This is a genomic window from Micromonospora lacuserhaii (genome assembly GCF_036902735.1).
Taxonomy (GTDB): domain Bacteria; phylum Actinomycetota; class Actinomycetes; order Mycobacteriales; family Micromonosporaceae; genus Micromonospora.
On the sequence record NZ_JBAKHO010000019.1, the window covers coordinates 1 to 97,385 of the forward strand.

The following is a 97,385-nucleotide window of genomic DNA, read 5'->3' on the forward strand; positions in this document are numbered from 1 at the left end:
CGGCTCCGCGCCGCCGTCGCCGGGCTCACCGACGCGCTGGGCCGGCCCGGCGCCGCGGCCGTCGCGCTGCTGGCCGGGGCGGCGGCGGTCGTCGCGATCTGCTGGCCGCTCGGCGAGGCGCTGTCCCGCCTCGAACCGCACGTCGACCATCCGGTCTTCGACTACGTGCACGCCCGCCGGGTGACCGGCTGGGCCGAGGTGACCTCGTTCATCACCGCGATGGGGGACCGGTACCCGCTCAAGTGGGTCACCGTGGTCGCCGCGCTCGCCTTCGCCGTCGCCTGGCGCCGCCGGCGCTGGTGGATCCCGCTGCTGGCGATGCCGACGCAGTTCGTCGTCGAGCAGTACACCCAGGAGATCCTGGCCACGGTCGTCGACCGTGGACACCCGCCGACGGACCTCGGCACCTACCCGTCCGGCGGCTGCGCCCGGGTGCTGCTCACCTTCGGCACCATCGCGCTGCTCGCCGGGCTCACCTGGCGCATCCCGCGCGGCGGCCGGATCGCCCTCGCCACGACGGTGGCGCTGCTCGCCACCGTCGAGGGCTACACCCGCATCTACGCCGAGAAGCACTGGCTGACCGACGTGATCGGCGGCTGGATCTTCGGCCCCCTGCTGCTCGCCGTGGTGGCGCTGGCCGTGCTCACCGCCGACGGCCGGCTCGGCCCGTCGGGGCGGACACCCGCGCCGGCCAGGGAGAGCGTCATGACCGGCGGCTGACCCGGCCCTTCCGCGACCTCGCACCGGCCACCCCTCGACACGGAAGACGGGCAACGACGTGACCACCCTTCTCGTCGCCTCCACCGGTGGACACCTCGCCGAGCTGTACGACCTGGCACCCCGGCTGGGCGTGCAGGACGACTGCGTCTGGGCCACCTTCGACTCGCCCCAGAGCCGTTCCCTGCTGGACGGCCACGAGGTCGTCCACGTCCCGCCGGCGACCACCCGGGACGCCGTCGGCGCGCTGCGCGACCTGGTGGCGGCCCGCCGGGTGCTGCGCGGCGGGCGGTTCCGCCAGGTGATCAGCACCGGGGCCAGCGTGGCGATGTCGTTCTTCCTGCCGGCCGCCCGGCACGGGCTGGCCTGCCACTACATCGAGAGCGCCACCCGGACCGAGGGACCGTCGCTGACCGGCCGGCTGGTCGCCCGGGTGCCGAGGACCCGGCTCTACACCCAGTACCCCGGCTGGGCCGGGGGGCGCTGGCGCTACGGCGGCTCCATCTTCGACGGCTACCGGGCCACCCGGGCGACCGGCCCCCGGCCGCTGCGCCGGATCGTGGTGGCGCTCGGCACCCACGAGCGCTTCGGCTTCCCCCGGCTGCTCGACCGCCTGGTCGACGTGCTGCCGCCCGAGGCGGAGGTGCTCTGGCAGGTCGGCTCCACCCGGATCGACCGGATGCCGGCCGGTGCCCGCCGCCAGGTCCCGTACGCGGAGATGCAGCAGGCGATGCGCGAGGCCGACGTGGTCGTCACGCACGCCGGGGTGGGTTCGGCGCTGGCCGCGATGCGGGCCGGTCGGCGGGCGATCTACGTGCCGCGCCGCCGGCGGCACGGCGAGCACGTCGACGACCACCAGGTGGAGATGGCCCGGGAACTGGACCGGCGGGGACTGGTCCTGGCCCGGGAGGCGGACGCCGTCACGGCCGAGGATCTGGCGGAGGCGGCAACGTGGACGGTCGCCGCGACCGGGACGGTCACCCCGTTCCGGTGGATGGATGCGTCGTGACGTCCGGGTGGACGGTACCCCCGGTCGCAGGGTCCACCGGTCGAGGAAATCCTCGTCCGCCGCGAGCCGTCCGGACGCGACCCGTACGGGTCGACCGGACCGAGGCGCCGACCGAGCGGACCGGTCGGTTGATGGTGCGAAATGTCCGTGCACAGCAAGCTACGCGTGATCTCACTTCGTCATTGGGGGCGCCAGTGCTTCTCAGAACGTCGTCTCGTCCGGTGTGGAGGCGGTGGCTCGTCGCGCTGACCGCCCCGGTGCTCGCCGCGGGTCTCCTCGCCGCACCCGCCCGCGCGGAGGGGCTCCAGCCGGTCGCCAGCACCCTGACCTCCGCGAACCCGGCGGACAACATCCCGCACGCGCAGAACGGCGACACCAAGGCGTTCGCCGAGATCGGGAACACCGTCTACGTCGGCGGCACCTTCACCTCGGTGAAGGCCGCCACGGACGCGAGCTGGACGGCTCGCAACTACCTCTTCGCGTACGACAAGACGACCGGCGCGCTGAAGACCGGCTTCACCCCGGCGGTGGACGGCGCGGTGCACGCGCTGGCCGCCAGCCCCGACGGCAAGCTCATCGTCGGCGGCGCCTTCGGGACCGTGAACGGGGTGAGCCGCAAGAACCTCGTCGAGCTCGACCCGGCCACCGGCGCGACGGTCGCCGGCTGGGCCGGCCGCAGCGACGGCGGCCTGGTGCGGCGGACCATCGTGGTCGGCGGCAAGCTCTACATCGCGGGTGCCTTCCACTGGGTCAACGGCACCCAGCACTCGCTGCTGGCCCGGCTCGACGCCACCACCGGCGCGATCGACCCCACCTTCCAGGTCGACGCCAGCGTCGCCCGGGACAGCACCGAGCTGGTCTGGGGCCTGGCCGTGGCGCCCGACGAGAAGACCCTGGTGGCGGTGGGCAACTTCACCCAGGTCAACGGGCAGCCCCGCAACCAGGTGGTGGTCGTCGATCTCGCCGGCACGCCGGCGGTCGCCGACTGGAGCACCCAGCGCTACGTGGCGCCCTGCTACAACTGGACGTTCCCGTTCTACGCCCGCGACGTCGACTTCTCCGACGACGGCAGCTACTTCGTCATCATCGCCGACGGCGGCCGGGGCGACGGGGCGTACTGCGACGCGATCGCCCGGTTCGAGACCTCGACCCGCGGCGCCGCGATCGACGCCACCTGGGTCAACTACACCGGCACCGACTCGGTGACCTCGGTCGAGGTGGCCGACAACGTGGTCTACGTCGGCGGTCACTTCCGCTGGCTCAACAACGCCAACGGCAACGACTCCGCCGGGTCCGGCGCGATCAACCGGTTCGGCCTGGGCGCGCTCGACCCGATCAACGGGATGCCGCTGAACTGGAACCCGACCCGCTCCGGCGCCCCGTCGGGGACCACCGCCTGGGGCGCGATCATGTGGGAGCTGTGGCGCGGCAGCAACGGCCTGCTCGCCGGCTTCGACTCCGACGGCCTGGGCAACGAGTACCACGGCCGGATGGGCCTGTTCCCGCTGGCCGGCGGCCGGACGGCGCCGGCGGTCAACGCCCCGACGGCGGCCTCGGGCTACCTCTACCTGGGCACCGCCAGCGGCCAGGCCACCAAGGTCTCCTTCGACGGCACCTCGGTGGGTGCCCCGGTCGCCTCCAGCCAGCCGAACCTCACCTCGGCCGGGGCGTCCTTCTCGGTCGGCAACAAGCTCTACTGGGCGAAGACCGACGCCACCGCGCCGAACGGCAGCTACCTGGACGTGTCGATCTTCTCGGCCGGCTCGGTGGGCGCGCCGTGGATCAGCAGCGGCTACAACAACTGGTTCAACCCGGCCGCGATGAGCGGGGCGTTCTACCTCGACGGCCGGATGTACTACACCAAGGCCGGCACGAACAAGCTCTTCTACCGTTACCTGGAGCCGGACGGCTACATCGTCGGCTGCACCGAGTTCACGCTGCCCAGCGCGGGTCTCGCCTGGGGCAACGTGCGGGGCATGGCCTGGGTCAACGGCAAGATCGTGTACGGCAACACGGACGGCTCGCTGCGCGCGGTCCCGTTCGACGAGGCGGCCGTCGACGGCACCGCCTCGGTCCAGGTCGCGGCGGCCACCGCCGACGTGAACTGGTCCAGCAAGACGCTCTTCTTCGCCACCTCCTGATCCGGTACGCGTGCGGGCGGTCCGCCGGTGTCCCCGTGACACCGGCGGACCGCCCGCACCACAGGGGGACCGCTCGGCTGTCGACCGCAGGTGAACGGTCGGCGACAATGGGGACGGCCACCGGTCGTCGACGCCGGGCTCGCCCGGCCCGCGCCCAACCGCACACTTCGCACCGCAAGAGGACCTGACTGATGGACCTGACCGACGTCGCTCCAGCCCGGCAACGCCCGGTCGGCCTGGTCGAGCTGGCGCGTATCCCGCTGCGCCGGTGGCGGACGGTGCTCGGCACCGCGGCGCTGGTGCTGGCCGCCGTGGCCGGCTACGTCCTGCTCGTTCCCGCGACGTACACGGCGACGACGGCGGTGGTGGTCCGCGCCGTGGTCACCGACCCGTTCTCGGTGCCCTCCGGCGGCGCCGACCGGGCGGTCAACATGACCGCCGAGAGCGGGATCGCCAAGAGCAACGACGTCATCGACAAGGTCTCCGCCATCACCGGGCGGGACACCAGCGACGTGGCGGACGCGCTCACCGTGGAGACCCCGGTGGGCGGGCAGGTGATGCGGTTCAGCTACGCCGGCCACTCCGAGCGGGAGGCGGTGGACGGGGCGAACGGCGCCGCTGACGGATACCTCGAGCTGCGCCGCGGCATCTACGAGAACCAGCGGGCCGAGGTGCTCAAGTCGTACGACGACACCATCGCCCTGGTCACCAGCCAGCGCAGTACCGCGCAGAAGGCGCTGCCCAGCACCCAGAACAGCACCAACCCGCCGCCGCGGGTCAGTGCCCTGCTGGACCAGCTGCGCTCGCTCAACGACCAGCTCGCCACCCTCGCCGAGCAGCGTTCCAAGATCGCCTCGGCCGATCTGAGCCCCGGTTCGGTCACCAGCGCCGCCCGCGCGCCGGTGCCCTCCAGCCGGGACGCCGCGCCGCTGATCCTGGTCGCGGGGCTGCTCGGCGGCCTGCTGGTCGGCGCGCTGGTGGCCTTCGTCCGGGAATCCCTGGACCGCCGGGTGCGGACCGCCGCCGAGGCCGCCGTGACGGTCGGCGCGCCGCTGCTCGGCACCGTCCGGCGGGACCGGAGCGGCCGGCCGGACGAGGCCGACCTGCGCTACCTGGCCCTGGCCCTGGGCCGCTGGGTGGACGGGCCGCAGCGCACCCCGCTGGTGCTGCTCTCCTCCGGCGCCGACGAGGCACGCGAGCAGATCAGCGCCGGGCTGGCCGCCGCGCTGGCGCAGAACGGGCAGGACGTGCGGCTCGGCACCACTGCGGAGCTCCGGGAGCGGGTGCGGGCGATGTTGCAGGAGGCTCAGCGGCGGCACCCCGCGGTCGAGCCGGCCCGCTCCCAGCTGTCCCGGCCGCGGGTGACGACTCCGGTCGCGAACCCCGCCCCGGCGCCGGCCCCGGCTCCCGCACCGGCGGGCGCCGCCGGACCTGATGACACCATGGTTATCCCCGCGGTCCGCAAGCCGCGGCCGTTCCCCGCCCCGGACGCGAAGAACGGCGCGGTGTACCGCTCGACCACCACCGCGGACAAGACCGAGGTGATCCCGACGACCTCCCGGCCGACCGGCGAGGGATCGTTGGGCGATGGGCAGGAGGTGCGGATCGGCACCGGCTCGGTGCGCCTGGTCGAGCTGGACGTCCCGGCGGCCGACGGGCTGACCGTCCTCGACGCGCCGCCCGCCCTGCACGACGAACGCGGGGTGCGGGCCGCCCGCGAGGGCCGGGCGATGCTGGTGACCGCCCTGGACAAGACCCGGACGGCGCAGCTGGGCCAGCTGGTGGAGCGGCTGCGCGCGGTCGGGGTGGAACCGATCGGCCTGGTGGTGACGGGAGTTCGCCGTGACTGACCGCGACCCGAACCGGGCCGACGACGCGACGGCGGCCGACCGGTACCCGCCGGTGACCGTGGTGGTGGCCACCCGGGACCGCCCGGGTCTGCTGGAGCGGGCCGTGCGCGCGGTGCTGGACCAGGACTACCCCGGCCCGGTCGAGTGCGTGGTGGTCTACGACCACACCGACATCCGCGACCTCGACCTCGACGTGCCGGCCAGCCGGACGCTGCGCTACGTCAACAACACCCACTCGCGGGGGCTGCCCGGCGGCCGCAACACCGGCGCCGACGAGGCGACCAGCGCGCTGCTCGCGTTCTGCGACGACGACGACTTCTGGTTGCCGGCCAAGCTGCGCCGCCAGGTGGAGCTGCTGGCCGAGCGGCCCGACGCCGCGGCCGCGAGCTGCGGCATCCGGCTGGAGGGGCCGGGCATCGCCAAGGAGCGGCGCCTGGACCGGGCCGAGGTGACGCTGCCCGACTTCGTCGAGGACCGGGTGATGGAGGTGCACTCCAGCACCCTGCTGGTCCGGCGCTCCACCTGGGACGCGATCGGCCCGGTCGACGAGGAGCTGCCCGGCGGCTACGGCGAGGACTACGAGTGGCTGCTGCGGATCGCCGCCCACGGCCCGGTGGTGATCGTGCCGGAGGTCCTGGTGGTGGTGGACTGGCACGGCGGTTCCTTCTTCTTCGGCCGCTGGGCGACGATCGTCGAGGCCACCCGCTACCTGCTCGACAAGCACCCCGAGCTGGCCGGCAGCCGGACCGGCCTGGCCCGGCTGCACGGGCAGATCGCCTTCGCGCTCGCCTCCGGCCGGCGCCGCCGGGAGGCCGTCCGGGAACTGGGCCGGGTGATTCGGCTCAACCCGTACGAGAAGCGGGTGCTGGTCACCGTGCCCGTGGTCCTCGGGCTACTCTCCGGTGAACGTGTGCTGCGGCTGGCCCAGCGGACGGGGCGGGGTGTCTGACGGACGGCCCGGCACCGCCACGCGGACGGGGTCGGGAAGCAGCACCGCGCGGCCGGGGAACGCGGCACGGCCACCTTCGGGGTCGCCGCCGCTGCCCGTCTGGCCGCTGACGGCGATGTTCGGCCTGGTGCCGCTCTGGTGGGCGCTCGGCGCGTTCTATCTCGGCTGGTCGGTGTTCGGCCTGGTCCTGCTCGCCCTGCTGGTCGCCCGCGGCCGGGTGCCGCTGCCCGCCGGCACCGCGTGCTGGCTGGTCTTCCTCGTCCTGGTGCTGCTCAGCGGCACCCGGCTGGACCGGCCGACCGCCTACCTCACCTTCGGTCTGCGCCTCGGCTTCCTGGCCACCGCACTGATCGTCTGCGTCTACGTGTACACCCTGGTCCGGGAGGGTGTTGCCTGGGAGCGGGTGCTGCGCCCGCTGGTCTGGTACTGGCTGAGCATCGTGGCGCTGGGCTGGCTGGCGGTGCTGATGCCGACGTTCGCGCTGACCACCCCGGTGGAGATGGCGCTGCCCGGGGGGATCTCCGGCGAGCGGTTCATCCAGGCGCTGACCCACGTGCGGGCCAACGAGTTCAACCCGCAGTCGCGTACGCCGATCTACCGCACCGCCGCGCCGTACCCGTACACCAACAACTGGGGGACCGCGTACGCCCTGCTGGTGCCGTGCGTGCTGGCGTACCTCACCTCGGTGCGGACCGGGCGGTTCCGGATGGTGCTGTGGGCGTCGCTGCCGCTGTCGGTGGTGCCGGCGTTCATGACGCTCAACCGGGGCATGTTCCTCGGCCTCGGCGCGGGCCTGCTCTACCTGGGGCTGCGGGCGCTCGTCCGGGGCAACGCCCGGCTGATCGTGTCGATCGCCGGGCTGGTCGTGCTGGTCTGGATCGTCAGCCTGGTCGTGCCGGTGCAGGAGATGATCGACGCGCGGGTCAGCAGCACCGACACCAACGTCGACCGGATGGACCTGTACGTGCGGACCTGGCAGGCGGTGGAGCACTCGCCGCTGCTCGGGTACGGCGCGCCGAAGAGCGTGGACACCACCCTCGCCGAGGAGCCGCTGGGCACTCAGGGCCTGATCTGGCAGATCCTCTACAGCCACGGCATCCCGGCGCTGCTGGTCTTCCTCACCTGGCTGGTGCTGGTCGCCCGGCGGCTGGCCGCGGCGGTCTCGCCGGCCGGGTACTGGCTGAGCACCATCCCGGTCATCGCGCTGGTGGTGATCCCGGTCTACGCGTACATCGACCCCAACCTGTCGGTGATCTTCTTCGCGGTGGGGGCGGGACTGGCCGCGGTGAGCGGGCCGGTCAACCGGGTGTCGACGGGTCCGTCCGCCATGTCGCAGCCCGCGCCGCTGGCGCCGTGGCGTACCCGGGGGGTGGGTCGGGCGCCCGTGGCGCCGCTCACCGGGCAGCCGGCCGCGGTCGGGACCGGGGTGGCCGCGGTGCCGCTGCGCACCGCGCCCCAGGCCGGTCCGCCCGCGCCGCAGCAGCGCTCGACCGGGGCGGCGTCGCCGCGGCTGACGGACTCGCCGGGCCGGGGAGGGACGGCATGACCGGTCCCTCGGTGCCGCGCCCGCGTGCCGGCGCCCCGGGCCCGCACGCCGCGCCCGGCGCCATCCTCACCGACCCCGCCCCACCGGACACCCCGACCGCGCCCGCCGCCACCGGCGACCAGGAGGTACGCCGCAGCACCCGCAACGGGCTGGTCGGGCTGGCCGGCGCGGCGATCAACGGGGTGCTGGGCTTCCTGCTGACCGTGGTGATCGTCCGGGGGCTCGGCCCGGCCGGCTCCGGCGCGATGTTCACCGCGATCGGCGTGGTCGCCATCGTCGGCGTGCTCTGCTGCGCCGGCGCGGACACCGCCCTGGTCTGGGCGCTGCCGCGGCGGCGGGCCGGGCGGGACGGCGACGCCGCCCGCCTGCTGCCGGTCGCCCTGCTGCCGGCGCTGCTGCTGACCGTCGCGGTGGCGGCCACCGGGGTCGCCCTCGCCCGGTCGCTCGCGCCGGTGCTGTTCGACCGGGACACCGGCGCCGGCGTCGACCTGCTCCGGCTGGCGTTCGCCGGCCTGCCGTTCGTGGTCGCGATGACCGTGCTGCTCGCCGCCGTCCGGGCGGTGCGACCGGTCACCGCCCTGGTCGCCGTGCAGTACGTCTTCGTCCCGGCCGCCCGTCCCGCGCTGGTGTTGGCGGCGCTCGGCGCGGGCGCCGGGGTGACGGCGGCCTTCGCCGGCTGGCTGGCGCCCGTCGTGGCGGCGGTGGCCGTCTGCGCCGTCCTGCTGGTCCGACCGCTCGGCCTCGGTGCCGGCGCGCGGCTGCGCCCGGTCGCCGCGGACTGGCGCACCCTGTGGGGCTTCGCGCTGCCCCGGGCCGCCTCGGCGGCCATCGACGCGAGCAGCATGTGGCTCACCGTGCTGCTCACCGCGGCGCTCGCCGGCCAGGCCGAGGCCGGCATCATCGGCGCGGTCGGCCGGTACGCGCTGGCCGGCCTGCTGGTCATGCAGGGCCTGCGGGTCTCGGTCGCGCCGCAGCTGTCCCGGCTGCTCGGCCAGCACCGCACCGCCGAGGCGGCGCAGGTCTACCGGCGGATCACCGCCGCGATCGTGGCGCTCTCCTGGCCGGGGTACCTGCTCCTGGCGATCTTCGCGCCGGGCTTCCTGAGCCTGTTCGGCCGCGAGTTCACCGGCGGCGCGCTGCCGATGGCGGTGCTCGCCGGGGCCATGATGGTCAACTCCGGGGTCGGCATCGTGCAGACGTTGCTGCTGATGAGCGGCAGCAGCGGGCGGCACCTGTTCGCCGCCGCCACCGGCCTGGTGCTCAACGTCGGGCTGGCCCTGGCGCTGATCCCCCGGCACGGCGCGCTGGGCGCGGCGGTCGCCTGGACGGTCGGCATCGTGGCGGAGAACGTGCTCGCCACCGCGGCGGCCCGCCGGGTCGTCGGCGAGCCGCTGATGACCCGGTCGGTGCTGCTCACGGCGGCCGTGGCCGGTACCGGCACCGCCGTGCTGGCCGGGCTCGGGGCGCTGGTCGCCGGGCGCGGCGTGGCCGGCCTGTTCCTCACGCTCGGCACGGCGGTGCTGCTCGCGGCCGCCGCGCTGGCGCACCCGGCGGTGCGGCGGCGGGCCCGGGCGGCGGCCGGGACCCTGGGCCGGCGAGCGAGTTGACGAGGAGGACGAGATGACCATGCGGGATCGGGTCAAGGCGCTGGTGCCCGCACCGGTGCAGACCCGGCTACGGACTTCGCTGGTCCGGTACGGCGAACGCACCAGCGACCAGCGTCCGCTGCCGGACTTCCTCATCATCGGCACCAAGCGCGGCGGCACCACCTCGCTCTGGCGCTACCTGCTGGAGCACCCGCTGGTGCCCCGGCTCTTCCCGGCCTGGAACACCAAGACCTCGCACTACTTCGAGGACACCTGGTCCCGCGGCGAGACCTGGTACCGCTCGCACTTCCCGACCGCCCGGCAGCGGCGCGTGCTGGAGCGGCGGCACGGCGGCCCGACGAAGGTGGGCGAGGCCGCCCCGCTGTACATGTTCCATCCACTCGCACCCGCCCGGGTGGCCGGTCTGCTGCCCGGGGTGTGGCTGATCGTGCTGCTGCGCGATCCGGTGGAGCGGGCGTACTCGCACTGGAAGGAGCGGCGGACCGAGGGCGTGGAACCGCTGGGCTTCGCCGAGGCGCTGGCGGCGGAGGAGGAGCGGACGGCGGGGGAGCGGGAGAAGCTGATCGCCGACCCGACGTACGTCAGCAACGCCTTCGACTGGTTCAGCTACCGGGCCCGGGGCCGCTATCTGGAGCACCTGGAGCCGTGGCTGGACCGGTTCGACCGGGACCAGTTGCTGATCCTGCCCAGCGAGACGCTCTACCGGGAGCCCGCCGCCACGTACGCCCGGGTGCTGGAGCACGTGGGCCTGCCGCCGCACCAGTTGGCGAAGTACGAGGTCTTCAACGACCGGCGCAGCAGCGCCATGGACGACGCCGTCCGGGCGGAGCTGACCCGGTACTACGCGCCGTACAACCAGGCCCTCGCCGCGCGGCTGGGCATGACCTTCGACTGGGGGAGCTGACCGTGTCGAGCGGGACCCGAACGAACGACGACAGTGCGCCGACGCGTGGCGGCCGGGGCCGCACGCCCCTGAACTCGCTGCGCTTCCGGCTGGTCGACTCGCCCGACTCGTACGGGGCGAAGCGCCGGGCGAAGCGGGCCGCCTGGCTCTCCGAGACGTTCCCGGACCTCGCCGAGATGTCCGTGCTCGACCTGGGCGGCCGGGTGGGCAGCTGGACGAAGGTGCCGGTACGCCCGAAGCACGTGCACGTGGTGAACCTGGAGCCGCTGCCGACCGAGCTGCCGGACTGGCTGGAGGCCGACCACGCGGACGCCTGCGCCCTGCCGCCGGAGATCCTGTCCCGCCGCTACGACCTGGTCTTCAGCAACAGCGTGATCGAGCACGTCGGGGGCCACGAGCAGCGCCGCCGGATGGCCGAGGCGATCCGTGCCCTCGCCCCGCGGCACTGGGTGCAGACCCCGTACCGGTACTTCCCGGTGGAGCCGCACTGGGTGGCGCCCGGGATGCAGTTCCTGCCGGTGCCGGCCCGGGTGGCGGTGGCCCGCAAGTGGCCGCTGGCCTACACCCCGGGCAAGTCCTGGGAGGCGGCGATGAGGCAGGTGCTCACCACGGAGCTGATCGGCCGGGCCGAGATGCGCTATCTCTTCCCGGACTCCACCATCCGGGCGGAGCGGCTGCTCGGCATGACCAAGTCGATCATCGCGGTCCGGACGGCCTGACCGGCGGCCCGCCCTGCGGACGTCGGTGTCCGGAGGGCGGGACGGGATGACCGGCGTGCGGGATCGGGCACCGGGCGTGACAGACTGACCAATGTGTTGCGCTGGCTGACTGCAGGTGAATCGCACGGTCCCGCTCTCGTCGCGTTGCTGGAGGGCGTACCCGCCGGCATCGAGGTGACCACCACCGAGATCGCCGCCGAGCTGGCCCGCCGCCGCCTCGGCTACGGCCGGGGCGCCCGGATGTCGTTCGAGCAGGACGAGGTCGAGGTGATCGGCGGCCTGCGGCACGGCGTCACGCTGGGCAGCCCGGTCGCCATCCGGGTCGGCAACTCCGAGTGGCCCAAGTGGCAGACCGTGATGGCCGCCGATCCGGTCGACGCCGACGAACTGGCCCGGCAGGCCCGCAACGCCCCGCTGACCCGCCCCCGCCCGGGCCACGCCGACCTCGCCGGCATGCAGAAGTACGGCCACACCGACGCCAGGCCGATCCTGGAGCGGGCCAGCGCGCGGGAGACCGCCGCCCGGGTCGCCGTCGGCACCGTCGCCAAGGCGCTGGTCAGGCAGGCGCTCGGCATCGAGATCGTGTCGCACGTGGTGGAGCTGGGCTCGGTCGCCGCCGATCCCGGCCTGCGCCCGACGCCCGAGGACGCCGAGCGGATCGACGCCGACCCGCTGCGCTGCCTCGACCCGGAGGCCAGCGCCCGGATGGTCGCCGAGGTCGACGCCGCGAAGAAGGCCGCCGACACCCTCGGCGGCGTGGTCGAGGTGCTGGCGTACGGCGTCCCGCCGGGCCTGGGGAGCCACGTGCAGTGGGACCGCAAGCTCGACGCCCGGCTGGCCACCGCCCTGATGTCCATCCAGGCGATCAAGGGCGTGGAGATCGGCGACGGCTGGCAGCAGGCCCGCTCCCGCGGCTCGGAGGCGCACGACGAGATCGTCCCGACCACCGCCGGCGTCCGCCGGGTCACCGACCGGGCCGGCGGCCTGGAGGGCGGCATCACCACCGGTGAGCCGCTGCGGGTGAAGGCCGCGATGAAGCCGATCTCCTCGCTGAACCGGGCGCTGGCGACCGTCGACGTGACCACCGGCGAGCCGGCCACCGCCATCAACCAGCGCTCGGACGTCTGCGCGGTGCCGGCCGCCGCGGTGGTCGCCGAGGCGATGGTCGCGCTGGTGCTCGCCGAGGCGGCCACCGAGAAGTTCGGTGCCGACTCCGTCGCCGAGATCCGCCGCAACCTCGCCGGCTACCTCGACGCCCTGGTCATCCGGTGAGCCGGCCGGCCTGCGTGCTGGTCGGGGCGCCCGGCTCCGGCAAGAGCACCGTCGGCGAGCAGCTCGCCGCCCTGCTCGGGACGGCGTTCCGGGACACCGACACCGACATCGAGGCGATGGCCGGCAAGCCGATCCCGGAGATCTTCATCGACGAGGGGGAGGCGCACTTCCGTACCCTGGAACGGGCCGCGGTGGCGGCGGCGCTGGCCTCGCACACCGGGGTGCTCGCCCTCGGCGGCGGCGCGGTCCTCGCCGAGGAGAACCGTGCCGCGCTGGTCGGGCACACCGTGGTGCACCTGTCGGTGGAGCTGCCCGACGCGGTGAAGCGGGTCGGGCTCGGGGCCGGCCGACCGCTGCTGGCGCTCAACCCGCGGGCCACCCTCAAGCACCTGATGGACCAGCGGCGCCCGCTCTACGCCGAGGTGGCCACGGCCACGGTGGTCACCGACGGGCGTACCCCCGAGGAGATCGCGGCCGAGATCGACGCCCTGCTCAAGGGCTGACCGCCGATCGCGCCGGGTCCGCCGTCGCGACCGGCACGATTCGGGTACGCCATCAGGTGGACAGTGGCCGTCCGGCGGTGCCAACTGGTTTAGGCTGCCCTGCGATGGACGAGGTGACCCGGATCCCGGTCGGCGGCGAACGGCCGTACGACGTGCTGGTCGGACGAGACCTGCTGGACCCCCCGCCGCGGCTGCTGCCCGGTGCCGAGCGGGTGGCGCTGCTCTACGCGCCGCCGCTCAGGGGGCTGGCCGACGCGCTCGGCGAGCGGCTCCGCGCGCTGGGTGTCGCGCCGCTGCCGATCGAGGTGCCCGACGCCGAGGCGGGCAAACGGATCGAGGTCGCGGCCGACTGCTGGGATCGGCTCGGCGCGGCCGGCTTCACCCGTACCGACGCGGTGGTCGGGATGGGCGGCGGCGCGGTGACCGACCTGGCCGGCTTCGTGGCGGCCTGCTGGCTGCGCGGGGTGCGCTGGGTGCCGGTGGCGACCTCGCTGCTCGGCATGGTCGACGCCGCCGTCGGCGGCAAGACCGGCGTCAACACCGCCGCCGGGAAGAACCTGGTCGGCGCGTTCCACCCGCCGGCCGGGGTGCTGTGCGACCTGACCACCCTGGACAGCCTGCCCCGGGCCGACCTGGCGGCCGGGATGGCCGAGGTGGTCAAGTGCGGCTTCATCGCCGACCCGGTGATCCTCGATCTGATCGAACGGGATCCGGCCGCGGCCACCGATCCGACCGGCCCGGTGTGCCGGGAGCTGATCGAGCGGGCGATCCGGGTCAAGGCCGAGGTGGTCTCCGGTGACCTGCGCGAGTCCGGGGTGCGCGAGGTGCTCAACTATGGGCACACCCTGGCGCACGCGATCGAGAAGGTGGAGGGCTACCGCTGGCGGCACGGCCACGCCGTCGCGGTCGGCACCGTCTTCGCCGGGCAGCTGGCCCGGCTGGCCGGGCGGCTCGACGCGGCCACCGCCGAGCGGCACCGCACCGCGATGGCCGCGCTCGGCCTGCCCACCAGCTACCCGGCGGACGCCTGGCCCGAGCTGCTCGCCGCGATGCGGGTGGACAAGAAGGCCCGGGGCAGCCGGCTGCGGTTCGTGGTGCTGGACGCGCTCGCCCGCCCGGCGATCCTGGAGGGCCCGGACGACGAGCTGCTGCACGCCGCCTACCGGGAGGTGGCCTCGTGAGGGTGTACGTCCTGAACGGGCCGAACCTGGGGCGGCTGGGCACCCGGCAGGTCGACGTGTACGGCGTGACCAGCTACGCCGACCTGGCGACGCTCTGCGTCGACACCGGCAGCGAGCTGGGGCTGGAGGTGACCGTCCGGCAGACCGACGCCGAGCACGAGCTGATCGGCTGGCTGCACGAGGCGGCCGACGAGGGCGCGGCGGTGGTGCTCAACCCGGCGGCCTGGTCGCACTACTCGATCGCCGTCCGGGACGCCTGCGCCATGCTGCGCGGCCCGCTGATCGAGGTGCACATCTCCAACATTCACGCCCGGGAGGAGTTCCGGCACCACTCGGTGGTCTCGGCGGTGGCGACCGGGGTGATCTGCGGCCTCGGCGTGGACGGCTACCGGCTGGCGCTGCGCCACCTGGCCGACCGCCTCGGCGCGACGGCCTGACCGCACGCCGCTCGTCGGCCCGTCGGAGTGGCGCTTCCGCAGCGCGGTCACTCCCGGTTCCTGGCGGGGCGGACGTCACCGTCGGTCAGCAGCCGTCCGGCGCCCGTCCATCCCTCGGAGCGCTTTGCTCTGCTTCAACACCGGCAACATGCGGTCTGGGCTGCGAAAATCGCTCACCGTGTGTCCGGTGTCACGCCGGATCGCAGCCACGCACGGTTGCTGTTGCCTCCGCGGCAGCAGAGCAAAGGGTGCGAGAGAGGGGTTGGGGGGCTGGGGGCAGGTCACCGTGGGTGACAATGACCTTGGTGTGGGCGGGGTGGCCGCGGGGCGGGGACAGCGGCGCAATCGCGGTTTGAGCCCAGCTAGTAGACTTGCCAGGTCTGTCCGCCAATTGATGATCAAGGCAGGAAATGGCATCCACCAACGACCTCAAGAACGGCCTGGTACTCAACCTCGACGGGGAGCTCTGGGCCGTCGTCGAGTTCCAGCACGTCAAGCCCGGTAAGGGTGGGGCGTTCGTCCGCACGACGCTGAAGAACGTGCTGTCCGGCAAGGTCGTCGACAAGACCTTCAACGCGGGCACCAAGGTCGAGACCGCCACCGTCGACAAGCGCACCATGCAGTACCTCTACGCCGACGGCGAGGACTACGTCTTCATGGATCTGGAGACGTTCGACCAGATCACCGTCCCCGGCGGCACCGTCGGCGAGGCGGCCAACTACCTCCTTCCCGAGGCCGAGGCGACCGTCGCCACCCACGAGGGTGTGCCGCTCTACATCGAGCTGCCCACCTCCGTCGTGCTGGAGGTCACCTACACCGAGCCGGGTCTGCAGGGCGACCGGTCCACCGGCGGCAACAAGCCGGCCACCGTCGAGACCGGCGCGACCGTGCAGGTGCCGCTCTTCATCACCACCGGCGAGAAGATCAAGGTCGACACCCGCGACGGCCGTTACCTCGGCCGATCCTGATGGCTGAGGGTCCCAAGCAGCAGATGCCGTCGCGCCGCAAGGCGCGTAAGCGGGCGCTGGACGTGCTCTACGAGGCCGACCTGCGCGACAAGCCTCCGGTCGAGGTGCTCGCCGGCTACATCGAGCGGATCGAGAAGCCGCGGCCGGAGCACCTGGGCTACGCGGTCAGCCTGGTCGAGGGGGTGGCCGCCCACCTCGACCGGATCGACGAGGTGATCGCCAGCTACGCCGAGGGCTGGACGCTGGACCGGATGCCGGCGGTCGACCGCAACCTCGCCCGGATCGCCGTCTACGAGCTGCTCTACGTCGACGAGATCGACGACGCGGTGGCGATCAGCGAGGCCGTCGAGCTGGCCCGGCAGATGTCGACCGACGACTCGCCGCGCTTCCTCAACGGCATCCTCGGTCGGATCGCCGAGTACGCGACCCGCTGAACGACGGCGGCGTCCGCCGCACCCCGTACGACGAGAAGGGCCCGTGCCGAACGGCACGGGCCCTTCTCGGTGCGACTGCGGTCAGGACGCGAAGAACGCCCGCGGGTCGGCGACCAGCACACCGTGCTCGGTGAGCCGCTCGATCAGACCCGACGGCGAGGCGTCGTAGACGATCGCCAGCGCGCGGAGGTCATCGGCGCGGATGGAGAGCACCCGGCCGTTGTAGTCACCACGCTGCTGCTGGATGGCGCGGGCGTACCGGGCGACGTAGGCGAGGTCCTCGGAGGCCTCGTCGTAGAGCCGCTCCAGGTCCAGGACGATCTTGCTGGTGGGCTCGTGGCGTACCCCACTGCCGTCGGGCAGCAGCTCCGAGACGGGAACGCGGTAGAAGTCGGCCAGCTCCGCCAGGCGGGACACGGTGACGGCGCGGTCGCCGCGCTCGTACGAGCCGACCACCACGGCCTTCCACCGCCCGTTGGACTTCTCCTCCACCCCCTGCAGGGACAGGCCCTGCTGCTGGCGGATGGAGCGCAGGCGGGCGCCCAGCGACTTGGCGTATTCAGAGGGCATTCGGACACTCCCAGTGCTGTGCTTTGGGGTTCTCCCAGCGATCGCTACGGAGCGTGACGGTACGGGGATTGCGACACGCGGTCAAGTGCTCGTGAGATTACCGTTCGGGAGCGCGGGGGAACTTATCCCCATTTCGCCACCCTGATCCGGGGATCAGTGGGTGCCGGCGGTCGGCCCGGTGACCACTGGTAACGTGGCCTGAAGCCCCGGTCCGGGCCGTCCGCGACCTGACCGGAGCGTCAGACGTCCTTTAACGACCCGTCCCGTGAGGCGGGGAAGGAGGTCCGCCGTGGCCTGCCCACCGGCTGCCCAGACGTCGCGGGAGCGACAACCCTCGGTGAAGGTGATCCTCGCCAGCGCCGACGTCCAGCGCGTCGTCGACCGGATCGCCCACCAGATCCTGGAGAAGACCCAGGGCGCCGCCGACACCGTTCTGCTCGGCATACCCACTCGCGGAACTCCACTCGCGAGGCGCCTCGCCGCCCGGATCAGCACCTTCGAGGACGTCGACGTCCCCGTCGGCGTGCTCGACATCACCCTCTACCGCGACGACCTGCGCCGGCACGCCACCCGCGCGATCGGGCCGACCGCGCTGCCGCCGGGCGGCATCGACGGCAAGCGGGTGATCCTCGTCGACGACGTGCTCTTCTCCGGCCGTACCGTGCGCGCCGCCCTCGACGCCCTGAACGACGTCGGCCGCCCCGCGTGCGTGCAGCTCGCCGTCCTGGTCGACCGCGGCCACCGCGAGCTGCCGATCCGCGCCGACTACGTCGGCAAGAACATCCCGACCTCGCTCGCCGAGAGCGTCAAGGTCACCCTCGCCGAGACCGACGGCAGCGACGAGGTCAAGTTGTACGGGGGAGTCACCTCATGATCCGCCACCTGCTCTCCGGCGCGGACCTGGACGCCGCCACCGCCACCGAGATCCTGGACACCGCCGCCGAGATGGCCACGGTTGCCGGCCGGGAGATCAAGAAGCTGCCCGCGCTGCGCGGCCGGACGGTGGTGAACCTCTTCTACGAGGACTCCACCCGGACCCGGATCTCCTTCGAGGCGGCCGCCAAACGGCTCAGCGCCGACGTGATCAACTTTTCGGCCAAGGGCTCCAGCGTGACCAAGGGCGAGAGCCTGAAGGACACCGCGCTGACCCTGCAGGCGATGGGCGCCGACGCGGTGGTCGTCCGGCACCCCGCCTCCGGCGCCCCGCACCGGCTCGCCGACTGGGTGGACGGGTCGGTGGTCAACGCCGGCGACGGCACCCACGAGCACCCCACCCAGGCGCTGCTCGACGCGTACACGATGCGCTCCCGGCTGGGCCGGCTCGCCGGCCTGCACGTCGCGGTGGTCGGGGACGTGCTGCACTCCCGGGTGGCCCGCTCCAACGTGTTGCTGCTCTCCACCCTCGGCGCCAAGGTCACCCTGGTCGGCCCGCCCACCCTCATCCCGGTGGACATCTCGGCCGCGCTCGCCCCCGGCACCGACGTCTCCTACGACCTCGACGCGGTGCTGCCGAACGTGGACGTGGTGATGATGCTGCGGGTGCAGCGGGAGCGGATGAACGACTCCTACTTCCCCTCGGCCCGCGAGTACGCCCGCCGCTACGGCCTGGACGGCCCGCGCATGCGCCGGCTGCCCGAGCACGCGATCGTCATGCACCCCGGGCCGATGAACCGGGGCATGGAGATCACGCCCGAGGTCGCCGACTCGCCCCGCTCCACCATCGTCGAACAGGTCGCCAACGGGGTCTCCGTGCGGATGGCCGTCCTCTACCTGCTGCTCGGAGGGAACAACCGGTGACCGCGTACCTGATCAAGAACGTGAGCGTCGTCGGCGCCGCGCCGACCGACCTGCTGATCCGCGACGGCGTCGTCGCGGAGACCGGCGCGGGCCTGACCGCGCCGGACGCCACGATGGTCGACGGCACCGGTCTGATCGCCCTGCCCGGCCTGGTCGACCTGCACACCCACCTGCGCGAGCCCGGCCGGGAGGACGCCGAGACCGTCGAGTCCGGCTCCCGGGCGGCGGCGCTCGGCGGCTACACCGCGGTCTGCGCGATGGCCAACACCTCGCCGGTCGCCGACACGGCCGGTGTGGTCGAGCAGGTCTGGCGGCTGGGCCGGGAGGCCGGCCTGGTCGACGTGCAGCCGATCGGCGCGGTCACCGTCGGGCTGGCCGGCGAGCGCCTGGCCGAGCTGGGCGCGATGGCCGACTCGGCCGCCCAGGTGCGGATCTTCTCCGACGACGGGTACTGCGTCGCCGACCCGAAGCTGATGCGCCGGGCGCTGGAGTACGTCAAGGCGTTCGACGGGATCATCGCGCAGCATGCCGAGGAGCCCCGGCTCACCGAGGGCGCGCAGATGCACGAGGGCGAGGTTTCCACCCGGCTCGGCCTGACCGGCTGGCCGGCGGTCGCCGAGGAGGCGATCATCGCCCGGGACGTGCTGCTCGCCGAGCACGTCGGCAGCCGGTTGCACGTCTGCCACGTCTCCACCGCCGGCAGCGTCGAGGTGCTGCGCCAGGCCAAGGCGCGCGGGGTCCGGGTCACCGCCGAGGTGACCCCGCACCACCTGCTGCTCACCGACGAGGTCGTGAGCGGGAGGAGTGAGCTTGCGAGCCCCGCACTCGCGAACAATTGGAGCCCAGCGGGCGCCTACGACCCGGTCTACAAGGTCAACCCGCCGCTGCGCACCGCCACCGACATCGCCGCGCTGCGCGCCGCGCTGGCCGAGGGCGTCATCGACATCGTCGCCACCGACCACGCCCCGCACGCCGTGGAGGACAAGGAGTGCGAGTGGGCGTACGCCCGGCCGGGCATGCTCGGCCTGGAGACGGCGCTCTCCGTCGCCCTCGACGTGCTCGGCCCGCAGTGGGACCTGATCGCCGAGCGGATGTCCCGCGCCCCGGCCCGGATCGCCGGGCTGGACTCCCACGGCCTCGACCCGGCCCCCGGCGTGCCGGCCAACCTCACCCTGGTCGACCCGGCCGCCCGCCGGGTGATCGAGCCCGCGGAGCTGGCCAGCCGCAGTCGCAACACCCCGTACGCCCGCATGACGCTGCCGGGTCGCATCGTGGCGACCTTCCTGCGCGGCGAGCCGACGGTCCTGGACGGAAAGGCTGTCAAGTAAATGGGTAAGCGCAGGCCCGCGATCCTCGTTCTCGAGGACGGGCGCACGTTCCACGGCGAGGCGTACGGCAGCGTCGGGGAGACCTTCGGCGAGGCCGTCTTCAACACCGGCATGACCGGCTACCAGGAGACCCTGACCGACCCCTCCTACCACCGCCAGGTGGTGGTGCAGACCGCGCCGCACATCGGCAACACCGGCGTGAACCGCGAGGACGACGAGTCGGCCCGGATCTGGGTGGCCGGCTACGTGGTCCGCGATCCGGCCCGGATCGGCTCCAACTGGCGGGCCACCGGCGGCCTGGAGGAGCGGCTCGCCGCCGAGGGCGTGGTCGGCATCAGCGGCGTGGACACCCGCGCGCTCACCCGGCACCTGCGCGAGCGCGGCGCCATGCGGGTCGGCATCTCCAGCGTCGACGACGACCCGCGCGCCCTGCTGGCCCGGGTCCGCCAGTCGCCGCAGATGGTCGGCGCGGACCTCTCCGCCGAGGTGACCACCCCCGAGCCGTACGTGATCGAGGCGCAGGGCGAGCACCGGTTCACGGTGGCCGCGCTCGACCTGGGCATCAAGCGCAACGTGCCGCGCCGGCTCGCCGCGCGCGGGGTCACCACCCACGTGCTGCCCGCGGGCTCCACCATCGACGACCTGCTCGCCACGGGCGCCGACGCGGTCTTCCTCTCGCCCGGCCCGGGCGACCCGGCCACCGCCGACGTTCCGGTCGCGCTGGCCCGCGAGGTGCTCAGCCGGAAGGTGCCGCTCTTCGGCATCTGCTTCGGCAGCCAGATCCTCGGCCGGGCGCTCGGCTTCGGCACCTACAAGCTGGGCTACGGCCACCGCGGCATCAACCAGCCGGTGCTCGACCGGGCCACCGGCAAGGTCGAGGTGACCAGCCACAACCATGGCTTCGCTGTCCAGGTGCCCGGTGCCGGGCAGGGCGCGGTCGTGCCCGACCAGGTGATCGAGACCGAGTTCGGCGGCGTCCAGGTCTCGCACGTCTGCCTCAACGACAACGTGGTCGAGGGGCTGCGGGCCAGGGACGTGCCCGCCTTCACCGTCCAGTACCACCCGGAGGCGGCGGCCGGCCCGCACGACGCGGACTACCTCTTCGACCGCTTCGCCGAGCTCATCGAAGGTCGGACCGACAGCGAGGGGCGCACGAATGCCTAAGCGCAAGGACCTCAAGCACATCCTGGTGATCGGCTCCGGTCCGATCGTGATCGGGCAGGCCTGCGAGTTCGACTACTCCGGCACCCAGGCCTGCCGGGTGCTGCGCAGCGAGGGGATCCGGGTCAGCCTGGTCAACTCCAACCCGGCCACCATCATGACGGACCCGGAGTTCGCCGACGCCACCTACGTCGAGCCGATCACCCCGGAGTTCGTCGAGCTGGTCATCGCCCGGGAGCGCCCCGACGCGCTGCTGCCCACCCTGGGCGGGCAGACCGCGCTGAACACCGCGGTCGCCCTGCACGAGGCCGGTGTGCTGGACAAGTACGGCGTGGAGCTGATCGGCGCCAACATCGAGGCGATCAACCGGGGTGAGGACCGCCAGCTGTTCAAGGAGGTCGTCGCCAGGGCCGGCGTACGCCTGGGTCTGGCCGATCCGGCCGGCCTGGTGCCCCGCTCCCGGGTCTGCCACTCGATGGCCGAGGTCGAGCAGGCCGTCGTCGAGCTGGGCCTGCCGGTGGTGATCCGGCCGTCGTTCACCATGGGCGGCCTGGGCTCCGGCATGGCGCACACCGACGAGGACCTGCGGCGCATCGCCGGGGCGGGCCTGGCCGCCAGCCCGACGCACGAGGTGCTCATCGAGGAGAGCGTGCTCGGCTGGAAGGAGTACGAGCTCGAACTGATGCGGGACCGCCACGACAACGTGGTGGTGGTCTGCTCGATCGAGAACGTCGACCCGATGGGCGTGCACACCGGCGACAGCGTCACCGTGGCGCCGGCCATGACGCTCACCGACCGGGAGTACCAGAACCTGCGCGACCTGGGCATCGCGGTGCTGCGCGAGGTCGGGGTGGACACCGGCGGCTGCAACATCCAGTTCGCGGTGAACCCGGCCGACGGACGGATCGTCGTGATCGAGATGAACCCGCGGGTGTCCCGCTCCTCGGCGCTGGCTTCCAAGGCCACCGGCTTCCCGATCGCCAAGATCGCCGCGAAGCTGGCCATCGGCTACACCCTCGACGAGATCCCCAACGACATCACCCTGAAGACCCCGGCGGCCTTCGAGCCGACCCTGGACTACGTGGTGGTGAAGATTCCCCGGTTCGCGTTCGAGAAGTTCCCCGGCGCCGACCCGGAGCTGACCACCACGATGAAGTCGGTCGGCGAGGCGATGAGCCTCGGGCGCAACTTCACCGAGGCGCTCAACAAGGCCATGCGCTCGATGGAAACGAAGTCAGCCGGGTTCTGGACGGTGCCGGATCCGCGGGGGGCGACCAGGGAGAACACCCTCGCCGCGTTGCGGATCCCGCACGACGGCCGGCTCTACACGGCCGAGCGGGCGCTGCGGCTGGGCGCCTCCGTGGCCGAGGTGGCCGAGGCCTCCGGCGGGATGGACCCCTGGTTCCTGGACCAGATCGCCTCGCTGGTCGAGCTGCGCGCGGAGATCGTGGACGCCCCGGTGCTCGACGCCGAGCTGCTGCGCCACGCCAAGCGCGCCGGCCTGTCCGATCGGCAGCTCGCCGCGCTCCGCCCGGAGCTGGCCGCCGAGGACGGGGTACGCACCCTGCGGCACCGGCTCGGCGTGCGCCCGGTCTACAAGACGGTGGACACCTGCGCCGCCGAGTTCGAGGCGACCACGCCGTACCACTACTCGACCTACGACCAGGAGACCGAGGTCGCGCCCTCGGACCGGCCCAAGGTGCTCATCCTGGGCTCCGGGCCGAACCGGATCGGCCAGGGCATCGAGTTCGACTACTCCTGCGTGCACGCCGTCATGGCGCTGCGGGAGGTGGGCTACGAGACGGTGATGGTCAACTGCAACCCGGAGACCGTCTCCACCGACTACGACACCGCCGACCGGCTCTACTTCGAGCCGCTGACCTTCGAGGACGTGCTGGAGGTCTGGCACGCCGAGGACACCACCGGCAAGGCCGCCGGCGGGCCCGGCGTGGTGGGGGTCATCGTGCAGCTCGGCGGGCAGACCCCGCTCGGGCTGGCCCAGCGGCTGAAGAACGCCGGGGTGCCCGTCGTCGGTACCTCCCCGGAGTCCATCCACCTTGCCGAGGAGCGGGGCGCGTTCGGCGCGGTGCTGGCCCGGGCCGGGCTGCGCGCCCCCGCGCACGGCATGGCCACCTCGTACGACGAGGCGAAGGCGATCGCCGACGAGATCGGCTACCCGGTGCTGGTCCGGCCGTCGTACGTGCTCGGCGGGCGGGGGATGGAGATCGTCTACGACGACCCGACCCTGCGCGACTACATCGGCCGGGCCACCGACATCTCGCCGGACCACCCGGTGCTGGTCGACCGCTTCCTCGACGACGCCATCGAGATCGACGTGGACGCGCTGGTCGATGCCGACGGCGAGGTCTACCTCGGCGGCGTGATGGAGCACATCGAGGAGGCCGGCATCCACTCCGGCGACTCGTCCTGCGCGCTGCCGCCGATCACCCTGGCCGGCTCGCACCTGACCCAGGTGCGCCGCTACACCGAGGCGATCGCCCGGGGCGTCGGGGTGAAGGGCCTGCTCAACGTGCAGTACGCCCTCAAGGACGACCAGCTCTACGTGCTGGAGGCCAACCCGCGGGCGTCCCGGACGGTCCCGTTCGTCTCCAAGGCGACGGCGGTGCCGCTGGCCAAGGCGGCGGCCCGGATCGCGCTCGGCGCCACCATCGCCGAGCTGCGCGCCGAGGGGCTGCTCCCGCCCACCGGGGACGGCGGCAGCATGCCGGCCGACGCCCCGATCGCGGTGAAGGAGGCGGTGCTGCCGTTCAAGCGGTTCCGCACCCGCTCCGGCAAGGGCATCGACTCCCTGCTCGGCCCGGAGATGAAGTCCACCGGCGAGGTGATGGGCATCGACACCAACTTCGGGCACGCCTTCGCCAAGTCGCAGTCGGCCGCGTACGGCTCGCTGCCCACCGGCGGCAAGATCTTCGTCTCGGTCGCCAACCGCGACAAGCGCGGCATGATCTTCCCGATCAAGCGCCTGGCCGACCTCGGCTTCGAGATCGTCGCCACCACCGGCACGGCCGAGGTGCTGCGCCGGCACGGGATCGCCTGCGAGCAGATCCGCAAGCACTACGAGGCCGGCGAGGGGGAGGACGCGGTGTCGATGATCCTCGGCGGCGACGTGGCCCTGGTGGTCAACACCCCGCAGGGCTCCGGCGCGAGCGCCCGCTCCGACGGCTACGAGATCCGCAGCGCCGCCGTCACGGCCGACATCCCGTGCATCACCACGGTGCCGGGCGCGGCGGCCGCGGTGATGGGCATCGAGGCCCGCATCCGTGGCGACATGCAGGTCCGCCCGCTCCAGGAGCTCCACGCCGCGCTGCGGGGCGGCGAGTGACCTCCTCGGTTCCCGCGTCGATCATGAAGTTGTCGCCCCGACCCGCCGCGGCACGCGCCGACAGCTTCATGATCACCGAGCCGGGGGGAGACGGGGCGTGATCTTCGAGAAGGTGGTGCGGCCCCAGCTGTTCCGGGTGGGCGGCGGCGACGCCGAGGCGGCGCACGAGTGGACGTTGCGGCGGCTGGCCGTACTCTCGCGGCGGCCGGCGGCGCTCGCGGCGCTGCGCGCCCGGTACCTCGCCCGGGCACCGCGGACGGTGTTCGGGGTGCAGTTCCCCAACCCGGTCGGGCTGGCCGCGGGGATGGACAAGAACGGGGTCGCCCTGCCGGCGTGGCCGGCGCTGGGCTTCGGCTTCGTCGAGGTCGGCACGGTGACCGCGCACGCCCAGCCGGGTAACCCCCGGCCCCGGCTGTTCCGGCTGCGCGACAGCGAGGCCGTGGTCAACCGGATGGGCTTCAACAACGCCGGCGCCGAGGCCCTCGCGGCCCGGCTGGCGGCGCTGCCCCGGCCGATCGGGGTGCCGCTCGGCATCTCGCTCGGCAAGTCCAAGGTCACCGGACTGGACGAGGCGGTGGAGGACTACCTGGCCTCGTACCGGGCGCTGCGCGGGCACGGCGACTACTTCGCGGTCAACGTCTCCTCGCCGAACACCCCCGGCCTGCGGTCGTTGCAGGACAAGTCACACCTGGACGCCCTGTTGGCGGCGCTGGTGGGGGAGAAGCCGGTGCTGGTGAAGATCGCCCCGGACCTGGCCGAGCCGGCCATCGCCGAGCTGCTGGAGGTCTGCCTGGCCCGGGGCGCGGCCGGTGTCATCGCCACCAACACCACCCTGGCCCGCGACGGCCTCGCCCCTGCCGACCGGGAGCGCGGCGCGGAGACCGGCGGTCTCTCCGGCCGTCCGCTCGCCGCGCGGGCCCGCGAGGTGGTCGGCTTCGTGCACCGGGAGACCGGCGGCCGGCTGCCGGTGATCGGCGTCGGCGGCATCCTCGACCCGGACGACGCCACCCGGATGTTCGACGCCGGCGCCGCCCTGGTCCAGCTCTACACCGGCTTCATCTACCGGGGCCCCGCCCTGGTCCGCGCCGCCGTGCGCGCCGCCGGGCGTTCGTCCGCCGCGTCGGGCTAGGGCTCGTGGTGGCCCCCGGAGACCCCCTGACGACGACAAGCCCCAGCTCGACGAGGAGAGGCGGGAGAGGCGCGTGACGCCCGAGGAGATCCTGGCCGTGGACCGGGCGCACGTCTGGCATCCGTACGCGGCGTCGCCGCCGGCCAACCCGCCGTACGTGGTGCAGAGCGCGTCGGGGGTACGGCTGCGGCTGGCCGACGGTCGGGAGCTGGTCGACGGGATGTCGTCCTGGTGGGCGGCGATCCACGGCTACCGGCACCCGGTGCTCGACGCCGCCGTCACCGACCAGCTCGGCCGGATGAGCCACGTGATGTTCGGCGGGCTCACCCACGCCCCGGCGGTGGAGCTGGCCCGGACGCTGGTGGAGCTGGCCCCGGCGGGACTGGAACACGTCTTCCTGGCCGACAGCGGCTCGGTCAGCGTCGAGGTCGCCATCAAGATGTGCCTGCAGTACCAGCGGGCCACCGGCCGGCCGGAGCGCCGCCGGCTGGCCACCTGGCGGGGCGGCTACCACGGCGACACGTTCCACCCGATGAGCGTCTGCGACCCGGAGGGCGGGATGCACCACCTCTGGGGCGACGTGCTGCCCCGGCAGGTCTTCGCCCCGGTGCCGCCGGGCGGCTTCGACGACCCGCCCGACCCGGCGTACGTGACCGCGCTGACCGACGCGGTCGCCCGGCACGCCCACGAGCTGGCCGCGGTGATCGTGGAACCCGTGGTGCAGGGCGCCGGGGGGATGCGGTTCCACCACCCGGGGTACCTGCGGGTGCTGCGCGAGGTGACCCGGGCCCACGGGGTGCTGCTGATCTTCGACGAGATCGCCACCGGCTTCGGCCGTACCGGTGCGCTGTTCGCCGCCGAGCACGCCGGCGTCAGCCCCGACGTGCTCTGCGTCGGCAAGGCGCTGACCGGCGGCTACCTGACCCTGGCCGCGGCCCTGTGCACCCCGGAGATCGCCCGGGGCATCTCGGCGGACGGGGTGCTGGCGCACGGGCCGACCTTCATGGGCAACCCCCTGGCCTGCGCGGTGGCCAACGCCTCGTTGGGCCTGCTGCGGGCCGGGGACTGGTCCGGCCAGGTGTCGAGGATCGCCGACGGGCTGCGGGCCGGCCTGGAGCCGCTGCGCGGCACCCCGGGGGTGGCCGACGTGCGGGTGCTGGGGGCGATCGGGGTGGTGCAGCTCGACCACGAGGTGGACCTCCCCGCGGCGACCGCCGCGGCCGTGGCGCAGGGCGTCTGGCTGCGGCCGTTCCGGGATCTGGTCTACACCATGCCGCCGTACGTCACCGACGACGCGGACCTGGCCCGGATCACGGCCGGGGTCGCCGCGGCGGTCAAGGCCGGCTGACCGGTACGGCGTCCGGGCGGGAAGACCGGGGCCGGCGGCTGCCGGGCCCGGGTGGGCGGGTGAGTGAGGAGAGAGGGACGCGGATGGAGAGCTTCGGGACCCGGCTGCACCGGGCGGTCGCCGAGCGGGGGCCGCTCTGCGTGGGCATCGACCCGCACCCCGGTCTGCTGGCCCGCTGGGGCCTGCCGGACGACGTCGAGGGGCTGGACCGGTTCGCCCGGACAGTCACGGAGGCGCTCGGTGACCGGGTTGCGGTGGTCAAGCCTCAGTCGGCCTTTTTCGAGCGATTCGGTGCCCGAGGTGTCGGGATTCTTGAGTCAACTATCCGACAGTTACGCGATCGGGGCTCGCTCGTTCTGCTCGACGTCAAACGCGGCGACATCGGCTCGACCGTCGCCGCGTACGCCTCGGCGTACCTCGATCCATCCAGCCCGCTGTATGTCGACGCGATCACCGCGAGCCCCTACCTGGGCGTCGGCTCGCTGGCGCCGATGTTCGAGTTGGCGGCCGCGCACGGCGGCGGCGTCTTCGTGCTGGCGCTCACCTCGAATCCGGAGGGGGCGAGCGTCCAGCAAGCCAGAGCGGCCGACGGGCGGACCGTCGCGCAAACCGTCATCGACGAGATTTCCCAGCTCAACAGGGGTGCGGAGCCGCTCGGCAGCTTCGGTCTGGTGGTCGGCGCGACCATCGGCGACACCGGTCACGACCTCTCCGCCGTCAACGGTCCGCTGCTCGCGCCGGGCCTCGGCGCGCAGGGCGCGACGGCGGCGGATCTGCGGACCGTGTTCGGTTCCAGCCTGCCCGCGGTGCTGCCGTCGTACTCCCGGGAGGTGCTCGGCGCGGGCCCCGACGAGGCCGCGCTACGGGCCGCCGCGGACCGCGCGCTGGCCGCCTGCCGGGACGTTCTGGCTGCGTCCTGACTGACTGACTGCTCGGTCACTTTACGATGATCTTCGCGCGCCCACGTTGCCGAAAGCGCCGACGACCGCTAGTTTTCCCCGCGCTGGGAACCACGGACCCCTTTGGTTGCCAGCGACACCACGTTTCACAGAGCGGTGGTGCGCCCCGCCCGCCGCGATAGGGACCTGAGGAGAACTGGTGCCGCTCCCGTCACTGACCCCCGAGCAGCGCGCTGCCGCGCTGGAGAAGGCCGCGGAGATCCGCAAGGCCCGTGCTGAGCTGAAGGAGCAGCTCAAGCAGGGCAAGACCACCCTCGCCACCGTCCTTGAGCGGGCCGAGTCCGACGATGTCGTCGGCAAGCTGAAGGTTTCGGCCGTCCTGCAGGCGATGCCGGGCATCGGCAAGATCCGGGCCACCCAGATCATGGAGAAGCTCAAGATCGCCGACAGCCGTCGTCTGCGCGGCCTGGGCGAGCAGCAGCGCAAGGCTCTGCTTGGAGAGTTCGCCGCCAACTGAACGCCGCAACGTGTAGAAACAAGCGGTGAGCACGGATGACGAGGCGCGCCCGGCGGCTCGGCTCACCGTCCTGACCGGACCTTCGGGTGCCGGCCGGGGCGGTGTCGTCGAGCGGGTCCGGGCGCGTTCTCCGTCCGTGTGGGTGCCCGTCCCGGTGACCACCCGGCCACCCCGGCCCGGCGAGGCCGACGGCGTCGACCGGATCTTCCGGGACCCGGCGGGCTTCGACCGGATGGTCGCCGCCGGCGAGCTGCTCGAGTGGTCGCGGATGGGGCCGTACCTGCGCGGGGTGCCCCGCGAACCGCTGCGGTCCCGGCTGGCCGAGGGCCGCCCGGTGCTGCTCCCGCTCGACCTGCCCGGCGCGCTCGCCGTCCGCGAGGCGCTGCCCGACGTGCGACTGGTCCTGCTGGCGCCGCCGGGCTTCCGGCCCGACCCGGCCGTCGCCGCAGTCGGACACACCGTCACACACGACCGCACCGAGCACGTCGTCGACCAACTGGTAGGCTTGCTCGGTTCTTCCTATCTGGCTCCCGCCCGGCCGCGCCTGCGCGGTTGAGCGACCAGCCGCGCTCGCGCGGACACTTCAGACGCAGAGGGTATTTCGTGGGATCCATCGCCAACCCCGAAGGCATCACCAACCCGCCGATCGACGAGCTGCTCGAGAAGACCACCTCGAAGTACGCGCTGGTGATCTTCGCCGCCAAGCGCGCGCGGCAGGTCAACGCCTACTACAGCCAGCTCGGCGAGGGCCTGCTCGAGTACGTCGGCCCGCTCGTGGAGACCACCCCGCAGGAGAAGCCCCTCTCCATCGCCATGCGCGAGATCAACGCGGGCCTGCTCACCGCCGAGCCGACCGACAACCCGTAACACCCCCGCACGCCGATGCCCGCCGAGATCGTCCTCGGGGTCGGCGGTGGCATCGCCGCCTACAAGGCGTGTGAGCTGCTGCGACTCTTCACCGAGTCGGGCCACCGGGTCCGCGTCGTGCCGACCGCGTCGGCGCTCCGTTTCGTCGGGGCGCCGACCTGGGCGGCCCTCTCCGGCCAACCGGTCGCCGACGACGTCTGGTCCGACGTGCACGAGGTGCCGCACGTCCGGCTGGGCCAGCGCGCCGACCTCGTCGTCGTCGCGCCGGCCACCGCCGACCTGCTGGCCAAGGCGGCCCACGGGCTCGCCGACGACCTGCTCACCAACACCCTGCTGACCGCCCGCTGCCCGGTGGTGCTCGCCCCGGCGATGCACACCGAGATGTGGGAGCACCCGGCCACCGTGGCCAACGTCGCCACGCTGCGCGGCCGGGGCGTGCGGGTGATCGAGCCGGCGGTGGGGCGGCTGACCGGTGCGGACACCGGCAAGGGCCGGCTGCCCGACCCGGTCGAGATCTTCGCGGTGGCCCGCCGGGCGCTGGTCCGGGGTGTCGACGCCCCCGCCGACCTCGCCGGCCGGCACGTGGTGGTCACCGCCGGCGGCACCCGCGAACCGCTGGACCCGGTCCGCTTCCTGGGCAACCGCTCCTCGGGCAAGCAGGGTTACGCCTTCGCCCGCGCGGCCGTGGCCCGGGGCGCCCGGGTCACCCTGGTCGCCGCGAACGTGTCGCTCGCCGACCCGGCCGGGGTGGACCTGGTCCGGGTGGGCACCACCGAGGAGCTGCGCAAGGCCACCCTGGAGGTGGCCGCCGGCGCGGACGCGGTGGTGATGGCGGCGGCCCCCGCCGACTTCCGCCCGGCGGCGTACGCCCCTGGCAAGATCAAGAAGTCGGAGCACGGGGACGCCCCGACGATCGCCCTGGTCACCAACCCCGACATCGCCGCCGAGCTCGGCCAGCGCCGCCGGCCCGAGCAGGTGCTGGTGATCTTCGCGGCCGAGACCCACGACGTCGAGGCCAACGGCCGGGCCAAGCTCGCCCGCAAGCGGGCCGACCTGATCGTCATCAACGAGGTCGGCCCGGACAAGGTCTTCGGCGCGGACACCAACACGGCGACCGTGATCGGCGCGGACGGCTCGGTGCACCCCATGCCCGAGCGGTCCAAGGAGGACCTGGCCGACGCCGTCTGGGACCTCGTGGTGACCCGGCTGCCGGATCGGTCCTGAACACTGGCCACATTCGTATTCCGATGCCCGTGCCGAAACGGGCGTGGCTAAACTGCCGCGCAGCGACCCTTACGAAGATTTCAAGTGCTTAGGAGTGCCGTGACACGTCTGTTTACGTCCGAATCGGTCACGGAAGGCCACCCGGACAAGATCGCCGACCAGATCAGCGACGGCATTCTGGACGCCCTGCTGGCCCAGGACCCGCACAGCCGGGTCGCGGTGGAAACGCTGATCACGACCGGTCAGGTGCACGTCGCCGGCGAGGTGACCACCAAGGCGTACGCCGACATCCCGACCATCGTCCGGGAGACCATCCTCGAGATCGGGTACGACTCGTCGAAGAAGGGCTTCGACGGCGCCTCCTGCGGCGTCAGCGTCTCGATCGGCGCCCAGTCGCCGGACATCGCCCAGGGCGTCGACAACGCCTTCGAGCTGCGGACCGGGTCGTCGGAGAGCGCGCTGGACGCCCAGGGCGCCGGCGACCAGGGCATGATGTTCGGCTTCGCCTGCTCCGAGACGCCCGAGCTGATGCCGCTGCCGATCGCGCTCGCGCACCGGCTGGCCCGTCGGCTCTCCGCGGTGCGCAAGGACGGGACCATCCCGTACCTGCGCCCGGACGGCAAGACCCAGGTCACCATCGAGTACGAGGGCCTGCGCCCGGTCCGGCTCAACACGGTGGTCGTCTCCAGCCAGCACGCCGCGGACATCTCGCTGGACTCGCTGCTCACCCCGGACGTGCGCGAGCACGTCATCGCCCCGGAGCTGGAGAGCCTGGGCCTGGAGACCGACGGCTACCGGCTGCTGGTCAACCCGACCGGTCGCTTCGAGATCGGCGGCCCGATGGGCGACGCCGGCCTGACCGGCCGCAAGATCATCGTTGACACCTACGGCGGGTACGCCCGGCACGGCGGTGGCGCGTTCTCCGGCAAGGACCCGTCGAAGGTCGACCGGTCCGCCGCGTACGCGATGCGCTGGGTGGCCAAGAACGTCGTCGCCGCCGGCCTGGCCGAGCGGTGCGAGGCGCAGGTCGCGTACGCGATCGGCAAGGCCCACCCGGTCAGCCTCTTCATCGAGACCTTCGGCACCGAGACCGTGCCGGTCGCCTCGATCGAGAAGGCCGTCACCGAGGTCTTCGACCTGCGTCCGGCCGCCATCATCCGGGACCTCAACCTGCTCCGCCCGATCTACCAGCAGACCGCCGCGTACGGCCACTTCGGCCGCGAGCTGCCGGACCTGACCTGGGAGAGCACCGACCGGGCCGCCGACCTCAAGTCGGCCGCGGGAGCCTGACCGGCACCAGGCGCAGCGACCGGCGACCCGCGGACGGGTCGCCGGTCGCTCGCGTCTGCGTGGACGTCCCGCTGCCGCACCTGGACCGCCCCTTCGACTACCTGGTCCCGGTGGAGCTGGACGCCGAGGCGGTCCCCGGGGTCCGGGTGAAGGTCCGCTTCGCCGGCCAACTCGTCGACGGCTGGCTGCTGGAACGGGTCGAGAAGTCCGACCACCCCCGGTTGGCGTACCTGGAGAAGGTCGTCTCCCCGGAGCCGGTGCTGGCGCCGGAGATCGTCCGGCTGGCCCGGGTGGTCGCCGACCGGTACGCGGGCAGCCTCGCCGACGTGCTCCGGCTCGCCGTCCCGCCCCGGCACGCCCGGGTCGAGAAGGAACCCCGCGCCGCCGCTGACGCCGCGCCCGCCACGCCGTCGACGGCCGGGGCCGGCGAACCGTCCGACGGCACCCCCGACGATCCGAGCCCGGCGGTCGACCCGCGCGGCTGGCGGGACTACCCGACCGGGCCGGCCCTGCTCCGGGCGCTCACCGACGGCCGCGCCCCGCGCGCCGTCTGGTCGGCGCTGGCCGGGGAGGACTGGGCCGCCCGGTACGCCGACGCGGTGGCCGCCACCGTCGCCGGTGGGCGGGGCGCCGTCGTCGTGGTGGCCGACGCCCGGGACCTCGACCGGCTGGACGCCGCGCTGACCGCCGCCCTCGGCCCCGGGCGGCACGCCTGCCTCTCCGCCGCGCTCGGCCCCGCCCGCCGCTACCGGGCCTTCCTCGCCGCCCGGCGCGGCGAGGTGCCGGTGGTGATCGGTACCCGGGCCGCCATGTTCGCCCCGGTGCCCGACCTCGGGCTGGTGGCGATCTGGGACGACGGCGACGACCTGCACGCCGAGCCGCGGGCGCCGTACCCGCACGCGCGGGACGTGCTGCTCACCCGGGCCCGGCTCGCCGAGGCGGCCGCCCTGGTCGGCGGGTTCGCCCGCACCGCCGAGGCGCAGTTGCTGCTGGAGACCGGCTGGGCCCGCGAGGTGGTGGCCGATCGGGCGACGCTGCGGGCGCGTACCCCGGCCATCGCGCCGACCGGCGACGACCCGCAGCTGGCCCGCGATCCCGGCGCGGCGACGGCCCGGCTGCCCAGCCTCGCCTGGACCACCGCCCGGGACACCCTGCGCGCCGACGCCCCGGTGCTGGTGCAGGTGCCGCGCCGGGGCTACCTGCCCTCGGTCTCCTGCGCGGAGTGCCGCACCCCGGCCCGCTGCCCGCACTGCGCTGGTCCGCTGGCGCTGCCGTCGGCCAACGGGACGCCGGCCTGCCGCTGGTGCGGCCGGGTCGCCGCCGCGTACGCCTGCCCGGAGTGCGGCGGCCGGCGGCTGCGCGCCTCGGTGACCGGCGCCCGGCGCACCGCCGAGGAGCTGGGCCGGGCCTTTCCCGGTGTGCCGGTCCGCACCTCCGGCCGGGAGGAGGTGCTGGCCACCGTCCCCGACGGCGCCGGGCTGGTGATCGCCACCCCGGGCGCCGAACCGGTCGCCGACGGCGGCTACGGCGCGGTGCTGCTGCTCGACTCGTGGGCCCTGCTCACCCGGGCCGACCTGCGCGCCGGCGAGGAGACGCTGCGCCGCTGGCTGGCCGCCGCCGCCCTGGCCCGCCCGGCCCCGGCCGGCGGGAAGGTGGTGGTGGTCGCCGACGGCGCCCTCGCCCCGGTGCAGGCGCTGCTGCGCTGGGACCCGGGCTGGTTCGCCGCCCGGGAGCTCGCCGAGCGGCGCGAGCTGGGGTTCCCGCCGGCGATGAAGATGGCCAGCGTCACCGGGCCGGCCGAGGCGGTCGCCGACCTGCTGGCCCAGGCCCGGCTCCCCGACGACGCCGAGGTGCTCGGCCCGGTCCCGGCCGACGAGGACCGGGAGCGGATGCTGGTCCGGGTGCCGCGGGCCCGGGCGGCCGCCCTCGCCGAGGCGCTGCACTCGGCCGCCGGGGTACGCAGTGCCCGCAAGGCGGCCGAGCCGGTCCGTCTCCAGGTCGACCCGCTGAGCCTGTTCTGAGCCCCGACCGGGCCCCCGCCGCCCTGGTCGCCGCGCTGGCGTCGCACGTCGCGTCCGCTAAAGCGCTGGCGGCTGCGTGATAGCATCGCCCGTCATGCCCGGGCGCACGGACGGCGCGACGATGGCGGAGCGCGTCGATCAGACGCCATATCGATGATGTCAATCAGCCGGTGATCAGGGGTGGACCAGTCGTGACCGTTCGTCAATCGATCGTCTTCAACGGGGACCTCGGCAGCGGCAAGAGCACCGTCTCGGTCGAGATCGCGAAGCGGCTCGGCCTGCGCCGGGTCAGCGTCGGCGACCTCTACCGGCAGATGGCGCAGGAGCGGCAGATGACCGCGCTCCAGCTCAACCTGCACGCCGAGCTGGACCAGGCCGTCGACGGCTACGTCGACCAGCTCCAGCGGAACATCGCCGCCTCCGGCGAGTCGCTGGTGATGGACTCCCGGCTGGCGTGGCACTTCTTCACCCACGCGCTCAAGGTGCACATGATCACCGAGCCGGGCGAGGCGGCCCGCCGGGTGCTCGCCCGCCCCTCCGGCCCGGCCGAGAGCTACACCTCGCTGGAGGAGGCGAAGGCCAAGCTCCGGGAGCGCAGCGAGAGCGAGCGGAACCGGTTCATCGTCCGCTACGGGGTGGACAAGGCCCGGCTGCGCAACTACGACCTGGTCTGCGACACCACCCGGGCGTCGGCGCCCGAGGTGATCGAGCGGATCGTCGACGCGTACGAGGGCCGGCTCGGCAACGACGTGCTGCGCGGCACGCCGCCGCTGCTGCTGCTCGACCCGGCCCGGGTCTACCCGACCGAGGACATCGCCACCCTCCGCGGGCTCTGGGACTCCGAGTTCGTCGGCGAGGTGGGCGCGGCCGGTGAGGAGGCCCTGGAGCCGCTGCGGATCGGCTACACCGGCGAGTACTTCTTCGTGGTCGACGGTCACCGCCGGCTCAGCGCCGCCCTCCAGAACGGCTTCCGCCTGGTGCCGGCCCAGCTCGTCGCCGAGGTGGAGGAGCCGGTGGTTGGCGGCATCAGCGCGGTCGACTACTTCCTCGCCCACGTCCGACCCAGCAGCGTCTACGACTGGGAGGCCGCGCACGGCATCACCCTGCCGCTGCCCGAGCACGCCCTGCTCGCCGGGGACGCGGTGCTGGCGGGGGAGCCCGGCAGCGGGGTCTGACCACCCACAAGATCCCCGGCCGGCCACCGCCGCCGGCCGCGCGGGGTCGCCGCGACCCGTTCCGGCGCGCATGATGGAGCCTTCCGACGCATCGACGCGGGAGGCCGGTCATGGACGCTGCCGAGGCGCTCGCCCTGCTCATGTCCCCAGCGGGGCGGGTCGACCCCTATCCCACCTACGAGCGGCTGCGCGCGCACGGGCCGGTGGTCCAGGCCGGGCCGGTCTTCTTCGTGGTGACCGGTTACGCCGAGGCCGACGAGATCCTCCGCGACCCCCGGTTCGGGGTGATGGACGACGCGCTGCGTGACCAGTTCCTGCCCGGCTGGCGGGACAGCCCGGCCGTCGCGTCGATCTCCCGCTCCATGCTGCGTACCAATCCGCCCGACCACAGCCGGATGCGCCGCCTGGCGGCCGGCGCCTTCAGCCCGCGCCGGATCGCCGGCATGCGGGACGTGGTGCGGGCCCAGGCCGAGGAGCTGGTCGACGGGATGCTCGCCCGCGCCCGGTCCGGCGAGCCGGTCGACTTCATGGCCGAGTTCGCGTACCCGCTGCCGGTCGGGGTGATCTGCGCCCTGCTCGGGGTGCCGGCGGCCGACCGGCCGCTCTTCCGGCGCTGGGCGGCCGACCTCACCGGCGTGCTGGAGCCGGAGATCACCCAGGCGGAGCTGGCGGTGGCCGACCGGGGCGCGACCGAGCTGCGCGACTACTTCGCCGCGCTGGTCGCCGACCGCCGCCGCGCGCCCGCCGACGACCTGACCACCGCGCTGGTCCAGGTGCACGACGCCGACGGCGACCGGCTCTCCGGCGACGAGCTGCTGGCCAACCTGGTGGTGCTCCTGGTCGCCGGCTTCGAGACCACCACCAACCTGCTCGGCAACGGCCTGGTCGTGCTGCTGGACCACCCGCGCGCCGCGGCCACCCTGGCCGAGCACCCGGAGTTCGCCCCGGGGTACGTCGACGAGCTGCTCCGCCTCGACTCGCCGGTGCAGCTGACCACCCGGGTCAGCGGCGCGCCGGTGAGCTGCGGCGGGGTGGACGTGCCGGCGGGCAGCTGGGCGCTGCTGCTGCTCGGCGCCGGCAACCGGGACCCGCGCCGGTACCCGGAGCCGGAGCGGTTCGACCCGTGGCGCCCGCAGGTGCACCCGCTCTCCTTCGGCGCCGGGCCGCACTACTGCCTCGGCGCCGGCCTGGCCCGGCTGGAGGCGCAGGTCGCCTTTCCGCTGCTGCTGCGCAGGCTGCCCGGGTTGGCCCTGGCCGGGCGACCGCGGCGGCGGACCCGGCTCACCCTGCGCGGGTACGAGAGCCTCCCGGTGACGATCAACACCCGGTCCGCGGCCGCGCATCGCGGTACGCCGGCCGGGACGGCCCCCGGCACTCCGTAGACTGGTACGGCAGCAGACCGCCCAGCCGAAGGAGCCACACCGAGTGACCGTCCAGCCCATCCGTCTGTTCGGGGATCCGGTGCTGCGCACGCCGGCCGATCCGGTCGTCGATTTCGACGTCGAGCTGCGTAGGCTCATCGCCGACCTCACCGACACGATGCGCGAGCAGAGCGGCGCCGGCCTGGCCGCCCCGCAGCTCGGCGTGGGGCTGCGGGTGTTCACCTTCGACGTGGACGACGTCCTCGGCCACCTCGTCAACCCGGTGCTCGAGTTCCCCGACGAGGAGGAACAGGACGGCCCGGAGGGCTGCCTCTCCATCCCCGGGCTCTACTTCGACACCAAGCGTCGACAGAACGTGATCGCCAAGGGCTTCAACGGCTACGGCGACCCGCTGCAGATCGTCGGCACCGGCCTGATGTCCCGGTGCGTGCAGCACGAGACCGACCACCTCGACGGGGTGCTCTTCGTCGACCGGCTGGACCAGGCCGGGCGCAAGGAGGCCATGAAGGCGATCCGCCAGGCCGAGTGGTACGACCCGGCCGCCCCGCCCACGGTCAAGCTCAACCCGCACGCCGCGGGCAGTCCCTTCGGTCTGGGTCGGTGATCCGGTGCGCCTGATCTTCGCCGGTACGCCGGCCGTCGCCGTCCCCGCCCTGGCCGCCGTGCACGCCTCCGGGCACGAGTTGCTGGCCGTCGTCACCCGGCCCGACGCCCCCGCCGGGCGCGGTCGCGGCCTGGTCCGCTCGCCCGTCGGCGCCTGGGCCGACGAGCACGGCATCGAGGTGCTCACCCCGGCGAAGCCGCGCGAGCCGGAGTTCCTCGACCGGCTGCGCGAGCTCGCCCCCGACTGCGTCCCCGTGGTGGCGTACGGCGCGCTGGTCCCGCCGGTCGCGCTGGAGATCCCCCGGCACGGCTGGGTGAACCTGCACTTCTCGCTGCTGCCCGCCTGGCGTGGCGCGGCCCCCGTGCAGCACGCCGTGCTGCACGGCGACGAGCTGACCGGCGCCAGCGTCTTCCAGCTGGAGCAGGGGCTGGACACCGGCCCGGTCTACGGCACGCTGACCGACGAGGTCCGGCCCACCGACACCTCCGGCGACCTGCTGGAGCGGCTGGCCCACTCCGGCGCCGGCCTGCTGGTGGCCGTCCTCGACGCGATCGAGGCCGGCACCGCGCGCGCCGAGCCGCAGCCCGCCGACGGGGTGTCGCTGGCCCCCAAGCTGACCGTGGAAGACGCCCGGGTCCGCTGGGCCGACCCGGTCTTCGCGGTGGACCGGCGGATCCGCGCCTGCACCCCGGCGCCGGGTCCCTGGACGACCTTCCGGGGCGAGCGGGTGAAGCTCGGCCCGGTCACTCCGGTGGCGAACGGGCCCGACCTCAAGCCGGGGGAGCTGCTGGTCGAGCGCTCCCGGGTGCTCGCCGGCACGGCGACCCTCCCGGTGCAGCTGGGCGAGGTCCGGGCGGCCGGCAAGAAGGCCATGCCGGCGGCCGACTGGGCGCGCGGCGTCCGGGTCGGCGCCGGGGAGGAACTCGCGTGACGGGCCCGACGGAACGGCCCGAGCGACGCTCCGACGACCAGCGCCCCACCGGCGGCGAGCGGCGCCCCGACCAGCGGTCCGAGCGTCCGTACGGCGGTCCGCGCGGGGACCGGCCCGACCGGCCGACGCGCGGCGGCGACCGCGGTGGATTCGACCGGCGCGGCTCCCGCCCGGTACGACCCGCCGTCGACCTGCCCCGGCACGCGGCGTACCAGGCGGTGGCGGCGGTGCACCGCGACGACGCGTACGCCAACCTGGTGCTCCCGCTGATCCTGCGCGAGGAGGGGCTGCACGGCCGGGACGCCGCCTTCGCCACCGAGCTCACCTACGGCTCACTGCGGCACACCGGCACCCTCGACGCGATCCTCACCGACGCGGCCGGGCGGGACGTGGAGCGCATCGACCCGCCGGTCCGCGACGCGCTGCGGCTCGGGGCGTACCAGCTGCTGCACACCCGGGTGCCGGCGCACGCGGCGGTCTCCTCGACCGTGGACCTGGTCCGCTCGGTCGCGCCCGGGGCGACCGGTTTCGCCAACGCGGTGCTGCGCGAGGTGGCCAGCCGGGACTCCGACGCCTGGGTGGCGAAGCTCGCCCCGTCGATGGAGAGCGACCCGATCGGGCACCTGGCCCTGGCGTACAGCCACCCGCGGTGGATCGTGCGGGCGTTCGCCGACGCGCTCGGCGGCGACCTGGGCGAGACGACCCGGCTGCTGATCGAGGACAACGAGCGGCCACCGGTGCACCTGTGCGCCCGGCCGGGGCTGGCCGACCCGGTCGAGCTGGCCGACGAGGTCGGCGGCGCGCCCGGCGCCTTCTCCCCGTACGCCGTCTATCTCGGCGGCGGCGCGCCCGGTGACCTGCCGGCGCTGGCCGACGGCCGGGCCCACGTGCAGGACGAGGGCTCGCAGCTGGTGGCGAACGCGCTGGCGGTCGCGCCGCTGGACGGGCCGGACGCACGCTGGCTCGACCTGTGCGCCGGCCCGGGCGGCAAGTCCGCCCTGCTCGGCGCGCTCGCCGCGCAGCGCGGGGCCCGGGTGACCGCCGTGGAGGTCTCCGAGCACCGGGCCCGGCTGGTCGAGCAGACCACCCGGGGTCTGCCGGTGTCCGTGCTGCACACCGACGGCCGCACGGTCGGCGCCGACCCGCAGCTGCCGGAGCAGCACTTCGACCGGGTGCTGGTGGACGCCCCGTGCACCGGGCTGGGTTCGCTGCGCCGCCGGCCGGAGTCGCGCTGGCGGCGTCAGCCGTCGGATCTGCCGCCGCTGACCCGGTTGCAGCGGGAGCTGCTCGCCGCCGCGCTGCGCGCGGCCCGGCCGGGCGGCCTGGTCGCCTACGTGACCTGTTCCCCGCACACCGTGGAGACGCACGTGACGGTGACCGAGGCGGCCCGGCGGGCCGAGGTGCCGGCGGACTTCGTCGACGCCCGTACCCTGCTGCCCGCCGGCATGCCGGGGCTGGGTGACGGTCCGACGGTGCAGCTCTGGCCGCACCGGCACGGCACGGACGCGATGTTCCTCGCGGTGCTGCGCCGCGGCTGACCGCGCGGGGCGCGCGGGGCCTGTCGGTCAGCGGACCGGCAGGCCCCGCGCGCCGACGCCCTTGAGCGAGCGGGTCAGGGTGCGGTCACTGAGCCACAGGAAGCACTGCACGCCGCGGTTGCCGCTGCGCCACTCCCGCTCGAAGGGGTGGTAGAAGATCGACCCCGCGCGGAACCGCACGTCACCGTCGTTGGGCACCCCGGTGTACCGGGCGATCACCCCGAGGCATCCCTTGTGGACCGCGCCGCTGTCCCGGGTGAACGCCGCGTAGCCGACGTTCGGCGCCTGCCACACCCCGGCGAACTCGGCGTGGTGCCGGGCGTTGCACGAAACGGCGACCATCGCCTGGACGTCGTCGCGCACGACGGTCGGGTTGAAGCAGCCCAGCTTGAGGGCGCCGGCGCCGGCCAGGGCGCCCCGGAGGCTACCGGTGCGCGGGTTGGCGCCCGGGTCGTCGAGGCTTCTGATCTCCGTGACGTCGCAGCGGAACCAGCGCGCCCCACCGGTCCAGGCCGGCGGGGACGGGAAGATCACCGCGAGGCCCAGCCGACCGGAACGCCAGTCGGCGCCGACGGCCCGGCGCACCTCCCGGTCGCACTCGGCGCGGGCGGCGAGGCCACCCGGGGAGCCGGCGGCCGGGGGAGTGGCGGGCCGGGCGGCGGCACCGGTGAGGACCCCGACGTGCAGGGTCTCGGCGCGGTGCGGCGCGGCGCAGTCGACCGGGTTCCAGCCGCTGAGGTAGCCGATGTCCTGCACGCCGAGGTGGCAGGCGCCACTGGTGGGGCGGAAACCCTTCGGCGCGGCCAGCGCCGGCCAGTCGTCGGCGATGTCCCGGTCCACCCCGGCCGGCGCGGCGCAACCGGTCAGCGCCAGGGCCGCCAGTGCGCTCACGGCGACCGCCGTCCACCACCGCCGCATCGCACCGACCCTCCGCCGTCGTGGCCGCGGCGCCCGCCCCGGTCACCGGGGGGCGCCACGGTGCGGCAGCATACGGCACCACGGCTCAGATCGCGGGTAGTCCCTTCGGGCCGGCGCCGCGCATCGAGCGGGTCAGCTTCCGGTCGTCGCTCCACAGGAAGCAGCGGATGCCCCGGTCGCCCTCGTCCCACTCCCGCTGCGACGGCGGATAGAAGATCGACCCCGCCCGGTACGGCAGGTCGCTGTTGTTGGGCACCGCGGCGAAGCTGGCGATCAACGCCATGCACCGCCGGTGCACCTGCTGATTGGCCCGGCCGAACTGCGCCCAGGTCATGTCCCGTTCGAAGTAGACGCCGACGAACTCGGCGCGGTGCGGCTCGGTGCAGAGCACCGGGGCCATGTAGTTGAGGTTGTTGCCGATCAGCTTCGGGTCGAAGCAGCGGTGGGTGAGCGGGTTGTCGCCGATCATCGCGCCGCGCAGGCTGCCGGCCCGGTTCACCGGCCGGGTGTTGTCGATGCTGTCGGTCTCGCTGAGGTCGCAGCGGAACCAGCGGGCGCCGCCGTTCCACGCGGGCGCGGTGGGCAGGGCGATGTTCATGGTCAGCCGGGCGGAGTGCCAGTCGCCGCCGAGCACCTCGCGGGCCCGCTGGTCGCACTCGGCCCGCGCGGGGCGCAGCGCGGCGGAGCCGGGCTCGGGCCGGGCGCCGGAGACCACCGCGCCGGTGAAGGTGCCGACGTGGATCGCCTCGGCCAGATGGCTGCGCGCGCAGCTCACCGTCTCGTAGGTGCTCGCCTGCACGATGGCGGTGATCCGGGGCAGGCAGGCGTCGGTGGCCGGTACGAAGAGCTGCGGCACGGGCAGCGCCGGCCAGTCGTCGAACAGGTCACCGTCGGCCCGGTGCTGCTGCACGCAGCCGCTCATCACCGCCGTCGCCGTGCCGGCCAGCGCCAGCGCCACGAGCCACCGTCGCATCGTCCGCCCTTCCCGGGAGCTGAAGCCGGTCGCCGCGACCCGTGCGGCGTTGCCCCGCCGCCGGGCGTGCAGCATTGTGACCGTCCCTGATGGAGTCTTGCCGCGTTTCGGTCGATCGGCCACTCGCTGATGGCCTTTCGTCCGGTTTCCTGTTCCGTGGGGCCCAATTCTGCACCACCGGTCACACCCGGGTCACGGCGCGTTCCCGGGGGAGCCGCGCTGTCCCGGGCGGCTGGCCGCGTTCGTACACTGGCCCGGTGACCGTACCGCCGCCGATCGTCGCGCCCAGCATCCTCGCCGCCGATTTCGCCCGCCTCGCCGACGAGGTCCGTGCCGTGGAGAACGCCGCGGACTGGCTGCACGTCGACGTGATGGACAACCACTTCGTGCCCAACCTGACCATCGGCCTGCCGGTGGTGCAGAGCCTGCGGGCCGCCACCCAGATCCCCTTCGACGTGCACCTCATGATCACCGATCCGCGGCGCTGGGCCCCCGGCTACGCCGACGCGGGCGCCTACAACGTCACCTTCCACGCCGAGGCCTGCGACGATCCGGTGGCGCTGGCCAAGGACCTCCGCTCGGCCGGCGCGAAGGCCGGGCTGGCCATCGACCGGGACACCCCGATCGAGCCGTACCTGGAGCTGCTGCCGAGCTTCGACACCCTGCTGATCATGACGATCAAGGCCGGCTTCGGCGGGCAGCGGTTCATCCCGCAGATGCTCGACAAGGTGAGCGCCGCCCGCCGGCACGTCGACGCCGGGCACCTGGAGCTGCGCATCGAGGTGGACGGCGGGATCGCCGCCGACACCATCGAGCAGGCCGCCGCCGCCGGTGCGGACGCCTTCGTCGCCGGCACCGCCGTCTACGGGGCGGCCGACCCGGCCGAGGCGGTCCGCCGCCTGCGCGGCCTCGCGGAGCGCGCGTCCGCCGGGGCCTGAGATGGATCCGGAGGGCGACCGCCCCGATGTCATCCTGGTCGTCGACGACGACGAGGACATCGCGCGGTTCGTCGAGTTCAACCTGCGGTTGCACGGCTTCGAGGTGATCCACGCCTCCGACGGCCAGGAGGCGCTCGAGGTGATCGAGCGGGAGCGGCCGGACCTTGCCGTGGTCGACCTGATGATGCCGCGGATCGACGGTCTGGAGCTGACCCGGCGGCTGCGCGCCGACCCGATGACCTCCGCCCTGCCGGTGATCATGCTGACCGCCAAGGGGATGACCGTCGACAAGGTGCACGGCCTCAGCGCCGGCGCGGACGACTACCTGGTCAAGCCCTTCGACACCGCCGAGTTGATCGCCCGGGTCAGCTCCACGCTGCGCCGCAACAAGGAGTTCCGGGAGGTCTCCCCGCTGACCGGGCTGCCCGGCAACAGCCGGATCCGCCGGGAGATCAGCGACCGGGTCCGCAGCGGCGTCGACTACGCCGTCGGCTACATCGACATCGACCGGTTCAAGAGCGTCAACGACCGGTACGGCTTCGTCCGGGGCGACGAGTTCATCTCCGCGCTGGCCCGCAGCCTGCACCGGGCGGTGGTCTCGATCGGGTTGCCGCCGGCCTTCCTCGGCCACGTCGGCGGGGACGACTTCGTGATCGTCTGCACCCCCGAGCAGATCCGCCCGCTCACCTCCCGCGCGGTGGTCGACTTCGAGAAGTCCGCCGACACCCTCTACGACCCCACCGACCGGGAGCGCGGCTTCGTCGAGCTCAAGGACCGCCGGGGCAACATCCGCCGGGCCGCCCTGGTCACGCTCTCCATCGGGGTCTCGCTCTCCGACGCCAAGAAGCGCTTCACCGACCCGCTCGTCGCCATCGCCGTCGCCTCGGAGATGAAGACGGTGGCCAAGAGCCAACCCGGGTCGTACGTCGCGGTGGACCGGCGGCGCGCCGACGGGGTGTGAAGTAGGGGTGTGAGGTACCTCGCCGGGGTGGCGTACACCCCCGCCTGACGTGTAAGACTTCGCATGTACCCACCACGCGCTGGCGGGGCTCGGTGAAATTCCGAACCGGCGGTGATCCACGGTCCGACCGTGGTAAGCCCGCGACCCGGACGGCTTGTGCCGCCCGGTGGACCTGGTGAAAATCCGGGGCCGACGGTTGGGAGCGGGAGGTTTCCGCACCCAGAAAGTCCGGATGGGAGACAGCGCGCGGGGACGGGGCGGGCCCGCGTGGGTCGCTGTGATCCAGCCACGCGTGGGCTCCCCGGGGGCCGGCTCTGCCGTTCCCGGATTCCGCCGCCGCCTGCCCGCGGCTCCTCCCGTACCGCCCGCGCGCGGACCGGCGAGTGAGAGGGCAGGAGCATGGCCGGCGTCTCCGTCGAAGAGGCGATGCGTCGTGCCGTCGTGCTCGCCGCCCGTGGCCTGGGCACCACCAGCCCCAACCCGGTCGTCGGCTGCGTGCTGCTCGACGCCGACGGCACGATCGTCGGGGAGGGTTTCCACGCGTACGCGGGCGGACCGCACGCCGAGATCGTCGCGCTCGCCCAGGCCGGGGAGCGCGCCCGGGGCGGCACCGCGGTCGTCACCCTGGAACCCTGCGACCACACCGGCCGCACCGGCCCCTGCAGCCTCGCCCTGATCCAGGCCGGCGTCGCCCGGGTGGTGATCGCCGTGCCGGACCCCAACCCGGTCGCCTCCGGCGGCGCCGCCACGCTGCGGGCCGCGGGCGTCCAGGTCGAGCTCGGGGTACGCCGGCCCGAGGCCGAGGCCGGCAACATCGCCTGGCTGACCTCGATGCGGCGGGGCTGGCCGTACGTGATCTGGAAGTACGCCGCCACCCTCGACGGCCGCTCCGCGGCGGCCGACGGCACCAGCATGTGGATCACCTCGGAGGCGGCCCGGATCGACGTGCATGCGCTGCGCGGCACCGTCGACGCGGTGATCGCCGGGGTGGGCACCGTGCTGGCCGACGACCCCCGGCTGACCGCCCGGAACCTGCGGGACGGCTCGCTGGCCATCCGCCAGCCGCTGCGGGTGGTGGTGGACAGCGCGGGGCGTACCCCGGCCGCGGCGCGGGTCCGCGACGGCGCCGCCCGGACGTGGATCGCCACCGCCGCGGAGGTCGGCGCCGGCCCGGACGGTCGGGTCGACCTGCCCGCGCTCCTCGCCGAGCTGCACCACCGGGGCGTGCGGGCGGCGCTGCTGGAGGGCGGCCCGCGGCTCGCCGGCGCGTTCCTCGCCGCCGGCCTGGTCGACAAGGTCGTCGGGTACGTCGCGCCGAAGCTGCTCGGCGCCGGCCCGACCGCGCTGGCCGACGCCGGCGTGACGACCATCGCCGACGCCATCGATCTGGACATCACCGACGTTACGCAGGTCGGTCCCGACCTGCGGATCACCGCGCTGCCCCGGAAGAGGGAGGCCTGACATGTTCACCGGCATCGTCGAGGAGCTGGGCGAGGTCGTCCGGATCGCCGACACCGGGGGTGACTCCGCGCTGGTCGCGATCCGCGGCCCGCTGGTCACCTCCGACGCCCGGCACGGCGACTCCATCGCGGTCAACGGGGTCTGCCTGACCGTGGTCGACGTCGACGGGGGTGTCTTCACCGCCGACGTGATGGGGGAGACGCTGCGCCGCTCCGCGCTGGGCGTGCTGCGCCCCGGCGACCAGGTCAACCTGGAGCGGGCCGCCGCACTGAACAGCCGCCTCGGCGGCCACCTGGTGCAGGGGCACGTCGACGGGGTGGGCGAGGTCGTCGCCCGGGAGCCCGCCGAGCAGTGGGAGACGGTCCGGTTCCGGCTCCCCGCCGCCCTGTCCCGGTACGTGGTGGAGAAGGGCTCGATCACCATCGACGGCGTCTCGCTGACCGTCGCCGCGGTCGGCGACGACTGGTTCACCGTCGGGCTGATCCCCACCACCCTGAAGCTCACCACGCTCGGCGCGAAGGGGGCCGGCGACCCGGTCAACCTGGAGGTCGACGTGCTGGCGAAGTACGTGGAGCGGCTGCTCGGCGACCGGCTGGCCGGCGGCGGGGCCGTACCGGGTGGTGAGCGCTGATGGGCCCGCTCGGGTGGCTGCTCGACGCCCAGGTCCAGGTCGCCGGTTCGCCGGTGCTGGTCCGGGAGATCGTCGGCAACGTCTTCGGCCTGGCCTCCGCGCTGTTCGGCCTGCGCCGGCTGGTCTGGGCCTGGCCGGTCGGGATGATCGGCAACGCGCTGCTGTTCACCGTCTTCCTCGGCGGGGCCTTCGCCACCCCGCAGGCGCACGACCTGTACGGCCAGGCCGGCCGGCAGGTGTTCTTCTTCGCGGTCAGCGTCTACGGCTGGTGGCGCTGGTCGCGCAACCGCCGGGCCGGAGCCGGTGACGAGGCCGCGGTGACGCCCCGCTGGGCCACCGGCCGGGAGCGGCTCGGACTGCTGCTGGCCGCCGCCGTCGGCACCGCCGCCGGGTACCCGGCGCTGGCCGCGCTCGGCTCCTGGGGTCCGCTGCCCGACGCCTGGATCCTCACCGGCAGCCTGCTCGCCACCTACGGGATGGCCCGGGGCTGGGTCGAGTTCTGGCTGATCTGGATCGCCGTCGACGCGGTCGGCGTGCCGCTGCTGCTGCGCGGCGGCTTCTACCCGTCGGCGGCCATGTACCTGGTCTACGGCGCGTTCTGCGTCTGGGGTTTCGTCGCCTGGTGGCGGACCTCGCGGGCCGCCACCCGCACGGCGTCCCGGCCGATTCCGCCCACCTACTCGGAGGTCGTCGCATGAGCGAGCGAATCATCAGGTTCAGCGCGGTGGTGCCGGCATGAGCGCGTTCGCCAGCATCGAGCAGGCGGTGGCCGACATCGCCGCCGGCCGGCCCGTCGTCGTGGTCGACGACGAGGGCCGGGAGAACGAGGGCGACCTGATCCTCGCGGCCGAGCTGGCCACGCCGGAGCTGCTCGCGTTCATGGTCCGCTGGACGTCCGGGTACGTCTGCGTCGCGCTGACCGAGTCGGAGTGCGACCGGCTGGACCTGCCGCCGATGCACCACACCAACCAGGACCGCCGGGGCACCGCCTACACGGTGACGGTGGACGCCCGGGAGGGGATCAGCACCGGCATCTCGGCGGCCGACCGGGCGCACACCATCCGGCTGCTCGCCGATCCCGGCACCGACCCGACCGACCTGTCCCGCCCCGGGCACGTGGTGCCGCTGCGGGCCCGGGAGGGCGGCGTGCTGCGCCGCCCCGGGCACACCGAGGCGAGCGTCGACCTGACCCGGCTGGCCGGGCTGCGCCCCGCCGGCGTGCTCTGCGAGCTGGTCAACGACGACGGCACCATGATGCGGGTGCCGGACCTGGAGAAGTTCTGCGCCGAGCATGCGCTGACCCTGATCACCATCGCCGACCTGGTGGCGTACCGGCGGCGGCACGAGAAGCAGGTCGAGCAGGTCGCCGACGCCCGGATGCCCACCCCGTACGGGGTGTTCCGGGCGCTGGGCTACCGCGCCGAGCACGACCCGGCCGAGCACGTGGCGATGGTCTTCGGGGAGATCGGCGACGGGCGGGACGTGCTGGTCCGGGTGCACTCCGAGTGCCTCACCGGGGACGTCTTCGGCTCGCTGCGCTGCGACTGCGGGCCCCAGTTGCAGGCCTCCCTGGCCCGGGTCGCCCGGGAGGGGCGGGGCGTGGTGCTCTACGTGCGCGGGCACGAGGGGCGCGGCATCGGGCTGCTGCACAAGCTCCAGGCGTACCAGCTCCAGGACCAGGGACGCGACACCGTGGACGCCAACCTCGACCTGGGGCTGCCGGCCGACGCCCGGGACTACGGCACCGGCGCGCAGATCCTCTACGACCTGGGCGTGCGCTCGATGCGGCTGCTGACCAACAACCCGGCCAAGCGGGCCGGGCTGGAGGGGTACGGCCTGACCATCACCGGCCGGGAGGGGCTGCCCATCCGGCCGCACCCGGAGAACGTGCGTTACCTGCGGACCAAGCGGGACCGGATGGGTCACCTGCTGGACGAGCTGGACGAGGTGACCGAGGCCCCGATGGGCCACCCGGTCCCCGGCGACGAGATCGGAGCGTAAGACATGGCGGGTTTCGGTGAACCGGGGGTGAGCACGGTGGACGCCGCCGGGCTGACCGTCGGGGTGGTGGCCGCGCGCTGGCACGGCGACCTGACCGACCACATGCTGGACCGGGCCGTGACCGCGGCCGAGGCGTGCGGGGCCCGCGCGGTCGTCGCCCGGGTGGCGGGCTCGGTGGAGCTGCCGGTGGTGGCCCAGGCCCTCGCCCGCCGCTGCGACGTGGTGGTGGCCCTCGGCGTGGTGGTCCGCGGCTCGACGGCGCACTTCGACTACGTCTGCCGGTCGGTGACCGACGGCCTGACCCGGGTGGCCCTGGACGAGGGGAAGCCGGTGGCGCACGGGGTGCTCACCGTGGAGACCATCGAGCAGGCCCGCGACCGGGCCGGGCTGCCCGGCTCCGCCGAGGACAAGGGCTGGGCGGCGACCGTCGCGGCGCTCGACGCGGCGCTGGCGATCCGGGGGGTGGCCGCGGCCTCCGGCCAGCGGGTCGGCTTCGGCGGCTGAGCACCCGCCGGTCGGTGTCCCGATCGACTCGACTGCGCCGAGGTGGCGGTCTCCGGACGTCCCGGAGACCGCCACCTCCGCGTTCCGGAGCGGATCTGGCGGGCGGTCACGCCATCGGCCGTCATGGTTGACTGGCCCGCTGGTGCTGGAGGAACCCGTCCCACCCGCGCCCTGGCCGCTGCCGGACGGCGTGGGGAAGATGACGCGCCCGGACCCGGAGCGCGCGGTGCCCGGCGGTGACTGGAAGAATCCGGTCCCGTGAAGACGTTCGAGGAGTTGTTCGCCGAGTTGCAGGCCAAGGCCGCCGCCGGCACCCCGGGCTCGGGCACGGTCGCCGCCCTGGAGAAGGGCGTGCACTTCATCGGCAAGAAGGTCGTCGAGGAGGCGGCCGAGTCGTGGATGGCCGCCGAGCACGAGGGGCCGGAGCGGACCGCCGAGGAGATCTCCCAGCTGCTCTACCAGGTCCAGGTGCTGATGCTCGCCAGCGGTCTCGAGCTCAAGGACGTCTACCGACATCTGTGAGTGCGCCCCGTCGTTGATCAGAATCGATCGAAGGAGCACTCCGTCATGCTGCGTGTCGCCGTACCGAACAAGGGCGCCCTGGCCGAGAAGGCCGCCGAGATGCTGCGCGAGGCGGGCTACCGCCAGCGCACCGACCCGAAGGACCTGGTCTGCCGGGACGAACCGAACGACGTCGAGTTCTTCTACCTGCGCCCGAAGGACATCGCCACCTACGTCGGCTCGGGTGACCTCGACGTCGGGATCACCGGCCGGGACCTGCTGATCGACTCCGGTTCGCCGGCCGAGGAGGTGGTGGACCTGGCCTTCGGTCGGGCCACCTTCCGCTTCGCCGCCCGCCCGGAGGACGTGCACTCCGTGCAGGAGCTGGGCGGGCACCGGATCGCCACCGCGTACCCCGGGCTGGTCGAGCGGTACCTCGGCGAGCTGGGCGTCAAGGCCGACGTGATCCGGCTGGACGGAGCGGTGGAGAACGCGATCCGACTCGGCGTCGCCGACGTGGTCGCCGACGTGGTGGAGACCGGGGCGACCCTGCGCCAGGCCGGCCTGGTGGTCTTCGGCGACCCGCTGCTGCGCTCGTCGGCGGTGCTGGTCCGCCGGGTCGGCGCGCCGGTGCACCCGCAGTCGGAGCAGCTGCTGCGTCGCCTGCACGGCGTCCTGGTGGCCCGCCGGTACGTGATGCTCGCCTACGACGTGCCGGCCGGCCTGCTCGACCGGGCCAGCTCGCTGACCCCGGGCATCGAGTCGCCGACGGTCTCCCCGCTGCACCGGGAGGGCTGGGTGGCGGTCCAGGCCATGGTGCTCCGCGACGACGTGCACCGGATCATGGACGAGCTCTACGAGCTGGGCGCCCGCGCCATCCTGGTCACCAACATCCACGCCTGCCGGCTCTGACCTCGGGGGTCCGCGCCGCCGCGTGGCGTGTGGCGGCGTCCGGCCGGGCGAGGGCGGGTGGCAGACTGGTGGGGTGAGTGATACCGAGCTGATCCGCCTCAAGCCCCGTCGCATCCGGGTGGTCTGCTGGGCCTCGGCGGCCGCGCTGCTGGTCGTCTTCACCCTGGTGGCGACGTCGCTGACCGGGGCGACCGGCGAGGGGTACGGCAGCTTCCAGCGCGGCGACCAGTTCGCGATGGTCGGTCTGGGCGTCCTCGGCGCGCTGGGCATCCTGCTCTTCACCCGTCCGCGGGTCGAGGCGGACGCCCGCGGCGTGCGGGTGCGCAACGTGATCGGCTCGTACGACCTGCCCTGGGAGGTCGTCCGCGGGGTGCGCTTCGACCGGGGCGCCCCCTGGGCCAGCCTGGAGCTGCACGACGACGACCTGCTGCCGATGGTCGCCCTCCAGGCCGCCGACAAGGAGAGCGCGGTGGAGGGCGTCCGGGCGCTGCGCCGGCTGCACCAGGCCCACCTGGCCGGCCTCGCCGGCGGCCGCCCCGTCGGCTGAGCGCCGCCGGGGCCGGTGAGCGCCCGGCACACCCACGTTGACCTGCGGGCCCGGTTTGGGTGCCGACGGGGCGAGGGTGTACTGTTGCCGCGTCGACCAGACCGCCCCCGTTCCGACGTGTGGGCAGTCCTGAAGCGGAGCGCCTGCTCCCACCCGAGTCGCCCCAGACGGTGGCCGGGTCCCGGTCACCGGTTCCGGGCACGTCCCGGGCCCGGATGCGCGATCATATGATCGTGCCGACCGGTCGAGCGGGCCCTGGCATGTGCCGGGGCCTTCTGCTTTCCGGGTCGGCTCCCGCCTGGGAGCCCGTGGAGTCGGCACCGTAGGAGACTCGACTCGAGGAGGCCCCATCAGCGTCGAACCACGCGTGAACGAGCAGATCCGGGCACGTGAGGTCCGACTGGTCGGCCCTGAGGGTGAGCAGGTGGGCATCGTCCCGCTGGAGCGCGCCCTGCAGCTGGCCGCGGACGTCGACCTGGACCTGGTCGAGGTTGCGCCGATGGCGCGCCCGCCGGTGTGCAAGCTCATGGACTTCGGCAAGTTCAAGTACGAGAGCGCACTCAAGGCGCGCGAAGCGCGGCGTAACCAGCAGCAGACCGTCATCAAGGAGATGAAGCTCCGGCCGAAGATCGACCCGCACGACTACGAGACCAAGAAGGGTCACGTGGTGCGGTTCCTCAAGGCCGGCGACAAGGTCAAGGTGACGATCATGTTCCGCGGTCGCGAGCAGAGCCGCCCGGAGCTGGGTTACCGGCTCCTGCGCCGGCTCGAGTCGGAGATCACGGATCTGGGATACGTCGAGGCCGCTCCGAAGCAGGACGGCCGAAACATGATCATGGTGCTCGCCCCGCACCGGGCCGTGAAGGCCTCCGCGGTTGCCGCCACGGCGTCCCGCGGTGGACCTCGGGAACGGGCCGCGGAGGAGTCCGGTGCTCCGGAGGCCGGCGAGACCCCGGAGGCCGGCGAGACCGCAGCAGCCGGTGAGACCGGCCCGACCGCTGACACCAGCGGCCAGTAACAGGGAGAAGACGTTCCACATGCCGAAGATGAAGAGCCACACGGGTATGGGCAAGCGGGTCAAGGTGACCGGCAAGGGCAAGATCGTTGCCCAGCAGGCCGGCCTCCGCCACAACCTGGAGAAGAAGCCCTCCACCCAGACCCGCCGGCTGACCGGCACGGTCGTGCTGGCCAAGGCTGACGTCAAGCGCATCAAGAAGCTGCTCGGCCGCTGACGCGCGCCACCTGAACCGAAGAAGGAGTTGAGATGGCACGCGTCAAGCGGGCTGTGAACGCCCAGAAGAAGCGTCGTACCCTGCTGGAGACCGCGAGTGGTTACCGCGGTCAGCGCTCCCGGCTGTACCGCAAGGCCAAGGAGCAGGTGCTGCACTCGATGCAGTACGCCTACCGGGACCGTCGCGACCGCAAGGGCGACTTCCGGCAGCTCTGGATCCAGCGCATCAACGCTGGCGCCCGGGCCAACGGCATGACCTACAACCGGCTGATCCAGGGCCTGCGCCTGGCCGGCATCGAGGTCGACCGCAAGATCCTGGCCGACATGGCCGTCAACGACGCCGCGGCCTTCGCCGCGATCGTCGAGCTGGCCCGGGCCGCCGTGGCGGCCGAGGGCACCGGTGGCGCCGCGGCCCAGGCCGCCTGATCCACCCACAGCAGATCGAGGCGTCTCCCATGCAGTCAGCATCGCGCGGGAGGCGCCTCGAGGCTGTCTCCGGCCCGTTCACCCCGCGTACCCCCCGGATCGTCGCCGCCCGCCGGCTGCAGCGCCGCCGGGACCGCGACGCCGCGGGCCGGTTCCTGGCCGAAGGGCCGCAGGCGGTCCGCGAGGCCCTGGCCCGGGCCGGCACGGTCACCGAACTCTTCGGTACGCCGGCCGCCCTCGACCGGTACCCCGACCTCGCGGCGCAGGCCGCCCACGCCGACGTGCCGGTCTCCGAGGTGACCGACGAGGCCCTGGCGGCGCTCGCCGAGACCGTCGCCCCGCAGGGCCTGGTCGCCGTCTGCCAGCACCTCGACGTGCCGCTGGAGACCGCCCTGGCCCGCGGCCCGCGGCTGGTCGCGGTCCTCGCCGAGATCCGCGACCCGGGCAACGCCGGCACGGTGCTGCGTACCGCCGACGCGGCCGGCGCGGGCGCCGTGGTCTTCGCCGGTGACGCGGTCGACCCGTACAACGGCAAGTGTGTGCGGGCGTCGGCCGGCAGCCTGTTCCACGTCGACGTGGTCCGCGCCCCCGACCCCCTCGAGGTGGTCGCCGCGCTGCGGGCCGCCGGGCTCACCGTGCTCGCCACGACCGGGTACGGCGACAGCGACCTCGACGACGTCATCGACTACGGGCGGCTCGCCGCCCCCACCGCGTGGATCTTCGGCTCCGAGGCGCACGGGCTGCCCGAGGAGCTGACCGCCGCCGCGGACGCCCGGGTCCGGGTGCCGCTGCACGGGCGCGCCGAGAGCCTGAACCTGGCTGCGGCCGCCGCCGTCTGCCTGTACGCTTCAGCGAGAGCGCTGCGCTGACCTCGTCAGCCGCACACGCAACACAGGGGAGTCGTCCGATGATGAACGCGCCACGGCGTTCGTTTAGCCAGCCCGCCGGTGTCGGCGGGCGGCGGGCCTGACCCTTCCTCCTGCGCGTAACTCCCACCGGCGGGCTGCGGCACAGCCGCGCGTCCGTAGACTCGCCTAGCCGCCCGGAAGGGCCGGCGCCGCCGTGAGGGAGTGCCCGTACGCCATGAGCTACCGCAACGATCCGTACGACCCGAAGCAGGTCGCCCTGCTGGACCCGGCCGCCCTGGCCGAGGCCGTCGCCGCCGCCGAGCAGGCGTTCGCCGGGGCCGCTGACCCCGACGCGCTGACCGCGCTGCGCCCCGCGCACCTCGGTGACCGGGCGCCGGTGTCGCTGGCCCGCCGGGAGATCGGCGCGCTGCCGCCGGCCGCGAAGTCCGACGCCGGCAAGCGGGTCAACGAGGCCCGCCGGGCGATCGAGTCCGGGTACGCCGCCCGCGCCGAGGTGCTGGAGCGGGAGCAGGCCGCCCGGGTGCTGGTCGAGGAGCGGGTCGACGTGACCCTGCCCTACGACCGCCACCCGCGTGGCGCCCGCCACCCGCTCAACCTGCTGATGGAGCAGATCAGCGACCTCTTCGTCGGGATGGGCTACGAGGTGGCCGAGGGTCCCGAGGTCGAGCTGGAGTGGACCAACTTCGACGCGCTGAACATCCCCCCGGACCACCCGGCGCGCGGCCTGATGGACACCTTCCACATTGCCCCGCCGCCCGGCGCCGACAGCTCCGGTCTGGTGCTGCGTACGCACACCTCCACGGTGCAGACCCGTACGATGCTGACCCGCAAGCCGCCGATCTACGTGATCGTGCCGGGGCGGGTCTACCGCACCGACGAGGTCGACGCCACCCACAGCCCGGTGTTCCACCAGGCCGAGGGGCTGGTGGTGGACAAGGGCATCACGATGGCGCACCTGCGCGGCACCCTGGACCACTTCGCCCGGGCGATGTTCGGCGAGGGCGCGAAGACCCGCTGGCGGCCGCACTACTTCCCGTTCACCGAGCCGTCGGCGGAGTTCGACGTCTGGTTCCCGGAGCACCGGGACGGTCCGCAGTGGGTCGAGTGGGGCGGCTGCGGCATGGTCAACCCGCGGGTGCTGCGCGCCTGCGGCATCGACCCGGAGGTCTACTCGGGCTTCGCGTTCGGCATGGGCATCGACCGGACGCTGATGGTCCGGCACGGGGTGAGCGACATCCGGGACCTCTTCGAGGGCGACGTCCGGTTCACCCGGGCGCTGGGCACCGGGACGGCGTAGGCGATGCGGGTACGTACAACGGAGACGGTGGTCTGAGTCATGCGAGTTTCTGTCAGTTGGCTGCGGGAGTACGTCGACCTCCCCGCCGACCTGCCCGCCGAGGATCTGGAGCAGGCGCTGGTCGACCTCGGCATCGAGGTCGAGTCCATCGTGGACCTGCGCGCCACGGTCACCGGCCCGCTGGTGGTCGGCGAGGTCCGTGAGATCGAGGAGCTGACCGGGTTCAAGAAGCCGATCCGGTACTGCCGGGTCGACGTCGGCGCCGCCAACGGCACCGGTGAGCTGCAGGAGATCGTCTGCGGGGCGCGCAACTTCGCCCAGGGCGACCGGGTCGTGGTGATCCTCCCCGGCGGCGTGCTGCCGGGGGGCTTCGCCATCGGCGCCCGGAAGACGTACGGGCACACCTCCGCCGGCATGATCTGCTCGGCGAAGGAGCTGGGGCTCGGCGACGACCACTCCGGCATCATCGTGCTGCCCGAGGACACCCCGGCCAGGCCGGGCGACGACGCGCGGCCCGTCGTCGGGCTCGACGACGTCGTGCTCGAGCTGGAGATCACCCCCGACCGGGGGTACGCGCTGAGCGTGCGCGGCATCGCCCGGGAGCTGGGGCACGCCCTCGGTGTGCCGTTCCGCGACCCGGCCCTGGCGCCGGCGCCCGGCGGGACCGCCGAGCCGGCGTACCCGGTGCAGGTGCGCGACACGGTCGGCTGCGACCGGTTCGCCGCCCGGATGGTGCGCGGGATCGACCCGACCGCGCAGACGCCGGGCTGGATGCAGCAGCGGCTCACCGTGGCCGGCATCCGCAGCATCTCGCTGCCGGTCGACATCACCAACTACGTGATGCTCGAACTGGGCCAGCCGATGCACGCCTTCGACGCCGACCGGATCACCGGGCCGCTGGTGGTCCGTCGGGCCGAGCCGGGGGAGAAGCTGACCACCCTGGACGGGGTGGCCCGTACCCTCGCCACCGAGGACATGGTGATCTGCGACGACACCGGGCCGATCTCGCTGGCCGCGGTGATGGGCGGTGAGACCAGCGAGGTGGTCGGCGGCACCACGAACGTGCTCTTCGAGGCCGCGCACTGGGATCCGGCGATGGTGGGGCGCACCGCCCGCCGGCACAAGCTGTTCAGTGAGGCGGCGAAGCGCTGGGAGCGCGGAGTCGACCCGGCGCTGCCGCTGGTGTCGCTGGAGCGGGCGGTACGGCTGCTCACCGCGCACGGTGGCGGCGCGGTCGGTGCGGAGATCCTCGACCTCGACCACGTCCGGCCGATGTCGCCGGTGATCCTCCCGGCGGACCTGCCGTCGCGGCGGATCGGGGTCAGCTACTCCGCCGAGCGGGTGGTCGCCCTGCTGGAGCAGGTTGGGTGCACCGTCGTGCGGGGCGCCGACCGGCTGGGCGAGGACCCGGGCGAGGTGGGTGTGGCGGCGGGCGCCGGTGACGTGCTCACCGTGACCCCGCCGACCTGGCGGCCCGACCTCACCGACCCGGCCGACCTGGTCGAGGAGGTGGTCCGTCTCGACGGGTACGACCGGATCCCGTCGGTGCTGCCGACCGCGCCGGCCGGGCGCGGCCTGACCGCCGAGCAGCGTCGCCACCGGGCGGTCGCCCGTTCGCTGGCCGAGCGCGGCTACGTCGAGGTGCTGGCGCACCCGTTCGCGGCGACGGAGCTGGCCGACCAGCTCGGCCTGCCCGCCGACGACCCGCGCCGCCCGGCGGTGCGGCTGGCCAACCCGCTCTCCGAGGAGGAGCCGGTGCTGCGGACCACGCTGCTCGGCCCGCTGCTCGGCATCCTCAAGCGCAACCTGGGCCGGGGCCAGCGCGACCTGGCGCTCTACGAGATCGGCGCGGTGTTCCACCCGCGTCCCGGCGTCGGCAGCCCGCCCGCGATGGGCGTGGACCGCCGACCGACGGACGCCGAGTTCGCCGCCGCCGACGCGGTGGTGCCCCACCAGCCCCGGCACGTCGCCGTGGTGCTGGCCGGGGACATCGAGCCCGCCGGTTGGTGGGGCGCGGGCCGGGCGGCCGGCTGGGCGGACGCGGTGGAGGCCGGGCGCGCGGTGCTGGCCGCCGCCGACATCCCGGAGTCGCTGATCGAGGTGCGGGCCGCCGAGCACGCCCCCTGGCACCCCGGTCGCTGCGCCGCGCTGCTGGTCGACGGCACCGTCGTCGGCCACGCCGGCGAGCTGCACCCGGCCGTGGTGGCGACGCTGGAGCTGCCGAAGCGGACCAGCGCCATGGAGCTGGACCTGGAAGCGCTGCCGCCTGCGCCGGTGAGGCCCGCGCCGACCATCTCCGGCTTCCCGCCGGCGCTGATCGACGTGGCCCTGGTGCTGGACGAGTCGGTGCCGGCGGCCGAGGTGCGCAACGCCCTGGTCGACGGGGCCGGCGAGCTGCTCGAGGGGGTCCGGCTCTTCGACGTGTACGCCTCGCCGCAGCTCGGCGCGGGCCGCCGGTCGCTGGCGTACAAGCTCACCTTCCGGGCCCCGGACCGGACGCTGACCGTGGAGGAGGCGGTGGCCGCCCGCGACGCGGCGGTCGCCGTCGCCGCGGAACGCTTCGGCGCCACCCTGCGCGGCGCCTGACCGGCGCGGAAGGGCCCCCTCCTGCCACCTCGTGGGCAGGAAGGGGCCCTTCCGCGCGCGGTGCCCGGGATCGGCCGGGGCACGCCCCGCGTCGGCTCGATCCCGGGATCGTGAGCGGGCCGGCACCGTCCGTCACAGCATCGGCCGAATGGGCAACGGCCACGACGCTTTCGGCTACCCACCGGTCACCTGGGAGCGGTTAACCTGCTTGGATTCCGGCTATCGCCGGGATCACACCCCCCGCCACCCCCACGGGAGTCCAGTCATGTCCGAGCAAACGGGGCCGCCGCCGCTCTCCGTCGACGTCTGCATCGTCGGCGGCTGCGGTCGGGTCGGTCTGCCGCTGGGCATCGCGTTCGCCTCCCGCGGCCTCTCCGTCGTGCTGTACGACATCAACGCCGACGCCGTCGCGACGGTGAACGCCGGCACGCTGCCCTTCGCCGAGCCCGGCGCGGCGGAGGCGCTGGCCGAGGCGGTCGCCACCGGCCGGCTCCGGGCCACCACCGACCCGGTCGCGGTGGGCGGCGCCGAGCACCTGGTCGTGGTGGTCGGCACCCCGGTCGACGAGCACCTCAACCCGGACCTGGGCGCGGTGCCCCGGGCCCTGGACCGCTGTGCCGCGCACCTGCGCGACGGGCAGCTGGTGGTGCTGCGCAGCACCGTCTACCCCGGGGTGACCGCGCTGACCGAGAAGCTGCTCGCCGGCAAGGGCATCCGCGCCGACGTGGCGTTCTGCCCGGAGCGGATCGCCGAGGGTCGGGCGATGACCGAACTGTTCACGCTGCCCCAGATCGTCGCCGCCCGGACGCCGGGCGCGCTGGCCCGGGCGGAGAAGCTGTTCCGGCACCTGACCGACGAGATCGTCCCCCTCGAACCGGAGGAGGCCGAGCTGGCGAAGTTGTTCACCAACACCTGGCGGTACATCAAGTTCGCCACCGCCAACCAGTTCTGGATGATGGCCAATGACTTCGGGCTGGACTTCGCCCGGATCCGGCACGCGGTCGCGCACGAGTACCCGCGCGCGGCCGACCTGCCGATGCCGGGCTTCGCCGCCGGGCCGTGCCTGTTCAAGGACACCATGCAGCTGGCCGCGTTCAACCGGAACAACTTCGTGCTCGGCCACTCGGCGATGCTGATCAACGAGGGCCTGCCGCTCTACCTGGTGTCCCGCCTGGAGGACCGGTTCGACCTGTCCGAGCTGACCGTGGGCATCCTCGGGATGGCCTTCAAGGGCGGTTCGGACGATCCGCGGGAGAGCCTGGCGTACAAGCTGCGCAAGATCCTGGCGTTGAAGACCCGGGAGACGCTCTGCACCGACCCGTACGTGGTCGACGACCGGCTGCTCGGCCTGGACGAGGTGCTGGGCCGGGCCGACCTGCTGGTGATCGCGGCCCCGCACGAGCAGTACGCCCGGCTGGACACGGACAAACCGGTGATCGACATGTGGGGCCTGACCGGGACGGGGGTGCGGGTATGAGGCCACGGGTTTCGGTGATCGTGCCGGTCTACAACGAGGGCGAGGCGATCCTGCGCTGCCTGGAGCGGGTGCTGCGCGAGATGCTGCTCCCGGCCGAGGTGCTGATCGTGCACGACATGCCGGAGGACACCACCGTCCCGTACGTCGAGCAGATCGCCCGTACCGACTCCCGGGTGCGCGCGGTGCTCAACACGTACGGCCGGGGTCCGGCGAACGCGATCCGGTTCGGCATCGACGCCGCGCTGGCCCCGGTCGTGGTGGTCACCATGGCCGACGGCTGCGACGACCCGCGCCAGATCGACGAGCTGGCCCGACTGGTGGACCGGGGGGTGGTGGTCGCCGCCGCGTCCCGCTACATGCCGGGCGGCCAGCAGGTCGGCGGCCCCCGGTTGAAGCGGATGATGTCCCGCTGGGCGGGGCGCAGCCTCTACACCCTGGCCCGGGTCGGCACCCGGGACGCCACCAACAGCTTCAAGGCGTACGACACGGGGTTCGTCCGCGAGGTGGGCATCGAGTCGCGGACCGGCTTCGAGATCGGGCTGGAACTGACCGCCAAGGCCACCCGGCTGCGGCTGCCGGTCGCCGAGATCCCCACCATCTGGTTGGACCGGCCGCTGGGCGAGTCCCACTTCGACCTGGGCCGCTTCCTCCCCGGCTACCTGCGGTGGTACTTCTTCGCCTACGGTCGACGGCTGAGCCGGGAGAAACTGGCCGCCCGCGCGACCGCGGCGGCGGTGCCGGCGCCGCGCCCGGCGCGGGACAGCACCGAGTACGAGAAGACCGCATAGGAGCGCACGTGGCGAAGGTCCTGGTAACGGGTTCGGCCGGTTTCATCGGCGGCTACCTGGTCGAGGAGTTGCTGGGTCGGGGCCACGAGGTGGTCGGGATCGACAACTTCTCGAAGTACGGTCCGGTCACCCACAGCTACGACGACCACCCGAAGTTCCACTTCGTGGAGGGCGACGCCCGGGACGTCGACCTGCTCACCGAGCTGCTGGACGGCTGCGACCACCTGGTGGCCGGCGCGGCGATGATCGGCGGCATCTCCTACTTCCACGCCTACGCCTACGACCTGCTCGCCACCAACGAGCGGATCATGGCGGCCACCTGCGACGCGGCCATCCGGGCGCACCGCGAGGGTTCGCTGTCGAAGGTCACCTACCTCTCCTCGTCGATGGTGTTCGAGTCGACCGAGCACTGGCCGAGCCGGGAGGGCGACGAGCGGCGCATCCCGCCGCCGCTGTCGTCGTACGGCTTCCAGAAGCTGGCCGTGGAGTACTACGCCCGGGCCGCCTGGGAGCAGTACCGGCTGCCGTACACGATCGTGCGGCCGTTCAACTGCGTGGGCGTGGGCGAGGGGCGGGCGCTGGGCCAGGCCGAGGTGCTCTCCGGCAACGTCAAGCTGGCGATGTCGCACGTGGTGCCCGACCTGGTGCAGAAGATCGTCAAGGGGCAGGACCCGCTGCACATCCTCGGCGAGGGCCACCAGGTGCGGCACTACACCTACGGCGGGGACCTGGCCCGGGGCATCGCCACCGCGGTGGAGCACCCGGCCGCCGTCAACGACGACTTCAACCTCTCCACCGCCGAGTCGACCAGCGTGCTGGAGCTGGCCGAGCTGATCTGGCGCAAGATCAAGGGCCCGGAGGTGCCGTTCCGGCACGTCTCCGACGACCCCTTCGAGTACGACGTGCAGAAGCGGGTGCCGGACGTGACCAAGGCCCGGGAGGTGCTCGGCTTCACCGCCACCACCCCGCTCGACGTGATGCTCGACGAGGTGATCCCGTGGGTGACCCGGGCGGTCGAGGAGGGCCGGCTCTGACACCGGCGCCGCGCCCCGGGCGGTGGCAGCCACCCGGGGCGCGGCGGTCTCAGCCGGTGAAGGGCAGGTCCACCCGGGCGGCGTCGCCGACGGCCAGGCTGGTCGGGGTGGCGCCGATGGCGTTCCACACCTCGATCGTCACGGTGCCGCCGGCCAGGTCGCCGAGCGCGCCGCTGGCCGAGCGGATGCCCTGCGTCTGCCGGTAGTGCTCCCCACCGGGCACCGGGTCGGTGGCGAAGTACGCGTACGTCTCCACCCGGTCGACGGTGCCGTCCCCGGTGAGGTCGTACGACACCCGGGCCTGGACCCCGTCGCCCACCGCCGTCCCGGCGTCGACGGTGAGGTCGAAGGCGGTGGCCCCGCCGGTGTACCGGCCGGTGAGGCCTCGGGCGGTGAAGGATCGGGCGTTCACCGGGCTGCCGTCGTGGTTGCCGTTCGCCGCTGCGAGGGTGAGCGCGCCGGCCGGGCCGGCGGTCCCGGTGAGGGTCCCGTCGGCAGACAGGTACCGGGTCGGGTCCAGCGGCTGGTCACCCGGCGTGCCGGTGGGCGTGGGGCTGACGGTGGCAGTCGGCGTGGGGCTGGGCGGCGGGGTGCCGCCGACGCCGAACGGGCTCAGCTCGATGCCGGCGGCGCGCGGGTCGCCGTCGTGCACCAGGGACTCCTGGGCCTGTACGTCGTCGAAGGCGAAGCCGTACGCCCGGCCGTCGCGCATGGCGGCGTGGATGATCCGCGAGTAGTGGTTGGTCAGCTCGCCCCGGTAGAAGTCGGCCGGCCCGCCGCCGGGCTGGGTGTCGATGGTGCCGAGGGTGCCGCGGTGCAGCGCCGCGCAGAGCGTCCGGGCGATCGGCCCGACGACCAGGTCGTTCGGTGCGGCGAGCGTCCCGTCGCAGTCCCACACGTCGGCGCTGGACGGGCGGGTGAAGCTGGCCACCTGCCGGCCGGAGCCGTCGGTGAAGGTCATCGTGGCGCCGGTGGTCCGCCCGAGGTAGCGCACGTCGGGCCGGTCGGCGAAGGGCACCACGGTCAGCGTCCGGGTGGCGTACGCCTGCCAGGCCTGTGCGATGTACGGGTCCAGGTAGCCGGCGTCGAGGAGGCCGGCGTCGGCGGCCTTGCCGGGGGAGAGGACCCGCAGCACCGTCCCGTCGGCACGGGTCTGGACCGCGCCGCCCCAGCCGGGCTGCGCGCGGACGGCGTCGATCACCCGGGGTCGCCCGCCGTCGACGAGTTCGCCGGTGCGGCGGGTGGCGCCGTCCGCGCCGGTCACGCTCACCGCGTGCGGGACGGCGAACATGTCGACCTGGGAGCTGTTGAGCCAGAGGCCGGCGTCGGTGTAGGTGAACTCGGACCAGTCGAAGAGGATGTCCCGGTTGGGGTCGCCGGCCGCCCAGGGCGCGGGTTGGACGAGCCCGTCCGGGGTGAGGGCGAAGCGGAGCTTGTCGCCGAGGGAGAAGTAGACCCGGCCGGAGAGGTTGCGGGGGATCCGCAGCGTGCTGCTGCCGCCCTCGGCCGGTCCGGGGATCGCCACGTCGGGGGCGGGGGTGGGCGGCAGGCCGCCGGCCGGCCAGGGGGTGAAGGTCCCGGCGGCGTCGACGTACCCGAGCCGCCCGGTGCCGAGGTCGACCCCGAGCACGTAGAGGTGGACGGCCTCCGGCCGCCCGGTGTGGTTGGTGACGGTGAGCGGCAGCGGGGACGGGCCGACGGCCCGGGCGAGGGTCGCCGCGGTGCCGACGGAGGTGACGGTCGCCAGGACGAGCGCCACGAGGGCGCGGGTCCATCGCGTTCGGGTGCGCAACGCGGAACTCCTTCTCGCCCGGGCGCGGGCGGGGGATCGGGCCGGCGTGCCGCGCGGGCGGTGGTGGCGGGTGGCCGGGAAGCTGGTCGGAATGCGCCGACGAGGGCGGAATGCCGCCCGTGAGAGCGCTCTCTCAGCATGGGTGACGCATGCGTCGCTGTCAATCGACCGTGAGGCGGTGGCCCGGATCACCGTGACATGTCCATGCAGTGAGACGCATGAACTTGCAGAGGCGGGCCGTCCCGACTACCCTTTGCTGCATAGTCATGCGGAGGTGAGTATGGGCATCCGAGTCGCGGTCGCGGGAGCCAGCGGGTACGCCGGCGGCGAACTGCTGCGCCTGATCGCCGGGCACCCCGAGTTCGACCTCGTCGCGGCCACCGGGCACGCCCAGGCCGGCCAGCCCGTCGCCGCCGTACACCCGCAGCTCGCCGGCCTCGACCTGGTGCTCGGGGCGACCAGCCCCGCGGTCCTGGCCGACGCGGACCTGGTCTTCCTGGCGCTGCCGCACGGCCAGTCGGCGGCGCTCGCCGCCGACCTGCCCGAGACGGTGAAGGTGGTCGACCTCGGCGCCGACCACCGGCTGCACGACGCTGACGCCTGGGCCCGCTACTACGGCGGCCCGCACGCCGAAGCCTGGACCTACGGCCTGCCCGAGCTGCCCGGCCAGCGGGCCGCGATCGCCGCCGCCACCCGGGTCGCCAGCACCGGTTGCTACGCCGTCGCCACCACCCTCGCGCTCGCCCCGCTGATCGCCGCCGACGCGGTCTTCCCCGCCGACGTGGTGGTGGTCGCCGCCTCCGGCACCTCCGGCGCCGGCCGGGCCGCCAAGCCCCACCTGCTCGGCAGCGAGGTGATGGGCGACCTGTCCCCGTACAAGGTCGGCGCCCACCAGCACGTGCCCGAGATCAAGCAGGCCACCGGGGCGACCAGCCTCTCCTTCACCCCGGTGCTGGCCCCCATGCCGCGCGGCATCCTCGCCACCGTCACCGCGGTCCCCACCGGCGACGCCGACCCGCGCGACGTGTTGCAGCGGGCGTACGCGGACGAGCCCTTCGTGCACGTGCTGCCCGAGGGGGCGTGGCCGCACACCACCGCCACCGCCGGCGCGAACACCTGCCACCTGCAGGCATGCGTCGACCTCGACTCCGGCCGGGTCATCGTGGTCAGCGCGATCGACAACCTCGGCAAGGGCGCCGCCGGCCAGGCCGTACAGAACGCCAACCTCATGCTCGGCCTCCCCGAGACCACCGGCCTGTCGACCTTCGGAGTCGCGCCATGACAGTGACCAGCCCCAGAGGGTTCCGGGCGGCCGGCGTCGCCGCCGGACTGAAGAGCAGCGGCGCCGCCGACATCGCCCTCGTCGTCAACGACGGCCCCGACGCCGGGGTCGCCGGCGTCTTCACCGCCAACCGGGTCAAGGCAGCGCCGGTGCTCTGGACCCAGCAGGTCGTCCGCGGCGGCGTGGTCCGCGCCGTGGTGCTCAACTCCGGCGGCGCCAACGCCTGCACCGGCCCCGCCGGCTTCCAGGACACCCACGCCACCGCCGAGCACACCGCCGCCGCCCTCACCGCCAGCAGCCCCCGGCGGATGCTCGGCGCCGGCGAGGTCGCGGTCTGCTCCACCGGCCTGATCGGTGAGCGGCTGCCGATGCCGAAGCTGCTGCCCGGCGTCCGCACCGCCATCCGCGGCCTGGCCCGCGACGGCGGCACGGCGGCGGCCGAGGCGATCATGACCACCGACACCCGGCCCAAGACCACCGTCGTGCGGGGCAGCGGCTGGACCGTCGGCGGGATGGCCAAGGGCGCCGGCATGCTCGCCCCGGCCATGGCCACCATGCTCTGCGTGCTCACCACCGACGCGGTCGCCGGGGGCGAGGCGCTCGACGCGGCGCTGCGCGCCGCCACCCGGGTCACCTTCGACCGGATCGACTCCGACGGCTGCATGTCCACCAACGACACGGTGCTCCTACTGGCCAGCGGCGCCTCCGGCGTCGAGCCCACCGAGGCCGAGCTGACCGCCACCGTCACCGCCGCCTGCCACGACCTGGCCCAGCAGCTCATCGCCGACGCCGAGGGCGCCACCAAGCAGATCGCCGTCGACGTGGTCGGCGCGGCCGACGAGGACGACGCGGTCGAGGTCGGCCGCGCGATCGCCCGGAACAACCTGGTCAAGACCGCGCTCTTCGGCAACGACCCGAACTGGGGCCGGATCCTCGCCGCCGTCGGCACCACCACCGCCGCCTTCGAGCCGGACGGGGTGGACGTCGCCGTCAACGGGGTCTGGGTGTGCCGCTCCGGTGCCGCCGCCGAGGACCGCTCCAAGGTCGACCTGTCCGGGCGGGACGTGACGATCCGGATCGACCTGCACGCCGGCGTCGCCGCGGCGACGATCTGGACCAACGACCTGTCGCACGCGTACGTCCACGAGAACTCGGCGTATTCGACGTGAGCGCGAGGAACGCAGCGCAGCGGAGTCCCGCAGTCGCGAACGAAAGGCGGGCTCGGGCATGAGCCTCTCCGCGGACCTCACCCGGGCCCAGGTCAAGGCCGAGACGCTGATCGAGGCGCTGCCCTGGCTGGCCCGCTTCTCCGGCGCCACCGTGGTGGTCAAGTACGGCGGCAACGCCATGGTCGACCCCGCGCTCCAGCGCGCCTTCGCCGCCGACATGGTCTTCCTGCGGTACGCCGGCCTGAAGCCGGTCGTCGTGCACGGCGGCGGGCCGCAGATCTCGGCCATGCTCGGCCGGCTCGGCATCGCCAGCGAGTTCAAGGGCGGCCTGCGGGTCACCACGCCCGAGGCGATGGACGTGGTCCGGATGGTGCTCGTCGGGCAGGTGGGCCGGGAACTGGTCGGGCTGATCAACGCGTACGGCCCGTTCGCCGTCGGTCTCTCCGGCGAGGACGCCGGCCTCTTCACCGCCGTGCGCCGCCCCGCGTACGTCGACGGGCTCCCCGTCGACGTCGGGCAGGTCGGCGACGTGGAGTCGGTGAACGTCTCCGCCGTCGCGGACCTCATCGCGGCCGGCCGGATCCCGGTGATCTCCACCGTCGCGCCGGACGCCGACGGGGTGCTGCACAACCTCAACGCCGACACCGCCGCGGCCGCGCTCGCCGTCGCCCTGGACGCCCGCAAGCTGGTCGTCCTCACCGACGTGCCCGGCCTCTACGCCGACTGGCCGGACACCACCAGCCTGGTCAGCGAGATCAGCACCGACGACCTGGCCAAGCTGCTGCCGTCCCTGGAGTCGGGCATGGTGCCGAAGATGGAGGCCTGCCTGCGGGCGGTGCGGCAGGGAGTGCCCGCCGCGCACGTCGTCGACGGCCGGGTCGCCCACTCCACGCTGCTGGAAGTGTTCACCTCGGAAGGATTCGGCACGATGGTCGTGAGCGCGGAATGAGCACGCTGGTCGAGCGCTGGGGCGCGGCCCTGATGGACAACTACGGCACCCCGCCGCTGGCGCTGGTCTCCGGCTCCGGCGCCGTCGTGGTCGACGAGGCCGGCCGGGAGTACGTCGATCTGCTCGGCGGCATCGCGGTCAACGCCCTCGGGCACGCCCACCCGGCCGTGGTCGCCGCCGTCTCCCGGCAGGTCGCCACCCTCGGGCACGTCTCCAACCTCTTCGTCGCCGAGCCGCCGGTGGCCCTCGCCGAGCTGCTGCTGGCCCTGGCGGGCCGGCCCGGCCGGGTCTTCTTCGCCAACTCCGGCGCCGAGGCCAACGAGGCTGCGTTCAAGCTGTCCCGGCTCACCGGGCGTACCCACGTCGTCGCCACCGAGGGCGGCTTCCACGGCCGGACCATGGGCGCCCTCGCGCTCACCGGCCAACCGAGCAAGACCGACCCGTTCCGCCCGCTGCCGGGCGACGTCACGCACGTGCCGTACGGCGACGTCGACGCGCTGGCCGCCGTGGTGACCGACGCGACCGCGATGGTGATCCTGGAGCCGATCCAGGGTGAGAACGGCGTCGTCGTCCCGCCCGCCGGCTACCTGGCCGAGGCGCGGCGGATCACCGCCCGGCACGGCGCGCTGCTCGTCCTCGACGAGGTGCAGACCGGCGTCGGCCGCACCGGGCACTGGTTCGCCCACCAGGCCGAGGGTGTCGAGCCGGACGTGGTGACGCTGGCCAAGGGGCTCGGCGGTGGGCTGCCGATCGGGGCCTGCCTCGCCTTCGGCCGGGCCGCCGAACTGCTCGCCCCCGGGTCGCACGGCACCACCTTCGGCGGCAACCCGGTCAGCTGTGCCGCCGCCCTCGCCGTGGTCGCCACCATCGCCAGCGAAGGGCTGCTCGACCACGTCAAGCGGGTCGGCGAGCGGCTGCGCCGGGGCGTCGAGGCGCTCGGCCACCCGCTGGTCGCCGAGGTGCGCGGCGCCGGTCTGCTGCTCGGCATCGTGCTCACCGCGCCGGTCTCCGGCCCGGTCAGCACCGCCCTGCGCGAGGCGGGCTTCCTGGTCAACCCGGTACAGCCCGGCGTGGTCCGGCTCGCCCCGCCGCTGATCCTCACCGCCGCCCAGGTCGACGCCTTCCTCACCGCCCTTCCGGCGGCCCTCGACGCGGCGGCCCCGGCGTCGTCCACCACCAGCGCGGCCGGCCCCGCGGCCGGGCCCGCCACCGCCAGCCCGCTCAGCACGGAGGTCGACGCATGATCCGGCACTTCCTGCGCGACGACGACCTGACCCCCGCCGAGCAGTCCACCGTGCTGGACCTGGCGGCCCGGATGAAGGCCGACCGGTTCGCGTTCCAGCCCCTCGCCGGGCCGCGCTCGGTCGCGGTGCTCTTCGACAAGCAGAGCCTGCGCACCCGGATCTCCTTCGACGCCGGCATCGCCGAGCTCGGCGGCCACCCCCTGGTGGTGGACACCCAGGTCACCCACTTCGGCCGGGGCGAGACCCTCGCCGACGCCGGCCGGGTGCTCTCCCGCTACGTCGCCGCCATCGTGCTGCGCACCCACGGCGACGACCGGATCGCCGACGTCGCCCAGGGCGCGACGGTGCCGGTGGTCAACGCGCTCACCGACACCTACCACCCCTGCCAGCTCCTCGCCGACCTGCTGACCGTCCGTGAGCACTGCGGCGACACGCGGGGCCGGGTCCTGGCGTACGTCGGCGACGCGGCGAACAACATGGCCCACTCGTACCTGCTGGCCGGGGCGACCGCCGGGATGCACGTCCGGATCGCCGGCCCCGCCGGCTTCCAGCCCGATCCGCAGATCGTGGCGCGGGCCGAGAAGATCGCCGCCGGCACCGGCGGATCGGTCCGGGCGCTCACCGACCCGGTCGAGGCGGTCCGCGACGCCGACGTGGTCGCCACCGACACCTGGACGTCGATGGGGCAGGAGGACGACGGCCTCGACCGGCTCACCCCCTTCCTGCCGTACCAGGTGAACGACGCGCTGCTCAGCCACGCCGGACCGGAGGTGATCGTGCTGCACTGCCTGCCCGCCCACCGGGGCGAGGAGATCACCGACGAGGTGCTCGACGGGCCGCGGAGCGCGGTCTTCGACCAGGCGGAGAATCGCCTGCACGCCCAGAAGGCGCTGCTGACGTATCTCCTGGAGGCTTCCGGGAGCGCGAGGAGTGAGCTTGCGAGCCCCGCAGTCGCGACCAAGGGAGTGCGAGCATGACCGCCCCGCTGACCCGCGCCGCCCGGCACGGCCGCATCGTCGAGCTGATCCGCGACAAGGCGATCCACTCGCAGGCCGAACTGGCCGACCTGCTCGCCGGCGACGGCATCCAGGTCACCCAGGCCACCCTCTCCCGCGACCTCAAGGAGCTGGGCGCGGTCACCGCGCGCGGCGGCGACGGGCGCGGCGTCTACCTGATCCCCGAGGATGGCCAGCGCCCGCTGCGCGACGCCGAGGCCGCCCCGGCCCGGCTCGTCCGGCTGCTGCGCGAACTGCTCAACGGGGTCGACTCCAGCGGCAACATCGCCGTACTGCGCACCCCGCCGGGCGCAGCCCACTACCTGGCCAGCGCGTTGGACCGAGCGGGCCTGCCCGAGATCGTCGGCACCATCGCCGGCGACGACACCATCCTCGTCGTGGCCCGCGAGGCCACCGGCGGGGCCGCGCTCGGCGACAAGCTCGCCGGGTGGGCCCACCGGGAAGAACACGTTGAAGGGAGCACCACACCATGACCGAGCGGGTCGTCCTTGCCTACTCCGGAGGTCTCGACACCTCCGTGGCCATTCCGTACCTCGCCGACCAGACCGGCGCCGAGGTCATCGCGGTCGCGGTGGACGTCGGCCAGGGCGGCGAGGATCTCGACGCCATCCGGCAGCGCGCCCTGGACTGCGGCGCCGTCGAGTCCGAGGTGGTCGACGCGCGCGACGAGTTCGCCGCCGACTACTGCCTGCCGGCGATGCGGGCCAACGCGCTCTACATGGACCGCTACCCGCTGGTCTCCGCGCTGTCCCGGCCGCTGATCGTCAAGCACCTGGTCGCCGCGGCCCGCAAGCACGGCGGCACCATCGTGTCGCACGGCTGCACCGGCAAGGGCAACGACCAGGTCCGCTTCGAGGTCGGCCTGAACGCGCTCGCCCCCGACCTGAAGATCATCGCCCCGGCCCGGGACTTCGCCTGGACCCGGGACAAGGCCATCGCCTTCGCCGAGGAGAAGGGCCTGCCGATCGACGTGTCGGCCAAGTCGCCGTACTCGATCGACCAGAACCTCTGGGGCCGCGCCGTGGAGACCGGCTTCCTCGAGGACATCTGGAACGGCCCGATCGAGGACCTCTACTCGTACACGTCCGACCCGGCCGAGCCGCGCGACGCCGACGAGGTCGTGATCACCTTCGACGCCGGCAACCCGGTCGCCATCGACGGCGAGACCGTCACCCCGTACCAGGCGATCCTGGAGCTCAACCGGCGCGCCGGCGCCCAGGGCGTCGGCCGGCTCGACATGGTCGAGGACCGGCTGGTCGGCATCAAGAGCCGCGAGGTGTACGAGGCCCCCGGCGCGATCGCGCTGATCGCCGCCCACCAGGAGCTGGAGGCGGTCACCGTCGAGCGGGACCTGGCCCGGTTCAAGCGCGGCGTCGACCAGCGCTGGGGCGAGCTGGTCTACGACGGCCTCTGGTTCTCGCCGCTGAAGAACTCCCTGGACGCGTTCATCGACGACGCCCAGCGGCACGTCTCCGGCGAGGTGCGGCTCACCCTGCACGGCGGCCGGGCCACCGTCACCGGCCGGCGCTCCGAGGCCAGCCTCTACGACTTCGGCATGGCCACCTACGACACCGGCGACACCTTCGACCAGTCCCTCGCCAAGGGCTTCGTGCAGCTCTGGGGCCTGCCGAGCAAGATGGCCGCCGCCCGGGACGCCCGGCTGGGTGGCTCCTGACCGTGGGGACCAGAATGGGCGGGGTGGACGACAAGAGCCTGACCGAAAACAGCGCCGCCACCAACCGGACGAGCCTGTGGGGCGGCCGGTTCGCCGGCGGCCCCGCCGAGGCCCTCGCGCGGCTGTCGGTGAGCGTCCAGTTCGATTGGCGCCTCGCCCCGTACGACCTCGCCGGCTCCCGGGCGCACGCCCGGGTGCTGGCCGGCGCCGGGCTGCTCGACCCGGACGAGCTGGGCCGGATCCTCGCCGCGCTGGACGACCTGGAGGCGGCCTGCGCCTCCGGGCAGTTCCGCCCCACCATCGACGACGAGGACGTGCACACCGCGCTGGAGCGTGGCCTGCTGGAGCGGTTGGGCAGCCTCGGCGGCAAGCTGCGCGCCGGCCGGTCCCGCAACGACCAGGTCGCCACCGACCTGCGGCTCTACCTGCGTGACCACGCCCGGGGGGTGGCCGGCCGGCTGGTCGAGCTGGCCGAGGCCCTGGTCGAGCAGGCCGAGCGGCACGTGGACACGGCCGCGCCCGGAATGACCCACCTCCAGCACGCCCAGCCGGTCACCTTCGGGCACTGGCTGCTCGCCCACGTGCAGCCGTTGCTGCGGGACCTGGAGCGGTTGCGCGACTGGGATCACCGGACGGCGATCAGCCCGCTCGGCGCGGGCGCGCTGGCCGGCTCGGGCCTGCCGCTGGACCCGGTGGCGGTCGCCAAGGAGCTGGGTTTCCGCACGTCCTTCGCCAACTCGATGGACGCGGTCGCCGACCGGGACTTCGTCGCCGAGTTCCTCTTCGTCACCGCGCTGGTCGGCGTGCACCTGTCCCGCCTCGGCGAGGAGGTGGTGCTCTGGACCTCGCACGAGTTCGGCTGGGTGGAGCTGGACGACGCCTTCGCCACCGGATCGTCGATCATGCCGCAGAAGAAGAACGCGGACATCGCCGAGCTGGCCCGGGGCAAGTCAGGCCGGCTGGTCGGCGGGCTGATGACCGTGCTCACCATGCTCAAGGGCCTGCCCATGACGTACGACCGGGACATGCAGGAGGACAAGGAGCCGGCCTTCGACGCGGTCGACACCCTGGAGCTGCTGCTGCCGGCGCTCGCCGGGATGATCTCCACGATGACGGTCCGGGTCGACCGGCTGGTCGCCGCAGCGCCGGTGGGCTTCTCGCTGGCCACCGAGGTGGCCGACTGGCTGGTCCGCCGCGGCGTGCCGTTCCGCGACGCGCACGAGATCACCGGCAAACTGGTGGCGCTCTGCGTGGCCCGGGAGTGCGCCCTGGACGAGGTCTCCGACGCCGACCTGGCCACGGTCAGCGAACACCTCGACCCGTCGGTGCGCGACGTGCTCTCGGTGCGCTCGGCGCTCGCCGCGCGGACCACGCCCGGCTCCACCGGGCCCGGCCCGGTCACCGACCAGCTCGCCGCCGCAGCGGACAAGCTGGCCGGCTGGCGGGAGTGGGCGGCCGAGCAGGTCGTACCCCGCTGAGGTCGTCGGGGTCGGCGCGGCGTGGGCCGCGCCGACCCTCAGGCCGTCGGCCGCTCCCGCTTCGGCAGCTTCGCCACCACCGCCTCGTACGAGGCGTCGGCCGCCTCGGTCAGCTCGTCGTCGGGGATGTCGCCGTCGAGCCGCAGGCTGTTCCAGCCCGACCGCCCGATGTACGGCGACGCCTTCGCGTCCGCCGGGAACCGGTGCAGCCACTCGTCGGCCACCTCCCGGCTGGGCCCGCACTTCACGCCGAGTCGTGCCTCGCCGTCCGGGGCGCCGAGGAAGGCGAAGATCCGACTGCCCACCTTCACCACCTCGTCGCCCTCCCAGGGCCGGTCCAGCCAGGCGCCCGGCATCGCCAGGCAGTACGCCAGCATCTCCTCGCGCGTCATCGTGTCCTCCCGGTGGCACGGTTGCCCGCCCAGTCTGGCCGACCCGGACCTTGATCGGTTACCGAGGACCATCGCGGGCGCCACCGGGACAGCCACCGGCCGGACCGGTTGACCAGCGCGGCGTACCCGATGCCCAGCGCCAGCGACGCGGCCAGCGCGACCAGCGGCAGGTCCCGCAGGTGCGGGTAGACCTGCCAGTGGGTCAGGTAGATGTAGAGCGAGCTGCCGGCCAGCACCCCGGCCACCCGGTTGACCGGCCCGAGGCTCGGCACGGTCGGCAGCCAGGTCAGCAGGGCGAAGCCGGCGACGATCAGCGCCTCCCGCTGCGGCTGGCCGAAGAAGCCCGGCACGGTCGCCGCGGCGGCGGCGGTCACCAGCAGCCGCTGTCGGACCCCGACGGCCCGGGCGGACGCCCAGCCGAGCGCGAAGAGCCAGAACGCGACCACCCCGGTGGGCAGGTCGTAGCGGGCGTCCAGGCCGAGCAGGTCGTACCGGCTGACCAGGCCGAGCCCGGCGAGGGCGACCGGCAGGCCGAACGGGAAGCGCCGTTCCAGCCGGTCGATGCGGGGCACGGCCAGCAGCGCGGCCATCGCCAGCAGGATCGTCACCAGCGCCTCGATGAACCAGAAGTGCCACTCGGTCCGCCCGTCCGCCGGCCCGACCAGGCTGTTGAGCAGCAGCAGGGTGCTCAGCCGGTACTGGTCGGTGAGCACCAGCATCGCCGCGATCCAGGCCATGGTGGGCAGCACGATCCGGCCCAGTCCGGCGCGGATCTGGCGCAGCCGGCCGGCCCGCCCGGTGTCGGTGAGCTGGAACCGGGCGAAGTTGAAGCCGGCGACGGCGAGCAGCAGGTGGGCGCCGCCGGTGAGGGTGAACAGCGGGATGTGCGAGCCGACGATCAGCACGATCGCCACCGCGCGCAGCGCCACGCTGGTCTCCAGCGAGCGGCGCCGGCGGGGCCGTCCGACGGGCGGCGCGGGGAGCGACCCGATCGGCAGCAGGTGCCAGTTCGGCGGGAGCTGGCCGAGCAGCTGCTCCAGCCGGACCGACATCTCGACGTACGACAGCGAGTCGCCGCCCAGGTCGACGAAGCTGCGGTCCGGGGTGACGTCGGTGCGGTCCAGCACCTCGGCGTAGAGCTGGCACAGGTCGGCGGCCGGCGCGACGGACGGTGGCGCGGTCGGTGGGGCAGCCGTGGCCAGCGCGCGCAGCGCCGGGTGGTCCACCTTCCCGTTGGCCAGCCGGGGCAGCTCGGCCAGCGACAGCACCCGGACCGCGCGGGGCGGCAGGCCCACCTCCCGGGCGACCAGCCGGCGGACCCGGCCCGGTTCGCCCTCCCCGGCCACGGCGACCAGCAGCTCGTCGTCGGCGCCCAGGCAGGCCGCCGCCACCCCGTGCGCGGCTAGCAGCGCCTCGACCCGCTGCGGGTCGACCCGCAGGCCGAGGATCTTGGCGAACCGGCTGCGCCGGCCCACCAGCTCCCAGAGGCCGTCCGGGCCGCGCCGGGCCAGGTCGCCGGTGTGCAGCTCCTCGACGGTACGGCCCGAGGCGAGGTCCGCCGGGCTCTCGGCGTAGCCGAGCATCACGTTGCGCCCGGTGTACACCAGCTCACCCACGCCGTCGGGCTGGTCGGCCACCGGCGCGAGCCGGAACCGGCCGCCGGGGACCGGCACGCCGATCGCCTCCGGCCGGGTCAGCGCCAGGTCGGGCGGCAGATACGCCATCCGCGCGGTGGCCTCGGTCTGGCCGTACATGACGAAGAGGTCCCAGCCGGCGCGCCGACCCAGCTCGGCGAAGCGGACCACCTTCTCCGGCGCGAGGCGCCCGCCGGCGACCGTGACGTAGCGCAGGTGCGGCAGGTTCATCGCGGCGAAGCCGACCCGGTCCAGCAGGTCGAAGGTGTACGGCACCCCGGCCAGGCTGGTGGCCCGGGCGGCCCGGAACAGCTCCCAGAAGCAGTCGTCGGCCACGGAGCGGTCGGTGAGCACCAGCGCGGCGCCCCGGGCCAGGTGGCTGTGCACCACCGACAGCCCGTAGCAGTAGTGCAGCGGCAGGCTGGTCGCCGCCCGGTCGCTCTGCCGAACCCCGAGGTAGCCGGCGATCGCCTCGGCGTTGGCCTGGAGGTTGTCGGGCGAGAGCCGGACCAGCTTCGGTGAGCCGGTCGACCCGGAGGTGCTCAGCAGCAGCGCCAGGTCGGGGTGCAGGTCGTGCGCCGAGCCGGCCCGCCGCTCGGTGAGCGTCCACGTGCCGTCGACCGGGCCGGCCACCACGTCCGGGTCGTACGCCCGGGTCAGCGCCGCGGTCGCGGGGCCGTCGCCGGGCACCAGCAGGACCGGATGCCCGCCGCGCAGCGCGCCGAGGTAGGTCACCAGCGCGTCGACGGTGTTGGCGCCGGCCACCAGGACGAGCCGCCGGTGCCCGCCGAGCCGGCGCGCGACGTCGTCGACGCGGGCGGCCAGCTCGGCGTACGACATGGTTCCGGCGGCGGTCACGACGGCGGGACGGTCGCCGTGGCGGGCCAGCTCGCGGACGAACGGCACCTCGGCGACGGCCGGCATCAGCTCGGGCGGTGAGGTCACGGCGGCAATACTAAGGTAAGCCTTCCCTCACCGATCGGGCCGGGCGGCGGGGATCGTCGGGGAAGCGTCCCCGGAGCCGCTGGTCACGGCCCCGGGAACGCCCCACCTCACTTGACGATGGTGACGATGTGCTCCTCGAACAGCGACACGCAGCCCGTGTCGCCGCAGACCAGGGCGGACGCCGATCCCCAGGCCTCGCCGGTGCGGAACGGCCGGTCGGACGCGACCACGGTGAGCTGCACCTGCTGAGGCGTGCCGTCGCAGGTCACCTCCTTCGTCGCGGTGCCCTTCGCGAGGCGGTTCGCCGCGCTCTGGGTGAGGTTGACCTGGACGCTGCCGTAGGAGCCCGGGTCGCAGGTGACGGTCACCGCGGCGAACGCCACGGCGCCCTTCGCGTCGATCGTTGCCTCGCTGCCCAGCTCCAGAAACCGGAGCGGGCCGGTCTCCGACACCACCGCCGCGGCGGCGGGCTGCGCGGTCGCCAGGACCGCGCCGAGCGCCAGCGCGCCGAGCGCGGCCAGCGAGGTCCGGGACGTGAGTGCCTTCATGGGTTTCTCCTTCTCGATGGGACGACCGTGGTCCATCACGGGCGGCGGGCCCGGCGAGCGGACCGCGCGCCGCCCGGCGGGCCGGGCCCGCCGGACGGTCGTGTCTCCACCACCCCCGTGTGTGCCGCCCCGGTGAGGCGGGCGACAGGAGTGACACCCGCGGGGGCGGTGCCCGGTTGCGGCGGATCGACAGGTGTCAGCTTCGTGACAGCTGCCTTCCCCGGCGACGGGCCGTCGGCGCGGGCCCCGGATAGGGTCGGCCCATGTCGTCACGGGGTGAGCGGGTGACCAGCCAGGTCGACGGCGCGCTGGCCGAGCTGCTCGCCGGGCCGGTGCTGCCGGCCGCGCAGGGGTTGCTCGGCTGCCGGCTCTCCGCCGGCGGGGTCACCGTCCGGATCACCGAGGTCGAGGCGTACGCGGGGACGGCCGGCGACCCGGCGTCGCACGCGTACCGGGGGCGTACCCCGCGCAACACGGTGATGTTCGGCCCGGCCGGGCACGCCTACGTCTACTTCACCTACGGCATGCACTGGTGCATGAACGTGGTCACCGGGTCGGACGGCGAGGCCGCCGCGGTGCTGGTGCGCGCCGGCGAGGTGGTCGACGGCATCGCCGAGGCCCGCGCCCGCCGTCCCGCCGTACGCCGGGACGTGGACCTCGCCCGGGGCCCGGCGCGGCTCTGCGCCACCCTCGGCATCGACCGCTCCGCGTACGGCGTGGACCTGCTCGGCGACGGCCCGGTCCGGCTGCGCCCGGCGGTGACGCCGGTGCCCGCGGCGGACGTCTCGGCCGGTCCCCGGGTCGGCGTGACCGGCGCGCACGACCTGCCCTGGCGCTTCTGGATCACCGGCGACCCGACGGTGAGCAGCTACCGCCGGCACGTGCCGCGAAGCCGGGGCTGAGTCCGCCTCCGGCGTGGTCCTGGCGTTTCTGTCGGTGGGTGTGGCCATAATCACGCCACGCGCTCGCCAATGGATCGGAGGACGGTCATGCCCACGCTGCTCGCGATCGGCACCGCCAAGGGGCTCTTCCTGGCCACCCGGGAGGGCGCCCGCGCCGACTGGGAGGTGAGCGGGCCGCACTTCCCGATGACCGGGGTCTACGCCGTCGCCGTGGACCGGCGGCGCGGCACGCCCCGGCTGCTCGCCGGCATGACCAGCTCGCATTTCGGGCCGAGCGTCGCCACCAGTGACGACCTGGGCGCCTCCTGGGTCGAGCCCGAGCAGGCGCCGGTCGCCTTCCCGGCCGACACCGGGGCCACCCTCGGCCGGGTCTGGCAGCTCACCCCGGCCGGCCCCGACGCTCCCGACGTGGTCTGGGCCGGCACCGAGCCCTCGGCGCTGTTCCGCTCCGACGACGGCGGGCACAGCTTCACCCTGGTCCGCTCGCTCTGGGACCACCCGCACCGGGAGGAGTGGGGCGCCGGCTTCGGCGGGCAGGCCGTGCACACGGTGCTGCCGCACCCGACCGATCCGCAACGGATCACCGTCGCGATGTCCACCGGCGGCGTCTACCGTTCGGCCGACGCCGGGGCGAGCTGGTCCCCGGCCAACACCGGCATCCGCGCCTACTTCCTCCCCGACGAGTGGCCCGAGTTCGGCCAGTGCGTGCACAAGATCGCCCGGGACGCCGGCAACTCCGATCGGCTCTACGCGCAGAACCACCACGGCGTCTACCGCTCCGACGACGACGGGCGCAGCTGGACGTCGATCGCCGCCGGCCTGCCCAGCGACTTCGGCTTCCCGATCGTGGCGCACCCGTCCCGCCCCGGCACGGTCTTCGCGTTCCCGCTGGTGGCCGACGGGGAGCGCTTCCCGGTCGAGCACCGGTGCCGGGTGTTCCGCTCCGCCGACGCCGGCGGCAAGTGGGAGCCGCTCTCGGTGGGCCTGCCGGAGGGGCCGTTCTACCCGTCGGTGCTGCGCGACGCGATGTGCGCCGGGGACTCCTCGGACGTCTACTTCGGCACCCGCTCCGGCGAGGTCTACGCCAGCCGGGACGACGGCGACTCCTGGTCCCAGGTCGCCGCCCACCTGCCCGACGTGCTCTGCGTCCGCGCCGCGGAGGTGTAGAGATGGTCACCGTCCTGGTTCCCGGTCCGCTGCGCGGCGAGGCCGGCGGCGCCAGCCGCCTCACCGTCGAGGCGTCCGGGTCGGTCGGCGCGGTCCTCGACGCGCTGGCCGCCTCCTGGCCCCGGCTGGCCCGCCGGATCCGTGACGAGCGCGGCGAGCTGCGCCGCTACGTCAACCTCTACGTGGACGGGGAGGACTGCCGGCACGCCGGGGGAGTGGCGGCGCCGGTGGCCGAGGGCGCCGAGGTCCAGGTGCTCCCCTCGGTGGCCGGCGGCTGACGCCCCCTCACCGCACCTGGCCGGGGTCGGACCCGATACGACGGAACCGGAATAGTTGATCCGTCAAACATGTTGTGCGCGTCGTCCGGGTGACACCATCCCGGTCGGACACGCGAGGAGCTGGTCATGCAGTTCGGGATCTTCACCGTCGGCGACGTCACGGTCGACCCGACCAACGGGCGGGAACCGACCGAGCATGAGCGGATCAAGGCGATGGTGGCCATCGCCGTCAAGGCCGAGGAGGTCGGCCTCGACGTCTTCGCCACCGGCGAGCACCACAACCCGCCGTTCGTGCCCTCGTCGCCCACCACCATGCTGGGCTGGATCGCGGCCCGGACCTCCCGGCTGCTGCTCTCCACCTCGACCACGCTGATCACCACCAACGACCCGGTGAAGATCGCCGAGGACTACGCCATGCTCCAGCACCTGGCCGACGGCCGGGTGGACCTGATGATGGGGCGCGGCAACACCGGTCCGGTCTACCCGTGGTTCGGCAAGGACATCCGCGCCGGCATCCCGCTGGCCATCGAGAACTACGAGCTGCTGCACCGGCTCTGGCGCGAGGACGTGGTCGACTGGAAGGGACGCTTCCGCACCCCGTTGCAGTCGTTCACCTCGACCCCCCGCCCGCTCGACGGCGTGCCGCCCTTCGTCTGGCACGGCTCCATCCGCAGCCCGGAGATCGCCGAGCAGGCCGCGTACTACGGTGACGGCTTCTTCGCCAACCACATCTTCTGGCCCAAGGAGCACACCCAGCGGATGGTCGGGCTCTACCGGGAGCGCTACGCCCACTACGGCCACGGCTCGCCCGAGCAGGCGATCGTCGGCCTCGGCGGGCAGGTGTTCGTCCGGAGGAACTCGCAGGACGCGGTCCGGGAGTTCCGGCCGTACTTCGACAACGCCCCGGTCTACGGGCACGGGCCGTCGCTGGAGGAGTTCAGCCGGGAGACCCCGCTGACCGTGGGCAGCCCGCAGGAGGTCATCGACCGGACCCTCGGCTTCCGGGAGTACGTCGGCGACTACCAGCGCCAGCTCTTCCTGGTCGACCACGCCGGCCTGCCGCTGAAGACCGTGCTGGAACAGCTCGACATCCTCGGCGAGGAGGTCGTCCCGGTGCTGCGCAAGGAGTTCGACGCGCTGCGTCCGGCGCACGTGCCCGAGGCGCCCACCCACGCGTCGCTGGTCGCCGCCCGCGAGGCGGCGGAGCTGGCCGGCGCCGGCGCGGAGAGCGCGCGATGACCCGACGTACCCTCGCCGTGGTCTCCGCCGGGCTGAGCCAGCCCTCCTCGACCCGGCTGCTCGCCGACCAGCTCGCCACGGCCGCCCGTGACGAGCTGGTCCGGCGCGGCGCCGAGGTGGAGCTGCGCACCGTCGAGCTGCGTGACCACGCCCACGACGTGGTGAACAACCTGCTCACCGGCTTCCCGTCGGGCGCGCTACGAGAGGCGCTCGACGCGGTGGCCGGCGCCGACGGGCTGATCGCCGTCACGCCGATCTTCAACGCGTCGTACAACGGGCTCTTCAAGTCCTTCTTCGACGTGCTGGACTCCGGCGCGCTGGAAGACCGGCCGGTGCTGATCGGCGCGACCGGCGGCACCGCGCGGCACTCGCTCGCCCTGGAACACGCGGTCCGCCCGATGTTCAGCTACCTGCGGGCCGTGGTGGTGCCCACCGCCGTCTTCGCCGCCCCGGAGGACTGGTCGGGCGGCAGCGCGGACGGCGCGCTGCGCGCCCGGATCCGGCGGGCCGGCGCGGAACTGGCCGACCAGATCGACCGGCGCCCGCCGTCCACCGGGCCGGCCGACCCGTTCGCCCTGACCACCGACTTCGCCGAGCTGCTCGGCCGCCGGGAGGAGTGAGGCTCAGCCCCGGTACGGGTGGGCGACCAGCACCGGGCAGTGCGCGTGCTGGGTCACCGCCTGGCTGACCGAGCCGAGCAGCAGCCCGACGAACCCACCCCGGCCGCGGGTCCCCACCGCCAGCAGCGCCGCCCCACCGCTCGCCTCGACCAGCCCCTGCGCCGGGCCGGCCGCCCGGACCGGGTGCTCCCGCACCACCAGGTCCGGGTGGTCGGCCCGGACGGCGGCGGACGCCTCGGCGAGCAGCCGCACCGCCTGCGCCCGGTACGCGGCCCGCGACTCCTCGATCTCGTCCGGCACCGCGCGCTCCTCCTCGGGCGGACCGACGTGCACCAGCACCAGCGGCGTGCCGCGGCGGACCGCCTCGTCCGCGGCGTACCCGGCGGCGAGCCGGGCGGCATCAGAGCCGTCCACCCCGGCCAGCACCGGCCCGTCCACCGGGATCGGCTGTTCCTCGGGGCGGACCACCAGCACCGGGCAGTGCGCGTGGGCGGCGACCTGGGCGCCGACCGAGCCGAGCAGCAGCCCGGCGAAGCCGCCCAGGCCCCGGCTGCCCACCACCACGAGCTCCGCGCGGCGGGACTCCTCGACCAGGGTGGCGCCCGGGCCGCCGGCGACCTGGCGTACCTCGACGGTCAGGCCGGGCCAGCGCCCGGCCAGGTCGGCCGCGGTACGGGCCAGCATCATCTCCGCCTCCGCCGACGGCGCCGGCACCCCCAGGTCGTACGGGTTCAGCGGCACCCCGTAGCCGAGCGGGTGCAGGTAGCCGTGCACCAGGTGCAGCGGCCGGGACCGCAGTACGGCGGCGTGGGCCGCGTGCTCGGCGGCGACCAGGCTGGACGGTGATCCGTCCACACCCACCACGACAGGTCGGTTCATCGGCGCTCCCAGGGTCGGTCAGGTCATTGTCGACGGATGGACCGCCCGCGTCAGGTCGGACGCGCCGTCGCGCGCCGACCCCGTACGCGCGTCCGCGCCGGCCGTGGGGAGTGGCCGACGCGGACGGGGTGGGCGGGGTTCAGTCCTTTCCACCCTCGTGGTGGTGCCGCACGATCGCCAGCGGGCTGTGCGAGTGGTGCAGCACCGCGTGGCTCACCGAACCGAGCAGCGCCCCGGCGAGGGCCCCCCGACCGTGCGCCCCGACCACGGTGAGCTGCGCCGCGGCGGACTCCTCCACCAGTACCCGGGACGCCGCGCCGTGCGCGACGCGGTGCCGCACCGGCACGTCCGGGTACCGCTCGGACCAGCCGGCCACCGCCTCGGCGAGCAGCCGCCCCTCCTCGGCGGCGAGCGCGTCCACGTCGTACACCAGCGGCAGCATGTCGCCGGGGCCGACCGGGACGGGGACGAGCCAGGCGTGCACCGCCACCAGTGCGGTGTGCCGCAGCGCGGCCTCCTCGAAGGCGAACCCGAGCGCCTCGGTAGACAACGCCGAGCCGTCTACGCCGACCAGCACCGGCCCGTCGGCCCGGGCCTCGCCCTTGACCACCAGCACCGGGCAGTCCGCGCGGGCGGAGACCTGCACCGCCGCCGAGCCGATCAGCAGCTCGGCGAAGCCGCCCAGGCCACGGTGGCCGAGCACCAGCAGCGCAGCGTCCCGGGACTCGCGCCGCAGCACCGGGGTGGGCGCGCCGTCGACCACCTCGCCGGTGACGGTGACCTCGGGTGCGATCTTGCCGGCCTCGGTGACCGCGTCGGCGACGTACCGTTCGGCCTGCTGGCGCAGGCCGGCGTCGGGCGGGCCGCCCGGGACCGGGCCCAGCGGCATGCCGTAGAGCGGCCAGATGAACGCGTGCACCACGCGCAGCGGACGGTGCCGTGCCGCGGCCTCCCGCGCGGCGACCCGCACCGCGTCCAGGGCCGAGGTGGAACCGTCGACGCCGACCACGACGGGGGCACCGGATCTGATGGTCATCACGTCCTCCTTCGTCCACCTTCAGCCTCGTCCGCGCCCGGCCGCCCGGTCAGGGCCGGTCGACCACCCGCCCCGGGCCGTTGGTCCCGTCCCGCCCAGGGGGTGCCGGGGCGCGGGCAGGGTCGGGCCGGCACCGGCGCGCCGGCCGCGGGCCAGCCGCAGCGTCAACCCCGGCAGGGTGCTCACCGCCGCGCAGGCCAGCAGGACGGCCGGCCCCAGCGGATCGGTGCCGAGCAGCTCCCGCAGCGGCGCCAGCAGCACCCCGCCGACCTGGAGCGCCGCCGACACCGCCACGGCGACGAGCAGCCCCGGGTTGGCCCGCCGGGCTCCCGGCGCCCGGGGCGAACGCACCGCCAGCGCCACGCCGAGCTGGGCCAGGCCCAGCACCACGAAGACCACCGACTGCCAGGGCAGGTCGCGGCCCGCGGCGACCACCCCGGCGCCGAGCACCACCGCCGCGATCAGCGCACCGGTGACCAGCACGTCCCGGCCGAGGCCGGCGCCGAGCACCGACTCGGACGGCGAGCGGGGCGCCCGGCGCAGCGTGCCGGGCTCCGCCGGCTCGGCGCCCAGCGCCACCCCGGGCACGCCGTGGGTGAGCAGGTTGACCCAGAGGATCTGCGCGGGCAGCAGCGGCACCGGCAGCCCGCACAGCGGTCCGAGCAGCATCACCGCGATCTCCGCCACCCCGCCGGCGAGCGCGTAGCGCAGGAACCGTCGGATGTTGTCGTAGATCCGCCGGCCCTCGCCGATCGCGGCGGCCACCGTGGACAGGTCGTCGTCGACCAGCACCAGATCGGCGGCCTGCCGGGCCACCTCGGTACCGCCGCCCATCGCCACCCCGATGTCGGCCCGGCGCAGCGCCGGGGCGTCGTTGACCCCGTCGCCGGTCATCGCCACCACGTGCCCGCGCGTCTGGAGGTCGGCGACCAGGTCGAGCTTCTGTTCCGGTTGGGTCCGGGCGAACACCCGGGTCCGCGGGTGCGCGGCGGCCGGTTCGTCGTCGTCGCCGCAGGCGAGCGGGTCGCCGTCGCGCCAGAGCCCGAGCTGCCCGCCGATCGCCGCCGCGGTGGCCGGGTGGTCCCCGGTGACCAGCAGCAGCCGTACCCCGGCGGCCTCGAACTCGGCGACGGTCCCGGCGGCCCCCGCGCGCAGCGGGTCCCCGACCGCGACCAGCCCGACGGGGCGCAGGTCGGTCGGCGCGGCCGGGTCGGGCGCCTCCTCCACCAGGGCGGTGGCCACGGCGAGGACGCGCAGCCCGGCGCCGGCCAGCCGGTGCGCGGCGGCGGCCAGCGCGGCGATCTCCCCGTCGGTGGCGTCCAGCAGCGGCGCGCTGAGGACGCTCTCCGGCGCGCCCTTGCAGACCACCAGGTAGCGCCGGTCACAGGCTCGGTGCACGGTGACCATCCGGCGGGTGGCCTGGTCGAAGGGGTGCTCGGCGAGCCGCGGCCAGGCGGCCCGGGTCGGGCCGGGGTCGAGGCCGCACCGGGCCGCGAACGCCACCAGCGCCGCCTCCAGCGGGTCGCCCACCGCGCCCCAGTCGGGCCGGTCGCCGTCGGGCGGGGAGAGCACCGCGTCGTTGCAGAGCAGCCCGGCCCGCGCCAGCCGGCGCAGCTCCTCGGGTACGACCACCGCCGCGCCGTCCCGGCGCACCGCGCCCTCCGGGGCGTACCCGACGCCGGTGATGTCGTACCTCGCCCCGTCGGCGGTGACCGCCTGCTGCACCGCCATCCGCCCCTGGGTCAGCGTGCCGGTCTTGTCCGAGGCGATCACGGTCACCGAGCCGAGCGTCTCCACCGCGTGCAACCGGCGGGGGATGGCCCGGGCGGCGGCCATCCGGCGGGCGCCCAGCGCCAGCGCCAGCGTCACCACCGCCGGCAGCGACTCCGGCACCGCCGCCACCACCAGGCTCACCGCGGTGACCGCCATCTCCACCACCGGCCGGCCGCCGGCCAGGCCGATGGCGAAGACCAATCCGGACAGGGCCACCACGGCCAGCCCGAGGACCCGGCCGAGGGCGGCCAGCCGGCGCTGCAACGGGGTGTCGGCGGGCCGGGTGCCGGCAACCAGCGTGCTGATCCGACCCAGCGCGCTCGCCGCGCCGGTCCGCAGCACCGTGCCGGCGGCCCGACCGGTGGTGACCACCGTCCCGGCGGACGCCTCCTCGCCGGCGGCCCGCCCCACCGGCACCGACTCGCCGGTCAGCGCCGACTCGTCCAGGCGCAGCCGGTTCGCGTCCACCAGCAGCACGTCGGCGGGGACCACGTCGCCGGCCTCGACCCGGACCAGGTCGTCGCGGACCACCTCGGCGGCCGGCACCACCAGGTCCCGGCCGTCCCGGACCACCCGCGCGGTCGGCGCCGCGAGCCGGTCCAGCGCGGCGACCGCCCGGTCGGCGCGTACCTCCTGCACCACGCCGATCACCGTGTTCACCGCCACCACCAGGGCGATCACCGCGGTGTCCGGCCAGTCGCCGAGGACGGTGGTGACCGCGGCCGCGGCCAGCAGCAGGGCGACCAGGGGATCGGTGAGCTGGTGCAGGACCCGGCCGGAGAGCCGCCGGCGGGGCGGCGCGGCGACGAGGTTCGGCCCGTCCGCGCGCAGTCGCTCGGCGGCCTCGACCGCACCGAGACCGGCCGGCCTCCCGGCCTCCCCGTGGTCGTCCGCCAGCACCGTCCGACCGGATGCCGTCACCGGTGACCTCCCCGCCTCACGCGGCGCGTCGCGGGCACGCCGTCCCGCTCCACCGTCCCCCGGCGGCGGTGCCCGGGGCAGAGGCGCAGCGCCCGCCCGGTCCGGGACCAACGGCCCTGACGGCGACCGCCCCGGCAGGAGTCGGATGGAGGCAGGACAACCGACAAGGAGGTCGATGATGTCCACCGTCACGAAGTTCAGGGGCGGCGGCACGCTCGCGCCGTTCGACTGGACCAACCTGTCCTGGTTCCCGCTGCTCGCGCCGACGATCCGGATCGAGGACTACCTCGACGGCGACCGGTACGTCGTCCGCGCCGAGCTGCCGGGGATCGACCCGGCCAAGGACGTCCGCATCACCCGCACCGGGGAGACCCTGCGGCTGGACGTGGTACGCCGGGAGAGCCACGCGGAGAAGGTCCGCTCCGAGTTCCACTACGGGTCCTTCTCCCGCCTGATCCCGCTGCCGCCGGGCGTCAAGCCGGAGACCATCGCCGCCCGCTACGCCGACGGCATCCTCCAGATCACCGCGGCGGTCGGCGATACCGAACCGGCCGCACGGGAGATCCCGGTCACCGTGGAGCACGGTGGGAAGCGGTGAGGCAACTCCAGGGGCCCGGCATGGCGCCGGGCCCCGCACCGTTGGAAGGGAACACCGTCATGACGCCGCTGGAGATGCTCCGCGAACACCCGTTCCTCGCCGGGCTGCCGCAGGAGTGGCTGCCCCGGCTCACCGCGTACGCCCGGCCGGTGGTCTGGCATCCGGGGCACCGGCTGTTCCGGGCCGACCAGCCGGCGGAACGGTTCTGGCTGGTCCGCGGCGGCGAGGTGGCGCTGGACTTCCCGGTGCCCGGCCGCGGTGACGTGGGGATCGAGACGATCGGCCCGGGCGGGGTGCTGGGCTGGTCCTGGCTCTTCCCGCCGTACCGGTGGCAGTTCGGCGCGGTCGCCGTGCGGCGGACCACCACGGTGGAGTTCACCGCCGAGGGGGTGCGCCGGCTGATGGAGTCCGACGACGCGCTCGGCCGGCAGCTCACCACCCGGTTCATGAGCGTGGTGGTGGATCGGCTGCAGGCGTCCCGGGTGCGGTTGCTGGACCTGTACGGCTACCCGACCTCGTCGGTGAGCTGATCCGCCCCCGCCTCTGCTCCCGGGGCCTCATTGGCAGCGGGCGATGGCCGCCCGTGCCACAGCGGGCACTGTCCGTTATCCGTCGCCGTCCCGCGCCGGGTCGGCGCGCCGGTGCACGATCAACTCGTCCACCTCCAGCCGGCCGATGCGCAGCTCCCGGATCACGGCCCGGCGCACCGCCAGCCGGCCGATCGCCAGCACGCCCAGCGCGGCGGCCCCGCCGGCGAGCGCGGACACCGCCAGTGAGCCGATCGCCGCGGCGCCGATCGCCCGGGCACCGATCGCCAGAGCGCCGGTCGCCACCGCGGCGACGGCGCGCGGACCGGCGACGGCCGGTCTACCCCGCCGCTCCCGTATCGCCCGCATGTACCGATCCTGCGCGCCGGCGCCCGGCGGCGGGCCGTGGCCGGGCGTAGGTCCACCGGCCGGGTGAACACGACCGGTCGGGCCGGGTGGCGCCGTCAGTACACGCTTAGCCCCCGCTCGGCGAACTGGCCGCGCACCCGGGACAGCAGCTCCGGGGTGGGCGGTGCAGTGTCCGCGAGCGGGAAGGTCAGGCCCAGCTCGGCGTACTTGTGCGCGCCGAGCCGGTGGAACGGCAGCACCTCGACGCGCCGCACAGTGGCCAGTCCGGCGGCGTAGTCGGCGATCCCCGCGACGTTGGCCACCGCGTCGGTCAGCCCGGGCACCAGCACGAACCGGATCCAGATCGGCGTGCCGCGCTCGGCGAGCCGGCGGCCGAACCGCACCGTCGGCGCGACTGCGCCGGTGCGGGTAACCCGGCGGTACGTCGCCGGGTCCCACGACTTGACGTCCAGCAGCACCAGGTCGGTGGCGTCGAGCAGGGCGTCGTCGGCGCGGTCGCCGAGGAAGCCGGAGGTGTCCAGCGCGGTGTGCAGCCCGAGGTCGCGGCTGCGGCGCAGCACCTCGCCGGTGAACCGGGGTTGCAGCAGCGGCTCCCCACCGCTGACCGTCACCCCGCCGCCGGCGACCTCGATGAACCGCCGGTACTTCGCCACCTCGGCCATCAGCTCGTCCACCGTGCGGTGCCGGCCGCTGCGCCGGTACCAGGTGTCCGGGCTGTGGCAGTACCGGCAGCGCAGCGGGCAGCCGGCGAGGAACGCGACGAACCGGGTGCCCGGACCGTCCACCCCGACCGACAGGTCGAAGGAGTGGACGGCCCCGGTCACCTCGTGGCCGGCGGTGGCGGCGGAGAACTCCCGGGCGTTCACAGCGACCCGTGGAAGGTCCTGGACACCACGTCCTGCTGCTGCTCCCGCGTGAGCCGGACGAAGTTCACCGCGTACCCGGAGACCCGCACCGTCAGCTGCGGATAGCGCTCCGGGTGGGCCATCGCGTCTACCAGGGTGGCCCGGTCCAGCACGTTGACGTTGAGGTGGAACCCGCCGGCGTCGGTGTACCCGTCGAGCACCCCGGCCAGGTTGTCGATCCGCTCCTGCCGGGTTCCCCCCAGCCCGTCCGGGGTGACCGTGCCGGTCAGCGAGATGCCGTCCCGGGCGGCCGCGTACGGCAGCTTCGCCACCGACAGGGCCGCCGCGACCAGGCCGTGGGTGTCCCGGCCGTTCATCGGGTTCGCGCCCGGCGCGAAGGGCTCGCCGGCCCGCCGGCCGTCCGGGGTGTTGCCGGTGTGCCGGCCGTAGACGACGTTGGAGGTGATGGTGAGCACCGACATGGTCAGCTCGGCGTTGCGGTAGGTGCGCTGCCGGCGCAGCTTCTCGGCGAACGTCTGCACCAGCCACACGGCGATCTCGTCGGCCCGGTCGTCGTTGTTGCCGTACGTCGGTGGCTCCCCCTCGACCAGGTAGTCGACCGCGAGGCCGGTGGCGTCGCGCAGCACCTTGACCGTGCCGTAGCGGATCGCGGCGAGGCTGTCGACGGCCACCGAGAGCCCGGCGATGCCGGTGGCCATGAACCGGCGCACCGGGTGGTCGTGCAGCGCCATCTCCAGCCGCTCGTACGCGTACCGGTCGTGCTGGTGGTGGATCACGTTCAGCGCGTCCACGTACGTCGCGGCCAGCCAGTCCAGCGTCCGGTCGTACGCGGCGAGCACCTCGGCGTGGTCCAGGATCTCCCCGCCGACCGGTGGGGTGGCCGGGGCGACCTGCTCGCCGGTGAGCTCGTCCCGGCCGCCGTTGATCGCGTACAGCAGCGCCTTGGCCAGGTTGGCCCGGGCGCCGAAGAACTGCATGTCCCGGCCGACCCGCATCGCCGACACGCAGCAGGCGATCGCGGTGTCGTCGTCGTACGCCGGGCGGATCAGGTCGTCGTTCTCGTACTGGATGGCGCTGGTGTCCAGGGAGACCTGCGCGCAGAACCGCTTGAACCCGGCGGGCAGCCCCGGCGACCAGAGCACCGTCAGGTTCGGCTCCGGGGCGGGACCGAGGTTGTAGAGGGTCTGCAGGTAGCGGAAGCTGGTCCGGGTGACCAGCGGCCGGCCGTCCGCGCCCATCCCGCCGAGCGTCTCGGTGACCCAGGTCGGGTCGCCGGAGAAGAGCTGGTCGTACTCGGGGGTGCGGAGGAACCGGACGATGCGCAGCTTGATCACGAAGTCGTCGACCAGCTCCTGGGCGGTCATCTCGGTCAGCCGGCCCTCGGTCAGGTCCCGGCGCAGGTAGACGTCGACGAAGTTCGCGGTCCGGCCCAGCGACATCGCCGCGCCGTTCTGCTCCTTCACCGCGGCCAGGTAGCCGAAGTAGAGCCACTGGATCGCCTCCCGCCCGGTGGTGGCCGGGGCGGAGATGTCGTACCCGTAGGCGGCCGCCATCTGCGTCAGCTCGCCCAGCGCGCGGATCTGCTCGGCAAGCTCCTCCCGGTCGCGGATGACCTCGTCGGTGGAGGGCCGGTCGTCCAGCGCCGCCTTGAGCGCCCGCCGCTCGGCGACCAGGCGGTCCACGCCGTAGAGCGCGACCCGCCGGTAGTCGCCGATGATCCGGCCCCGCCCGTACGCGTCGGGCAGCCCGGTGATGACGTGCGAGCGGCGCGCCTTCAGCACTGCCGACGGGTACGCGTCGAAGACCGCGTCGTTGTGCGTCTTCCGGTAGCTGGTGAAGATCCGGTGCACGGTCGGGTCGGGGTCGAACCCGTACGCCTTCAGCGCGGTCTCCACCATCCGCAGCCCGCCGGCCGGCATGATCGCCCGCCGCAGTGGCGCGTCGGTCTGCAGGCCGACGATCAGCTCCTTGTCCCGGTCGATGTAGCCGGGCGCGTGCGCGGTGATGGTCGACGGGGTGGCCGCGTCGACGTCGTACACGCCGCGGCGGCGCTCCTCGACGAAGAGTTTCCGCAGCGCCCCCCAGACCTCCAGGGTCCGGCAGGTCGGCCCGGTGAGGAAGGCGGCGTCCCCGGTGTACGGCTCGTGGTTGTCCCGGACGAAGGCGGCGACGTCGACGGTCTCCCGCCACGTCGCGCCGGTGAAGCCGCGCCACGGGTCGAGGCGTGCGGTGCCGGTCATGGTCTGTCCCTCCGGGTCGAGTGCGGTGACGACGGTCGCGCGCATCGGGCGCCTCCCAGGTCCGCTTCCCACTTCCACGACCAGCCTCGCCCGGCCGGTTTCGGCCGGGCAGAGGCGCAGGACCGAGCCCGCGCGGGACCAAAGTCCCCCCGCCGGGTGGAGCTGCCACCCGGCGGGGGTGCGCACCGCGCCGGCGGGCCGGTCAGCGTTCGACCACCAGGCGGCGGGCCCGCAGCAGCCGGGCCCACCAGGGGCGGCGCCGGGCCGGGCGCAGCGCGGGCGCGGGGGAGCCCTTCAGGCTGACCCAGCCGCCCGGGCCCATGGTCACCGCGCCGATCGCCGCCGGGCGGCGGCGGGCCACCACCGCCACCCCGGCGGTGAGCAGCGCGACGGCGAGCGCGCCGGCCGCCGCGGCGAGGACCTGGTCCGGGTCGGTCACCGACCGGTAGCGGACCTGGCCGCCGGCCAGCACGAACGCGCCGACGGCGCGACCGTCGCGGGTCACCGGGACCAGCGCGGCCGGCGGCGTGCCGGGCAGTTCCAGCACCGGCCCCACCGGTCCGGCGGGGGCCGGGGGTACGGCCGGCGCGGGGGTGGCGGCCGGTTCCGGGACGCGCCGCACGGGCGGACCCAGCGGGGCCGGCCCGGTCGGGTTGAGGATCGCGGTCATGGCGCTGCCTCCTATCGGCTGTCGGACGTGCCGGTGGGCCGCACGGCGGCCCGTCCCGCGGCCAGCCGGGCGATCGGCACCCGGTACGGCGAGCAGGAAACGTAGTCGAGTCCGGCGTCGGCGAAGAACGCCACCGAGTCGGGGTCGCCGCCGTGCTCGCCGCAGACCCCGATGGTCAGCTCCGGGCGGGCGGCCCGACCCTCGGCCACGGCGAGGCGGACCAGCCGCCCGACGCCTTTGGCGTCGATGCTCTCGAAGGGCGAGACGGCGAAGATCCCCCGCTCCAGGTACCCGCCGAAGAACGAACCCTCCACGTCGTCGCGGGAGAACGCCCAGGTGGTCTGGGTGAGGTCGTTGGTGCCGAACGAGAAGAAGTGCGCCTCGGTGGCGATCTCCCCGGCGGTCAGCGCCGCCCGCGGCACCTCGATCATCGTGCCGATCGGGATCTGCGGCGCGCCCGGCACCTCGGCCAGCACCCGCTCCGCCTCGATCCGCACCGCGGTCAGCTCCTTCACGTCGCCGACCAGCGGAACCATGATCTCCGGGCGGGGGTCGCCGCCGGCGCGGACCCGCTGCGCCGCCGCCTCGGCGACCGCCCGCACCTGCATGGCGAACAGTCCGGGGACGACCAGCCCGAGCCGGACGCCGCGCAGGCCGAGCATCGGATTCGCCTCGTGCATCCGGCGTACCGCCACCAGCAGCCGCCCGTCGCGGCCCGGGTCCTCGCCGAGCGCGTCGGCGCGGGCCACCCGCGCGGTCAGCTCGTGCAGCGGGGGCAGGAACTCGTGCAGCGGCGGGTCGATCAGCCGGATGGTCACCGGAAGGCCGTCCATCGCGGCCAGGATCTCGGTGAAGTCGGCTCGCTGCAGGGGGAGCAGCGCGTCCAGTGCGGCCGTAACCTCGGCCGGCTCCTCGGCGAGGATCAGCCGCTCCACCAGTTCCCGGCGCGTACCGAGGAACATGTGCTCGGTGCGGCACAGGCCGATGCCGGCGGCGCCGAGCGCCCGGGCCCGGCGGGCGTCCGCGGCGGTGTCCGCGTTGGCCCGGACGCCGAGCCGGCGCACCGCGTCCGCGTGGCCGAGCAGCCGGTGCACCGCGGCCACCAGCGGGTCGGCCTGCGGCGTCAGCTCACCGGCCAGGTAGCGGGCGACGGAGGAGGGCTGCACCGGCACCTCGCCGGGGTAGACCCGGCCGGTGGTCCCGTCGATGGAGATCACCTCGCCGGCCCGGACCACCCGGTCGCCCACGGTGAACTCGCCGCGTTCCGGGTCGATCCGCAGCGCGTCGGCGCCGCAGACGCAGGTCCGGCCCATGCCGCGGGCCACCACGGCGGCGTGCGAGGTCTTGCCGCCCCGGGAGGTGAGCACCCCCGCCGCGGCGATCATGCCGGGCAGGTCGTCCGGGTTGGTCTCCCGGCGGACCAGGATCACCGGCCCGTCGGTGGCCGCCGCGGCGGCGGAGTCGAAGACCACCCGCCCGACCGCGGCCCCCGGGGAGGCGCCCACCCCGACCGTGAGCGGCGCCGGGGCCTCCGACAGGTCGAAGGCCGGAAACATCAGCTGGGCGAGCTGCGCCCCGGTGACCCGGTGCAGCGCCTCGTCCAGGGTGATCAGGCCCTCGTCGACCAGCTGCGCGGCGATCACGAACGCGGCGGCGGCCGTCCGCTTGCCGACCCGGGTCTGCAACATCCAGAGGGCGCCCCGCTCGATGGTGAACTCGATGTCGCACAGGTCGCGGTAGTGCCGCTCCAGCGTCGCCATGATCTCCGTCAGCCGGCGGAAGCTGACCGGGTCGAGCCGTTCCAGCTCGGGCAGCCCGACGGTGTTGCGGATGCCGGCGACCACGTCCTCGCCCTGGGCGTCGGCGAGGTAGTCGCCGTACACGCCGGGGGCGCCGGTGGCCGGGTCGCGGGTGAACGCCACCCCGGTGCCCGAGTCGGGGCCCAGGTTGCCGAAGACCATCGCCATCACGTTGACCGCGGTGCCCAGGTCGTCCGGGATGTGCTCCTGCCGGCGGTAGATCCGGGCCCGCTCCGCGTTCCACGACTCGAACACCGACCGGATCGCCAGGTAGAGCTGCTCGTGCGGGGCCTGCGGGAAGTCGTGCCCGACGTGCGTGGCGAAGACCTTCTTGTACGTCTCGACCAGCCCGCGCAGCTGCTCGGCGGTCGGCCCGGCTGGCCCGGCCGAGCCGCGCAGCGCCTCCAGTTCCCGCTCGAACTCCTCCGCCGGCACCCCGTGCACGGTCCGGCCGAACATCTGGATGAGCCGCCGGTACGAGTCCCAGGCGAAGCGCTCGTCGCCGCTGCGCGCGGCCAGCCCGCCGACGGTGGTGTCGTTCAGCCCGATGTCGAGGATCGTCTCCATCATCCCGGGCATCGAGTAGCGCCCGCCGGAGCGGACCGCCAGCAGCAGCGGGTCATTCGGGTCGCCCAGCCACCGGTCCAGCCGCGCCTCCATCTCCCGCAGGTGCGCGTTCACCTCGTCGAAGAGCCCGGCCGGCACCGACCCGGTGGCCAGGTACGCCCGGCAGGCGTCGGTGCTGACGGTGAAGCCCGGCGGCACCGGCAGACCCAGCCGGGTCATCTCGCTCAGGTTCGCCCCCTTGCCGCCCAGCAGGTCGGCCCTGCCCCGGTCACCCTCGATGAAGTCGTAGACGTACTTGGCCATGGCCCCGGCCTCCAGTTCCGTTACCGCACGGACCTCTCCATCAGTTGGTACCAATGCGTCGGGGCGCTCCGGCAGGGCCGGACGGTACGGTCACCGGGCCAGAGGTCCCGCCCGGCGTTCGCGGGAGATTGGTATCCTCCGGCGGGTGACCGACGACCTGCGGCTGCACCCGGTGCGAGACGACCACCTGCCGGTGTTCTTCGCGCACGAGCAGGACCCGGAGGCCACCTGGATGGCCGCGTTCGGCCCGGAGAACCCGGCCGACCGGGACGCCTTCGACGCCTTCTGGCGGCGGATCCGCACGGACGCCCGGATCGTCTGCCGGACGGCGGTGGTCGGCGACGAGGTGGTCGGGCACGTGCTCGCCTTCCCGGTCGAGGAGCGCACCGAGGTCAGCTATTGGATCGACCCGGCGCGCTGGGGTCGGGGCCACGCCACCGCCGCGCTGGCCGCGCTGCTGCGCGAGCTGCCGCAGCGCCCGGTGCACGCCCGCGCGGCGAAGGACAACCGCGCCTCCCTCGCGGTGCTGCGCAAGTGCGGTTTCGTCGTGGTCGGCGAGGACGCCGGGTACGCCAACGGCCGTGGCGCCGAGGTGCCGGAGTGGGTGCTGGAGCTGCCCGGCGACGACCGTGAGCTGGGCGACCACTAGTCTCGCGGGGTGAACTGGCTGGAACTCGTCGGCTGGGCCGGCTCCGCGCTGCTGGTCTGGTCCCTGCTGCAGACGCGCATCCTGCGGCTGCGCGCACTCAACCTGCTCGGCTGCCTGATCCTGATCGGCTACAACGCGGCGGTGCACGTCTGGCCGATGGTGGGCCTGAACGTGGTGCTCACCGTGATCAATGTGTGGTATCTGCGGAAGATGCTGGCGACCCGGCACGACGAGCAGACGTACCAGGCGGTCGAGGTGGGCGTCGACGACCAGTTCCTGGCGCACACGCTGCGGGTGCACGCCGCCGACATCGCCCGGTTCAACCCCGACTTCCGCTGGGAGTCGCACGGCGCGGCGCGCTCGGCGTTCGTGGTGGTCAGCGCGGACGAGGTGGTGGGCGTGGTGCTCTCGCACGCCGAGGCCGGCGGGATCGCCCAGATCGACCTGGACTACGTCACGCCGAAGTTCCGGGACTTCACCCCGGGGGAGTTCGTCTACCGGCGCAGCAGCCTCTTCACCGACCGCGGTTTCCGTCGGGTGGTCAGCCCGCCCGGCATGGTCGCGCCGTACTACCACCGGCTCGGCTTCCGCGCGGAGGGCGACGCGTACGTGCTCGACCTGCCGGAGCGGGCCTGACGCGACCGGTCCCGCCGGGAAGGATTCGCCGTCGTCCCGGCGGGGCACACTGGGGCCTACGTCGGCCGGGTCCACCGTCCGGCGGCGCCGGCCGTGGCGGCCGGCGCGTGTCGCGTGAGGGAGAGAACCGGGCGTGCAGAGCTACTGGAGCCAACTGGCCCTGGTCGGAGTCCTGGTGGTCCTCAACGCGATCTTCGCGGGCAGCGAGATGGCCCTGGTCTCGCTGCGGGACAGCCAGCTGCAACGACTGGAGCGGACCAGCCGCGCCGGCCGGGTGCTGGCCCGGCTGGCGAAGGACCCGAACCGGTTCCTCGCCACCATCCAGATCGGCATCACCCTGGCCGGCTTCCTGGCCTCCGCGGCCGCCGCGGTCTCGCTGGCCAAGCCGCTGGTGCCGCTCTTCGGTTTCCTCGGCGGCGGCGCCGAGACCGGCGCGATCGTGGTGGTCACCCTCGCGCTGACCTTCGTCACCCTGGTCTTCGGCGAGCTGGCCCCGAAACGGATCGCGATGCAGTCCGCGGAGCGCTGGGCGCTGCTGGTGGCCCGCCCGCTCGACCTGCTGGCCACCTTCACCCGACCGGCCGTCTGGGCCCTCGGCGCCACCAGCGACGTGGTGGTCCGCCTGTGCGGGCTGAACCCGAAGCACGAGCCCGAGGAGATCGGCCCGGACGAGCTGCGGGACATCGTCGCCGGCAACCACGGCTTCACCAAGGAGCAGCGGACCATCATCGCCGGCGCGGTGGAGATCGCCGACCGGCAGCTCAAGGCGGTGCTCGTACCCCGGTTGCAGGTCTTCACGCTCGACAGCGGGACGACCGCGGAGGCGGCCCGGCTGGTGCTGTCCGCCACCGGCCACTCCCGGGCGCCGGTGGTCCGGCACGGCGGTCTGGACGACGCGGTCGGCGTTATCCACCTGCGCGACCTGGTCGGCGTCCCGGACGACCGGCCGGTCGACGAGTGCGCCCGACCGCCGATGCTGCTGCCCGACTCGCTGCCCGTGGTGGACGCGCTGCGCCAGTTCAAGGCCGAACGCCAGCACATCGCCCTGGTGGTGGACGAGCGCGGCGCCGTCGACGGGATCGTCACCCTGGAGGACATCCTCGAGGAGATCGTCGGTGAGATCTACGACGAGACCGACCGGGACGGCCGCGCGGTCCGGACCGAGGCGGACGGTGCGCTGCTGCTGCCCGGCACCTTCCCGGTGCACGACCTGTCGGACATCGGGGTCGCCGTGCCGGGCCGACCGACCGGCGACTACACGACCGTCGCCGGGATGGTGCTGACCTGCCTGGGCCACATCCCCACCGTCGCGGGGGAGAGCGTCACCATCGACGGCTGGGAGCTGGAGGTGGCCGACATCGACCACCGGGCCATCACCCAGGTACGGGTGCGCGAGGCGGCGGGGGAGACCGACGCCGCGGCCGACGACGAGCCGGTGCTGGACGAGGCGCGTAGCTGACCGGCGCGGCCGCCGTGCCCCCGTCAGCCGCCCGGCCTGCCGAAGGGGAACTCCGGCACCGGGGGGAGCAGCTGCACCTGGTCGGCAGGGAGCTGGCGGGTGTCCCGGCTGAGCGCCCGGGCCGCCACCCGGATCACCCACGGGCCCGCCGGGTGCCGTTCGGGGCCGATCAGCCGTCCCCACATCCGGCTCCACCAGTGGCGGGTGACGACCACGTCGGTCAACCGCAGCCGGCCGTCCGGGTGCCCGCCGCGCACCACCACGTCGACCACCCGGCCCAGCCGCCGGCCGTGCAGGTCGTACGCGGTGCGTCCGAGCAGCTCACCCGCTCGCACGGTGGGCCCCCGGGATCCGGTCGATCAGGTGCCGGCGCAGCCACGCCTCCGCCGGTTGCGGGGGCAGTTCGCCGGCGGTCGGGCGCAGCCGCACCGCGCTGTCGACCCGGTCCACGTCGGCGATCGGGATGCGCAACGGCCCGGCCGGCGGGTCGTCGGTGAATCGGTCGGCGACGGCCATCAGGATTCGGCCCACCCGGCCGCCGATCCGCTGCCCGAGCGCCCGCTGCCCGCTGAGCAGGTACGCCACGTACGGGAAGCCGTCGGCGTCCACGGCGAACTCCACGTCGTCGACCTTGCCGACCAGCCGACCGGTGGCGTCGACGATCTGCCGGTCGAGCAGCTGCCGGCCGAGCTGGATCCTCATCGCCCCATCCCCGTTCCGACCGCGAGCGGGATCGCGGCCACCGACGCGGCCACGATGACCAGGAGGAAGACCGTGCCGAGCAGGTTCGCCAGCGGACCGTTGACCCGGTCACCCAGGTACGTCCGGTCGTTCGCCACGATCAGGATCGGCAGGTACGTCAGCGGCAGCGCCACCGCGCTGATGATCAGCATGTACTCGGTCAACAGGATCGGGTCGATCGTGGTGAACAGCAGCAGCATCCCGGCCAGCACGCTGAGCAGCAGCACGGTGTGGAACCGGGCGGCCTCGCGCGGGCTGACCCGCTTGCCCCACTGCCAGCCGAAGTACTGCGCGGCCGCGTACGCCGCGGAGAGCCCGGTCTCCAGCGCGGCGCCGAAGGTGACCGCGAAGAACGCCAGGGCGGCCACCGCCAGCCCCACCCCGCCGAACGCGAGCACCGCCGGCTTCGCCACCTCGTCCAGCGTCGACAGCGACACGCCCGTCGGGTGGAAGACCACGGCCGCCGTGGCGACCAGGGACAGCGCGAGGAACCCGCCGACGGGGAAGCCGATCAGCACGTTCGACCGCTCGTCGGCCAGGTCGGCGGCGCTCCACTTCTCCTCCACGCCGCCGGAGGAGAAGAAGAACACCTCGTACGGGCTGACCGTGGAGGCGAAGAGCGCCACCGCCACGAACCAGTAGGCGCCCCAGCCCTGCCCCGCGGCGGTCGGGTGCCACGCGCCCCGGCCCAGCGCGCCCCAGTCGGTGGGCAGCCAGAACAGCGCGAGCGCGAAGACCAACAGGGCCAGCCCGGCCAGCCCGAACACCCGCTCCATCAACTGGAAGCGCATCCGCCACAGCACCAGCCAGACCGCGAAGGCGGCCACCGGCACCCAGAGCAGGTAGCTGACCCGGGAGGCGAGCTGGAGGGCGAGCGCGACTCCGCCCAGCTCCGCGGCGAGGGTCAGCACCGTGACCAGGTAGGAGGCGACCAGGTTGACCAGCGCGACGCGCGGGCCGAGCCGCTCCCGGACCAGGTCGAAGACCGCCCGGCCGCTCACCGCCGCGATCCGGCCGGCCATTTCCGCGTACGCGCAGATCCCGACCACGCCGACCACCAGCACCCAGGCGTGTCCCATGCCGAACCGCGCGCCGGCCTGGCTCGCCGCCACCAGGTCGCCGATGTCGACGAAGCCCCCGATCGCCGAGAGGATGCCGAGCGTGGCGGCGAGGAGCTTCCTCACCTGGGGTGCGCGTCGGCCGGTGTCATCGACGCGACGATATCCGCCTCAGACGGTGCTTTTCCGGCAAACCAGCCGGGCCGCCGCCGGCCCGGCCAGCGGCCGTTCCGGCGTCCCCGGTCAGGCGGGGGTGAGGTTCTGCAGGCGCACCTGGCCGCGGGAGACCAACCGCCCGTCGGAGTCGGTGATCTCCACCTGCCAGAGCTGCTGGCTGCGCCCCCGGTGCACCGGCGTGCCGACCGCGGTCAGCTCCCCGTCGCGCACCGCGCGGAAGAAGTCCGTCTGGTTGGACACGCCGACCACCGTGCCGCGGTCACCGAACCACAGCGACCCGCCCACGCTCGCCGCCGTCTCCACCACCGCGCAGTACACCCCGCCGTGCTGGATGCCGAACGGCTGGTGCAGCTCGGGACCTACCTCCCAGCGGATGACCACCCGGTCACCGCTGACCTCGTCCAGCTTCAGCCCGAGCAGGGCGACCAGGCCACCCGTCAGGTCCGGCGTCTCCACGTCCGCTCCTCCTCGCCTCGCGAGCCGTCAGCCTAGTCGCCCCGCCGTCGGCAAACCCGGTACGGCCCAGGGGCCGCGATGGGGGACAATCAGTGACCGTGACCGACAGCAACCTCCCGCCGGGGCGGGACTCCCTGACCGAAGACCTGCGGTGGCGGGGCCTGATCCAGGACTCCACCGGCCTCGACGAGCTGCGCGAGCTGCTCGACGGCGGGACCGCCACCTTCTACGTGGGCTTCGACCCGACCGCCCCCAGCCTGCACGTCGGCAACCTCATGCAGGTCGTGATGGCCCGCCGGTTCCAGCTCGCCGGGCACCGGCCGCTGCTGCTGGTCGGCGGCGCGACCGGGCAGATCGGCGACCCGAAGGAGAGCGCCGAGCGGACCCTCAACCCGCCCGAGGTCATCGCCGGCTGGGTCCAGCGGATCCACGACCAGCTCGCGCCCTTCGTCTCGTACACCGGGGAGAACGCCGCGCGGCTGGTCAACAACCTGGACTGGACCGGCGAGATGTCGGTGGTCGAGTTCCTCCGCGACGTCGGCAAGCACTTCCCGGTGAACAAGATGCTGGCCCGCGAGGTGGTCAAGGCCCGGCTGGAGACCGGCATCAGCTTCACCGAGTTCAGTTACCAGCTCCTCCAGGCCAACGACTTCTTCGAGCTGCACCGCAGGTACGGCTGCCAGCTCCAGTACGGCGGCTCCGACCAGTGGGGCAACATCACCGCCGGCGTCGACTACGTCCGCCGCCGGGGCGCCGGCCCGGTGCAGGCCTTCACCACCCCGCTGGTGACCAAGTCGGACGGCACCAAGTTCGGCAAGAGCGAGACCGGCGCGGTCTGGCTCGACCCGGAGATGACCAGCCCGTACGCCTTCTACCAGTTCTGGCTCAACGCCGACGACCGGGACGTCACCCGCTACCTGCGCTACTTCAGCTTCCGCACCCGGGAGGAGTTGGAGGAGCTGGAGAAGGCGACGGCAGAGCGCCCGCAGGCGCGGCTGGCCCAGCGGGCCCTCGCCGAGGAGCTGACCACCCTGGTGCACGGCGAGCGGGAGATGGCCCAGGCGGTCGCCGCGAGTCAGGCCCTCTTCGGGCGGGGGGCGCTCGACGAGCTGACGCCCGAGACGCTGCGCGCGGCGTTGACGGAGGCCGGGCTGGTCCACCTCACCGAACTGCCGGACGTGGCCGGACTGCTCAAGGAGTCGGGATTGGTGCCGAGCATGAAGGAGGCCCGCAGGGTGATCGCGGAGGGCGGCGCCTACGTGAACAACAACCGGGTCACCGAGGCGGACGCGGTCGTCTCTTCCGAGGATCTGCTACACGGCCGGTACCTGGTGCTGCGCCGCGGCAAGCGTTCGTTCGCGGGCGTTGAGCTGGGCGGATAGCCGTACGCACCGATGTGACGCGGGACGCCCCCGGGGAATTTGACGATCAACTCGCCGGGGGCGTAACTTTCTCTCTGTCAGCGCGGAACGGACGAAACGGGCGAGAGCCTGGGAGGCCGGAGCGCAGGACGGAACGTCCGGAGTCGAGGGGCCTGCTCCTCGGACTGCGGGCCCGGGTGGTGCCCCGGATCGACCAGGGGGTCGATTTGGCGAGGCGGAACCGACCGGGTAGTGTTCAACGCCGGCAGGGAACCGGGCGAGCGTGCGGGAGACCGCACCGGCCGGCCTGGCGGAAACCACGAGGGGAAGCGGCGGAAGCCAATTCTAATTGTGGTGCCCGGAAATGGGTTTGAAGCGGGTCGGATCGCGACAGAGCGGTTTGACACGGGGAAAATCGCCGGGTAACGTAGGAAAAGTGCCCGGCGCGAGAGCGGCGGGTTGAACGAAATGCCCCGGACGGGGGTCCTACAGTGTAGGGCTTTCGGATGGTGTGTGGTTGTTCTTTGAGAACTCAACAGGGTGCTTGATAAGCC

At 73.9% G+C, this 97,385-nt stretch carries 91 protein-coding genes and 1 riboswitch; of the genes, 72 read left to right on the plus strand and 19 right to left on the minus strand.

Annotated features, from left to right (window positions below; translation table 11 throughout):
• The 15 genes from V6U81_RS14960 to nusB all read left to right on the plus strand — a co-directional run.
• The coding region (locus V6U81_RS14960; RefSeq protein WP_334489601.1) for a phosphatase PAP2 family protein at positions 1 to 720 on the plus strand (720 nt) is incomplete at its 5' end.
• Positions 721 to 778: 58 nt separating this feature from the next.
• The gene (locus V6U81_RS14965; protein WP_334489603.1) at positions 779 to 1,726 is read left to right on the plus strand and encodes a glycosyltransferase; all 948 of its coding nucleotides are present in this window, start codon (positions 779 to 781) and stop codon (positions 1,724 to 1,726) included.
• Between the two features lie 221 nt (positions 1,727 to 1,947).
• Entirely contained in the window at positions 1,948 to 3,867 is a 1,920-nt protein-coding gene (locus V6U81_RS14970; RefSeq protein ID WP_334489605.1) for a delta-60 repeat domain-containing protein, read from the plus strand.
• A 191-nt stretch (positions 3,868 to 4,058) separates the two neighbouring features.
• Positions 4,059 to 5,717, plus strand: a complete 1,659-nt coding sequence (locus tag V6U81_RS14975) for a Wzz/FepE/Etk N-terminal domain-containing protein (protein WP_334489607.1) — start codon at positions 4,059 to 4,061, stop codon at positions 5,715 to 5,717.
• Entirely contained in the window at positions 5,710 to 6,666 is a 957-nt protein-coding gene (locus V6U81_RS14980) for a glycosyltransferase family 2 protein (protein WP_334489609.1), read from the plus strand. Before V6U81_RS14975 ends, V6U81_RS14980 begins: the two co-directional genes overlap by 8 nt.
• 115 nt (positions 6,667 to 6,781) lie before the next feature.
• A complete protein-coding gene (locus V6U81_RS14985; protein WP_334489611.1) occupies positions 6,782 to 8,212 on the plus strand; it encodes an O-antigen ligase family protein in 1,431 nt (476 codons plus the stop codon).
• Positions 8,209 to 9,819 carry a lipopolysaccharide biosynthesis protein gene (locus V6U81_RS14990; protein WP_334489613.1) on the plus strand — a complete coding sequence of 537 codons (1,611 nt, stop codon included), beginning with the start codon at positions 8,209 to 8,211 and terminating at the stop codon, positions 9,817 to 9,819. Before V6U81_RS14985 ends, V6U81_RS14990 begins: the two co-directional genes overlap by 4 nt.
• A gap of 19 nt (positions 9,820 to 9,838) precedes the next feature.
• Positions 9,839 to 10,723 carry a sulfotransferase domain-containing protein gene (locus V6U81_RS14995; protein ID WP_334489821.1) on the plus strand — a complete coding sequence of 295 codons (885 nt, stop codon included), beginning with the start codon at positions 9,839 to 9,841 and terminating at the stop codon, positions 10,721 to 10,723.
• A 68-nt stretch (positions 10,724 to 10,791) separates the two neighbouring features.
• Entirely contained in the window at positions 10,792 to 11,442 is a 651-nt protein-coding gene (locus tag V6U81_RS15000; protein ID WP_334489823.1) for a methyltransferase domain-containing protein, read from the plus strand.
• A 93-nt stretch (positions 11,443 to 11,535) separates the two neighbouring features.
• Complete coding sequence (aroC, locus tag V6U81_RS15005; protein WP_334489615.1) at positions 11,536 to 12,714, plus strand: chorismate synthase; 1,179 nt, start codon at positions 11,536 to 11,538, stop codon at positions 12,712 to 12,714.
• Complete coding sequence (locus V6U81_RS15010) at positions 12,711 to 13,217, plus strand: shikimate kinase (protein WP_334489618.1); 507 nt, start codon at positions 12,711 to 12,713, stop codon at positions 13,215 to 13,217. The genes aroC and V6U81_RS15010 overlap by 4 nt, the downstream gene beginning before the upstream one ends.
• 104 nt (positions 13,218 to 13,321) lie before the next feature.
• On the plus strand, positions 13,322 to 14,398 hold the full coding sequence (gene aroB / locus V6U81_RS15015) for a 3-dehydroquinate synthase (RefSeq protein WP_334489620.1): 1,077 nt from the start codon (positions 13,322 to 13,324) through the stop codon (positions 14,396 to 14,398).
• Positions 14,395 to 14,835: a type II 3-dehydroquinate dehydratase gene (aroQ, locus tag V6U81_RS15020; RefSeq protein WP_334489622.1), complete on the plus strand. Its 441-nt coding sequence runs from the start codon at positions 14,395 to 14,397 to the stop codon at positions 14,833 to 14,835. Before aroB ends, aroQ begins: the two co-directional genes overlap by 4 nt.
• A gap of 410 nt (positions 14,836 to 15,245) precedes the next feature.
• Positions 15,246 to 15,803: an elongation factor P gene (gene efp, locus V6U81_RS15025; RefSeq protein ID WP_074318567.1), complete on the plus strand. Its 558-nt coding sequence runs from the start codon at positions 15,246 to 15,248 to the stop codon at positions 15,801 to 15,803.
• Positions 15,804 to 15,826: 23 nt separating this feature from the next.
• On the plus strand, positions 15,827 to 16,237 hold the full coding sequence (nusB, locus tag V6U81_RS15030) for a transcription antitermination factor NusB (protein WP_334489826.1): 411 nt from the start codon (positions 15,827 to 15,829) through the stop codon (positions 16,235 to 16,237).
• 81 nt (positions 16,238 to 16,318) lie between these two features.
• Here the strand turns inward: nusB and bldD are convergent, their stop codons facing one another.
• Positions 16,319 to 16,807, minus strand: a complete 489-nt coding sequence (gene bldD / locus V6U81_RS15035; RefSeq protein ID WP_013285505.1) for a transcriptional regulator BldD — start codon at positions 16,805 to 16,807, stop codon at positions 16,319 to 16,321.
• Positions 16,808 to 17,096: 289 nt separating this feature from the next.
• Between bldD and pyrR the strand changes: the two genes are divergently transcribed.
• The 19 genes from pyrR to V6U81_RS15130 all read left to right on the plus strand — a co-directional run bounded on the left by pyrR (position 17,097) and on the right by V6U81_RS15130 (position 39,361).
• On the plus strand, positions 17,097 to 17,681 hold the full coding sequence (pyrR, locus tag V6U81_RS15040) for a bifunctional pyr operon transcriptional regulator/uracil phosphoribosyltransferase PyrR (RefSeq protein ID WP_334489628.1): 585 nt from the start codon (positions 17,097 to 17,099) through the stop codon (positions 17,679 to 17,681).
• Positions 17,678 to 18,604, plus strand: a complete 927-nt coding sequence (locus V6U81_RS15045; RefSeq protein ID WP_334489630.1) for an aspartate carbamoyltransferase catalytic subunit — start codon at positions 17,678 to 17,680, stop codon at positions 18,602 to 18,604. Before pyrR ends, V6U81_RS15045 begins: the two co-directional genes overlap by 4 nt.
• Complete coding sequence (locus tag V6U81_RS15050) at positions 18,601 to 19,932, plus strand: dihydroorotase (RefSeq protein ID WP_334489632.1); 1,332 nt, start codon at positions 18,601 to 18,603, stop codon at positions 19,930 to 19,932. The genes V6U81_RS15045 and V6U81_RS15050 overlap by 4 nt, the downstream gene beginning before the upstream one ends.
• Positions 19,933 to 21,096, plus strand: coding sequence for a glutamine-hydrolyzing carbamoyl-phosphate synthase small subunit (gene carA / locus V6U81_RS15055; RefSeq protein ID WP_334489634.1), 1,164 nt, complete (start codon positions 19,933 to 19,935; stop codon positions 21,094 to 21,096).
• Positions 21,089 to 24,436: a carbamoyl-phosphate synthase large subunit gene (gene carB, locus V6U81_RS15060; protein ID WP_334489636.1), complete on the plus strand. Its 3,348-nt coding sequence runs from the start codon at positions 21,089 to 21,091 to the stop codon at positions 24,434 to 24,436. The genes carA and carB overlap by 8 nt, the downstream gene beginning before the upstream one ends.
• Positions 24,437 to 24,533: 97 nt before the next feature.
• A complete protein-coding gene (locus tag V6U81_RS15065) occupies positions 24,534 to 25,565 on the plus strand; it encodes a quinone-dependent dihydroorotate dehydrogenase (protein WP_334489638.1) in 1,032 nt (343 codons plus the stop codon).
• 73 nt (positions 25,566 to 25,638) lie between these two features.
• Positions 25,639 to 26,913 (plus strand): adenosylmethionine--8-amino-7-oxononanoate transaminase, encoded by a 1,275-nt coding sequence (locus V6U81_RS15070; protein WP_334489641.1) that lies wholly within the window; start codon positions 25,639 to 25,641, stop codon positions 26,911 to 26,913.
• A gap of 83 nt (positions 26,914 to 26,996) precedes the next feature.
• Positions 26,997 to 27,833, plus strand: coding sequence for an orotidine-5'-phosphate decarboxylase (pyrF, locus tag V6U81_RS15075; RefSeq protein ID WP_334489829.1), 837 nt, complete (start codon positions 26,997 to 26,999; stop codon positions 27,831 to 27,833).
• 178 nt (positions 27,834 to 28,011) lie between these two features.
• Positions 28,012 to 28,329 (plus strand): integration host factor, actinobacterial type, encoded by a 318-nt coding sequence (gene mihF / locus V6U81_RS15080; RefSeq protein ID WP_013285515.1) that lies wholly within the window; start codon positions 28,012 to 28,014, stop codon positions 28,327 to 28,329.
• A 25-nt stretch (positions 28,330 to 28,354) separates the two neighbouring features.
• Positions 28,355 to 28,885 carry a guanylate kinase gene (locus tag V6U81_RS15085; protein WP_334489643.1) on the plus strand — a complete coding sequence of 177 codons (531 nt, stop codon included), beginning with the start codon at positions 28,355 to 28,357 and terminating at the stop codon, positions 28,883 to 28,885.
• Positions 28,886 to 28,932: 47 nt separating this feature from the next.
• Positions 28,933 to 29,196 (plus strand): DNA-directed RNA polymerase subunit omega, encoded by a 264-nt coding sequence (gene rpoZ / locus V6U81_RS15090; protein WP_203703063.1) that lies wholly within the window; start codon positions 28,933 to 28,935, stop codon positions 29,194 to 29,196.
• A 15-nt stretch (positions 29,197 to 29,211) separates the two neighbouring features.
• Positions 29,212 to 30,420, plus strand: coding sequence for a bifunctional phosphopantothenoylcysteine decarboxylase/phosphopantothenate--cysteine ligase CoaBC (coaBC, locus tag V6U81_RS15095; protein WP_334489650.1), 1,209 nt, complete (start codon positions 29,212 to 29,214; stop codon positions 30,418 to 30,420).
• Between the two features lie 99 nt (positions 30,421 to 30,519).
• Entirely contained in the window at positions 30,520 to 31,710 is a 1,191-nt protein-coding gene (gene metK, locus V6U81_RS15100; protein WP_334489652.1) for a methionine adenosyltransferase, read from the plus strand.
• 59 nt (positions 31,711 to 31,769) lie between these two features.
• Entirely contained in the window at positions 31,770 to 33,731 is a 1,962-nt protein-coding gene (locus V6U81_RS15105) for a primosomal protein N' (RefSeq protein ID WP_334489653.1), read from the plus strand.
• A 191-nt stretch (positions 33,732 to 33,922) separates the two neighbouring features.
• Positions 33,923 to 34,906 carry an AAA family ATPase gene (locus V6U81_RS15110; RefSeq protein ID WP_334489656.1) on the plus strand — a complete coding sequence of 328 codons (984 nt, stop codon included), beginning with the start codon at positions 33,923 to 33,925 and terminating at the stop codon, positions 34,904 to 34,906.
• Positions 34,907 to 35,016: 110 nt separating this feature from the next.
• Positions 35,017 to 36,288, plus strand: a complete 1,272-nt coding sequence (locus tag V6U81_RS15115) for a cytochrome P450 (protein ID WP_334489658.1) — start codon at positions 35,017 to 35,019, stop codon at positions 36,286 to 36,288.
• A 43-nt stretch (positions 36,289 to 36,331) separates the two neighbouring features.
• The gene (gene def, locus V6U81_RS15120) at positions 36,332 to 36,892 is read left to right on the plus strand and encodes a peptide deformylase (protein WP_334489661.1); all 561 of its coding nucleotides are present in this window, start codon (positions 36,332 to 36,334) and stop codon (positions 36,890 to 36,892) included.
• Between the two features lie 4 nt (positions 36,893 to 36,896).
• Positions 36,897 to 37,823 (plus strand): methionyl-tRNA formyltransferase, encoded by a 927-nt coding sequence (gene fmt / locus V6U81_RS15125; protein ID WP_334489664.1) that lies wholly within the window; start codon positions 36,897 to 36,899, stop codon positions 37,821 to 37,823.
• Positions 37,820 to 39,361: an RsmB/NOP family class I SAM-dependent RNA methyltransferase gene (locus tag V6U81_RS15130; RefSeq protein WP_334489666.1), complete on the plus strand. Its 1,542-nt coding sequence runs from the start codon at positions 37,820 to 37,822 to the stop codon at positions 39,359 to 39,361. The genes fmt and V6U81_RS15130 overlap by 4 nt, the downstream gene beginning before the upstream one ends.
• Positions 39,362 to 39,388: 27 nt before the next feature.
• On the opposite strand, the gene V6U81_RS15135 is transcribed toward V6U81_RS15130, so the two are convergent.
• Entirely contained in the window at positions 39,389 to 40,279 is an 891-nt protein-coding gene (locus V6U81_RS15135; RefSeq protein WP_334489668.1) for a septum formation family protein, read from the minus strand.
• A gap of 85 nt (positions 40,280 to 40,364) precedes the next feature.
• Positions 40,365 to 41,327 carry a septum formation family protein gene (locus tag V6U81_RS15140; protein ID WP_334489670.1) on the minus strand — a complete coding sequence of 321 codons (963 nt, stop codon included), beginning with the start codon at positions 41,325 to 41,327 and terminating at the stop codon, positions 40,365 to 40,367.
• A gap of 182 nt (positions 41,328 to 41,509) precedes the next feature.
• On the opposite strand from V6U81_RS15140, the gene rpe reads away from it, so the two are divergent.
• The 19 genes from rpe to V6U81_RS15235 all read left to right on the plus strand — a co-directional run bounded on the left by rpe (position 41,510) and on the right by V6U81_RS15235 (position 59,416).
• On the plus strand, positions 41,510 to 42,190 hold the full coding sequence (rpe, locus tag V6U81_RS15145) for a ribulose-phosphate 3-epimerase (RefSeq protein WP_334489672.1): 681 nt from the start codon (positions 41,510 to 41,512) through the stop codon (positions 42,188 to 42,190).
• Position 42,191: 1 nt separating this feature from the next.
• Positions 42,192 to 43,151, plus strand: coding sequence for a GGDEF domain-containing response regulator (locus V6U81_RS15150; protein ID WP_334489675.1), 960 nt, complete (start codon positions 42,192 to 42,194; stop codon positions 43,149 to 43,151).
• A 74-nt stretch (positions 43,152 to 43,225) separates the two neighbouring features.
• A riboswitch (FMN riboswitch) is annotated at positions 43,226 to 43,399 on the plus strand.
• A gap of 151 nt (positions 43,400 to 43,550) precedes the next feature.
• Positions 43,551 to 44,612, plus strand: coding sequence for a bifunctional diaminohydroxyphosphoribosylaminopyrimidine deaminase/5-amino-6-(5-phosphoribosylamino)uracil reductase RibD (ribD, locus tag V6U81_RS15155; protein WP_334489677.1), 1,062 nt, complete (start codon positions 43,551 to 43,553; stop codon positions 44,610 to 44,612).
• Between the two features lies 1 nt (position 44,613).
• On the plus strand, positions 44,614 to 45,243 hold the full coding sequence (locus V6U81_RS15160; RefSeq protein WP_334489679.1) for a riboflavin synthase: 630 nt from the start codon (positions 44,614 to 44,616) through the stop codon (positions 45,241 to 45,243).
• On the plus strand, positions 45,243 to 45,941 hold the full coding sequence (pnuC, locus tag V6U81_RS15165; RefSeq protein ID WP_334489681.1) for a nicotinamide riboside transporter PnuC: 699 nt from the start codon (positions 45,243 to 45,245) through the stop codon (positions 45,939 to 45,941). The genes V6U81_RS15160 and pnuC overlap by 1 nt, the downstream gene beginning before the upstream one ends.
• Positions 45,942 to 45,978: 37 nt before the next feature.
• Entirely contained in the window at positions 45,979 to 47,244 is a 1,266-nt protein-coding gene (locus V6U81_RS15170; RefSeq protein WP_334489683.1) for a bifunctional 3,4-dihydroxy-2-butanone-4-phosphate synthase/GTP cyclohydrolase II, read from the plus strand.
• Between the two features lie 3 nt (positions 47,245 to 47,247).
• Positions 47,248 to 47,748 (plus strand): 6,7-dimethyl-8-ribityllumazine synthase, encoded by a 501-nt coding sequence (gene ribH, locus V6U81_RS15175; RefSeq protein WP_334489685.1) that lies wholly within the window; start codon positions 47,248 to 47,250, stop codon positions 47,746 to 47,748.
• Between the two features lie 258 nt (positions 47,749 to 48,006).
• Entirely contained in the window at positions 48,007 to 48,270 is a 264-nt protein-coding gene (locus V6U81_RS15180; RefSeq protein WP_013732805.1) for a phosphoribosyl-ATP diphosphatase, read from the plus strand.
• A gap of 45 nt (positions 48,271 to 48,315) precedes the next feature.
• Positions 48,316 to 49,161, plus strand: coding sequence for an ATP phosphoribosyltransferase (gene hisG / locus V6U81_RS15185; protein WP_334489695.1), 846 nt, complete (start codon positions 48,316 to 48,318; stop codon positions 49,159 to 49,161).
• Positions 49,162 to 49,234: 73 nt separating this feature from the next.
• A complete protein-coding gene (locus V6U81_RS15190) occupies positions 49,235 to 49,708 on the plus strand; it encodes a PH domain-containing protein (protein WP_334489698.1) in 474 nt (157 codons plus the stop codon).
• 367 nt (positions 49,709 to 50,075) lie between these two features.
• Positions 50,076 to 50,726, plus strand: coding sequence for a translation initiation factor IF-3 (gene infC, locus V6U81_RS15195; protein ID WP_334489701.1), 651 nt, complete (start codon positions 50,076 to 50,078; stop codon positions 50,724 to 50,726).
• A gap of 19 nt (positions 50,727 to 50,745) precedes the next feature.
• On the plus strand, positions 50,746 to 50,940 hold the full coding sequence (gene rpmI / locus V6U81_RS15200; RefSeq protein WP_007458415.1) for a 50S ribosomal protein L35: 195 nt from the start codon (positions 50,746 to 50,748) through the stop codon (positions 50,938 to 50,940).
• Positions 50,941 to 50,972: 32 nt separating this feature from the next.
• A complete protein-coding gene (rplT, locus tag V6U81_RS15205; protein ID WP_109944367.1) occupies positions 50,973 to 51,365 on the plus strand; it encodes a 50S ribosomal protein L20 in 393 nt (130 codons plus the stop codon).
• A 29-nt stretch (positions 51,366 to 51,394) separates the two neighbouring features.
• Positions 51,395 to 52,234 (plus strand): TrmH family RNA methyltransferase, encoded by an 840-nt coding sequence (locus V6U81_RS15210; RefSeq protein ID WP_334489722.1) that lies wholly within the window; start codon positions 51,395 to 51,397, stop codon positions 52,232 to 52,234.
• A 214-nt stretch (positions 52,235 to 52,448) separates the two neighbouring features.
• Complete coding sequence (gene pheS / locus V6U81_RS15215) at positions 52,449 to 53,531, plus strand: phenylalanine--tRNA ligase subunit alpha (protein WP_334489725.1); 1,083 nt, start codon at positions 52,449 to 52,451, stop codon at positions 53,529 to 53,531.
• Positions 53,532 to 53,570: 39 nt separating this feature from the next.
• Entirely contained in the window at positions 53,571 to 56,117 is a 2,547-nt protein-coding gene (pheT, locus tag V6U81_RS15220; RefSeq protein WP_334489728.1) for a phenylalanine--tRNA ligase subunit beta, read from the plus strand.
• A 265-nt stretch (positions 56,118 to 56,382) separates the two neighbouring features.
• Positions 56,383 to 57,594 carry a nucleotide sugar dehydrogenase gene (locus tag V6U81_RS15225; protein WP_334489730.1) on the plus strand — a complete coding sequence of 404 codons (1,212 nt, stop codon included), beginning with the start codon at positions 56,383 to 56,385 and terminating at the stop codon, positions 57,592 to 57,594.
• Positions 57,591 to 58,382 carry a glycosyltransferase family 2 protein gene (locus tag V6U81_RS15230; protein WP_334489732.1) on the plus strand — a complete coding sequence of 264 codons (792 nt, stop codon included), beginning with the start codon at positions 57,591 to 57,593 and terminating at the stop codon, positions 58,380 to 58,382. The genes V6U81_RS15225 and V6U81_RS15230 overlap by 4 nt, the downstream gene beginning before the upstream one ends.
• 8 nt (positions 58,383 to 58,390) lie before the next feature.
• Complete coding sequence (locus tag V6U81_RS15235; protein ID WP_334489735.1) at positions 58,391 to 59,416, plus strand: NAD-dependent epimerase/dehydratase family protein; 1,026 nt, start codon at positions 58,391 to 58,393, stop codon at positions 59,414 to 59,416.
• Between the two features lie 49 nt (positions 59,417 to 59,465).
• On the opposite strand, the gene V6U81_RS15240 is transcribed toward V6U81_RS15235, so the two are convergent.
• Positions 59,466 to 61,208, minus strand: coding sequence for a beta-1,3-glucanase family protein (locus V6U81_RS15240; protein ID WP_420884029.1), 1,743 nt, complete (start codon positions 61,206 to 61,208; stop codon positions 59,466 to 59,468).
• Positions 61,209 to 61,488: 280 nt separating this feature from the next.
• On the opposite strand from V6U81_RS15240, the gene argC reads away from it, so the two are divergent.
• Genes argC through argH form a run of 8 tightly spaced genes read left to right on the plus strand, consistent with a single transcriptional unit; the run spans position 61,489 to position 70,021 of the window.
• Positions 61,489 to 62,490, plus strand: a complete 1,002-nt coding sequence (argC, locus tag V6U81_RS15245; RefSeq protein WP_334489740.1) for an N-acetyl-gamma-glutamyl-phosphate reductase — start codon at positions 61,489 to 61,491, stop codon at positions 62,488 to 62,490.
• Entirely contained in the window at positions 62,487 to 63,659 is a 1,173-nt protein-coding gene (gene argJ, locus V6U81_RS15250; protein WP_334489743.1) for a bifunctional glutamate N-acetyltransferase/amino-acid acetyltransferase ArgJ, read from the plus strand. Before argC ends, argJ begins: the two co-directional genes overlap by 4 nt.
• Positions 63,660 to 63,717: 58 nt before the next feature.
• Positions 63,718 to 64,608 (plus strand): acetylglutamate kinase, encoded by an 891-nt coding sequence (argB, locus tag V6U81_RS15255; RefSeq protein ID WP_334489746.1) that lies wholly within the window; start codon positions 63,718 to 63,720, stop codon positions 64,606 to 64,608.
• Positions 64,605 to 65,852, plus strand: a complete 1,248-nt coding sequence (locus tag V6U81_RS15260; RefSeq protein WP_334489750.1) for an acetylornithine transaminase — start codon at positions 64,605 to 64,607, stop codon at positions 65,850 to 65,852. The genes argB and V6U81_RS15260 overlap by 4 nt, the downstream gene beginning before the upstream one ends.
• Positions 65,849 to 66,829: an ornithine carbamoyltransferase gene (gene argF / locus V6U81_RS15265; protein ID WP_334489752.1), complete on the plus strand. Its 981-nt coding sequence runs from the start codon at positions 65,849 to 65,851 to the stop codon at positions 66,827 to 66,829. Before V6U81_RS15260 ends, argF begins: the two co-directional genes overlap by 4 nt.
• Complete coding sequence (locus V6U81_RS15270) at positions 66,826 to 67,341, plus strand: arginine repressor (protein ID WP_334489754.1); 516 nt, start codon at positions 66,826 to 66,828, stop codon at positions 67,339 to 67,341. The genes argF and V6U81_RS15270 overlap by 4 nt, the downstream gene beginning before the upstream one ends.
• Entirely contained in the window at positions 67,338 to 68,543 is a 1,206-nt protein-coding gene (locus tag V6U81_RS15275) for an argininosuccinate synthase (RefSeq protein WP_334489756.1), read from the plus strand. The genes V6U81_RS15270 and V6U81_RS15275 overlap by 4 nt, the downstream gene beginning before the upstream one ends.
• 14 nt (positions 68,544 to 68,557) lie before the next feature.
• A complete protein-coding gene (argH, locus tag V6U81_RS15280; RefSeq protein WP_334489836.1) occupies positions 68,558 to 70,021 on the plus strand; it encodes an argininosuccinate lyase in 1,464 nt (487 codons plus the stop codon).
• Positions 70,022 to 70,059: 38 nt separating this feature from the next.
• Here the strand turns inward: argH and V6U81_RS15285 are convergent, their stop codons facing one another.
• The 3 genes from V6U81_RS15285 to V6U81_RS15295 form a co-directional block, all read right to left on the minus strand.
• On the minus strand, positions 70,060 to 70,413 hold the full coding sequence (locus V6U81_RS15285; protein ID WP_334489758.1) for an MmcQ/YjbR family DNA-binding protein: 354 nt from the start codon (positions 70,411 to 70,413) through the stop codon (positions 70,060 to 70,062).
• On the minus strand, positions 70,410 to 72,971 hold the full coding sequence (locus V6U81_RS15290; protein WP_334489838.1) for an AMP-binding protein: 2,562 nt from the start codon (positions 72,969 to 72,971) through the stop codon (positions 70,410 to 70,412). The genes V6U81_RS15285 and V6U81_RS15290 overlap by 4 nt, the downstream gene beginning before the upstream one ends.
• Positions 72,972 to 73,099: 128 nt before the next feature.
• Positions 73,100 to 73,540, minus strand: coding sequence for a hypothetical protein (locus tag V6U81_RS15295; RefSeq protein WP_334489761.1), 441 nt, complete (start codon positions 73,538 to 73,540; stop codon positions 73,100 to 73,102).
• Between the two features lie 263 nt (positions 73,541 to 73,803).
• On the opposite strand from V6U81_RS15295, the gene V6U81_RS15300 reads away from it, so the two are divergent.
• The 5 genes from V6U81_RS15300 to V6U81_RS15320 all read left to right on the plus strand — a co-directional run bounded on the left by V6U81_RS15300 (position 73,804) and on the right by V6U81_RS15320 (position 77,746).
• The gene (locus V6U81_RS15300; protein ID WP_334489764.1) at positions 73,804 to 74,442 is read left to right on the plus strand and encodes a DNA-3-methyladenine glycosylase; all 639 of its coding nucleotides are present in this window, start codon (positions 73,804 to 73,806) and stop codon (positions 74,440 to 74,442) included.
• A gap of 87 nt (positions 74,443 to 74,529) precedes the next feature.
• On the plus strand, positions 74,530 to 75,609 hold the full coding sequence (locus V6U81_RS15305; protein ID WP_334489767.1) for a WD40/YVTN/BNR-like repeat-containing protein: 1,080 nt from the start codon (positions 74,530 to 74,532) through the stop codon (positions 75,607 to 75,609).
• Between the two features lie 2 nt (positions 75,610 to 75,611).
• The gene (locus tag V6U81_RS15310; RefSeq protein WP_334489769.1) at positions 75,612 to 75,887 is read left to right on the plus strand and encodes a ubiquitin-like small modifier protein 1; all 276 of its coding nucleotides are present in this window, start codon (positions 75,612 to 75,614) and stop codon (positions 75,885 to 75,887) included.
• Between the two features lie 126 nt (positions 75,888 to 76,013).
• On the plus strand, positions 76,014 to 77,126 hold the full coding sequence (locus V6U81_RS15315) for an LLM class flavin-dependent oxidoreductase (protein ID WP_334489771.1): 1,113 nt from the start codon (positions 76,014 to 76,016) through the stop codon (positions 77,124 to 77,126).
• Positions 77,123 to 77,746 carry an FMN reductase gene (locus tag V6U81_RS15320; RefSeq protein ID WP_334489774.1) on the plus strand — a complete coding sequence of 208 codons (624 nt, stop codon included), beginning with the start codon at positions 77,123 to 77,125 and terminating at the stop codon, positions 77,744 to 77,746. Before V6U81_RS15315 ends, V6U81_RS15320 begins: the two co-directional genes overlap by 4 nt.
• A gap of 3 nt (positions 77,747 to 77,749) precedes the next feature.
• Here V6U81_RS15320 and V6U81_RS15325 read toward each other — a convergent pair whose 3' ends face one another.
• The 3 genes from V6U81_RS15325 to V6U81_RS15335 all read right to left on the minus strand — a co-directional run bounded on the left by V6U81_RS15325 (position 77,750) and on the right by V6U81_RS15335 (position 82,355).
• A complete protein-coding gene (locus V6U81_RS15325; RefSeq protein ID WP_334489777.1) occupies positions 77,750 to 78,625 on the minus strand; it encodes a universal stress protein in 876 nt (291 codons plus the stop codon).
• A gap of 139 nt (positions 78,626 to 78,764) precedes the next feature.
• Positions 78,765 to 79,661 carry a universal stress protein gene (locus tag V6U81_RS15330; RefSeq protein ID WP_334489780.1) on the minus strand — a complete coding sequence of 299 codons (897 nt, stop codon included), beginning with the start codon at positions 79,659 to 79,661 and terminating at the stop codon, positions 78,765 to 78,767.
• A gap of 21 nt (positions 79,662 to 79,682) precedes the next feature.
• The gene (locus V6U81_RS15335) at positions 79,683 to 82,355 is read right to left on the minus strand and encodes a cation-translocating P-type ATPase (RefSeq protein WP_334489783.1); all 2,673 of its coding nucleotides are present in this window, start codon (positions 82,353 to 82,355) and stop codon (positions 79,683 to 79,685) included.
• A gap of 178 nt (positions 82,356 to 82,533) precedes the next feature.
• On the opposite strand from V6U81_RS15335, the gene V6U81_RS15340 reads away from it, so the two are divergent.
• Together V6U81_RS15340 and V6U81_RS15345 are read left to right on the plus strand one after the other, a co-directional pair.
• Positions 82,534 to 82,953 carry an Hsp20/alpha crystallin family protein gene (locus tag V6U81_RS15340; RefSeq protein ID WP_334489785.1) on the plus strand — a complete coding sequence of 140 codons (420 nt, stop codon included), beginning with the start codon at positions 82,534 to 82,536 and terminating at the stop codon, positions 82,951 to 82,953.
• A 59-nt stretch (positions 82,954 to 83,012) separates the two neighbouring features.
• The gene (locus V6U81_RS15345) at positions 83,013 to 83,483 is read left to right on the plus strand and encodes a cyclic nucleotide-binding domain-containing protein (RefSeq protein ID WP_334489788.1); all 471 of its coding nucleotides are present in this window, start codon (positions 83,013 to 83,015) and stop codon (positions 83,481 to 83,483) included.
• Positions 83,484 to 83,558: 75 nt separating this feature from the next.
• Here V6U81_RS15345 and V6U81_RS15350 read toward each other — a convergent pair whose 3' ends face one another.
• The 5 genes from V6U81_RS15350 to ppdK all read right to left on the minus strand — a co-directional run bounded on the left by V6U81_RS15350 (position 83,559) and on the right by ppdK (position 90,294).
• Positions 83,559 to 83,849, minus strand: coding sequence for a hypothetical protein (locus tag V6U81_RS15350; RefSeq protein WP_334489791.1), 291 nt, complete (start codon positions 83,847 to 83,849; stop codon positions 83,559 to 83,561).
• Positions 83,850 to 83,944: 95 nt separating this feature from the next.
• Positions 83,945 to 84,715 (minus strand): pyruvate formate-lyase-activating protein, encoded by a 771-nt coding sequence (gene pflA, locus V6U81_RS15355; RefSeq protein WP_334489793.1) that lies wholly within the window; start codon positions 84,713 to 84,715, stop codon positions 83,945 to 83,947.
• Positions 84,712 to 86,955 carry a formate C-acetyltransferase gene (pflB, locus tag V6U81_RS15360; protein WP_420884031.1) on the minus strand — a complete coding sequence of 748 codons (2,244 nt, stop codon included), beginning with the start codon at positions 86,953 to 86,955 and terminating at the stop codon, positions 84,712 to 84,714. The genes pflA and pflB overlap by 4 nt, the downstream gene beginning before the upstream one ends.
• Positions 86,956 to 87,157: 202 nt before the next feature.
• Positions 87,158 to 87,625 (minus strand): hypothetical protein, encoded by a 468-nt coding sequence (locus tag V6U81_RS15365; protein WP_334489798.1) that lies wholly within the window; start codon positions 87,623 to 87,625, stop codon positions 87,158 to 87,160.
• 11 nt (positions 87,626 to 87,636) lie between these two features.
• Positions 87,637 to 90,294: a pyruvate, phosphate dikinase gene (gene ppdK, locus V6U81_RS15370; RefSeq protein WP_334489800.1), complete on the minus strand. Its 2,658-nt coding sequence runs from the start codon at positions 90,292 to 90,294 to the stop codon at positions 87,637 to 87,639.
• A gap of 145 nt (positions 90,295 to 90,439) precedes the next feature.
• Here ppdK and V6U81_RS15375 point away from each other — a divergent pair, with 145 nt between their 5' ends.
• From V6U81_RS15375 to V6U81_RS15385, 3 genes are all read left to right on the plus strand, one after another.
• A complete protein-coding gene (locus tag V6U81_RS15375) occupies positions 90,440 to 90,943 on the plus strand; it encodes a GNAT family N-acetyltransferase (protein WP_334489802.1) in 504 nt (167 codons plus the stop codon).
• Positions 90,944 to 90,952: 9 nt separating this feature from the next.
• Entirely contained in the window at positions 90,953 to 91,579 is a 627-nt protein-coding gene (locus V6U81_RS15380) for a hypothetical protein (RefSeq protein ID WP_334489806.1), read from the plus strand.
• A 133-nt stretch (positions 91,580 to 91,712) separates the two neighbouring features.
• Positions 91,713 to 93,038: a hemolysin family protein gene (locus tag V6U81_RS15385; protein ID WP_334489808.1), complete on the plus strand. Its 1,326-nt coding sequence runs from the start codon at positions 91,713 to 91,715 to the stop codon at positions 93,036 to 93,038.
• 23 nt (positions 93,039 to 93,061) lie between these two features.
• On the opposite strand, the gene V6U81_RS15390 is transcribed toward V6U81_RS15385, so the two are convergent.
• The 4 genes from V6U81_RS15390 to V6U81_RS15405 all read right to left on the minus strand — a co-directional run bounded on the left by V6U81_RS15390 (position 93,062) and on the right by V6U81_RS15405 (position 95,470).
• The gene (locus V6U81_RS15390) at positions 93,062 to 93,373 is read right to left on the minus strand and encodes a PRC-barrel domain containing protein (protein ID WP_334489810.1); all 312 of its coding nucleotides are present in this window, start codon (positions 93,371 to 93,373) and stop codon (positions 93,062 to 93,064) included.
• The gene (locus tag V6U81_RS15395; protein WP_334489813.1) at positions 93,360 to 93,740 is read right to left on the minus strand and encodes a hypothetical protein; all 381 of its coding nucleotides are present in this window, start codon (positions 93,738 to 93,740) and stop codon (positions 93,360 to 93,362) included. The genes V6U81_RS15390 and V6U81_RS15395 overlap by 14 nt, the downstream gene beginning before the upstream one ends.
• Positions 93,737 to 94,963: an NRAMP family divalent metal transporter gene (locus V6U81_RS15400; RefSeq protein WP_334489815.1), complete on the minus strand. Its 1,227-nt coding sequence runs from the start codon at positions 94,961 to 94,963 to the stop codon at positions 93,737 to 93,739. Before V6U81_RS15400 ends, V6U81_RS15395 begins: the two co-directional genes overlap by 4 nt.
• A gap of 117 nt (positions 94,964 to 95,080) precedes the next feature.
• Positions 95,081 to 95,470 (minus strand): PaaI family thioesterase, encoded by a 390-nt coding sequence (locus V6U81_RS15405; protein ID WP_334489817.1) that lies wholly within the window; start codon positions 95,468 to 95,470, stop codon positions 95,081 to 95,083.
• 92 nt (positions 95,471 to 95,562) lie between these two features.
• On the opposite strand from V6U81_RS15405, the gene tyrS reads away from it, so the two are divergent.
• Positions 95,563 to 96,852, plus strand: coding sequence for a tyrosine--tRNA ligase (gene tyrS / locus V6U81_RS15410; protein WP_420884030.1), 1,290 nt, complete (start codon positions 95,563 to 95,565; stop codon positions 96,850 to 96,852).
• The last annotated feature ends 533 nt before the right edge of the window (positions 96,853 to 97,385 follow it).

What these genes read in the sequence shown, in the direction of transcription:
- V6U81_RS15135 (WP_334489668.1), bottom strand. Translation starts at nt 40,279, where the DNA reads ATGCGGCGGTGGTGGACGGCGGTCGCCGTGAGCGCACTGGCGGCCCTG.
- V6U81_RS15295 (WP_334489761.1), bottom strand. Translation starts at nt 73,540, where the DNA reads ATGAAGGCACTCACGTCCCGGACCTCGCTGGCCGCGCTCGGCGCGCTG.
- V6U81_RS15115 (WP_334489658.1), top strand. Translation starts at nt 35,017, where the DNA reads ATGGACGCTGCCGAGGCGCTCGCCCTGCTCATGTCCCCAGCGGGGCGG.
- rpmI (WP_007458415.1), top strand. Translation starts at nt 50,746, where the DNA reads ATGCCGAAGATGAAGAGCCACACGGGTATGGGCAAGCGGGTCAAGGTG.
- V6U81_RS15150 (WP_334489675.1), top strand. Translation starts at nt 42,192, where the DNA reads ATGGATCCGGAGGGCGACCGCCCCGATGTCATCCTGGTCGTCGACGAC.
- V6U81_RS15395 (WP_334489813.1), bottom strand. Translation starts at nt 93,740, where the DNA reads ATGAGGATCCAGCTCGGCCGGCAGCTGCTCGACCGGCAGATCGTCGAC.
- V6U81_RS15290 (WP_334489838.1), bottom strand. Translation starts at nt 72,971, where the DNA reads ATGCCGGCCGTCGCCGAGGTGCCGTTCGTCCGCGAGCTGGCCCGCCAC.
- V6U81_RS15365 (WP_334489798.1), bottom strand. Translation starts at nt 87,625, where the DNA reads ATGACCGCGATCCTCAACCCGACCGGGCCGGCCCCGCTGGGTCCGCCC.
- V6U81_RS15140 (WP_334489670.1), bottom strand. Translation starts at nt 41,327, where the DNA reads ATGCTGCACGCCCGGCGGCGGGGCAACGCCGCACGGGTCGCGGCGACC.
- V6U81_RS15330 (WP_334489780.1), bottom strand. Translation starts at nt 79,661, where the DNA reads ATGACCATCAGATCCGGTGCCCCCGTCGTGGTCGGCGTCGACGGTTCC.
- ppdK (WP_334489800.1), bottom strand. Translation starts at nt 90,294, where the DNA reads ATGGCCAAGTACGTCTACGACTTCATCGAGGGTGACCGGGGCAGGGCC.
- V6U81_RS15300 (WP_334489764.1), top strand. Translation starts at nt 73,804, where the DNA reads ATGTCGTCACGGGGTGAGCGGGTGACCAGCCAGGTCGACGGCGCGCTG.
- V6U81_RS15345 (WP_334489788.1), top strand. Translation starts at nt 83,013, where the DNA reads ATGACGCCGCTGGAGATGCTCCGCGAACACCCGTTCCTCGCCGGGCTG.
- V6U81_RS15320 (WP_334489774.1), top strand. Translation starts at nt 77,123, where the DNA reads ATGACCCGACGTACCCTCGCCGTGGTCTCCGCCGGGCTGAGCCAGCCC.
- ribD (WP_334489677.1), top strand. Translation starts at nt 43,551, where the DNA reads ATGGCCGGCGTCTCCGTCGAAGAGGCGATGCGTCGTGCCGTCGTGCTC.
- carB (WP_334489636.1), top strand. Translation starts at nt 21,089, where the DNA reads ATGCCTAAGCGCAAGGACCTCAAGCACATCCTGGTGATCGGCTCCGGT.
- nusB (WP_334489826.1), top strand. Translation starts at nt 15,827, where the DNA reads ATGCCGTCGCGCCGCAAGGCGCGTAAGCGGGCGCTGGACGTGCTCTAC.
- V6U81_RS15210 (WP_334489722.1), top strand. Translation starts at nt 51,395, where the DNA reads ATGCAGTCAGCATCGCGCGGGAGGCGCCTCGAGGCTGTCTCCGGCCCG.
- bldD (WP_013285505.1), bottom strand. Translation starts at nt 16,807, where the DNA reads ATGCCCTCTGAATACGCCAAGTCGCTGGGCGCCCGCCTGCGCTCCATC.
- V6U81_RS14985 (WP_334489611.1), top strand. Translation starts at nt 6,782, where the DNA reads ATGTTCGGCCTGGTGCCGCTCTGGTGGGCGCTCGGCGCGTTCTATCTC.
- V6U81_RS14990 (WP_334489613.1), top strand. Translation starts at nt 8,209, where the DNA reads ATGACCGGTCCCTCGGTGCCGCGCCCGCGTGCCGGCGCCCCGGGCCCG.
- V6U81_RS15275 (WP_334489756.1), top strand. Translation starts at nt 67,338, where the DNA reads ATGACCGAGCGGGTCGTCCTTGCCTACTCCGGAGGTCTCGACACCTCC.
- V6U81_RS15045 (WP_334489630.1), top strand. Translation starts at nt 17,678, where the DNA reads ATGATCCGCCACCTGCTCTCCGGCGCGGACCTGGACGCCGCCACCGCC.
- V6U81_RS15170 (WP_334489683.1), top strand. Translation starts at nt 45,979, where the DNA reads ATGAGCGCGTTCGCCAGCATCGAGCAGGCGGTGGCCGACATCGCCGCC.
- V6U81_RS15270 (WP_334489754.1), top strand. Translation starts at nt 66,826, where the DNA reads ATGACCGCCCCGCTGACCCGCGCCGCCCGGCACGGCCGCATCGTCGAG.
- hisG (WP_334489695.1), top strand. Translation starts at nt 48,316, where the DNA reads ATGCTGCGTGTCGCCGTACCGAACAAGGGCGCCCTGGCCGAGAAGGCC.
- coaBC (WP_334489650.1), top strand. Translation starts at nt 29,212, where the DNA reads ATGCCCGCCGAGATCGTCCTCGGGGTCGGCGGTGGCATCGCCGCCTAC.
- V6U81_RS15310 (WP_334489769.1), top strand. Translation starts at nt 75,612, where the DNA reads ATGGTCACCGTCCTGGTTCCCGGTCCGCTGCGCGGCGAGGCCGGCGGC.
- pflB (WP_420884031.1), bottom strand. Translation starts at nt 86,955, where the DNA reads ATGACCGGCACCGCACGCCTCGACCCGTGGCGCGGCTTCACCGGCGCG.
- rplT (WP_109944367.1), top strand. Translation starts at nt 50,973, where the DNA reads ATGGCACGCGTCAAGCGGGCTGTGAACGCCCAGAAGAAGCGTCGTACC.
- argJ (WP_334489743.1), top strand. Translation starts at nt 62,487, where the DNA reads ATGACAGTGACCAGCCCCAGAGGGTTCCGGGCGGCCGGCGTCGCCGCC.
- pheS (WP_334489725.1), top strand. Translation starts at nt 52,449, where the DNA reads ATGAGCTACCGCAACGATCCGTACGACCCGAAGCAGGTCGCCCTGCTG.
- argF (WP_334489752.1), top strand. Translation starts at nt 65,849, where the DNA reads ATGATCCGGCACTTCCTGCGCGACGACGACCTGACCCCCGCCGAGCAG.
- carA (WP_334489634.1), top strand. Translation starts at nt 19,933, where the DNA reads ATGGGTAAGCGCAGGCCCGCGATCCTCGTTCTCGAGGACGGGCGCACG.
- argH (WP_334489836.1), top strand. Translation starts at nt 68,558, where the DNA reads ATGGGCGGGGTGGACGACAAGAGCCTGACCGAAAACAGCGCCGCCACC.
- V6U81_RS15315 (WP_334489771.1), top strand. Translation starts at nt 76,014, where the DNA reads ATGCAGTTCGGGATCTTCACCGTCGGCGACGTCACGGTCGACCCGACC.
- V6U81_RS15260 (WP_334489750.1), top strand. Translation starts at nt 64,605, where the DNA reads ATGAGCACGCTGGTCGAGCGCTGGGGCGCGGCCCTGATGGACAACTAC.
- efp (WP_074318567.1), top strand. Translation starts at nt 15,246, where the DNA reads ATGGCATCCACCAACGACCTCAAGAACGGCCTGGTACTCAACCTCGAC.
- argB (WP_334489746.1), top strand. Translation starts at nt 63,718, where the DNA reads ATGAGCCTCTCCGCGGACCTCACCCGGGCCCAGGTCAAGGCCGAGACG.
- ribH (WP_334489685.1), top strand. Translation starts at nt 47,248, where the DNA reads ATGGCGGGTTTCGGTGAACCGGGGGTGAGCACGGTGGACGCCGCCGGG.
- V6U81_RS15225 (WP_334489730.1), top strand. Translation starts at nt 56,383, where the DNA reads ATGTCCGAGCAAACGGGGCCGCCGCCGCTCTCCGTCGACGTCTGCATC.
- V6U81_RS15285 (WP_334489758.1), bottom strand. Translation starts at nt 70,413, where the DNA reads ATGACGCGCGAGGAGATGCTGGCGTACTGCCTGGCGATGCCGGGCGCC.
- pyrF (WP_334489829.1), top strand. Translation starts at nt 26,997, where the DNA reads ATGGAGAGCTTCGGGACCCGGCTGCACCGGGCGGTCGCCGAGCGGGGG.
- V6U81_RS15160 (WP_334489679.1), top strand. Translation starts at nt 44,614, where the DNA reads ATGTTCACCGGCATCGTCGAGGAGCTGGGCGAGGTCGTCCGGATCGCC.
- V6U81_RS15230 (WP_334489732.1), top strand. Translation starts at nt 57,591, where the DNA reads ATGAGGCCACGGGTTTCGGTGATCGTGCCGGTCTACAACGAGGGCGAG.
- argC (WP_334489740.1), top strand. Translation starts at nt 61,489, where the DNA reads ATGGGCATCCGAGTCGCGGTCGCGGGAGCCAGCGGGTACGCCGGCGGC.
- V6U81_RS15305 (WP_334489767.1), top strand. Translation starts at nt 74,530, where the DNA reads ATGCCCACGCTGCTCGCGATCGGCACCGCCAAGGGGCTCTTCCTGGCC.
- V6U81_RS14975 (WP_334489607.1), top strand. Translation starts at nt 4,059, where the DNA reads ATGGACCTGACCGACGTCGCTCCAGCCCGGCAACGCCCGGTCGGCCTG.
- pnuC (WP_334489681.1), top strand. Translation starts at nt 45,243, where the DNA reads ATGGGCCCGCTCGGGTGGCTGCTCGACGCCCAGGTCCAGGTCGCCGGT.
- pheT (WP_334489728.1), top strand. Translation starts at nt 53,571, where the DNA reads ATGCGAGTTTCTGTCAGTTGGCTGCGGGAGTACGTCGACCTCCCCGCC.
- V6U81_RS15350 (WP_334489791.1), bottom strand. Translation starts at nt 83,849, where the DNA reads ATGCGGGCGATACGGGAGCGGCGGGGTAGACCGGCCGTCGCCGGTCCG.
- V6U81_RS15325 (WP_334489777.1), bottom strand. Translation starts at nt 78,625, where the DNA reads ATGAACCGACCTGTCGTGGTGGGTGTGGACGGATCACCGTCCAGCCTG.
- V6U81_RS14995 (WP_334489821.1), top strand. Translation starts at nt 9,839, where the DNA reads ATGCGGGATCGGGTCAAGGCGCTGGTGCCCGCACCGGTGCAGACCCGG.
- V6U81_RS15340 (WP_334489785.1), top strand. Translation starts at nt 82,534, where the DNA reads ATGTCCACCGTCACGAAGTTCAGGGGCGGCGGCACGCTCGCGCCGTTC.
- aroB (WP_334489620.1), top strand. Translation starts at nt 13,322, where the DNA reads ATGGACGAGGTGACCCGGATCCCGGTCGGCGGCGAACGGCCGTACGAC.